The organism is Actinomadura napierensis (genome assembly GCF_039529375.1).
Taxonomy (GTDB): domain Bacteria; phylum Actinomycetota; class Actinomycetes; order Streptosporangiales; family Streptosporangiaceae; genus Spirillospora; species Spirillospora napierensis.
The window spans coordinates 1-86,170 of sequence record NZ_BAAAMR010000035.1 but is presented as its reverse complement, the minus strand read 5'-3'; the positions used below and the strand labels follow the sequence as shown (position 1 = coordinate 86,170).

The 86,170-nt window shown below is 72.2% G+C and carries 92 protein-coding genes and 1 pseudogene; 55 read left to right on the top strand and 38 right to left on the bottom strand.

All coding sequences use genetic code 11. The features are described from left to right. Positions 1-380 precede the first annotated feature (380 nt). Together ABD296_RS21050 and ABD296_RS21045 are read left to right on the top strand one after the other, a co-directional pair. The gene (locus tag ABD296_RS21050; protein ID WP_344269553.1) at positions 381-1,796 is read left to right on the top strand and encodes a hypothetical protein; all 1,416 of its coding nucleotides are present in this window, start codon (positions 381-383) and stop codon (positions 1,794-1,796) included. Between the two features lie 133 nt (positions 1,797-1,929). After that, positions 1,930-3,441: a cellulose binding domain-containing protein gene (locus tag ABD296_RS21045; protein ID WP_344269551.1), complete on the top strand. Its 1,512-nt coding sequence runs from the start codon at positions 1,930-1,932 to the stop codon at positions 3,439-3,441. A 93-nt stretch (positions 3,442-3,534) separates the two neighbouring features. Here ABD296_RS21045 and ABD296_RS21040 read toward each other — a convergent pair whose 3' ends face one another. Continuing rightward, positions 3,535-4,875, bottom strand: a complete 1,341-nt coding sequence (locus ABD296_RS21040) for a sensor histidine kinase (RefSeq protein ID WP_344269548.1) — start codon at positions 4,873-4,875, stop codon at positions 3,535-3,537. A 152-nt stretch (positions 4,876-5,027) separates the two neighbouring features. Between ABD296_RS21040 and ABD296_RS21035 the strand changes: the two genes are divergently transcribed. Then, positions 5,028-5,531, top strand: coding sequence for a hypothetical protein (locus tag ABD296_RS21035; protein ID WP_344269545.1), 504 nt, complete (start codon positions 5,028-5,030; stop codon positions 5,529-5,531). A 12-nt stretch (positions 5,532-5,543) separates the two neighbouring features. Here ABD296_RS21035 and ABD296_RS21030 read toward each other — a convergent pair whose 3' ends face one another. Continuing rightward, entirely contained in the window at positions 5,544-6,221 is a 678-nt protein-coding gene (locus ABD296_RS21030) for a response regulator transcription factor (protein WP_344269542.1), read from the bottom strand. Positions 6,222-6,449: 228 nt separating this feature from the next. Between ABD296_RS21030 and ABD296_RS21025 the strand changes: the two genes are divergently transcribed. Then, a complete protein-coding gene (locus ABD296_RS21025) occupies positions 6,450-6,650 on the top strand; it encodes a hypothetical protein (RefSeq protein WP_344269539.1) in 201 nt (66 codons plus the stop codon). A 12-nt stretch (positions 6,651-6,662) separates the two neighbouring features. On the opposite strand, the gene ABD296_RS21020 is transcribed toward ABD296_RS21025, so the two are convergent. From ABD296_RS21020 to ABD296_RS21010, 3 genes are all read right to left on the bottom strand, one after another. Next, the gene (locus ABD296_RS21020; protein ID WP_344269536.1) at positions 6,663-7,526 is read right to left on the bottom strand and encodes an SDR family NAD(P)-dependent oxidoreductase; all 864 of its coding nucleotides are present in this window, start codon (positions 7,524-7,526) and stop codon (positions 6,663-6,665) included. Then, positions 7,517-8,491, bottom strand: a complete 975-nt coding sequence (locus tag ABD296_RS21015; RefSeq protein WP_344269533.1) for an alpha/beta fold hydrolase — start codon at positions 8,489-8,491, stop codon at positions 7,517-7,519. Before ABD296_RS21015 ends, ABD296_RS21020 begins: the two co-directional genes overlap by 10 nt. Before the next feature lie 109 nt (positions 8,492-8,600). Next, positions 8,601-9,047 (bottom strand): hotdog family protein, encoded by a 447-nt coding sequence (locus tag ABD296_RS21010; protein ID WP_344269531.1) that lies wholly within the window; start codon positions 9,045-9,047, stop codon positions 8,601-8,603. Between the two features lie 153 nt (positions 9,048-9,200). Between ABD296_RS21010 and ABD296_RS21005 the strand changes: the two genes are divergently transcribed. Further along, positions 9,201-9,935 carry an HD domain-containing protein gene (locus ABD296_RS21005; RefSeq protein WP_344269528.1) on the top strand — a complete coding sequence of 245 codons (735 nt, stop codon included), beginning with the start codon at positions 9,201-9,203 and terminating at the stop codon, positions 9,933-9,935. A 98-nt stretch (positions 9,936-10,033) separates the two neighbouring features. Here ABD296_RS21005 and ABD296_RS21000 read toward each other — a convergent pair whose 3' ends face one another. The 3 genes from ABD296_RS21000 to ABD296_RS20990 form a co-directional block, all read right to left on the bottom strand. After that, positions 10,034-10,354 (bottom strand): nuclear transport factor 2 family protein, encoded by a 321-nt coding sequence (locus ABD296_RS21000; protein WP_344269525.1) that lies wholly within the window; start codon positions 10,352-10,354, stop codon positions 10,034-10,036. Positions 10,355-10,426: 72 nt separating this feature from the next. Next, a complete protein-coding gene (locus tag ABD296_RS20995) occupies positions 10,427-11,995 on the bottom strand; it encodes a class I adenylate-forming enzyme family protein (protein WP_344269523.1) in 1,569 nt (522 codons plus the stop codon). 5 nt (positions 11,996-12,000) lie between these two features. Then, entirely contained in the window at positions 12,001-12,582 is a 582-nt protein-coding gene (locus ABD296_RS20990) for a VOC family protein (protein ID WP_344269521.1), read from the bottom strand. A 135-nt stretch (positions 12,583-12,717) separates the two neighbouring features. On the opposite strand from ABD296_RS20990, the gene ABD296_RS20985 reads away from it, so the two are divergent. The 4 genes from ABD296_RS20985 to ABD296_RS20970 all read left to right on the top strand — a co-directional run bounded on the left by ABD296_RS20985 (position 12,718) and on the right by ABD296_RS20970 (position 16,869). Then, positions 12,718-13,338 (top strand): TetR/AcrR family transcriptional regulator, encoded by a 621-nt coding sequence (locus ABD296_RS20985; RefSeq protein ID WP_344269518.1) that lies wholly within the window; start codon positions 12,718-12,720, stop codon positions 13,336-13,338. Positions 13,339-13,430: 92 nt separating this feature from the next. After that, positions 13,431-14,978: a long-chain-fatty-acid--CoA ligase gene (locus ABD296_RS20980; protein ID WP_344269516.1), complete on the top strand. Its 1,548-nt coding sequence runs from the start codon at positions 13,431-13,433 to the stop codon at positions 14,976-14,978. Next, complete coding sequence (locus tag ABD296_RS20975) at positions 14,975-15,757, top strand: HpcH/HpaI aldolase family protein (RefSeq protein ID WP_344269514.1); 783 nt, start codon at positions 14,975-14,977, stop codon at positions 15,755-15,757. The genes ABD296_RS20980 and ABD296_RS20975 overlap by 4 nt, the downstream gene beginning before the upstream one ends. Then, the gene (locus ABD296_RS20970) at positions 15,754-16,869 is read left to right on the top strand and encodes an alpha/beta hydrolase family protein (RefSeq protein WP_344269511.1); all 1,116 of its coding nucleotides are present in this window, start codon (positions 15,754-15,756) and stop codon (positions 16,867-16,869) included. The genes ABD296_RS20975 and ABD296_RS20970 overlap by 4 nt, the downstream gene beginning before the upstream one ends. Positions 16,870-16,923: 54 nt before the next feature. Here ABD296_RS20970 and ABD296_RS20965 read toward each other — a convergent pair whose 3' ends face one another. Together ABD296_RS20965 and ABD296_RS20960 are read right to left on the bottom strand one after the other, a co-directional pair. Next, on the bottom strand, positions 16,924-17,091 hold the full coding sequence (locus ABD296_RS20965) for a Cif family virulence factor (RefSeq protein ID WP_344269508.1): 168 nt from the start codon (positions 17,089-17,091) through the stop codon (positions 16,924-16,926). Between the two features lie 4 nt (positions 17,092-17,095). Next, positions 17,096-18,241: an MBL fold metallo-hydrolase gene (locus ABD296_RS20960; RefSeq protein WP_344269505.1), complete on the bottom strand. Its 1,146-nt coding sequence runs from the start codon at positions 18,239-18,241 to the stop codon at positions 17,096-17,098. Between the two features lie 152 nt (positions 18,242-18,393). Between ABD296_RS20960 and sigJ the strand changes: the two genes are divergently transcribed. Continuing rightward, complete coding sequence (gene sigJ / locus ABD296_RS20955; protein WP_344269502.1) at positions 18,394-19,347, top strand: RNA polymerase sigma factor SigJ; 954 nt, start codon at positions 18,394-18,396, stop codon at positions 19,345-19,347. Positions 19,348-19,435: 88 nt separating this feature from the next. On the opposite strand, the gene ABD296_RS20950 is transcribed toward sigJ, so the two are convergent. Both ABD296_RS20950 and ABD296_RS20945 read right to left on the bottom strand, forming a co-directional pair. Next, positions 19,436-20,692, bottom strand: a complete 1,257-nt coding sequence (locus ABD296_RS20950; protein WP_344269499.1) for an oxygenase MpaB family protein — start codon at positions 20,690-20,692, stop codon at positions 19,436-19,438. 234 nt (positions 20,693-20,926) lie between these two features. Further along, positions 20,927-21,331, bottom strand: coding sequence for a hypothetical protein (locus ABD296_RS20945; RefSeq protein WP_344269496.1), 405 nt, complete (start codon positions 21,329-21,331; stop codon positions 20,927-20,929). Positions 21,332-21,341: 10 nt separating this feature from the next. On the opposite strand from ABD296_RS20945, the gene ABD296_RS20940 reads away from it, so the two are divergent. After that, on the top strand, positions 21,342-21,548 hold the full coding sequence (locus tag ABD296_RS20940) for a hypothetical protein (RefSeq protein WP_344269493.1): 207 nt from the start codon (positions 21,342-21,344) through the stop codon (positions 21,546-21,548). Between the two features lie 670 nt (positions 21,549-22,218). Here ABD296_RS20940 and ABD296_RS20935 read toward each other — a convergent pair. Next, the gene (locus ABD296_RS20935; protein WP_344269490.1) at positions 22,219-23,079 is read right to left on the bottom strand and encodes an alpha/beta hydrolase; all 861 of its coding nucleotides are present in this window, start codon (positions 23,077-23,079) and stop codon (positions 22,219-22,221) included. Positions 23,080-23,219: 140 nt separating this feature from the next. Here ABD296_RS20935 and ABD296_RS20930 point away from each other — a divergent pair, with 140 nt between their 5' ends. Next, positions 23,220-23,579, top strand: coding sequence for a hypothetical protein (locus tag ABD296_RS20930; RefSeq protein ID WP_344269487.1), 360 nt, complete (start codon positions 23,220-23,222; stop codon positions 23,577-23,579). Between the two features lie 7 nt (positions 23,580-23,586). On the opposite strand, the gene ABD296_RS20925 is transcribed toward ABD296_RS20930, so the two are convergent. Both ABD296_RS20925 and ABD296_RS20920 read right to left on the bottom strand, forming a co-directional pair. Beyond that, positions 23,587-24,846, bottom strand: a complete 1,260-nt coding sequence (locus ABD296_RS20925; protein ID WP_344269484.1) for a hypothetical protein — start codon at positions 24,844-24,846, stop codon at positions 23,587-23,589. Between the two features lie 62 nt (positions 24,847-24,908). Continuing rightward, entirely contained in the window at positions 24,909-25,760 is an 852-nt protein-coding gene (locus ABD296_RS20920; RefSeq protein WP_344269481.1) for an LLM class F420-dependent oxidoreductase, read from the bottom strand. A gap of 166 nt (positions 25,761-25,926) precedes the next feature. On the opposite strand from ABD296_RS20920, the gene ABD296_RS20915 reads away from it, so the two are divergent. The 18 genes from ABD296_RS20915 (at position 25,927) to ABD296_RS20830 (ending at position 42,852) form a co-directional block, all read left to right on the top strand. Then, positions 25,927-26,526: a TetR/AcrR family transcriptional regulator gene (locus tag ABD296_RS20915; RefSeq protein ID WP_344269478.1), complete on the top strand. Its 600-nt coding sequence runs from the start codon at positions 25,927-25,929 to the stop codon at positions 26,524-26,526. Continuing rightward, a complete protein-coding gene (locus tag ABD296_RS20910; RefSeq protein ID WP_344269475.1) occupies positions 26,523-27,779 on the top strand; it encodes a cytochrome P450 in 1,257 nt (418 codons plus the stop codon). Before ABD296_RS20915 ends, ABD296_RS20910 begins: the two co-directional genes overlap by 4 nt. 2 nt (positions 27,780-27,781) lie before the next feature. Further along, positions 27,782-28,564: an SDR family oxidoreductase gene (locus ABD296_RS20905; RefSeq protein ID WP_344269472.1), complete on the top strand. Its 783-nt coding sequence runs from the start codon at positions 27,782-27,784 to the stop codon at positions 28,562-28,564. Beyond that, the gene (locus ABD296_RS20900; RefSeq protein WP_344269469.1) at positions 28,561-29,946 is read left to right on the top strand and encodes a cytochrome P450; all 1,386 of its coding nucleotides are present in this window, start codon (positions 28,561-28,563) and stop codon (positions 29,944-29,946) included. Before ABD296_RS20905 ends, ABD296_RS20900 begins: the two co-directional genes overlap by 4 nt. A gap of 2 nt (positions 29,947-29,948) precedes the next feature. Further along, positions 29,949-30,146, top strand: a complete 198-nt coding sequence (locus ABD296_RS20895; RefSeq protein WP_285911717.1) for a ferredoxin — start codon at positions 29,949-29,951, stop codon at positions 30,144-30,146. A gap of 9 nt (positions 30,147-30,155) precedes the next feature. Further along, the gene (locus ABD296_RS20890) at positions 30,156-30,803 is read left to right on the top strand and encodes a hypothetical protein (protein WP_344269462.1); all 648 of its coding nucleotides are present in this window, start codon (positions 30,156-30,158) and stop codon (positions 30,801-30,803) included. Further along, positions 30,800-32,284: an aldehyde dehydrogenase gene (locus ABD296_RS20885; protein WP_344269459.1), complete on the top strand. Its 1,485-nt coding sequence runs from the start codon at positions 30,800-30,802 to the stop codon at positions 32,282-32,284. Before ABD296_RS20890 ends, ABD296_RS20885 begins: the two co-directional genes overlap by 4 nt. A 37-nt stretch (positions 32,285-32,321) precedes the next feature. Further along, on the top strand, positions 32,322-33,071 hold the full coding sequence (locus ABD296_RS20880) for an SDR family oxidoreductase (protein ID WP_344269457.1): 750 nt from the start codon (positions 32,322-32,324) through the stop codon (positions 33,069-33,071). A gap of 22 nt (positions 33,072-33,093) precedes the next feature. After that, a complete protein-coding gene (locus ABD296_RS20875; RefSeq protein ID WP_344269455.1) occupies positions 33,094-33,966 on the top strand; it encodes an NAD(P)-dependent oxidoreductase in 873 nt (290 codons plus the stop codon). Beyond that, positions 33,963-34,388: a carboxymuconolactone decarboxylase family protein gene (locus tag ABD296_RS20870; protein ID WP_344269453.1), complete on the top strand. Its 426-nt coding sequence runs from the start codon at positions 33,963-33,965 to the stop codon at positions 34,386-34,388. Before ABD296_RS20875 ends, ABD296_RS20870 begins: the two co-directional genes overlap by 4 nt. Before the next feature lie 52 nt (positions 34,389-34,440). Next, on the top strand, positions 34,441-35,526 hold the full coding sequence (locus ABD296_RS20865; protein ID WP_344269451.1) for an NAD(P)H-dependent amine dehydrogenase family protein: 1,086 nt from the start codon (positions 34,441-34,443) through the stop codon (positions 35,524-35,526). A gap of 90 nt (positions 35,527-35,616) precedes the next feature. Then, on the top strand, positions 35,617-36,351 hold the full coding sequence (locus ABD296_RS20860; protein WP_344269447.1) for a glucose 1-dehydrogenase: 735 nt from the start codon (positions 35,617-35,619) through the stop codon (positions 36,349-36,351). A gap of 52 nt (positions 36,352-36,403) precedes the next feature. Beyond that, entirely contained in the window at positions 36,404-37,891 is a 1,488-nt protein-coding gene (locus ABD296_RS20855) for an FAD-binding protein (protein WP_344269444.1), read from the top strand. Between the two features lie 77 nt (positions 37,892-37,968). Then, positions 37,969-38,409, top strand: coding sequence for an SRPBCC family protein (locus ABD296_RS20850; protein WP_344269442.1), 441 nt, complete (start codon positions 37,969-37,971; stop codon positions 38,407-38,409). 302 nt (positions 38,410-38,711) lie between these two features. Next, entirely contained in the window at positions 38,712-39,953 is a 1,242-nt protein-coding gene (locus ABD296_RS20845) for a hypothetical protein (RefSeq protein ID WP_344269440.1), read from the top strand. A gap of 222 nt (positions 39,954-40,175) precedes the next feature. Further along, entirely contained in the window at positions 40,176-41,045 is an 870-nt protein-coding gene (locus ABD296_RS20840; RefSeq protein WP_344269438.1) for a peptidoglycan-binding domain-containing protein, read from the top strand. Between the two features lie 60 nt (positions 41,046-41,105). Continuing rightward, on the top strand, positions 41,106-41,909 hold the full coding sequence (locus ABD296_RS20835) for a CHAP domain-containing protein (protein ID WP_344269435.1): 804 nt from the start codon (positions 41,106-41,108) through the stop codon (positions 41,907-41,909). 13 nt (positions 41,910-41,922) lie between these two features. Continuing rightward, entirely contained in the window at positions 41,923-42,852 is a 930-nt protein-coding gene (locus tag ABD296_RS20830) for a SpoIID/LytB domain-containing protein (RefSeq protein ID WP_344269432.1), read from the top strand. 33 nt (positions 42,853-42,885) lie between these two features. Here the strand turns inward: ABD296_RS20830 and ABD296_RS20825 are convergent, their stop codons facing one another. Beyond that, entirely contained in the window at positions 42,886-43,305 is a 420-nt protein-coding gene (locus ABD296_RS20825) for a winged helix-turn-helix transcriptional regulator (protein WP_344269429.1), read from the bottom strand. A gap of 100 nt (positions 43,306-43,405) precedes the next feature. Between ABD296_RS20825 and ABD296_RS20820 the strand changes: the two genes are divergently transcribed. From ABD296_RS20820 to ABD296_RS20800, 5 genes are all read left to right on the top strand, one after another. Continuing rightward, the gene (locus ABD296_RS20820) at positions 43,406-44,257 is read left to right on the top strand and encodes an alpha/beta fold hydrolase (RefSeq protein WP_344269426.1); all 852 of its coding nucleotides are present in this window, start codon (positions 43,406-43,408) and stop codon (positions 44,255-44,257) included. A 139-nt stretch (positions 44,258-44,396) separates the two neighbouring features. Continuing rightward, positions 44,397-45,152, top strand: coding sequence for an SDR family NAD(P)-dependent oxidoreductase (locus ABD296_RS20815; RefSeq protein ID WP_344269423.1), 756 nt, complete (start codon positions 44,397-44,399; stop codon positions 45,150-45,152). Positions 45,153-45,179: 27 nt separating this feature from the next. Beyond that, a complete protein-coding gene (lexA, locus tag ABD296_RS20810) occupies positions 45,180-45,842 on the top strand; it encodes a transcriptional repressor LexA (protein WP_344269419.1) in 663 nt (220 codons plus the stop codon). Between the two features lie 98 nt (positions 45,843-45,940). After that, positions 45,941-46,315: a VOC family protein gene (locus tag ABD296_RS20805; RefSeq protein ID WP_344269416.1), complete on the top strand. Its 375-nt coding sequence runs from the start codon at positions 45,941-45,943 to the stop codon at positions 46,313-46,315. Positions 46,316-46,344: 29 nt separating this feature from the next. Then, positions 46,345-47,073, top strand: a complete 729-nt coding sequence (locus ABD296_RS20800; RefSeq protein ID WP_344269412.1) for an SDR family NAD(P)-dependent oxidoreductase — start codon at positions 46,345-46,347, stop codon at positions 47,071-47,073. Between the two features lie 46 nt (positions 47,074-47,119). Here ABD296_RS20800 and ABD296_RS20795 read toward each other — a convergent pair whose 3' ends face one another. Continuing rightward, entirely contained in the window at positions 47,120-48,031 is a 912-nt protein-coding gene (locus ABD296_RS20795) for an SDR family oxidoreductase (RefSeq protein ID WP_344269409.1), read from the bottom strand. Positions 48,032-48,153: 122 nt separating this feature from the next. Here ABD296_RS20795 and ABD296_RS20790 point away from each other — a divergent pair, with 122 nt between their 5' ends. Next, positions 48,154-48,717, top strand: coding sequence for a TetR family transcriptional regulator (locus ABD296_RS20790; RefSeq protein WP_344269406.1), 564 nt, complete (start codon positions 48,154-48,156; stop codon positions 48,715-48,717). 158 nt (positions 48,718-48,875) lie between these two features. After that, positions 48,876-50,288, top strand: coding sequence for an RtcB family protein (locus ABD296_RS20785; protein WP_344269404.1), 1,413 nt, complete (start codon positions 48,876-48,878; stop codon positions 50,286-50,288). 27 nt (positions 50,289-50,315) lie between these two features. Here ABD296_RS20785 and ABD296_RS20780 read toward each other — a convergent pair whose 3' ends face one another. From ABD296_RS20780 to ABD296_RS20770, 3 genes are read right to left on the bottom strand one after another with little or no spacing between them, the layout of a single operon-like run. After that, a complete protein-coding gene (locus ABD296_RS20780) occupies positions 50,316-50,744 on the bottom strand; it encodes an archease (protein WP_344269401.1) in 429 nt (142 codons plus the stop codon). 21 nt (positions 50,745-50,765) lie between these two features. Then, on the bottom strand, positions 50,766-52,043 hold the full coding sequence (locus ABD296_RS20775; protein ID WP_344269398.1) for an RNA polymerase sigma factor: 1,278 nt from the start codon (positions 52,041-52,043) through the stop codon (positions 50,766-50,768). A gap of 5 nt (positions 52,044-52,048) precedes the next feature. Then, positions 52,049-52,387: a YciI family protein gene (locus ABD296_RS20770; protein ID WP_344269395.1), complete on the bottom strand. Its 339-nt coding sequence runs from the start codon at positions 52,385-52,387 to the stop codon at positions 52,049-52,051. Positions 52,388-52,544: 157 nt separating this feature from the next. Between ABD296_RS20770 and ABD296_RS20765 the strand changes: the two genes are divergently transcribed. Next, positions 52,545-52,976 carry a VOC family protein gene (locus ABD296_RS20765; RefSeq protein WP_344269392.1) on the top strand — a complete coding sequence of 144 codons (432 nt, stop codon included), beginning with the start codon at positions 52,545-52,547 and terminating at the stop codon, positions 52,974-52,976. 30 nt (positions 52,977-53,006) lie between these two features. Here ABD296_RS20765 and ABD296_RS20760 read toward each other — a convergent pair whose 3' ends face one another. After that, positions 53,007-53,633 (bottom strand): NADPH-dependent F420 reductase, encoded by a 627-nt coding sequence (locus ABD296_RS20760; RefSeq protein ID WP_344269389.1) that lies wholly within the window; start codon positions 53,631-53,633, stop codon positions 53,007-53,009. Between the two features lie 104 nt (positions 53,634-53,737). Then, complete coding sequence (locus ABD296_RS20755; RefSeq protein WP_344269386.1) at positions 53,738-54,199, bottom strand: MarR family winged helix-turn-helix transcriptional regulator; 462 nt, start codon at positions 54,197-54,199, stop codon at positions 53,738-53,740. A gap of 86 nt (positions 54,200-54,285) precedes the next feature. On the opposite strand from ABD296_RS20755, the gene ABD296_RS20750 reads away from it, so the two are divergent. Together ABD296_RS20750 and ABD296_RS20745 are read left to right on the top strand one after the other, a co-directional pair. Continuing rightward, positions 54,286-55,887, top strand: a complete 1,602-nt coding sequence (locus tag ABD296_RS20750; protein ID WP_344269382.1) for an amidohydrolase family protein — start codon at positions 54,286-54,288, stop codon at positions 55,885-55,887. Positions 55,888-56,173: 286 nt separating this feature from the next. Then, entirely contained in the window at positions 56,174-56,482 is a 309-nt protein-coding gene (locus ABD296_RS20745; protein WP_344269379.1) for a TetR-like C-terminal domain-containing protein, read from the top strand. Between the two features lie 8 nt (positions 56,483-56,490). On the opposite strand, the gene ABD296_RS20740 is transcribed toward ABD296_RS20745, so the two are convergent. Both ABD296_RS20740 and ABD296_RS20735 read right to left on the bottom strand, forming a co-directional pair. Continuing rightward, positions 56,491-57,573 (bottom strand): DUF6461 domain-containing protein, encoded by a 1,083-nt coding sequence (locus tag ABD296_RS20740; protein WP_344269376.1) that lies wholly within the window; start codon positions 57,571-57,573, stop codon positions 56,491-56,493. Between the two features lie 104 nt (positions 57,574-57,677). Further along, the gene (locus ABD296_RS20735) at positions 57,678-58,304 is read right to left on the bottom strand and encodes a TetR/AcrR family transcriptional regulator (protein WP_344269373.1); all 627 of its coding nucleotides are present in this window, start codon (positions 58,302-58,304) and stop codon (positions 57,678-57,680) included. A gap of 112 nt (positions 58,305-58,416) precedes the next feature. On the opposite strand from ABD296_RS20735, the gene ABD296_RS20730 reads away from it, so the two are divergent. Next, positions 58,417-59,415, top strand: coding sequence for an NADPH:quinone oxidoreductase family protein (locus ABD296_RS20730; protein ID WP_344269369.1), 999 nt, complete (start codon positions 58,417-58,419; stop codon positions 59,413-59,415). 10 nt (positions 59,416-59,425) lie between these two features. Here ABD296_RS20730 and ABD296_RS20725 read toward each other — a convergent pair whose 3' ends face one another. Next, entirely contained in the window at positions 59,426-60,280 is an 855-nt protein-coding gene (locus ABD296_RS20725; protein ID WP_344269367.1) for a LysR family transcriptional regulator, read from the bottom strand. 135 nt (positions 60,281-60,415) lie between these two features. Here ABD296_RS20725 and ABD296_RS20720 point away from each other — a divergent pair, with 135 nt between their 5' ends. Beyond that, the gene (locus ABD296_RS20720) at positions 60,416-61,579 is read left to right on the top strand and encodes a sensor histidine kinase (protein ID WP_344269364.1); all 1,164 of its coding nucleotides are present in this window, start codon (positions 60,416-60,418) and stop codon (positions 61,577-61,579) included. Positions 61,580-61,666: 87 nt separating this feature from the next. Here ABD296_RS20720 and ABD296_RS20715 read toward each other — a convergent pair whose 3' ends face one another. The 3 genes from ABD296_RS20715 to ABD296_RS20705 all read right to left on the bottom strand — a co-directional run bounded on the left by ABD296_RS20715 (position 61,667) and on the right by ABD296_RS20705 (position 66,217). After that, complete coding sequence (locus tag ABD296_RS20715; RefSeq protein WP_344269361.1) at positions 61,667-64,186, bottom strand: ABC transporter permease; 2,520 nt, start codon at positions 64,184-64,186, stop codon at positions 61,667-61,669. A gap of 3 nt (positions 64,187-64,189) precedes the next feature. Next, positions 64,190-64,963 (bottom strand): ABC transporter ATP-binding protein, encoded by a 774-nt coding sequence (locus ABD296_RS20710; RefSeq protein WP_407061493.1) that lies wholly within the window; start codon positions 64,961-64,963, stop codon positions 64,190-64,192. A gap of 489 nt (positions 64,964-65,452) precedes the next feature. After that, positions 65,453-66,217: a response regulator transcription factor gene (locus tag ABD296_RS20705; RefSeq protein WP_407061492.1), complete on the bottom strand. Its 765-nt coding sequence runs from the start codon at positions 66,215-66,217 to the stop codon at positions 65,453-65,455. Positions 66,218-66,402: 185 nt separating this feature from the next. Between ABD296_RS20705 and ABD296_RS20700 the strand changes: the two genes are divergently transcribed. The 3 genes from ABD296_RS20700 (at position 66,403) to ABD296_RS20690 (ending at position 68,686) form a co-directional block, all read left to right on the top strand. After that, positions 66,403-66,861: a MarR family winged helix-turn-helix transcriptional regulator gene (locus ABD296_RS20700; protein WP_344269355.1), complete on the top strand. Its 459-nt coding sequence runs from the start codon at positions 66,403-66,405 to the stop codon at positions 66,859-66,861. A gap of 227 nt (positions 66,862-67,088) precedes the next feature. Continuing rightward, positions 67,089-67,667, top strand: a complete 579-nt coding sequence (locus tag ABD296_RS20695; RefSeq protein ID WP_344269352.1) for an RNA polymerase sigma factor — start codon at positions 67,089-67,091, stop codon at positions 67,665-67,667. Further along, positions 67,667-68,686, top strand: a complete 1,020-nt coding sequence (locus ABD296_RS20690) for a hypothetical protein (RefSeq protein ID WP_344269349.1) — start codon at positions 67,667-67,669, stop codon at positions 68,684-68,686. The genes ABD296_RS20695 and ABD296_RS20690 overlap by 1 nt, the downstream gene beginning before the upstream one ends. A 76-nt stretch (positions 68,687-68,762) precedes the next feature. Here ABD296_RS20690 and ABD296_RS20685 read toward each other — a convergent pair whose 3' ends face one another. Genes ABD296_RS20685 through ABD296_RS20675 form a run of 3 tightly spaced genes read right to left on the bottom strand, consistent with a single transcriptional unit; the run spans position 68,763 to position 72,169 of the window. Beyond that, positions 68,763-69,803, bottom strand: coding sequence for a phosphotransferase family protein (locus ABD296_RS20685; RefSeq protein WP_344269346.1), 1,041 nt, complete (start codon positions 69,801-69,803; stop codon positions 68,763-68,765). Next, the gene (gene eno / locus ABD296_RS20680; protein WP_344269343.1) at positions 69,800-71,101 is read right to left on the bottom strand and encodes a phosphopyruvate hydratase; all 1,302 of its coding nucleotides are present in this window, start codon (positions 71,099-71,101) and stop codon (positions 69,800-69,802) included. The genes ABD296_RS20685 and eno overlap by 4 nt, the downstream gene beginning before the upstream one ends. A gap of 51 nt (positions 71,102-71,152) precedes the next feature. Further along, positions 71,153-72,169 carry a LacI family DNA-binding transcriptional regulator gene (locus ABD296_RS20675; protein WP_344269340.1) on the bottom strand — a complete coding sequence of 339 codons (1,017 nt, stop codon included), beginning with the start codon at positions 72,167-72,169 and terminating at the stop codon, positions 71,153-71,155. A 116-nt stretch (positions 72,170-72,285) separates the two neighbouring features. Between ABD296_RS20675 and ABD296_RS20670 the strand changes: the two genes are divergently transcribed. The 4 genes from ABD296_RS20670 (at position 72,286) to ABD296_RS20655 (ending at position 75,803) form a co-directional block, all read left to right on the top strand. After that, complete coding sequence (locus ABD296_RS20670) at positions 72,286-72,933, top strand: FMN-dependent NADH-azoreductase (protein ID WP_344269337.1); 648 nt, start codon at positions 72,286-72,288, stop codon at positions 72,931-72,933. 126 nt (positions 72,934-73,059) lie between these two features. Beyond that, on the top strand, positions 73,060-74,121 hold the full coding sequence (locus ABD296_RS20665; RefSeq protein WP_344269334.1) for an LLM class flavin-dependent oxidoreductase: 1,062 nt from the start codon (positions 73,060-73,062) through the stop codon (positions 74,119-74,121). Next, positions 74,118-74,732, top strand: a complete 615-nt coding sequence (locus ABD296_RS20660) for an NAD(P)H-dependent oxidoreductase (protein WP_344269331.1) — start codon at positions 74,118-74,120, stop codon at positions 74,730-74,732. Before ABD296_RS20665 ends, ABD296_RS20660 begins: the two co-directional genes overlap by 4 nt. A gap of 21 nt (positions 74,733-74,753) precedes the next feature. After that, complete coding sequence (locus ABD296_RS20655; RefSeq protein WP_344269328.1) at positions 74,754-75,803, top strand: Gfo/Idh/MocA family protein; 1,050 nt, start codon at positions 74,754-74,756, stop codon at positions 75,801-75,803. A 19-nt stretch (positions 75,804-75,822) separates the two neighbouring features. On the opposite strand, the gene ABD296_RS20650 is transcribed toward ABD296_RS20655, so the two are convergent. Further along, complete coding sequence (locus ABD296_RS20650) at positions 75,823-76,323, bottom strand: TetR family transcriptional regulator (RefSeq protein WP_344269556.1); 501 nt, start codon at positions 76,321-76,323, stop codon at positions 75,823-75,825. Here ABD296_RS20650 and ABD296_RS20645 point away from each other — a divergent pair. Continuing rightward, positions 76,307-77,284 carry an NAD(P)-dependent alcohol dehydrogenase gene (locus tag ABD296_RS20645; protein ID WP_344269325.1) on the top strand — a complete coding sequence of 326 codons (978 nt, stop codon included), beginning with the start codon at positions 76,307-76,309 and terminating at the stop codon, positions 77,282-77,284. The two genes, ABD296_RS20650 and ABD296_RS20645, sit on opposite strands and share 17 nt — an antisense overlap. 28 nt (positions 77,285-77,312) lie before the next feature. Here the strand turns inward: ABD296_RS20645 and ABD296_RS20640 are convergent, their stop codons facing one another. After that, entirely contained in the window at positions 77,313-77,759 is a 447-nt protein-coding gene (locus ABD296_RS20640) for a Rossmann-fold NAD(P)-binding domain-containing protein (RefSeq protein WP_344269322.1), read from the bottom strand. A 272-nt stretch (positions 77,760-78,031) separates the two neighbouring features. Then, positions 78,032-78,202, bottom strand: a pseudogene (locus ABD296_RS50630) (NAD-dependent epimerase/dehydratase family protein); the annotation flags it as partial. A gap of 176 nt (positions 78,203-78,378) precedes the next feature. On the opposite strand from ABD296_RS50630, the gene ABD296_RS20630 reads away from it, so the two are divergent. Further along, entirely contained in the window at positions 78,379-79,245 is an 867-nt protein-coding gene (locus ABD296_RS20630) for a helix-turn-helix domain-containing protein (RefSeq protein WP_344269316.1), read from the top strand. 20 nt (positions 79,246-79,265) lie between these two features. Here ABD296_RS20630 and ABD296_RS20625 read toward each other — a convergent pair whose 3' ends face one another. Continuing rightward, complete coding sequence (locus ABD296_RS20625; protein WP_344269314.1) at positions 79,266-80,276, bottom strand: NADPH:quinone reductase; 1,011 nt, start codon at positions 80,274-80,276, stop codon at positions 79,266-79,268. A gap of 52 nt (positions 80,277-80,328) precedes the next feature. Then, positions 80,329-81,279, bottom strand: a complete 951-nt coding sequence (locus tag ABD296_RS20620) for an aldo/keto reductase (protein ID WP_344269312.1) — start codon at positions 81,277-81,279, stop codon at positions 80,329-80,331. A gap of 73 nt (positions 81,280-81,352) precedes the next feature. Between ABD296_RS20620 and ABD296_RS20615 the strand changes: the two genes are divergently transcribed. Continuing rightward, positions 81,353-81,940, top strand: a complete 588-nt coding sequence (locus ABD296_RS20615) for a TetR family transcriptional regulator (protein WP_344269309.1) — start codon at positions 81,353-81,355, stop codon at positions 81,938-81,940. A 58-nt stretch (positions 81,941-81,998) separates the two neighbouring features. Here ABD296_RS20615 and ABD296_RS20610 read toward each other — a convergent pair whose 3' ends face one another. Continuing rightward, complete coding sequence (locus tag ABD296_RS20610) at positions 81,999-82,439, bottom strand: MarR family winged helix-turn-helix transcriptional regulator (RefSeq protein WP_344269306.1); 441 nt, start codon at positions 82,437-82,439, stop codon at positions 81,999-82,001. An 85-nt stretch (positions 82,440-82,524) separates the two neighbouring features. Between ABD296_RS20610 and ABD296_RS20605 the strand changes: the two genes are divergently transcribed. Then, positions 82,525-83,082, top strand: coding sequence for a quercetin 2,3-dioxygenase (locus ABD296_RS20605; protein WP_344269303.1), 558 nt, complete (start codon positions 82,525-82,527; stop codon positions 83,080-83,082). After that, entirely contained in the window at positions 83,079-83,933 is an 855-nt protein-coding gene (locus ABD296_RS20600; RefSeq protein ID WP_344269300.1) for an alpha/beta hydrolase, read from the top strand. Before ABD296_RS20605 ends, ABD296_RS20600 begins: the two co-directional genes overlap by 4 nt. Here the strand turns inward: ABD296_RS20600 and ABD296_RS20595 are convergent. Further along, positions 83,916-84,638 (bottom strand): S1 family peptidase, encoded by a 723-nt coding sequence (locus ABD296_RS20595; RefSeq protein WP_344269297.1) that lies wholly within the window; start codon positions 84,636-84,638, stop codon positions 83,916-83,918. The genes ABD296_RS20600 and ABD296_RS20595 overlap by 18 nt on opposite strands. Before the next feature lie 224 nt (positions 84,639-84,862). On the opposite strand from ABD296_RS20595, the gene ABD296_RS20590 reads away from it, so the two are divergent. After that, positions 84,863-86,053: a beta-1,3-glucanase family protein gene (locus ABD296_RS20590; RefSeq protein WP_344269294.1), complete on the top strand. Its 1,191-nt coding sequence runs from the start codon at positions 84,863-84,865 to the stop codon at positions 86,051-86,053. Positions 86,054-86,170 lie beyond the last annotated feature (117 nt).

The window sequence follows — 86,170 nt, the reverse complement described above, 5'->3', positions numbered from 1 at the left end:
TCGAGCGCGACAAGGAGGAGTTGCGCGAGCTGGGCGTGCCGCTGGAGGTGGGCAGCGATCAGCAGGGCGGCGCGGCGGGACGCCCGGCGCGGCCGCCGTGCGGGGCGGGGCCGTCCGCCGCCGTGGGCATGGGGGTTGCTCATGGCGATGCCACATCCTTCTCTGTCAGGGGTGTGCGAACGCGCAGCAGACCCCGCGCCGTACGGGCGATAACAGAAAAATCCGGGCTTGGTGTGGTTCGTCCCCCGGCGGGCCGCCCGGCTCGGCCAAGAAAGCGGCAAGACCGCATGTCGAACGGCCCGCGGACGGCGGGCGCGCTCTCTGATTGACCATCGGAGGGCACAGGGTGCCTCCGTTTCCGGGGAAGAAGGAGTCACGCCGTGACGAGAAGCTGGATGGCCGCCATCGCCGCCGCCGGGGCGGCCACCATGACGACCGCCTCCTTGGCCTGGCCCGCGACCGCGGGGAGCGCGTCCTCCGGGAACGCGCCGGCCGGAAAGGCGCCGGGCAAGGGCCGCTGGGTCCTCCTGGACTCCGAGGACTTCGACCGTCCGCTGCACGTCGACGGGGCCGCGTGGCGGCTGGACCCGCAGGGCAAGCGCAGCCCGTGGAACGTCGACGCGTTCGACGACGACGGCGAGGCCTGGACGAAGATGAGCGGCCCGCTGTTCAGGAAGCAGCTGTCCACGCTCAACGTGTTCCGCAAGCGCGTCGCGTTCGGCCGCCACGGATGGCTCACCGCCGAGGTCGCCGCCCTCGACAAGGACCACGACGGGCACCCTGACTCGCGCCCCGGCCTGTCCACCACGACGCTGCCCGGCGGGCAGAAGGCCGCCCGGCTCTCCGAGCCGAGCTGGGACGCCGGAGTGCTGATCCGGCCGACGCACCCCCTGCCGCCGCATTACCGAGTGGAAATGACGCTGCGCGGCATCGACTTCGGCGGGAAACGGCACGGCACCTTCGACTACAACGGCCGGCACAACGGCTACACCAAGGAAGCCTGCAAGACCCGCTACCCGTGGACGTTCACCGGGGCGCTCTCCGGCAAGTCGCGTTGCCAGTACCACGACGTGACGCGGGAGAACGGCTTCTACTACATGACGATCCTCGACTACGCGACGCCCGCGCCGCACGGCAACCCCGACATCCATTTCCGGCGCAAGGTCATCATGGACGGCTACTACAGCGACCAGCCCCGCTGGAAGAGCGCCGCGACCTGCAACCCGAAGACCCGCAAGATGTACCGCACGTTCGACGGCACCTTCAACGGCGTGAACGCGCTGTTCGCGCGCGGCGACAAGTTCATCGGCGGCGCCGACAACAACATCAGCACCGAGTACTACGCCAAGACCGCCTGCGGTAACGCCTCCCTCGACAAGCCGTACGGGCCCGGCAAGCGGTTCAGCGGGCATCTGACCAGCGCGGAATTGCAGCCGCAACTGCTGCCGAAGGCGTCCTACCGGTTCGCCGTCGAGCGCGACCGCACCGGCTACACCCTGGAGATGAGCGGGCCGTTCCTGCACATCGGGCAGGCCACATTGCGCGTCCACCACGACTTCATCGAGAACGGCCGCCCGATCTGGCACTACAACCAGACGCCCGGCGAATACGACGGCCGTTTCGACCGCAAGCTCGTCCACAAGGGTCCCGCCGGCACGTACGTCACCAAGCACACGTGGCCGAAGGGCTCGGCCTACCCCGACTCGTTCGTCATCGGCGACCCGCACCTCAACTACTACGAGGGCGAGGCCGTCGTCGACGACATCCGTCTCTACGTCCCGCGCAAGGACGGGTGAGCCGCCGGCGGACGATCTTGCTTAGGGCCTGATCAGGAACGGCTTAACAGCTCACTAAGAGCGGCCTGACATGCGGCGGAACGCCCTAGCTTGGCGCCGTTGCCCCTGATCGCCAGTCCTGAGGAGGACCGCCATGCCAGCCACCCCCCGGCGCCGACGTCGAGGACGGGGATACTTCGCGGCCGCCGGAGCGGTGGCCGCGGCCGGTGCCGTCGCCGGCGCGCTGGTGCTGCTGCCGGGGACGGCGAGCGCCGAGGCCATCAGGGCGTCCTACGCCAAGGTCGGCGACTGGGGGACCGGCTACACCGCGCAGTACACGGTCACCAACGCCGGTACCGAGACCACCCACGGCTGGGACCTCGCGTTCGACCTGCCGTCCGGCGCCCGGCTCACCAGCCTGTGGAACGGCCGGTACAGCGTGACCGGCCGGCACGTGACGGTGCGGAACGAGGAGTGGAACGGCGACCTCGGCGCCGGGCGGTCGGCCGTGGTCGGGTTCGCCGTGGACGAGGCGGCGGGGACCGGCGACCCCACGGGCTGCAGCATCGGGGGCGCGGCCTGCGAGGCGACGCCGGCCCCGTCGCCGACGCCGAGCGGCCGCCCGTCCGGCACGCCCACGCCGAGCCCGAGCCCGACGGCGACGCGGACGGCGAGCCCGTCGCCCGGTCCGTCCAAGACGGCGACGCCCACCCCGACCCCGACCCCGACACCGACGAAGACGACCCCGGCTCCGGAGTCCGGTGACGGGACGACGGTGTTCGCCCCCTACGTCGACACCGGCCTCTACCCGCCCTACGACCTGAAGGCGGCGGGCACCGAGGCGGGCGTCAAGGAGTTCAACCTGGCCTTCGTGGTGTCCGGCGGCGCCTGCACGCCCAAGTGGGGCGGCGTCGAGGACCTGGACGCCAACAAGGTCGCGCAGCAGATCGGCGCGGTGCGCCAGGCGGGCGGCGACGTGCGCGTGTCGTTCGGCGGCGCCAGCGGAAGCGAGCTCGCGCTGTCGTGCTCGACCTCTGGCGCGCTCGCCGCCGCCTACGGCAAGGTCGTCGACCGGTTCGCGCTCACCAAGGTCGACTTCGACGTCGAGGGCGGCGCCCTAGCCGACGACGCCGCTAACGACCGCCGCGCCAAGGCGATCGCGTCGCTGCAGCACGACCACCCGGGCCTGCGGGTGTCGTTCACCCTGCCCGTCCTCCCGCAGGGCCTCACCCAGGACGGCGTCGACCTGCTGAAGAACGCGACCGGCAACGGCGTCCAGATCGACGCGGTGAACATCATGGCGATGGACTACGGCGACGGCGCTGCCCCGGACCCGTCCGGGAAGATGGGCGACTACGCCATCGACGCCGCGACCGCGACGCAGCAGCAGGTCAAGGGCGTCTTCGGGCTCGGCGACGCGCAGGCGTGGCGGCGGGTCGCGGTCACCCCGATGATCGGCGTCAACGACGTCGCGACAGAGGTGTTCACCGTGGCGGACGCCCGCAAGGTCGCGGCGTTCGTCAAGGGCAAGGGCATGGCCTGGGTGTCGATGTGGTCGGCGACCCGCGACAAGCCGTGCGCCGGAGGCGCGAAGAACTACGCCGACCCGACGTGCAGCAGCATCGTCCAGCAGCCGTTCGACTTCGCCCGCGCCTTCGGGGGCTGACATCGGGAACGTGAGACCGGCGCGCGGTCTCGCCCCGTCCCGCCCGCACCGACCGATCCGCGCGGGCGGGACGTTGGCATCACCGCGGGCGGCTCACTTGCGGGGACGGCGGCGGGAGCGGCGTCCCGTCCTGCGGGATGGCGACCTGGACTCGGTGCGCAGCCACAGTTCGATCTGCGCCCCGCCCAGCGGGGACGCGCCGATGTTCAGCGAACCGCCGGTCGACTCGGCGAGCCGGCGGGCGATGTCGAGGCCGAGGCCGGTCGAGCCGGCGCCGCTGGCGCCGCGCCGCAGCGCCTCCTCCGCGTCCGGGATGCCGGGCCCGGCGTCCCCGATCAGCAGGCCGGTGGAGTACCGGCCGCGGTGCAGCGTGACCGACAGCGCGGTGCCCTGCGGCGTGTGCCGGAAGACGTTGCCGAGCAGCGCGTCCACGGCCGCGACCAGGTCGTCCTCGCCGACCGGCACCGGAGTGGCGCCGTCCGGCAGGACCACCTCGCAGGCGCGGCCTTGGTCGGCAGCGAGGGCCGACCAGAACTCCAGCCGGCGCCGGACCACGGCGGCGGCGTCGCAGCCCGGACGCTCCCCGGCCGGCCGCCGCGCCGTCGCGATGATCTGGTCGACGGTCTCCTCCAGCCGGCTCAGCGCGTCCTGGCTGTGCGCCATCCGGTCCGGGTCGGCGGGGTTGCCGGCCAGGCCGTTGAGGTTCACCCGCAGCGCGGTCAGCGGGGTGCGCAGCCGGTGCGACAGGTCGGCGGCCGACTCGCGCTCGGCCTCCAGCAGCCGGACGAGCCGGTCCGCCATCCGGTTGAAGGCCGTCCCGGCGTCGTGCAGCTCGTGCGGCCCGCCGGGCGCGACGCGGGCGGCGAGGTCGCCGTCGCCGACCCGGGTCACCGCGTTCGCCAGCCCCTCGGCGGCCCGCACGACCCGGACGGCGAGCCGGTCGGCCATCGCGACCGACACCAGCACCAGCGCGACCGCGACGAGCCCGAGGATCGTCCGCGACCGCGCCACGCCCCGGTTCAGGTCCGCGTCCGGCACGTACACCTCGATGACGGCGACGCGGTCGGCGTCCAGCAGCGCGGGGGTGAGCAGGACCGTCCCGCCGGACGCGGACGCGGTGAACGCGCGGCGGAGGCGGCGCGCCTTCGCCACGTCGGCGGCCGTGGCGTGCGCCGCGCCGATCGCGGAGCCCTGCGGCGGGTGCAGCGCGAGCCGTCCGGCGGCCCCGGCGGGCGTGGAGCCGACCGCGTCGGCGAGCGGGGCGGGCGCGGCGGTGACGGTGAGGACCGGTTCGAGGGACGCGGCCTGCTGCGCGGCGGAGGCCAGCGCCCGGTCGTGCGCCATCTGCCCGACCAGCAGGGCGAGCGGGACGACGAACGACAGCGCCACCATGGCGGTCACGGCCGTCGCGATCCGCGCCAGCGCACCTCTCATCGGCTCTCTCCCGGGTCGGGTCGCCCGGGCGGTCGCTCCGGCGGGTCGCTCCGGCGCGGGACGATGCGGCGCGGGACGATGCGGCCTTCCGCGGCTTGCGTTTCATCCGGATACCAGGGCGAATTGGTCGCGCTGGGGGAGATACTAGGCCAATGCGGGTTCGTTTTCGTTTCACCGCCGTGTGGATCGCCACCACGGCGGCGGGCATCGCGATCAGCTGGGCCGGGGTCGGCCACGCGCTGCGCGGCACCACGCTGCCCGCACCGGACCTCGCGGCCAACGTTCCCGTGCAGCGCGGCCGTCCGCCCGCCCCGCCGTCGACCGCTTCGCCGTCCGCGCCGGCCTCGGCTCCGCGCCGTTCGGTGTCGCCGACGGCGTCCGCCGGGGCTCGCGGCACCGCGCCCACATCGCCGAGCGCGAGCCCGTCGGCGTCAGGGAAGGTCCGCACGTACGTGGTGCGGTCAGGACGCGTCGTGCTCTCGCTGACCTCGGCGTCGGCGCGGCTCGTGTCGGCCGTGCCCGACAGCGGGTTCGAGGCGAAGACGTGGCGGAAGGCCGGCTGGCTGCGCGTCGACCTCACCGACGGCGCGCACGGCTCCGCGGTGTTCGCCACCTGGAACGGCCATCCGCCGATCGTCCAGGTCTACGAGTACTGAGCCTCCGCCCGCTCACTCGGGGCCGGTGAGCATGACGCCGACGCCCCGAACGGTGTGCAGGTAGCGGGGTGCGGCGGCGTTCTCGCCCATCTTGCGGCGCAGCCACGACAGGTGCACGTCGATCGTCTGGTCGTCGCCGTAGGGCTGCTGCCACACCTTCGCCAGCAACTCCCGCCGGCCGACGACCCGCCCCGCGTTCTCCGCCAGGTACCCCAGCAGGTCGAACTCGCGGCGCGACAGCCGCAGCGGCGCGCCGCCCATGGACGCCTGGCGTCGTTCGAGGTCGACGCGGAGCTCGCCGAGCACGACGGCGTCGCGGCGCGACTGCCCGCGTGCGCGCCGCAGCACCGCCTCCACGCGGGCGTGCAGGTGGTCGGCGGAGAACGGCTTGACCACGTAGTCGTCGGCGCCCGCGCCGAGCAGCCGGATGATCTCGGCCTCGCCGTCCCGCGCGGTCGCCACGATCACCGGCACGTCGGAGACGGCGCGCAGCATCTTCAGCGCCTCGCCGCCGTCGAGGTCGGGCAGCCCGAGGTCCAGGACGACGACCTCGGGGGTGGCGGCGGTCGCCTCGCGGAGCGCGTCCAGCGCCCGTCCCGCGCTGCGGACCGCATGCCCCAGCCCGGTCAGCTCGCGGATCAGCGCACGCCGCACGTGCTCGTCGTCTTCCACCAGCAGGATCGAGGCCACAGCTGGACGATAGGCCATCGACCCGGCGTACCGGAACGAACCGTGCGCCGAACGCGCCGGGCATAACGCCGCCGACGGCGCTTAACAGTTAATCAGCGCTTGATTAAGAGTTACATAAGGGTCGCTTATCGCAGCCCTTTCCAGCGATTCGCGAATGTGTCGCGGGTTAATGTCATTGGTGGACGACGACGGGGGCGGAAGCTGTTCCGCGCGGTTTCTGGGGGGCTCATGGTCACCGGTGCCGGGATGCACATGCGGGCCACCGGCGGGACGCGCCGGAGGCGGCGCGGACGGCGCCTGCGGCAGCGCGGACGCCACGCGGGCGGCCCGCCGGCCGGCCTCCCGCGCGCTTACGCTCCTCTGCGCAGGCTGGCCGTCGCCGTCTGGCTGGCGGACGCCGCGCTCGCCGTCACGGCCCTGCTGTGCTGACCGGAGCCGGTCTCACTCCACGACGGCCGGGTTGTACGACGGAGGGGCGCCGAGCATGCCGCGGTGCGAGCGCGGCCGGGAGCCGTCGGTGTCGACGACGCCGAGTTCCTCGCCGAGCTCCGCGCCGATGAGCACCTGCCCGGTCCATTTCATCGGCTCCGCGGACCGCGCGAGCGCGTCGATGACCCGCCCGCTGAATTCCGGCGACTCGGCTCCGGCGGCGAACGAGGCGTACTTGTCGGGGACGCCGTCGAACATCGCCTTGTTCCGCTCGGTCTTGAGCAGGCCCATCCACAGCGAGATGACGGCCACGTTGTAGGGGCGGAAATCGACGGCCATGTCGTGGGCCATCTTGTCCACGGCCGCCTTTCCGGCGCCGTAGGCGGGGCCGTGCATATAGCAGTGCCCGCCGAATGACGACGTGTTGACGACGAGACCGGCGTCGCCGCGGATCAGCAATGGCGCGGCGTAGTAGGTCGCCACGTACGCCGACCGCATTCCCACGTCGAACATGCTCTGCAACGCCAGCGGCTTCTCCCAGAACGGGCCCTTGCGGGTCAGGCCGTCCGGGATCGTGAACGCGTTGTTGACCAGGACGTCCAGCGTGCCGCTCTCCCGCCCGACCTGCTCGAACAGGGCCTTGACCTGCGCGTCGTCGGAGTGGTCGCAGACCACCGGGACGCCGGTGCCGCCGCGCGCGGTGATCTCCTCGGCGGTGGCGAACACCGTGCCGGGCAGGTCCGCGTCGCCCTCCGCGCGGGTGCGCCCGGTGACGTACACCGTCGCCCCGGTCTCGCCGAGGGCCAGCGCGATGCCCTTCCCGGCGCCGCGGCTCGCGCCGGTGACCACCGCCACCCGGTTGTCGGTCAGGCCCATTCATCGCTCCTCGCGAGGAATTGCAGCATGGTCGCGGTGGTCTCCTCGGGTTTCTCCATCTGCATCATGTGACCCGCGTTCTTGAGCATCCGGACGTCGCGCACGTCGTCGTAGTGCTCGTGCAGCTTGTTCAGCGGGTCGTCGCCGTGCCAGCCTTCCAGGTCGGCGTCCTGCTCGCTGCCGATGAAGAAGTACGGCACGGGGTTCTTCCTGCCCCGGTACGACTTGCGGTGCTCCCAGGACAGGTCCATGGCGCGGTACCAGTTCAGGCCGCCGGTGAATCCGCTGCGGCTGTAGTCGGCGACGTAGAACTCCAGCTCCGCGTCGGTCATCCACGTCCACGGAAGGGGCGGGGCCTCCGGCAGGGCGTCGATGTACGTCGTCCCCGGCGGCTGCCGCCAGACGTCGAGGTAGTGGTAGTCGCTGGACAGCGCGTAGAACACCTTGCGCAGGAACTCGCGCGGCGCCGCGGCCAGGTCGCGGTCGGCGACGCCCGGCTCGGCGAAGTAGTGGATGTGGTTGAAGTGCCGCCGGGCCTGCCGTGCGGCGAGCGTCAGCGGCGATTCCTCGCTCGGCGTGAAGAACGGGTTCTCCAGCCCGATGATCGCCGCGACGCGCTCCGGATGGTGGTACGCGAGGTCGTAGGCGGCGAACAGACCGAAGTCGAGGCCGCTGAACACCGCCCGTTCCTCGCCGAGATGGTCGAGGAGGCCGGTGAGGTCCCCGACGATCCGCTCGACGCCGTACTCGCGGTGGTCGTCCGGGCCGCTCGTCCGCCCCATCCCGCGCATGTCGGGCGCGACGACCCGGAAACCCGCGTCCGCGATCGGCCCGATCTGGTGCCGCCAGCTGAACCAGAGGTGCGGGAATCCGTGCAGGAGGACCACGAGCGGTCCTCGCCCCTGCTCCACGTAGTGGACGTCGAGGCCGTTGATGTGCGCGTACCGATGACTCCAGCCGGCCATGCTGCGGTTCCTTCGGGCTGAGGGACCTGACCTTCGGACTGTGCAGGACGACGGTCCCGATAACAGCACCATGTCTCGCTCAGTGGGAACCCGCCCGCTCGTCGGCGGCTCAGGGCGCGTCGTCGTGCGGGAAGAACGTGATCCAGTCGGCGATCATCGCCGGGGAGCCGTCCCCCTCGACTTCAAGTTCGTTGCGGGTCAGGACGCGCGTCCCGCCGTCCTTCCGCCGGAGGTCGAGCAGGATCGCGCGCACCCGGACGCGGTGGCCGGTCCGCACGGGCCGCAGGAACCGGACCTTGTCGACGCCGTAGTTCAGGCCGCCGGAGCCGAGGTCCAGCTCCCGCTTGTGGAACGCCACCAGCATCGACAGCATCAGGAACCCCGAGACCGACCGCTCGCCGGACCCGCCGCCGGACGTCGGCCGGCCCAGGAACTCCTCGCGCAGGAACGTCGCGTCCCTGAACGCCTCCTCGTCCGCGCTTTCGAGAGGCACCCAGTCGGAGCGGAACAGTTCCTTGCCGACCAGGCCGGGGAAGTCGGCGAGGGAGTGGGTCATCGGATCGTCCTTCCGGTGTCCGGGGCCGGGACATGCCGGACCGATCCTGCCCTATCGCCGGGAACCGGATGATCACCGGCCGCGTCCCATCCGTACGCGGGACGGACCGCACACTCCGGACCCGGGGACTCCTTCCCGCGAGAGGGGAGCACGGTGCCCGGCTTTCTCGAGACCCTTCCGCTCCACACGATCACCGCGGTGTACGGCGAGGCCGGACTCCGCGACCGGTTCGCGCGCGAGATCCTGCGCTTCCCGGAACCGGACTGGCGGCGCCTCAGCACCGCCTTGGCCCTGGCGAGCGACCTGCACCGGCAGGACCGGCGGGTCAGCGAGCCCACGATCAACCACCTGCTCCGCGTGACCCTGCGCGTCATGTGCCACTACCGGGTGGACGACGTGGACGTGCTCGTCGCCGCGCTGCTGCACGACTCCGTCGAGGACCACCCCGCCGACCTGGCCGGGGACGGCCCCGACGAGCCGGCCGAGGCGGCGCTGGCCGTGCTGGAGGCCGAGTTCGGACCGCGCGTGGCGGGCCTCGTCCGGGCGGTGACGAACCCGGTCTACGACCGGAGCCGCGACGTCCACGCCCAGTACCGCGCGCACGTCGCCGCGAGCCTGGAGCGCCACCCCGCCGCGCGGATCATCAAGGTCTCGGACTTCACCGACAACGGCGTCGGGCTGATGCACACCACCGGGCCGAAGGTCCGCAAGCTCGCCCGCAAGTACCGGCCGCTGGTCCCCGGGCTCAAGGAGCTGATCGCCCGTCCGGACACCCCGCTGGACGACCCCGTCAAGCGGCACATCACCGGCCAGCTCGACCGCGCCGAGGAGCGCTTCGACGCCATCCTGCAAGGCCACACCCTCCAGACTGCCCGCGCCGCCTCCTAACCGCCCGCCGCGGTGAAGGACTCGCAGAGGCTGCGGACCGCGTGGGACAGTCGGAACTGGCGAGCGACCCGGCCCGGTGCTGAACGGCGGGAGCCGGGTCAGGCCTGGCCGGTTTCGAAGCGGCGCACCTTGCCGTCGCTCACGTCGAAGTGCCACCGGGTGCGCATCTTGCCCCAGGTGTCGTTGCGGTAGTGGGCGACGAGCGAGCACCCGCCATCCTCCTCGGACTCCACGTCCATGTGGCCGTTGGCGCCGAAGATCTCGCGGTCGGCCCATTGGCCCAGGTCGCGGTCGGTTCCGTCGTCGCTCATCGTGGCGTCGGCGGTGAGCGCGGCGCGGAACGTCGCCACGTCGTTGGCGTTGATCGCGTTCACCAGGGCGCGGACGGCGGGCTCGCTCAGCTCGTCGGCAGGGATCACGGACCGCTCCTTCGCGGGAGGACGCCGACCGCGAGCGGACGTCGCGGGAGCGTCACGGACAGTGACGGTGATCTACCCCGGGAGCCGCGGCTCTACGCGGCGCGGTCGGCGGGCGGGTCGGCGGCGGGCGTTCCGCAGGTCCGTCTTGACGACCTTGCCGGTGGCGTTGCGGGGGAGGGCGGCGGCGAACTCGACGCTGCGCGGGCACTTGAAGTGCGCGATCCGGTCCCTGATCCAGGCGATCAGCTCGCGCTCGCCGGGCGCGGTGCCCGGGACGGCGACGACGACGGCGTGGACGGCCTCGCCCCAGCGCTCGTCCGGGACGCCGATCACCGCGACCTCCGCCACGTCCGGATGCTCGGCGAGCGCGGCCTCGACCTCGGCGGGGAAGACGTTCTCCCCGCCGCTGATGATCATGTCCTTGGCGCGGTCCACGACGAACAGGTAGCCGTCCGCGTCGATGCGGACGACGTCGCCGGTGCGGTACCAGCCGTCCGGGGTGAACGCGGCGGCGGTGGCGTCGGGGTCGCGCCAGTAGCCGGTCGTCAGGGAGTCGCCGCGGATGAGCAGTTCGCCGGGCTCGCCGGGCGGCACGTCCGCGCCTTCCGGTCCGACGACGCGGACCTCCCAGCCGAGCGTGACGTTCCCCGCGCTGGCCAGGTGCGGGCCGTCCGGGACGTGGTCGTCGGGGTGCAGCAGGCTGATGAACGACTGGCATTCGGTGTTGCCGTAGATCTGGCGGAACCGGCAGCCGAGGGTGTCGAGGGCCGCGCGCAGCGACGCCGGCGTGATCGGGGCGGAGCCGTACTGGATCTCCCGCAGCGACGACAGGTCGGGCCGGACGGGACGGCCCCGCACCTCGGCGACCAGCATGTCGATCAGCGTGGGCCCGGCGGTGAAGAACTCGACGCGGTCGGCCTCGATCGCGTCCACGACGGCGCCCGGATCGAACGCGCCGTGCACGATCAGCTCCCCGGCCGTCAGCACGCACTGCATCGCCTGCGCGAACCCGGCCAGGTGGAAAAGCGGCATCAGCTGCAGGTGCCGGGACCCGGGGACCTGATCGCCGATCTCGATCGCGAAGCCGGACAGGCTGCGGATGAGGGAGGCGTTGTCCAGCGGGATCGCCTTGGGCCGTCCGGTGGTGCCGCTGGTGTGCATCAGCCCGGACACGCCCGTGGCGGAGAGCCGTTCGGCCGGACGCGGCGGCGGGGGCGCGTCGAGCCCGGTGTCGGGGAGCCAGCCGCCGTCCGCCGTCCCGATCGCGACCCTGGCGCGCAGGCCGGGGGCGGCCGCGTCGACCGTGCCGGTGAAGGCGGGGTCGGCGACGGCGGCGACCGGGGTGAGCAGCGCGCAGAGCCGCTCCAGCTCGGGAGCGGCGAGCCGCCAGTTGACGAACGCGGGGATCGCGCCCGACCGCATCAGCGCCAGCGCGTGGACGAGGAAGTCGGCGCTGTTGCGCGCCATGACCGCGACGACGTCGCCGTCCCCGATCCCGAGCGCGGCCCAGCCGCCCGCGCGCCGCTCCACCGCGTCCAGCAGCTCCCCGTAGGTGAGGCGGGTGCCGCGGTCGTCGCGGACGGCGGTCCGGTCGCGGTGCGCCGACGCGCGCCATTCGAGGACGTGGATCCAGCTCTGCACGGCCGTCAGCCGGTGACGGGAGCGTGGCGGTCGGCGGCGGTGCGCGGTTCGTGCGCGACGTCCTCGGGCGTGAAGTCGCGCAGCCAGCAGGCGAACTCCAGCAGGATGCCGTCGGGGTCCTGGAAGTAGAAGGACCGCACGTAGACGCCGGGGTGCATCTCCCGCGCGACCTGGGTCTCGCTGTCGTCGTGGTTGACGATCGGCGCGACCTTCACGCCCTTGGCCTTGAGCCGGGCCCGGTACTCCTCGAACATGTCGGGCGGGACGTCGAACGCCACGTGGTTCAGGGAGCCGATCGCGCTGATCCACTCGCCGAAGCCCGGCACGGTCACCGGGGCGGCGACGCCGGGCGCGGCGTCCGGCGAGTTCGGGAACCAGAAGAACGCGAGCGAGTTGCCGTTGCCCGCGTCGAAGAAGAAGTGCTGGCCCATCCCGCCCGGCAGGTCCAGCGTCTTGATCAGCTTCATGCCGAGGACGCCGCCGTAGAAGTCCACGGTGCGCTTCATGTCCGAGCAGACCAGCGCGACGTGGTTGAAGCCGCGGATGCGGAAGGCCGGCTCCTCGCCGCCCGTGCTCGCTGCGCTCATCACGTTCACTCCTCCGGATCGATAAACTAATACTAACGTCAGATTTATATGCTCCCTCGCCTCGGCCTCGCTGTAAAGACCCGGGACGTGCGGACGGGCCACCGGCGGGAGGAGAAACCGGTGTTAGGTTCAGGTGTGGAGAAGGATCAGACCACGCGTCCGACCGTGCGCGGGCGCAAGACGCTCGCCGCCATCGAGGCCGCCGCCCGCCGGATCATCGCTCGCAAGGGCTTCCTCGCGATGACGGTCGCCGACATAGCGCAGGAGGCCGGCCGCTCGCCCGCCTCCTTCTACAACTACTACGACTCCAAGGAAGACCTGCTCGCCCACTGGGCGGACGACTTCCGCGCCGAGGCCAAGGCCCGCGCGGTGGTCGCCTACAAGCACGGCGTGCCGCCCCGCGAGCGCGTCATGGAGTCGGCGCGCGCGCACTGGCTGACCTACCGCGAACGGCTCGCCGAGATGGTCGGCGTCTTCCAGCTCGCCATGATCAACGAGGAGTTCGCCGGGCACTGGCGGGAGCTGTGCGACGACGCGGTGGACAGCATCGCCGAGAGCGTCCGGCGCGCCCAGCGCGAGGGCTACTGCCCCGGTGTCGACCCCGGACTCACGGCCGCGGCGATCGTCGCGATGCTCAACCAGTTCTGCTACGACCGCCTCGCCGGCGCCGGCGAGGACGCCGACATCGACGACGAGGCGGCGATCCGCACCCTCGGCGAGATCTGGTACCGGGCGATCTACTGGCGGGCCGACTAGCAGGGCGGATGCGGACGAGGCGGGGCTTGTCAAACCTCGTGCGCCTCTAACATGATTCCAACGTCAGATTTATTTTCCATCGAGGAGGCCGCATGGCGTTGGACGGATCTCCGGCCGGGATGGTCCGGCGCTGGGCGCGGGAGCGGCCGGACGCCGCGGCGGTGTCGACGGGCGGCGGCCGCTCGCTCACCTTCGGCGAGCTGGACGGGCTGAGCTCCCGCCTCGCCCGCGCCCTGCTCGCCGCCGGGGCCGCGCCCGGCGACCGCGTCGCCTTCCTCGGCCGCGACGCCACCACCTGGGCGGTGACCCTCGTCGGGGCGTCCAAGGCCAGGGCCATGGGGGTTCCGCTGAACTGGCGGCTGTCCCAGCCGGAGACGGCCGAGGTGATCGCCGACGCCGAGCCGGTCGCGGTGGTGTGCGAACCGGAGTTCCTGCCGCTGCTCGGGCTCCCGGCGGAGGACGGCGCCGAGCCGCAGGTGGTGGCCGGCGGGACGGCCGTCCCGCTCGACGCGTGGCTGGCCGGCCATGACGCCGACGATCCAGAGCTGCCCGCCGAACCCGACGACGTGGCGTTCCTCTTCTACACGTCCGGGACGACCGGCCGCCCGAAGGGCGTGCAGCTCGCCAACCGGAACGCGGCCGCGAACCTCGCCAAGCCCGCGCCGTGGACGATCGGCCCCGGCGACACCGTTTTCGTGCCCGCGCCCACCTTCCATGTCTCGGGCAGCGGCTGGCTGTTCCTGTGCCTCGGCGTCGGTGCGCACGCGCTGTACGTGCGCGACATCGTCCCGGCGGGCGTGCTGCGGCTGCTGGAGGCGGAGCGGGTGACGCACGCGCTGGTCGTCCCGGCGCTGCTGCGGATGCTCGTCCGCGATCCCGTCGCGCAGGAGACCGACTTCTCGCGGCTCCGGACGCTGATCTACGGCGGCTCGCCGGTCGCGCCGGCCGTCCTGGTCGAGGCGCGGGAGCTGCTCGGCTGCGACCTCGTCCAGGGGTACGGCCTCACCGAGACGTGCGGGCCGATCACCTTCCTCGGCCCGGCCGACCACGCGCCGGGCGCGCCCGAGCACCGGCTGGCGTCTGCGGGGCGCGCTGTCGAGGGCGTCGAGCTGTCCGTCCGCGACCCGGCGACCGGCGAGCCGCTGCCCACCGGGGACGTCGGCGAGATCTGGACGCGCAGCGACATGGTGATGGCCGGGTACCGCAACCGGCCCGCCGAGCAGGCCGCCGCGATGACCCCGGACGGCTGGTTCCGCACCGGCGACGCGGGCCACCTGGACGCCGACGGCTACCTGTTCGTCACCGACCGGGTGAAGGACATGATCGTGTCCGGCGGCGAGAACATTTACCCGGTCGAGGTCGAGAACGTGCTGATGGCGCATCCCGCCATCGCCGACGCGGCGGTCATCGGGGTTCCGCACGAGCGGTGGGGCGAGACCGTGAAGGCCCTCGTCGTCGCGCGGGGAACACCGCCCGCGCAGGAGGACGTCATCGCCTACTGCCGCGAGCGGCTCGCGCACTACAAGTGCCCGACCTCGGTCGACGTGGTGGACGACCTTCCCCGCAACCCCAGCGGCAAGATCCTCAAGCGCGATCTCCGGGCCGCCTACTGGCCCGCCGACGGACGGAGCGTCGGATGACCGGCCCGTCGCGCGGCAACCGGGTGAAGCGGGCGCTGGTCAGCGGAGAGGTCGCGGTCGTCGTGGCCGGGCACTCCGCGACGTCCGACACCGCCGACTTCGTCGGGCAACTCGGCTTCGACGGGCTGTGGCTGGAGGGCGAGCACGGCGCGGTGACCTGGGACCGCATCGGCGACCTCAGCCGAGCCTGCGAGCTGTGGGACATGACCGCCATGTACCGGGTGCGCACGCTGGAACCGTCGCTGGTGGCGCGCGCGCTGACCCTCGGCGTGCACGGCATCGTCGTGCCTCAGGTCAGCACGGCCGAGGAGGCGCGGCGGCTGGTCGCCGCCGCCAAGTTCGCGCCGCAGGGCGCGCGCGGGGTGTCGCGGGGGCGCCGCTCCTACGGCCGTCCGGGCTTCCTGGACGAGGAGAACGACCAGACCGTCCTCGTCGTCCAACTCGAAGACCCGGGCGCGCTCCGCAATGCGGAGGAGATCGCCGCCGTGCCCGGGATCGACGTCGTGTTCGTCGCGCCGAACGACCTCGCGCAGGCGATGGGGCACCAGGGCCGTCCCGACCACCCCGAGGTCGCGGGCGCCATCGACGAAACGCTCGCCCGGATAGCGGCCGTCGGAACCGCGCCCGGCACGCTGTGCCCCGCCGACCAGATCGACCGGTTCGTCGGGCTCGGCGCCCGCTTCCTCTACACCTCCTACGACGCCTGGATCACCGCCGGGGCGCGCGACTTCCGGAGCACCCTCGACGCCGCCACCGCACGACAGGACGGAGCAGCATGACGATCGAACGCACCTTCGTGGGCCTCCCCTCCCCGACGATCGGCCGGGCCGGCGCGGGCGGCCACCCCTGCCAGGGCCTCTACCACCGGCGCGCGGGCACGAAGCCGAAGGTCGCCTTCATCGCGACGCACTACCAGATCGACTTCGCCGAGCACTACCTCGCCGAGTACATGGCCGAGCGCGGCTTCGGGTTCCTCGGCTGGAACACGCGCTTCCGCGGCGACGAGAGCCACTTCCTGCTGGATCACGCGCTCGTCGACATCGGCGTCGGCGTGCGCTGGCTGCGCGAGGTCGCGGGCGTCGAGACCGTCGTGCTGCTCGGCAATTCCGGCGGCGGCTCGCTGATGGCCGCCTACCAGTCGCAGGCCGTCGAGCCGAACGTCACGACGCTGCCGGGCCTGCGCCTCGCCGCCGGAGTGGACGACCTGCCCGCCGCCGACGCCTACATCTCCGTCGCCGCGCACCTCGGCCGTCCCGACGTGCTCACGTCCTGGATGGACGCCTCGGTCACCGACGAGTCCGACCCGGTCGCGACCGACCCGTCCCTCGACCTGTTCGACCCGGAGAACGGCCCGCCGTACAGCCCCGAGTTCCTCGCCCGGTACCGCGCCGCGCAGGAGGTCCGCAACCGGCGCATCACCGCCTGGGTGAAGGACGAACTGGCCCGGCTGTCCGCCGCCGGGTACCACGACCGCCCGTTCAGCGTGTTCCGCACGTGGGCCGACCCGCGCATGGTCGACCCGTCCATCGAGCCGACGAACCGGCGTCCGAACAGCTGCTATCCAGGCAAGCCGGAGCGCGCGAACCGATCGGTGTTCGGGATCGCCGCTGCCTGCACGCTGCGGACCTGGCTGAACCTGTGGAGCCTGGACGACTCGCAGACCCGCGCCCACCCGCACCTGGCGCGCATCACCGTCCCGTCGCTGGTCGTCAACGCCGACGCCGACACCGGCGTGTTCCCCAGCGACGCCGCCGCGATGTACGACGCGCTGGCCGCGCAGGACAAGGAGCGCCACGACCTGTCCGGCGACCACTACTTCCTCACGCCCGAGGGCGCGCGCGGCGAACTCGCCGACCTGATCGCCTCCTGGCTCGGCAAGCGCTTCCGATAACGGCGGACGTCCCTGAACCGTGCCCGGCTCCGGTGTGCCGGGCACGGTTCCCGCTCAGCGCTTCGCCGGACGCCACGGATCCAGGCAGCCGATCACCCGGTCGTCGGTGTTGTGCCAGATCTGCGCGTCCGGGGCGTAGAGGGACGTGCGGATGGCGTCCAGGTCGCCGGTCTCCACGGCCGCGATGAACTCGTCCGCGAGGCGCTCGATGGATCGTTCCACGCCGTCAGCCCCGCTTCCCGCGCAGCGGCACCGTGACGAGGTCGTTCCCGACCATCACCGGCCCGCGGTACGACTTCCGGGCGCCCTGGTACCAGGTCCGGTCGGGCACCATGCTCGGCTTGGCCGGACCGAGATGGCTGAGCACGAGCTTCCCGGCGTCCGCCCGGCGCGCCACATCGCCGACCTGCGTGACGTCGGTGTGCGCCTCCTTCAGGTGCTCGATGAAGGCCTCGTTCTGGTTCTTGTCCTTGTAGTAGTCCACGCTGACCGCCTCGTGGACGAGGACGTCGCTGCGGTGCGCCAGCTCGATGATGTTCTCGTGGTACGCCGTGTCGCCGGAGAAGGTGATCACTCCGTCCGGCGTCTCGCAGCGGAAGCCGAACGCGGGGAACACCAGCCCGTGCGCGCCCAGCGTGGCCTGCACCCGGATGCGGTCGTCCTCGAACACGGTGAACGGCCGGATTCGCGGCGCGCGGTTCTTCAGCGGGTCGGCACCCGTCCGGGACACGTCGATGTCGGTGAGCTTCAGGATCGACTCCGGATGGATGGGCGTCGCGCCCTCCCGGCCGTAGATGTTGAACGTGTAGGCGTTCGCGTTGAGGCTGCCGTTGATCAGGTCGTTCAGGCCCGGCGTCGGGTTGTCCGGGTTCACGTCCGGCACCGGGCGCGGGCCCGCGAACGGCGGCCCCATCGCGCCCGCCGGCCCCGGCCCGAACACCTCCACCGGCGGGACCAGCGCGTCCCCGTCCGGGCTGGCCTGCGCCAGCATCAGGTAGTTGAACAGGTCGGCCGTGTGGTCGGCGTGCAGATGCGTCACGAACACGGCCCGCAGCGACTTCAGCGGCAGACCCGCCCGCACGTACTGGCTGGCCGACCCGCGTCCGGCGTCGAACAGGTACGTCCGGTCGCCGACCACGACGGCGCTGGAGATCCCGAACCGCTCCGCGATCGGCACCGGGCCGCCCGCTGTACCGAGCAGCACCAGCCGCGTCCGCGCGCCGTCCGGCCGCCCGCGCTCCGGCGCCGCCAGTGCCCGCCCCGGCACTCCCACCGCCCCGAGGGCCGCGGCCCCCACCACGGCCGCCGACCCGATCACGGCCCGCCGCGAAGGCCGCCCGTCCGCCGTCCCGCCCGCCTGCCCGTCGCACATGCTCAGCTCCGATCCGTACAAGAATGAAGCTGACATTAGATTCATAAACCACCGGGCGCAATACCCTCACCCGCCGAGCCGGCGCGCTCACGTTTTGGGTGGGTGTTTCGTCAAAGGGGGTGCGGGAGGATGGCGAGCGAGGGGGCGGCAGCATGAGTGCGGGATTCGAAGCGGCCGAGGGCGGGTCCGATCCGGGGCTGAGTGCGGTCGTGAGCGAGCGGCGCCGGCTGATCAGCCTCGCGTACCGGCTCCTCGGCTCCATGGCGGACGCGGAGGACGTCGTCCAGGAGACCTACGCCCGCTGGTACGCCATGTCCCGCGAGCAGCAGGACGCCATCGTCTCGCCCGGCGCGTGGCTGACGAAGGTCGCCGGCCGCGTCTGCCTCGACCTGCTCGGCTCGGCGCGGGCGCGGCGGGAGCGCTACGTGGGCGAGTGGCTTCCCGAGCCGGTGCCCGGGACGGCGGAGTGGGGCGACGGCCGGACGGGCGGCACCACCGCCGAGCCCGCCGACCCGGCCGACCGGGTCACGCTCGACGAGTCGGTCAGCATGGCCTTCCTCGTCGTGCTCGACTCGATGACGCCGGCCGAGCGCGTCGCGTTCGTCCTGCACGACGTCTTCCGCTTCCCCTTCGCGGAGGTGGCCGAGATCGTCGGCCGCTCGCCGGTGGCCTGCCGGCAGCTGGCCTCGTCGGCCCGGCGCCGCGTCCGCGGCGCGCGGGGGTCCGCGACGCCGGTGACGCCTGCGGCGCAGCGTGCCCGCGTCGTCCGCGCGTTCCGGGAGGCGTGGGAGGCCAAGGACCTCGACGCCCTCATCGGCCTCCTCGACCCGGCGGCCGTCGCGGTCGGCGACGGCGGCGGCCTCGCCAGCGCCATGCTCCACCCGGTCGAGGGCGCCGAGCGGATCGCGCGCCTGCTCGTCGACCTCGCCGGGCAGGGCCCGGACATCACGATCGCGGAGCGGACCGTCAACGGCCAGCCCGGCCTGGTGGCCAGCGCGGACGGGGCCGGGCTCGCGGTGATCGCCTTCGAGGTCGCCGGTGACCGGATCACGCACATCTGGGCGGTGCGCAACCCCGAGAAGCTCCGGCCCTGGACGGCGCCCTGAAACGGCGGCGCGAACGCGTTACCGCCGGGCCGGCGAGGGCCGGCCCGGCGGCGGGCGGTTCCGGTCGGTCGCGCGGTGACCGGTCAGGTCAGTAGTTGGGGTTGTTGGTCATCGGGATCTGGATGCTGATCGGGTAGTTGGCCCCCGACAGGATCAGCAGGACGCCCTGCCGGATGATCTCGTCGAACACCCAGTAGAACTCCCGCAGCTCCTTGGGCGCCTTGGTGATGTCCAGGATGCCCTCACGGACGGCGACGAACGGCGGCCAGAGGTTCTCGAAGACCGGGTCCCACACCGGCTCCCGCGGGATCTTCAGCCAGCCGGCGATCTCGTCGCCGAGCACGTAGCGGGTGAGCGCGCCGAGGATGTGCTTGGTGAGGATGCCGCCGTCGACGAACGCCGCGAGGTTGAGCAGCATGTCGGCGAGCTTGATGCCCTCCGTGGTCGGCGCGAGGATCGGGTCGAGGACCTGGGCGGCCTGGGAGTTCGCCTCGTCCCACGACTTGGGGATGTACTCGTCCTTGATGCCGAGCATGTGCGCGGCGAGCTGCCAGGAGTGCAGGAACGCCGCCGACTCGTCGTCGGGGATCTGCACCTTCCACTTGGTGAGCTGCTTCATCACCGTCGTGGGCAGGCTGTGCCAGGTGACCATCATGTCGGCCTGGCTGATCGGGGTCTTCTCGTCGGCCGCCTTGGTCCAGTACGCGGACTTGGGCAGCAGGTGCCGCACGCCCGCGTGGGCCAGCCGGGTTTTGACGCAGGTCACGATCATCTCGCCGTCGGGCTGGAAGGCCTTCTCGGTGCCGATGTCGTAGCCCAGCTTGGCGGTCTTGGTGATGCGGTCGCGCATGTCCGCGCCGCCCTTGGAGTAGTAGACCGCGCGCGCCTCGTGCGGGATGGCCGTGCTCATCATCCCGCTGGCGAAGCCGTAGGTGACGCCGAGGTAGAGCCCGCGCTTCTGGTTGAACTCGAACGCCTTGGCGAGCTTGTCCTGGTCGGTCCAGGACGGCAGCTGCCGGGCACGTTCCATGAAGTCGCGCAGGTCGGCGGGCAGCCCGGCCGGCAGCGTCTGGCCGTTCTTCGTCCAGGTCTTCAGCAGCTCGTTGACCTTGGGCACGTCGCCGCGGTCGATCAGCGAGGCGACCAGCGGGTCGGCCTCCTCGTCCCACACCCACTTGGGATCGGCGCCCGCGCCGGTCCCGGCGACCGAGCCCTTGGGCGACCACGTCCACAGTGAGTTCGCCCGGGCGGGCGTCGCGACGGTCAGCGCGCCGAGCGCGCCGATCGTCCCGCCCGCCATCAGCACGCTGCGCCTGCTCGGTCTGTCCCTGCCGGATCTGTCCATGCCTTCGCTCCTCCTCGGGGCCGAGAGCACCTTCCTGACACGCGGTGACGCATCGTCGCGGCCCGCCGCCGGCACGCGGGAAGCCGGTGGCCCGCCGCGCGGACGCACGAAGCGCGGCCCGGTCGGCCGTCGCGGCAAGGGACACACCCTGGTTTCCGGTGAGCCACCCGGAACACTAGACCGTTATTGGCGTTCCGCCAATAGTTGTCGGCGACATGATGAACATCTGCTGTCTCACCGCTCGCGGCGCGGCGCCCCGGCGAGCACGCGCAGCGCCTCGGGAGTCAGCTCCCCACCCGGGCAGCGCTCGCGTCCCTCGGTCAGGAAGCCGCGCCGGCGCGCGAGCCGGACCCAGTTCGCCGCCGCACGCCAGGTGGACCCGCAGGATTGCGCGATCTGCTGGACGGGGTTCGAGAACCGGTTGTCGACATTCCATATATAGAGCGCGGCCACCAGCGCGAAGAATTCTTCCGGACGGCCCTTTCTCCCAGGGGTCGGGTCCTGCTCGGCGATGGCGCTGATGCGGCCTGCGACAACGTCGACGGGCTCACCGGTCCCCGGCACGATGTCGTCGCGCTCATACTGCGACGTCTTTCTCATCTTCTGCGTGAGCTTGTTGAGCGGAATGGAACGCAACACCGTCGAAGTGATGCCCTGGGCCGTCTGGAACGGGTCGGCGCCCGGCCTGGGCCTGACCGTCACCTCGGTCGGCCCGCCGCGTCCCGACCTGGGCCAGCGCAGCGTCACCCGCCAGGCCCCGACCTCGAAGGCGGTGGTCAGTTCGGCCGGGCGTCCGCCGCCGGCGGACCTCGCTCCCGCGTCCGGCCGCTTCCGCACGGGACGGCCGGGCGACTGATGCTCGCGCATGTCGACTTCGCTTTGCTGAGGGGGTCATGTTCGTTGTCGAGCCGACGCTAACGCAAGTTGATCAAGATGCAAGGCATGGCCGGTGCGTCGCTTTCCGTGACGGATCGGCGGCACTATTGGACGACCGGGTAATTGCAGGCCGGGGCATCGCCCGAACACGGTTTACCGTACCAAGGCAAAGGTTCCTTTACCTTGCGTTCGAACCTTTGTTTCGCGGCCGCACGAGCGTCAACGCCCGCCGCCGTGCGAGCAGCGCCCCGTCCCGCCGCACGTCCCGCAGGTACGGCCGCCGGGCAGCGTGCCGCTGCCCCCGCATGTCGGGCATCCCGGGCAATCGCACGCCGAGGCGGTGCAGCCGACGGTGACGGGAGCGGCGATGATCGCGATGTCGTGCATGATGGCGTGGCCTCCTGGCGGCGCGCGGTGCGGGCGGTGATCGGGGTGGCGGGACCTGCCGGCGGCGCGGTCGCCCGCCGGTCGGCGGCAGCAGGCGACCCCGCGAGGCAGGGCGGTACGCCCTTCCGACGCGATGACGGTGCGTCAATGACGCGCAACCGTCCGTTTATCACCACCCCGTCACAGAACCTGCCCTCCCGAGACGTGAGAATCTCCGGCCAAGGCGGTTGACAAGGCCGTTCCGTCCCCTGCTGAGGGGGCGGTCAGCCCTGGTCGGTCCGGTACAGGTGGAGCAGGCCGCGGGTGACGGCGCCCGGCCACACCGTCGCGTGCTGCTCGTCCGGGACGACCTCGCTTCGCACGGCGACCTTCTCCGCCTCGCGCAGCCGCTCGGTGAACGCGGCGAGGTCGGCGACCATGTCGAGCCCGGCCAGCGACCGCAGCATCGCGGCGGGCATGACGGGCCAGCTCCGCTCCGGCCTGTCCTCGCGCTCGCCCACCGCCAGGTAGACGTCGCTCGCCTCCCGGACGGCGAACGGGGCCCGCCGCCGGTCGAGCAGCAGATGGTCGTCCCACCACAGCGATGGGCTCACCGCCAGGAACCTGCGGAACCCTTCCGGACGGCACGCCAGCGCCCAGCAGGTGAACAGCCCGCTCAGGGAGAACCCCGCGAGGCCCCGGTCGGACGGATCGAGCCCGTGCGCCGCCTCCACATGCGGGGCGATCACGTGCCGGATCAGGTCGAGCATCGCGCCCGCGCCGCCGGTCCCGTAGGGCGTTTCGCCGAGGTGGTAGCCGGGCGCAGCGCTGGTGGGCGTCAGGTCGCGCGGGCGCCGGGCGGTCAGCCGGCCGCGGTCACCGGTGGTCGGCGAGATCCCGACGATGGCGACGGGACGCAGTTGCCGCAGCGAGAACGCCAGCAGGTTCTGCGCGATCTGCGCCGTGGTGAGGAACGTCAGGAAGCCGTCGAGCAGGTACAGCACCGGGAGCGGCTCCGTCCGCGCACCGGCCGGCGGCAAGGCCACCGCGACGTCCCACCGGTCGTTGGCGCCGTCCCCGGTGACCAGCGTGTACCGCACCGCGCCCGGCAGCTCGACGGGCCCCGCCGACCAGTGCGCAGCCACGCCGCCCCCTCGGGATCCGTGACGGAAAGACCGGCGGACGCGCCGACAAGGAGCCCCGCAGCCCGGAGCCCTCGACGATATGTCCGCAAAGACGACCCTGCCAAGGGATAGTGAGGGCGGAGCCGGGACAGGGAGGACACGTGGCAGCAACACGAGTACTGGTGATCGGTCTCGATCCCGCCAAGCTCGAAGACTGGGATCCGGAGCCGGTCCAGGCGGCCCTGGCGCGCGGCCGGGCCCGTTTCGAGGAGCGGGGCATCGAGGCCGACTGGTGCCTGGTGGACCTCGACGACGACCCCGAAGGCGCGATCGCGGCGGCGCTCACCGCCGCCGACCACGCCTGCGTCGTGATCGGCGGCGGCATCCGCACGTACGAGCCCCTGCTCGAACTGTTCGAGAAGGTGATCAACCTCGTCCGGCGCCACGCGCCCGAGGCGGCCATCGCCTTCAACAGCACCCCCGAAGACTGCGCCGACGCCGCCCAACGCTGGCTCCCCTGACGCGCGATCAGACGGGGGTTATGGGGAGGGGGTGGCGGGGTTGGAAGATGAAGGTGGAGCCGGTGCTGAAGCGGACGACGGCGACCTCGTCGGGCTCGGGCACCGGTGCGTCGCTGCGGACGACCGTCAGCCGCCATCCGTCGTCGAGGCCGGTGACTTCGGCGTCGAGGCAGGGGTCGAGAGCGCGGACGACGGCCTGGAGCGGGGCCGTCCAGTCGGGGCCGCACAGCGAGATCCAGGCGCCGTCCTCGTGGGCGGCGGACGGGCGGACGGTGACGGTCGCGCCGTCGACGGAGGCGTCGACGTAGGCGGACGGGTTGAGGAGTGGGTGGACGGCCAGGAGGCGGGCCGCGCCCTCCGGGGTGGCCGGCAGGGCCAGGGCGCGGGCGAGCCGTTCCGCGGCGATGCCGGCGATGCCCACGAGCTGCTTGCGGCGGATCCGCAGGAGCGCGTCGGCGTCGGCGGCCCGCTCGGCGACGGCGAGCGCGAACGCGTGGTCGAGCAGGTGCATCTGCAGGCACACCTCGTCGGCGATCCGGACCAGCGCGGAGCGGGAGAAGGCGGCGAAGTCCAGGTCGGACAGCAGTGGGCCGGAGTAGTCGGCGAGGCCCTCGTCGGACGGGTCGATCGGCGCCAGTTCGAGGGTCGCGGCGCGGGAGCGCTCGTTGACGGCGAGCAGGGGGATGCCCTGCGCCTCCGGGTGGGAGTCGTCGATGGTCACCGTCCACGCGCAGTGGGGCTGCCGGTCGGCCGGTTTGCGCGGCGGACGGTGGATCGGGCGCACCTGCGCCTTCGGGTTGGTGGCGACCGCGGTCGCGTCGAAGGTCGGGTCCTCGATGTCGTGGCACATGGAGCGGACGTAGGCGTCGCCCATCGGCTCGACGTCCATCAGGGCGCCGCAGTGGTCGAGGTGGAACTCGCCGTGCCACCGGTCGCGGACGGTGTAGCGGAAGTCCATGAACTGGGGCGGGGCGCCGATGTCGAGCTGGAGGCCCTTGAAGATGGTCGGGATGTCGCCCTTGCCCGGGACGTCGGGGGCGTAGCCGAGCGCCCGCTGCATCCGCCGGGTGTAGATCGGGCTGGAGGCCGCCCACTCCTCGATCGCGATCCGCGCCATCTCCTCGCGGCCGAACGCGGAGATGCACCATGCCATTCCGGAGCGGTCGATGAGCTGCCCGATGAGGAGCAGCTCGGGAACGGTGATCGCGAGTTCCTCCCGGGACAGGCCGGCGTAGCGGCTCGGCGGTATCGCTGACGGCTGGGTCATCTACCGGTCTCCTTGGTGGGCCGCGGTGAACGGCGAAGTGAAATGGGTTCTCGTGGCGAGGGTCAGGGCGCGGTGAGGCCGAGCCGGGCGGCCGTCCTGTCCAGGTACTTCAGCACGGCCGCCTCGTCGGCGTCCGGCACGCCCCAGATCAGCTCGGACGCGCCGGCGGCGGACCACTCGTCGAGGTCCTCGGGGGCGGGCTTCTTGGCGACGAGGATCCGGACGTCGGGCTCGCCCGTGCGGCCGGCCTGGTCCCACTCCTTGCGCAGCAGCGCGGCCTTGGCGCCGATGCCGGTCTCGATGGGGGTGGTCATCCAGCCGTCGGCGTGGTGGGCGATCCAGTTCATGGTCTTCGGGCCGCCGCCCGCGCCGACGATCACCGGGATCCGGCCCTGTGGGGGCTTGGGGTAGGCCCAGCTCGGCCCGAACGACACGAACTCGCCGTCGTAGGACGCCTCCTCCTGCGTCCACAGGGCGCGCATCGCCTCCAGGTACTCCTTGAGGACGGTGCGGCGCTTCGCGGCGGGGACGTGGTGGTCGGCCAGCTCGTCGGTGTTCCAGCCGAAGCCGGCGCCGACCGTCAGCCGGCCGCCGGACAGGTGGTCGAGGGTCGCGAGGGTCTTGGCGAGGGTGATCGGGTCGGACTCCACCGGCAGCGCGACGGCGGTCGCGAGGCCGATCCGCTCCGTCACCGCGGCGGCGGTCGCGAGCGACACCCACGGGTCGAGGGTGCGCATGTAGCGGTCGTCGGGCAGGTCCTCGCCGCCGGTGGGGTGCAGCGCGTCGCGGCGCACCGGGATGTGGGTGTGCTCGGGGACGTAGAAGGTGTCGAAGCCGCGCTCCTCCGCGGCTTGGGCGAGTGCCGCCGGCGTGACGCCGCGGTCCGAGGTGAAGAGCACGATTCCGTTGCGCATGGCGTCATGCTAGAACGTGTTCTAGCGATTCTGGAATAGTGACTGGACACATGTCCGCCCGGCGGAGGGGAGAACCGTGGTGGCGGTGCGCCTCCCGGCGGAGAACCGGAACCCGATCCGGACGCGGCTATTGCCGGAATGCTCCCCTCGCGGTTACGGTGGACACATGTCCAGTCAGGTGACCAGTCCCGCCCTCCGGCAGGGCCTCAACGCCCGGCAGGCCGAAACGGTGCAGAACCTGATGGCCGCCGGGCTCGCCGAGCTGCGCGCCGTCGGGCACGAGGCGCTGACGATCCGGACCGTGGCCCAGCGCGCGGGCGTCTCCCCGGCGACCGCCTACACCTACCTTTCGTCCAAGAACCACCTCTTCGCGGAGCTGTTCTGGCGGCATCTCAACGAGGGCGCGGACGGCGCGCCGGCGGGGTCCGGCGCGACCGAGCGCCTGCAGGCGACGGTCCGGGCGCTGACGGCGCGGATCGTCGCGGAACCGGAGCTGGCGGCGGCGGTGACGCCGGCGCTGCTCGGCAGCGACCCGGACGTCGCGCGGCTGCGGCTGCGGATCGGCGGGGAGTTCTACGCGCGCTTCGAGGCCGCCCTCGCGGGGCCCCGGCCCGCCGGGGAGCCCGCCGACCCGGCCGTGCTCGGGGTGCTCGTCCTCACCTTCACCGGCGCGCTGCTCCAGGCGGGCATGGGCCTGCTGACCTATGACCAGATCGCCGACCGGCTCGTCTCCGCCGTGGAAGTGATCATGAGAGGCAACGAATGAGCGCTCCGAGCGACGCGGCGGTCGAGCCCCTGGTCTTCGACCCCTACGACTACGAGTTCCACGAGGACCCGTACCCGCTCTACCGGCGGCTGCGGGAAGAGGCGCCGGTCTTCCACGCCGAGCGGGACGACCTGTGGGTGGTCTCGCGGCACGCCGACGTGTTCGACGTGCTCCGCGACGACGCGGCGTTCTCCAACCGGATGGGCGTCTCCCTCGACGCGAGCGCGTGGAGCCCCGACGCCCACCGGGTGATGAGCTTCCTCGCCCTCGACGGGCAGCGGCAGACCCGGCTGCGCCGGCTGGTCTCCGCCGCGTTCACGCCGCGCCGGGTCAAGGAGCTCCAGCCGCAGATCCAGCGGCTCACCGAGCAGTACCTGGAGAACACCTTCGCCGCCAACGCAGAGAACGGCGAGGCCGACTGGATCACCGACTTCGCCGGCAAGCTCCCCATGGACGTCATCTCCGAGATGATGGGGGTGCCGCGGGCCGACCGCGACGAGGTCCGCCGCCTGGCCGACCTCGTCGTGCACCGCGAGGACGGCGTCCGCGACGTCCCGCCGGCCGGCATGGAGGCCGCCGGCGAGCTGCTCACCTACTACGCGACGATGGTGAAGGAGCGCCGGGCCGCGAGCGAGCCGGCGGGCGACCTCACCGCCGCGCTCACCGTCGCCGAGATCGACGGCGACCGGCTCACCGACGGCGAGATCATCGCGTTCCTCTTCCTCATGGTGGTCGCCGGCAACGAGACGACCACCAAGCTCCTCGGCAACGCGCTGTTCCATCTCTCCGCGCACCCCGAGCAGAAGGCCGAGGTGCTCGCCGCGTCCGACGACCCGGCGTCCATGGTGACGGTGTGGATCGAGGAGACGCTGCGGCACGACACCTCCAGCCAGATGCTCGCCCGGTACGTCGTCGACGACGTCGAGATGCACGGCGTGACGATCCCCGCCGGGGCCAAGGCGCTGATCCTGCTCGGCTCGGCGAACCGCGACGAGCGGGTCTTCGCCGACCCGACCGTGTACGACATCCACCGGCCCAAGGACGAGCTCGGCCAGATCCTCAGCTTCGGCTCCGGCAAGCACTTCTGCCTCGGCGCCAACCTGGCCCGGCTGGAGGCGCGCGTCGTCCTCAACGAGCTGGTCCGGCGGGTCGAGGACTTCCACGTCCACGCCGACCGCGCCGTCCGCGTGCACTCCACCAGCGTGCGCGGCTTCGCCCGGCTCCCTGTGAGCTTCACCCAGCGGAAGGGCTGACGGTGGCCAAGAAGTACCAGCACCCCGAGCGCCGTCCCGCGGTGATCACCGGCGCGTCGTCCGGCATCGGCGCGGAGACGGCCAGGGCCCTCGCCGCGGCGGGGCACCCGGTCGCCCTCGGAGCGCGCCGGGTGGACGCCCTGGAGGAGATCGCGGCGGGCATCCGCGCCGACGGCGGCGAGGCGGTCGCGCACGCGCTCGACGTCACCGACGACGAGTCGGTGGCCGAGTTCGCCGCGAAGGCGGCCGCGGGCCTCGGCGACATCGAGGTCGTGGTCAGCAACGCCGGCCTGGTCGCGCCGGGCGCGACCATCGAGGTCAGCTCCGAGCGCTTCGGACGGGAGATCGACCTCAACCTCGTCGGCGCGCACCGGATCGCGCGGATGTTCGTGCCCGCGATGGTCGAGCGGCGGCGCGGCGACATCGTGTTCGTCTCGTCCGACGTGGCCGTCAAGCCCCGGCCGTTCATGTCCGCCTACTCCGCCGGCAAGTGGGGCCTGGAAGGAATGGTCACCGCGCTGCAGATGGAGCTGGAGGGGACCGGCGTGCGGGCCTCGATCGTCCGGCCCGGCCCGACGTGGAGCGGCATGGGCACCGACTGGGACACCGACGAAGCCGCGTTCGTGCTCGACCAGTGGGTCCGTTTCGGACTCGCCCGGCACCCCCACTTCCTCAAGGCCAAGGCGCACGCGGACGCGATCGCCACGATCGTCGGCGCGCCGCGCGGCGTGCACCTGAGCCTGCTCGACGTCAATCCCGAAGCGCCCGTGGAGGAGAAGCCATGACCGCCGCCGAGAGCGACCGGCTCGCCGGGATCCCCGAGGTGAGCACGGTCCTCGACGACCAGAGCCCCGAGGTGCCCGAGATCATCCGCGGCACCGGGCACCTGCCGGAGATGCGGGTCGACCCGGTCGGCCTGTTCCACCGCGTCCGGGAGGAGTGCGGCGACGTCGGCCGGTTCCGGCTCGCCGGCAAGGACGTCGTGCTGGTCAGCGGCGCCGCGGCGAACGAGATGTTCTTCCGCGCGCCGGACGAGCAGCTCGACCAGGCCGCCGCGTACCCGTTCATGACGCCGATCTTCGGCAAGGGCGTCGTCTTCGACGCCTCGCCGGAGGAGCGCCAGCAGATGCTGAAGAACCAGGCGCTGCGCGGCGACATGATGCGCGGCCACGCGCAGACGATCGAGGCGGAGATCCGCCGGATGGTCGCCGGCTGGGGCGACGAGGGGGAGATCGACCTCCTCGACTTCTTCGCCGAGCTGACCATCTACACCACGTCCGCGTGCCTCGTCGGCAAGCCGTTCCGCGACGAGCTGGACGGCTCGTTCGCGCAGCACTACCACGAGCTCGAACGCGGCACCGACGCGATCGCCTACGTCGACCCGTACGCCGACATCGACAGCTTCCGGATGCGCGACGCGGCCCGGGAGAAGCTGGTCGCTCTGGTGCAGGGCATCATCGAGCGCCGCAAGGAGCGCGGGAAGGTCCCGCGCGACCAGCGGGACCTGCTCGACGTCCTGATCTCGCTGGACATGAGCGCCGACCACATCACCGGCATCTTCATCTCGATGATGTTCGCGGGGCACCACACCTCCAGCGGCACCGCGTCCTGGGCGATGATCGAGCTGCTGCGCAACCCGGCGGTGCTCGCGGACGTGGTCGCCGAGCTGGACGCGCTCTACGCCGACGGCACGGAGGTGTCGTTCCAGGCGCTGCGGTCGATCCCCGTGCTGGAGTCGGCGCTGAAGGAGACGCTGCGCCTGCACCCGCCGCTGATCATCCTGATGCGGCTCGTCCGCGAGGACTTCGAGCTGCTCGGGAAGACGATCCCCGCCGGGACGATGCTCGCGGCGTCGCCGCGGGTCTCGAACCGGATCGAGGAGGACTTCCCGAAGGCGGCGGACTTCGACCCGGGGCGCTACATCGACCCCCGGCAGGAGGACCTGCAGAACCGCTGGACCTGGATCCCGTTCGGCGCCGGCCGGCACCGCTGCGTCGGCAACGCGTTCGCGATGATGCAGATGAAGGCGATCTTCTCCGTCGTCCTGCGCGACTTCACGTTCGAGGCCGTCGAGCCTCTCGACTCCTACCAGGACGACTTCACCAAGATGGTGATCCAGCTCAAGCAGCCCTGCCGCGTCAGGTACCGCCGCCGGGCGGGGAGGTGAGCATGCGGGTCGTCGCCGACACGACCATCTGCCAGGGGCACCAGCTCTGCCAGGGCGAGGCGCCCGACGTGTTCGGGTTCGACGAGGAGAACGACGTGGTCGAGATCCTCGACGAGCACCCGGACGAGTCCCGCCGCAAGGACGTGGCCACGGCCGTGAAGTACTGCCCGGCGTTCGCGCTTTCGATCGAAGAGGACTGAGGGGACGACGTGAGTGATGACGGCGGGCTGACCCGCGCCGAGATCGAGGGGTTCTGGGACTCCTGGCTGGAGATCAACCGCGAGGCCGAGCGGACCGGCGACTGGCGGGTGATGGCCGAGTGGTACGCCGAGGACGCGACGTACGGCTGGATGTACAGCCCCGACGAGCACTTCATGGCCGTCGGCCGCGACCAGATCCGGGACTGGGCGATCGGCATCGAGATGGACGGCCTCGACGGCTGGCACTACGACTACCAGGTCACGGTGATCGACGAGAAGAAGTCGATGATCGTCGGGTTCTGGAAGCAGAAGTCCGGCATCGCCAACGACGCGACGGGCGGGGAGTACGAGATCCTCGGCATCGGCGGCTCGTGGTTCGGCGTCGAACGCCAGACGGCCGGCGCGGACGCCGGCCAGATCAAGATCGCCTGGCAGCGGGACTGGTTCGACATGCCGTCGACCGTCCACACGTTCATGGAGATCATCAACTCCGGCAAGGCGCCCGAGACGCTGCTGAAGCGGATGAAGGTCGCCGGCCACGGCGTGCCGGGCCACTACCACTACGACGAGATCCCCTCGACGCTGTGGCCGCCGCCCGTGGAGCGCGGCGACTACGTCACGCAGGCGCCGAAGGACGCACCGGAGGCGGCGCAATGACCGATCGCCTTCCGACGAATCCGCCCGCGCAGCAGTACGTCGACGGCAAGCTCGGCGGAGCGAGCGGCGGGGCGTCCTACCCGATCCTCAACCCGGCGACCGGGCAGGAGATCGGCCGCGCGCCCGACGGCACGGCCGCCGACGTGGACGCCGCGATCGGCGCCGCCCGCCGGGCGTTCGACGAGTCCGGCTGGGCGACCGACCGTGCACTGCGGTCGCGGGTGCTGCGCCAGTTCCACCAGGCGCTGCTCGACAACGCGGACGTGCTCCGCGCGCTCACCATCGCCGAGGCCGGGGCGCCGGCGTTCTTCGTCGCCGGCCCGCAGTTCGACACCCCGGTCGAGAGCCTGAAGTGGACGATCGACCTCGCCGAGGGCTACGAGTGGGAGACCGACCTCGGCGTCGGCGTCACGATGGGCATCCGGTCGCACCGCACCGTCCACCGCGAGGCGGTCGGCGTGGTCGCCGCGATCACGCCGTGGAACTTCCCCAACCAGATCAACCTCGCCAAGATCGGTCCGGCGCTCGCCGCCGGGAACACCGTGGTGCTCAAGCCGGCGCCCGACACCCCGTGGCTGGCGGCCGAGCTGGGCCGGCTGTTCGCCGAGCGCACCGACATCCCGGCCGGCGTCTTCAACGTGGTGACGCCGCGCGACAACGAGGTGGCGGCGCTGCTGACCACCGACCCGCGCGTGGACCTGGTGTCCTTCACCGGCTCGACCAACACGGGCCGTGCGATCGCGGCGGCCGCGGCGCCGACCCTCAAGAGGGTCTTCCTCGAACTCGGCGGCAAGTCCGCGGCGATCGTGCTGGACGACGCGAACCTGAAGGCGGTCGTCGGCAGCACCGCGTTCGCGGCGTCCGTGCACGCCGGCCAGGGCTGCGCCATCACCACCCGGCTGGTGGTGCCCCGGGCGCGCTACGACGAGGCGGTGGAGATCGCCGCGTCCACGATGGCCTCGCTCGGCGCGAAGGACCCCGCCGATCCCGGCACCATCTGCGGCCCGGTCATCTCGGCGGCGCAGCGCGACCGGGTGACGTCCTACCTCGACCTGGCCGCCGAGGAAGGCGGACGGTTCGCCACCGGCGGCGGGCTCGCCGAGCAGGACGGCGAGCTGGCCGGCGGGTTCTGGATCCAGCCGACCGTCATCGCCGGCCTGGACAACACCGCCCGCGTCGCCCAGGAGGAGATCTTCGGCCCGGTGCTGACCGTCATCGCGCACGACGGCGACGACGACGCCGTCCGGATCGCCAACGAGTCGCCGTACGGGCTGTCCGGCTCGGTCGACTCCGGCGACCTGGAGCGGGCCAAGGCGGTCGCCGCCCGCATCCGCACCGGGACGATCGGCGTCAACGGCGGGCTGTGGTTCGGCGCGGACGCGCCGTTCGGCGGCTACAAGCAGTCCGGAATCGGCCGCGAGATGGGCGTGGCCGGGTTCGAGGAGTACCTCGAGACCAAGACCACGGCCGTGCCGGCCTGACGCCGGCCTCACCCCCTCACGGATACGGAGAGCAGCAGTGAGCAGGTTCCAGGACAAGGTCGTCATCGTCACCGGTGCGGCCCAGGGGATCGGCGAGGCCTACGCCAAGGGGCTGGCCGCGGAGGGCGCCTCGGTGGTCGTCGCCGACCTCAACGCGGAGGCCGGCGACCAGGTCGCCAAGCAGATCCGGACCGACGGCGGCAAGGCGATCTTCGCGCCCGTGGACGTGTCGTCGCCGGAGTCGGCGAAGGCCCTCGCGGACGCGACCGTCGCCGAGTTCGGCGGCATCGACGCGCTGGTCAACAACGCCGCCATCTACGGCGCGATGAAGTTCGACCTGCTGATCAGCGTCGACTGGGACTACTACCGCAAGTTCCTCGACGTGAACCTCAACGGCGCGCTCGTCATGACCCGTGCGGTGTACCGGGAGATGCGCAAGCGCGGCGGCGGCTCGATCGTCAACCAGTCCAGCACCGCCGCCTACCTCTACTCCGGCTTCTACGGGCTGGCGAAGGTCGGCGTGAACGGGCTGACCCAGCAGCTCGCGCACGAGCTCGGCGGGATGAACATCCGGGTGAACGCGATCGCGCCCGGCCCGACCGACACCGAGGCGACCCGGGTGCAGGCGGGCGACGCCGCCAAGGACCTGGTGAAGAACATGGCGCTCAAGCGGTTCGGGCAGCCCGAGGACATGCTCGGCGCGGTGAAGTTCCTGCTCTCCGACGACGCCTCGTGGGTGACCGGCCAGATCATCGCCGTCGACGGCGGCCAGACCTTCCGGCTCTAGGGGCGGACGGAGAGGGAACGAGATGAGCGACATCGTCCGCGTCGGATTCGTCGGGCTCGGCGACATCGGCAAGCCGATGGCGACCCGGCTCGCCGGGCAGCAGGCCGAGGCGGGGCTCGCGCTCGGCGTGTTCGACCTGGCCCCGGCGCCGGTCGAGGAGCTGGTCGCGGCCGGCGCGAAGGCGGCCGGCGGCGTCGGCGCCCTCGCGGCGGGCAGCGACGTGCTGTGCGTGATGGTCAACAACGACCGGCAGGTCCGCTCGGTGCTCGACGAGGTGCTCGCCGCCGACGGCGTGGGCGCGGGGCTCACCGTGGCCGTCCACTCGACCGTGGCGCCCGAGACGCCCGCCGAGCTGGAAGGACTCGCCGCGCGGAAGGGCGTCCGGCTGGTCGACGCGCCCGTCTCCGGCGGCGCGATGGGCGCGGGCACCGGCGAGCTGGCCGTCATGGTCGGCGGGTCGGAGGAGGCGTTCGCGGCGGTCCGCCCCGTCCTGGACGTCCTGGCGAAGAAGGTCGTCCACGCCGGGCCGATCGGCGCGGGCACCCGGTTCAAGCTCGCCCGCAACCTGATGCACTACGCCGCTTTCACCGCCGCGACCGAGGCCCAGCGGCTCGCCGAGGCGGCCGGCCTCGACATCACCGCCCTCGGCGAGGTCGTCCGGCACACCGACGCGCTCACCGGCGGACCGGGAGCGATCATGTACCGCGACACGACCGCCGAGCTGGAGCCGGGCTCGTTCTGGTTCACCACCTTCGACCACGTCCGGCACCTCGCCGAGAAGGACCTCGACTTCGCCATCGCGCTGGCCGACGAGCTCGGCGTCGACGTCCCGATGGCCAGGATCGCGCGCGAGCGGTTCGCGCCCGGGCTGGGTTTCCCCGAGGAGCAGGCATGACCGACGACACGACCGGGAAGTTCGACGACCTCCCGGAGCTGCGGGCCCGCGGCCTGCGCAAGATGGAGCAGGTCTACGGCTTCGACATGGCCGACGGGACCGGCGACTTCTTCCGCTACACCGCCGACCACCTGTTCGGCGACGTGTGGCAGCGGCCCGGCCTGTCCGACCGGGACCGCCGCCTGCTGCTCCTCGGCCTGCTCGCCGGGCAGGGCGCCGCCGACGTGCTCGGCATCCAGGTGCCCGCCGCGTACGCCGCCGGCGAGTTCGACGACGACGCGCTGCGCGAGATCGTGGTGTTCCTCAGCCACTACGCGGGCTGGCCGAACGGCGCGCGGCTCAACTCGATCGTCGAGGAGACGATCGCCAAGGCGGCGCGCGCCGCCGCCCGCGCCGCCCGCGCCGCCGAGAAGAGCGACTGAGAGCGCCCGTCCTCGCCGGATGCCCGGCGTCGTCCACCCCCCGAGGAGCACCATGGCCCTGCGCGTCCTGCACGTCGCGACCGGCAACGTCGGCCGCATCGCGCTGTCCCAGCTGATCGAGGACCCCCGCTTCGAGCTGGCCGGCCTCGTCGTGTCCAACCCGAAGAAGGTCGGCCGGGACGCCGGCGAGCTCGCGGGCCTCGACACCGTCACGGGCGTCGCGGCCACCGACGACCTGGACGCGGCGCTGGCCGCGCGGCCGGACTGCACGGTCTACTGCGCGCTCGGCGAGACCCGGCTGTTCGAGGCGCTCGCCGACATCCAGAAGATCCTCGCCTCGGGCAGCAACGTCGTCGCGTCCTCGCCGGTGCCGCTGATCTACCCGTGGGGGCTGCTGCCGGACCGGATGATCGACCCCGTCGAGGACGCCTGCCGCACCGGCGGCACGAGCCTGTTCACCACCGGCGTGGACCCCGGCTGGGTCAACGACCTGCTGCCCTTCGCGATCGCCAGCACCTGCCAGCGGGTCGAGCGGGTCGTCTGCTCGGAGATCGCCGACTACGCGACCTACGACGGCGGCCCGGTCATGTTCGACTTCATGGGCTTCGGACGTCCCCTGGACGACCTGCCGAGAATGTTCAAGCCGGGGATCCTCGCGGCGTCCTGGGGCGTCAGCCTCCGGATGATGGCGCGCGGGTTCGGCTTCGAACTCGACGACATCACCGAGTGGTACGAGCGGGAGCCGGCGCCGGAGGCGTTCGACGTCGCCGCCGGGCACATCCCCGCAGGCGGCGTGGCGGCGATGCGGCTGAAGATCTGCGGCGTGGCCGGCGGCAAGGAGGTGCTGGTCATCGACCACACCACCCGGCTGCGCGGCGACCTGCGCCCCGACTGGCCGCAGCCCGCGCAGGACGGCGGCTCCTACCGGCTGGAGATCACCGGCGAGCCGTCCTACCGCGTCGACGTCTGCCCGACCAGCGCGAAGGGCGACCACAACTACGCCGCGATCGCCGCGGGCGCCGGCCGCATCGTCAACGCGATCCCCGACGTCGTCGCGGCACCGCCGGGCCTGCGGACCCCGCTCGACCTACCGTTCAACACCGCCCGAGGCGTCTTCGCCACGGCACTGACCCGTTGAGTTGCGGCGAGTCGTCGTTATCCGGCCGTTCATAACGACGACTCGCCGCAAGTCAACGCATTCGGACCCGACGACAGGGAGGACATCGACATGGGACGTGTGGACGGGAAGATCGCCCTGATCAGCGGGGGCGCGCGCGGCATCGGGGCGGCGAGCGCGCGGGCGCTGGTGGCCGAGGGCGCGAAGGTCGTGCTCGGCGACATCCTCGACGAGGAGGGCAAGGCCGTCGCCGACGAGCTGGGCGACGCGGCCCGCTACGTGCACCTCGACGTGACGAGCCCCGAGGACTGGACGGCCGCCGTCGAGACCACCGTCCGCGAGTTCGGCGGGCTGAACGTGCTGTTCAACAACGCGGGGATCGCCAACGGCGCGTCGATCAACCGGTTCTCGCTGGAGAAGTGGCAGAAGATCATCGACATCAACCTGACCGGCCCGTTCCTCGGCATCCGCGCGGCGACCGACGCGCTGGTCGCGGCCGGCGGCGGGTCGATCATCAACACCTCGTCCATCGAGGGCCTGCGCGGCACGTCGTGGGCGCACGGATACGTGGCCTCGAAGTGGGGCCTGCGCGGCCTCACCAAGTCGGTCGCGATGGAGCTCGCGCCGCACGGCGTCCGGGTCAACTCGCTGCACCCGGGCCTGATCCGGACGCCGCTCACCGACGGCATCCCCGACGACATGATCCCGGTCCCGCTCGGACGGCCCGGCCTGCCCGAGGACGTCGCCTCCTTCGTGGTCTTCCTCGCCAGCGAGGAGTCCTCCTACGCCACGGGGACGGAGTTCGTCATCGACGGCGGCACCGTCAACCAGATCCCGCACAAGTGACCCGCGACGTACGACCGGTTCGAGGCGTACGACTGATTCGAGACAGGGACCGATGAACGCACAACCCTCCCCTGGAATGGCCGTCCCGCAGGTGGTCCCGGCCGCTGACCTGCCGGCCGGCGCCGAGCGGTTCGACGTCGTCGTGGTGGGCTTCGGCATCGCCGGCGGCTGCGCCGCCCTGGAGGCGGCGCGCTCCGGGGCCCGGGTCCTGCTGCTGGAGCGGGCCGCCGTGCACGGCGGCACGTCGAGCATGTCGGGCGGGCACTTCTACCTCGGCGGCGGCACCGCCGTCCAGCAGGCCACCGGCCACGAGGACACGGCCGAGGCGATGGCCCGCTACCTCATGGCCAGCACGAAGGACCCGGACGAGGAGAAGATCCGGACGTACTGCGCGGGGTCGGTCGAGCATTTCGACTGGCTGGAGGCGCTGGGCTTCGCGTTCGAGCGGTCCTACTTCCCCGGGAAGGCGGTGATCCAGCCCGGCACCGAGGGGCTGATGTTCACCGGCAACGAGAAGGTGTGGCCGTACCGCGACGGGATCCCGCCGGCGCCGCGCGGCCACAAGGTGCCGGTGCCGGGCGACACCGAGGGCACCAAGATCGTGATGGACCTGCTGCGCGACCGGGTCGAGGAGGCCGGGGTCGAGGTCCGCTACGAGACCGGCGCGACCAACCTGGTGGTGACCGGGGACGGCGCGGTCACCGGCGTCGCGTGGCGGAACTTCGACCGCACGGGCGTGGTCGGTGCCGCCGGAGTCGTGATCGCGGCGGGCGGGTTCGTGATGAACGCGGACATGGTCGCGGCCTACACCCCGGCGCTCGGCGAGAAGCTGTTCACGCTCGGCAGCACCTACGACGACGGGCTCGGCATCCGCCTCGGCCAGTCCGCCGGCGCGGCGCTGGAGCATATGGACGAGCCGTTCATCACCGCGCCGTTCTACCCGCCGTCGTCGCTGGTCAAGGGGCTGATCGTCAACAAGCGCGGCGAGCGGTTCGTGGCCGAGGACAGCTACCACGCGCGCACGTCCTCCTTCGTGCTCCAGCAGCCGGACGCGGCGGCGTACCTGATCGCCGACAGCGACCACATGGAGGAGCAGCGGATGCCCCTCGTCCCGCTGAAGGACGGCTACGAGACGATCGAGGAGATGGAGTCCGGCCTCGGCCTGCCCGCCGGCTCGCTCGTCGCGACGATGGCGCGCTACAACGAGCACGCGGCACGCGGCGAGGACCCCGACTTCCACAAGCACCCCGACTGGCTGGCGCCGCAGGCCACCGGCCCCTGGGGCGTCTACGACCTCACCCTCGGCACCGCCCTCTACGCCGGCTTCACCCTCGGCGGCATGGCCACCACGGTCGACGGCGAGGTGCGGCGGCCCGACGGGTCGGTCATCGGCGGGCTCTACGCGGCCGGGGCCTGCGCGTCCAACATCGCCCAGGACGGCGCCGGATACTGCTCGGGCACCCAGCTCGGCGAGGGCTCCTTCTTCGGCCGCCGCGCCGGTCTCGCCGCCGCGGCACGCGCCCGCGCCACCTCTCGCTAGGCGTGCCGCGGGGCCGTCGGCGCGCCGGCGGGGTGGCGCGCCGCGGCCCGGGGGAGGGGTGCGGCAAGATGAACGGCATGGCACAGGTTGTGGCGACTGCGGAGACGACGCTCAAGGCGAACCCGGAGCGGGTGCTCGAAGCACTCGCGGACTACACGGGCGTGCGCTCCAGGATGCTGACCGAGCACTTCAGCGAGTACGACGTGCGGGAAGGCGGCCAGGGAGCGGGCACGGTGGTGCACTGGAAGCTGGCCGCCACCAGCAAGCGGGTGCGCGACTGCCTGTTCTCGGTGAGCGCCCCCGACGCGAACACGCTGGTGGAGAAGGACGCCAACTCCTCCATGGTCACCACCTGGACGGTGTCGCCCGCGGGCGAGGGAGCACGCGTCCAGGTCAGGACGGCCTGGGACGGCGCCGGCGGCGTGGGCGGATTCTTCGAGCGCACCTTCGCCCCGAAGGGGCTGCGGAGCATCTACGACGCGCAATTGGCGAAGCTGGGCACCGAGCTGGGCGCCTGACGGGCGCGCCCCGCGCGGGGCCGCCGGCCGCGGCCCGATCATCGGTCTGGACAAACAGCGCCGCCGGTTCTACTTTTATGGCGAATCGCTCTACGTGACCGGTGATGGAGCGGAGGTCCACGGTGTGCTGACGTAATGCCGCCATCTGGTTGGCGGAAGTTGCCGGTCCGCGAAAGCACCCTGACCTCGGGCTCCCACAATGGCTGATGAATCGGCGAATGAACGGCGCTCATCCGTTATCGCTCTCGGGCGTGAACGCGCGAGGGCAATACCTGCCAGGATGAGAACGGCCGGGTGGTTGCATGGCGCGTCGTGAACGCCCGCTGGACCCGGCCGCCGGCCCGTTGGAGGCGTTCGCGCACGATCTCCGCGCCGTGCGGGCGGCCGCGGGCGAGCCGACGTACCGGCGGCTGGCGCAACTGGCGGGGTACAGCGCGTCCACGCTGTCGGAGGCCGCCAGCGGCGCCAGGCTCCCCACGCTGGCGGTCACGCTGGCCTTCGTGGGCGCCTGCTCCGGCGACACCGAGGCGTGGGAGCACCGGTGGAAAGAGGTCCACGACGCCCTGCAGGCCTCGGACGACGCGTCGCCGTCCTGCGCGACGGAAGAGGACGCCGGCACCGACGCCGGCCCGATGGCCTCGCGGGAGATCATGCGGGCCGACCTGCCGGACGGGAGCCCGGCCGCTCCCCGCGACGTCCGCCCGATCATCTTCGGCCCGGTCGCGACCGGACGGGCCAAGCGGAATATCGCCGCGATCGCGGTGGGCTGCCTTGTCGTGGCCGGCTTACTCGTCGTCGGGCTGAACGGCCCCTGGCGCGGAGGTGAAGGCAAGGAATCGCCCGGCTGTCCATCAATGCCGAGGAATCCGAAGTTCACCGCCACCGCGTACGGCGATGGCGCGCCCGTTCGGTCCGGCGCCGCTCTCGCTCGTCCCTCTTTGACCACTTATGCGGCCGGATGCGTGCTCGGGTTCACGGGTTTCTGCATAGGGGAGAAGGTCACTGACCGGACCGCGGGAATTCCCGACAGCCGCTGGTTCATCCTTCCCGGCGGCCACGTCGTCCCCTCTGCCCTGGTGCACGGCAATCCGCCCACGCATCTCTCCCCCGCCGCCTGCACCGATGCCCGGCCGGCGCCGAAGCGGATCTCGCTGAAGGCCACCGGACCGCCCTCCCCCGACTCGCGAGTGGTCCTCACCGCGACGGGACCGCAGGTGCAGATGGCCGGGTTCGCCGCGTACTACGCCGCCGACCCCGCCCACCCGGAACTCCGCCTGTGGCACCAGATCGGGCTGACCGGGGACGCCGACCCCGCCCTGTCGGTCGCCTGGCGGCCGGACAAGCTCCCCGCCCCCGTCCACGCCGGCGACCGCGTCCTCGTCGCGGCCGTGGCGTGCCTCGGCGGCGGCGACTCGGGCTACGCGGCGTCCCTCGCCTCGCTGAAACTGCCCGGCCCCCGCGCGGGCGCCTCGCTGACGCCGCAGTCCGCGACGGTCGACCAGGTGGCCCGCCGCGCCGCCTGCCAGTACCCCAGCGCCTCCTGACGCGAGCGCCGAACGGCCTGCGACCGGGCCTGCCGCCGCCGCGCGCCGCACCGATCCAGAGCCGCATCGCACCAGTCCAGGGACGCATCGCGCCGGTCCCGGAACGTGCCTGGCCAGCGCCGGTGTACGGGCCTGATTGATCCGCGTTCGCGGGTGTGTCGATCAATCAATGCGGCCGGTAGCAAGAGGGACGGCGAGCCGACCGACGGAAGGAAGCACAGGATGAAGATGACGAGGACCCGGGCCGCCGTCACGGGGCTGCTCGCGGCCTTCACGGTATCCGGCGGCCTGGCGTCGGGCGCGGTGCAGGCGTCCGCGGCGACGTCCCCCGCGACGACCGCCGCGGCGCTGCCCGCCGTCGACATGGAGGCCACCGTCCTGGCCGCCCAGATCGACCCCCGGCGCGCCGACGACACGCTGACCCCCGGCGCGAAGGACTCCGTCCTGGCCGTCGAACGGGCGCTCCAGGCACGCGACCTGCTGGACGCCCGCTGGGTCGACGGCTACTTCGGGACCGAGACCATCTCGGCGTACGCGGCCTACCAGCGCTCGCTCGGGTACACCGGGTTGGCCGCCAACGGGCTGCCCGGCACGACGTCGCTGACCAAGCTCGGGCAGAACCGGTTCACCGTCACCCGCAAGATCGCGCCGGGCGCGAAGGTCCAGCGCAACGGCTACACCGTCGACGCCCGCACCCAGGCGATGCTCGCCGAGACCGAACGCCTGCTCGGCTTCAAGCTCGTCCTGTCGCAGGGCTCCTACAACCCCGGCGGCGACGCGTCGTCCGCCGGCACGCACGACGGCGGCGGCGTCGTCGACATCAGCGTCACCGGGATGTCCGCCGCGACCCGCACGTCCGTCGCCCGAGCGCTGCGCCAGGTCGGGTTCGCCGCCTGGGTCCGCAACCCGAACCAGGGCGACTGGCCGTGGCACATCCACGCGGCGGCGATCAACGACACCGACCTGTCCGTCCAGGCCCAGCACCAGACCGGCGACTACTACCTCGGCCTGAACGGCCTCGCGAACCGGGGCCCGGACGACGGCCCCCGCATCACGATCCACACCTGGGAGGAGTACCAGCGCACGCACTGACCGGACGCCCGCAGGACGTCCACCCCCTCGATCAGTGACCACTCCCCGAAAGAGGAGACCATGCAGCTACGCAGGACGCTCACCCTCGCCGGCGCCGCGCTGGCCCTCACCGCCCCCTTCCTCGCCACCGGTTCGCCCGCGTTCGCGGCGTCCCGGGACGGAGTCTGCGACAGCGGTGAGTTCTGCTACTACTACAACAGCGGCAACGCCGGTTCGATCTCCGACTTCACCACCTCGATCGGCGACTACGGCACCACCCAGCCCTCCTGCTACGACTTCAAGGGCGCGGGCAGCGGCAAGGGCGTGTGCGTGAAGAACAACGCCGCGTCGGTGTGGAACCGCACGAAGTACACGGTGCGGGTCTACTTCAACAGCAACTACGGCGGCTCCCATCAGGACTTCGCGGCCGGGGCGAAGGGCAACCTCAACTCCACGCTGAAGAACAACAACGCCTCGCACCAGATCCTCAACGGGTCGGGGCAGGCGGCGCGCAACGACTACGACGGCAACGCGCGCGGCTTCGCGCAGAACAACTGCACGGCCTTCGCGGCCTGGCGGATCGCGAGCCGGCTCGGCGTCCCGAGCTTCAGCAACTCGTGGAAGACGACCTGGGGCAACGCCGGGACCTGGGACGACGCCGCCCGCCGGGTCGGCGTGACGGTCAACAAGACGCCGTCCGTCGGCGCGATCGCCGTCAACGACGTCCACAAGGTCGGCCACGTCGCCTACGTGAACCGGGTCTACTCCGACGGCTCGTTCGACGTCGAGGAATACAACTGGAACAACCCCCTCGCCTACGGCACGCGTTCCCACGTGCACGTGAGCAGCGCCCAGGCCGACTTCCAGTGGATGCTCCACTTCTGAAAGGCGTCCGGACATGACCATCCGCAGAAGGGCGATCGGCATTCTGGCCGCCGTCGTGACGGTGTTCGGGGGAGCCGTGGTGATGGCGGGCCCGGCGTCCGCCGCCGGCCGTGACGGAGCCTGCGACAGCGGCGAGTTCTGTTACTACTTCAACAGCAACGAGGCCGGTTCGATCTCCGACTTCACCTCGTCCCTGGACGACTACGGGACGACCCAGCCGACGTGCTACGAGTTCAAGGGCGCGGGCAACGGCAAGGGCGTGTGCGTGAAGAACAACGCCGCGTCGGTGTGGAACCGCACCAGTCACACGGTGCGGGTCTACTTCAACAGCAATTACGCGGGGGCCCACCAGGACTTCGCGGCCGGCGCGAAGGGCAACCTCAACGCCACGCTGAAGAACAACAACGCCTCGCACCAGCTGCTGGTGTCGCAGCCCGGCGGATGCAAGACCGACGGGTCCAACACCACGCTGCCGTCCTCGATCCTGGTGTACCGCGTCAGCCTCGGACGGGTCGACCGGGTCGACTTCAAGACCTACGTCAAGAACGTCCTGCCGAACGAGTGGGTCTCCAGCTGGCCGGGCGCCTCGCTGGACGCCGGCGCGATGGCCGTCAAGAGCTACGCCTGGTACTGGGCGCTGCACTCGACCCGCAAGACCTCGGGCGGGGCGTGCTACGACGTCCGGGACGACACGGGCGACCAGGTGTACCGGCCGTCCTCGGCGGTGTCGTCGACGTCCGCGGCCGTCGACCGCACCTGGTCGACGCGGATGACGCGCAGCGGCAACATCCTGATCGCGCACTACTGCTCCACCACGACCGCCTGCGGCGCGTGGGTGGACGGGAACTGGATGTCGCAGTACGGCTCGCGTGACCTCGCGAACGCCGGCCAGGACTTCCGGACGATCCTTCGCCACTACTACAGGGACATCGCCCTCTCCTGAGGCCGCCCGTCCCGCCAGGGGTGCCGGTAAGACCTACCGGCACCCCTCCGGCGTCCCTTCCCCGTCCGCCGTGGCCGCGTTGGCGCGGTCGACCTCGGCCATGTGGTCCTCCGCCCAGGCGCGCACGACGGCGAGCGCGCCTTCGAGGGACAGGCCCAGGTCGGTGAGGCGGTAGTGGACGCGCGGCGGCACGGCCGGCTCCACCCGCCGGTCGACCAGGCCGTCGCGCGCCAGGCTCTGCAGGGTTGCCGACAGCATCTTCTGCGAGACGCCGGGCATCCGCCGCCGGAGTTCGGCGAAGCGCACCTCGCCCGGCGCGGCGTCGGCGAGGACCTTGACCACCATGGACGTCCATTTGGTGCCGATCCGGTCGAGCAGCCGCCGGGTGGGGCACCCGGCGTCGAACAGGTCGCCGCGCGTCCCCTTCCCGGTACCGGCGGGTGACGTGGTCACCTGCGGCTCACCACCTGTCGTCGAAGTGCCGCCTTCCGGCGCGAATCGGAGTCACTTACGCTCCCCAGGTAACCAATGGTAACCACTTCGGGGAGACGTCATGCCGCTCATGTCCGCCATCTCGCAGCGACGGGTCGCCGTCAACGGCATCGAGGTCAACGTGGCCGTCGGCGGCAGCGGGCCCGCCGTCCTGCTGCTGCACGGCTTCCCGCACACCTGGCGGGTGTGGTCGGAGGTCGTCCCCGAGCTGCTGCGGCACCACCGGGTCATCGCCCCTGACCTGCGGGGCCTCGGTGCCAGCGAGCGGGCGGACGGCGGGTACGACACCGCGAACCTCGCCGCCGACGCCGAGGGGATCCTGGACGCCCTCGGCGAGCCGTCCGCTGCGGTGGTCGCCATCGACGCCGGCGTCCCGCCCGCCTTCCTGCTCGCGCTCCGGCGGCCGGGCCGCGTCCGGCGGCTCGTTCTCATGGAGGCGACGCTCGGACCGCTGCCCGGCGCCGAGGACTTCTTCGCGGGCGGCCCGCCGTGGTGGTTCGGGTTTCACCGCGTTCCCGGCCTCGCCGAAACCGTCCTGGCCGGGAACGAGGCCGGCTACATCGGCTGGTTCCTTGAGACCGGCACGCGGGGCCGCGGCGTACCGAGCGACGTCCATGACGACTTCGTCCGCGCCTACACCGGCCGCGACGCGCTGCGCTGCGCGTTCTCCCACTACCGCGCCGCGCCCGACAGCGCGCGGCAGCTCCAGGAGGCCGCCGCCGCGAGCCGGCTCGCGATGCCGGTGATGGCGATCGGCGCGCACCCCGTCGGGGACGCCCTGGAGGGGCAGCTGCGTCCCGTCGCCGACGACCTGACCGGGCACCTCATCGAGGACTGCGGCCACATCATCCCGCTCGACCGCCCCCGCGAACTGCTCGCCCTGCTGACGCCGTTCCTCGCCGGGCCTGCCTAGGCGCCGTGCGGCGTCCGCCCCGGGTGCGCCGCACCCAGGGTGCGACCCACCCTGGTTAATCCCCTCTGACCTGCGCAGACTTGAAGCGAAACCGCTTGGAGTGAGCGGGCAACGCACCAAAGATCGGGGGACGGAACCCATGGCAGGACGACTCGCCGGCAAGGTCGCGCTGATCACCGGCGCGACCGGCGGCATCGGCACCGCGACCGCCGAACTCTTCGCCCGCGAAGGCGCCCGGCTGGTGATCACCGACGTCGCCGAAGGGCCCCTGCACGACCTGGCGCGGCGGATCGAGGCGGGCGGCGCCGAGGTCGTCGCCGCGCGGCTCGACGTGTCCTCCGCGCGGCGGTGGGACGAGGTGATCGCCATCGTCCGCGACCGCTTCGGAGCGCTGGACGTCCTGGTCAACATCGCCGGCATCGTCGACTGGCCGGGTATCGAGGACACGCGGGAGGACGCCTGGGACCGCGTCATCGACGTCAACCAGAAGGGCACCTGGCTCGGCATGAAGGCGGCGATGCCGCTGCTGCGCGCGAGCGGCGACGCGTCCGTCGTCAACACCTCGTCGGTGCTCGGGCTCGTCGGAAGCGGCGCCGCCGCGGCCTACCAGGCGTCCAAGGGGGCGGTGCGCCTGCTGACCAAGACCGCCGCGGTCGAGTACGCGCGGCAGGGCGTGCGGGTCAACTCCGTGCATCCCGGCGTCATCGCGACGCCGATGATCCAGGACATCCTGGACGAGGAGGGCGACGAGCAGCCCGACATCCGGCGGACCCCGATGCGCCGCGCCGGGCGCGCCGCCGAGATCGCGCCCGCCTACCTCTTCCTGGCCTGCGACGAATCGTCGTTCGTCACCGGCTCGGAACTCGTGGTCGACGGCGGGCTCACCGCGCACTGACCGCCCCGTCCCCCTACAATTCCGTGGGTGCCCGCCTATGACGATCATGACGTGTTCGAGGGTCTGGACGTCTCCGCCCTGCCCCCGCGCCAGCAGCGGATCCTGGCCACGATCCGGGACTGGGCCGTCCGGTACGGGTACCCGCCGAGCACGCGGCAGATCGGCGACGCCGTCGGCCTGCGGTCGGCGTCGTCGGTGTCCCGGCACCTGACGAGCCTGGAGGAGAAGGGCTTCCTGCGCCGGGGCGCCGCCGTGGCCCGCCCGATCGACGTGCGGTCGTTCCTGCGGGAGGGCTCCGCGGCGGAGCCCGCCGCCGACTCGGTGACCGTGCCGGTGGTGGGCGACATCGCCGCCGGCACGCCCATCATGGCCGAGCAGCACGTCGACGACACCCTGGCGCTGCCCCGCGAGCTCGTCGGCCGCGGCAACGTCTTCGCGCTGCGGGTGCGCGGCGACTCGATGATCGACGCCGCGATCTGCGACGGCGACACCGTCGTGGTCCGGCAGCAGCCCGAGGCGCACTCGGGCCAGATCGTCGCCGCGATGCTCGACGGCGAGGCCACCGTCAAGGTCTACCGCCGCCGCGACGGCCACGTCCTCCTCGAACCGCGCAACCCCGCCTACGAGCCGATCGACGGGGACCACGCCACCGTGCTCGGCATCGTCGTCTCCGTCCTCCGCAGCATCTGACCCCGCGCGGCGATCCGCCGCCGCCCGACCGGTTCCTTCCGCCGGATCGCCGGGTCTGTAGGAGTGACGGAACTCCGACGACCGAAAAGCGGGCGATCATGACGGACACGATGAACGCGACGGACATCCGGCTGGGCGGCCTGGTACTGGGCAGCGACGACCCGGAACGGCTCAGCGACTGGTACCGAGAGGCGTTCGCGCCGAAGGCCGAGCCGGGCACCGTCCTGATGGTGGGCGGCGGGCGGCTGGTCTTCGACGGCCGCGACGACCTCGGGCCGGCGGCGCGGGAGCCCGGCCGGATCCTGATCAACTTCTACGTCGAGGACATCGACGCGGTCGCGGCGCACCTGAAGGCGCTGGGCATCGAGCGGTGGATCCGGCCGGTCGAGGACTTCGGGCCCGGCCGCATCGCGACGGTCGAGGACCCGGTCGGCAACTACGTGCAGATCGTCGAGCTCGCCGCCGGACGCTGACGGGCCGCTGAGGAAAGGAAGTCGTCATCATGGCGAGAATCGAGGACGGTTCCCTTCTGATCACCGGGGCCAACCGCGGCATCGGCCGGGCCCTGGTCGACGAGGCACTGAAGAGAGGCGCGAGGCGGGTGTACGCCGGTACGCGCGTGCCTCTCGACCATTCCGACGGGCGCGTCACGCCGCTGGCCCTCGACGTGACCGATGCCGCGCAGATCCAGAGGGCGGTCGAGGCGGTCGAGTCGCTCGACGTCCTCGTCAACAACGCCGGCATGGCGCTGTACGACGACCTGAGCGACCGCGCCGCGCTCGACCGCAGCCTCGCCGTCAACCTCTTCGGCACCCACGGCGTGACGCAGGCCTTCCTGCCGCTGCTGACCCGCTCCGGCGGCGCCGTCGTCAACAACCTGTCGGTGAACGCCTTCGCCCCGCTGCCGCTCATCCCGGCCTACTCGATCTCCAAAGCGGCCGCCTTCTCCATGACGCAGTCGCTGCGCACCCTCCTGGCCGGGCGGGGCGTGAGCGTCCACGCCGTCCTGACCGGGATCGTGGACACCGACATGAGCCGGGGCGTCGAGATCCCGAAGGCGTCCGCGGAATCGGTCGCGGATGCGATCTTCGACGGGCTGGAAAAGGAAGAGGAGGAGATCTTCCCCGACCCCATGGCCCAGGCGCTGGCCGACGATTGGCGCAACGGCGCGGCCAAGGGCCTCGAACGCCAGTACGCCGAACTCGCGAAGGCGGAACTCGCGAAGGCGTGAGGACCGCCGCCGGACGTCCTCGGGGGAAAGGAGGCGGGCCGACGGGTCAGGAGGCCGGCGCGGTGAGGTAGTCGCCGTGCTCGACGTCGTCGAGCAGCGTCGGGTGGACGGGGGACCAGCCGAGCAGTTCCCGGGTCCGGGCACTGGAGACGGGCGCGTCGAACCCGTAGACGGTGGCCATGAACGGGCTCGGGAAATGCGCGGCGGCCTCCTCGGGGGGCAGCGGGACCGCGGGCAGGCCGAGGCCGCGGGCGATCGTCTCCGCGATGCTCTTCATCGTGACGCCGCTTTCGGCCGCTCCATGCAGCACGCTGCCCGCCGGGGCCTTCTCCAAGGCCAGCCGGAACAGGACGGCGGCGTCGAGCCGGTGCACCGCGGGCCACCGGTTGGCGCCGTCGCCGACGTAGGCCGACATGCCGGTCTTCCGGGCGGTGGCGACGAGCATGCCGATGAAGCCGTAGTCCCCGGGGCCGTGGACGGTGGGCGCGAGCCGGACCACGCTCGCGCGCACTCCCCGGCCGGCGAAGTCCAGGCAGGCCCGCTCGCCCGGGATCCGGAAGCCGGCGATCCCGGCCCGGTCGGGCTCGTCGGTCTCGGTGCTCTCCCGGCCGGCGGGCATGACGAGCGTGCCCGAGGTGCTGACGAACGGCCTGCCCGAGCCCTCCAGCGCCCGGCCGAGCGTCTCGATCGCGTTCCGGTCGCGCCGCATCATGTCGTCGGGGTCGGCGAAGTCGCCGCCGAAGGCCATGTGCACCACGCCATCGGCGGCTTCGGCGCCTGCGCGCAGGCTGTCGAGGTCGTCCAGGGAGCCGGGGTGCGGCGTGGCGCCGAGCGATTCCAGGCGTGCGGCGGCGGCGTCCGAGCGGGCCAGGCCGGTGACGGTGTGGCCGGCCGCGATGAGCTCGGCGACGACGGCGGGGCCGGTCAGGCCGGAGCCGCCGGTGACGAAGACCTGCATGGAGGACCTCTCTTAACGTCAGTGACTGGCACTAAGTAGCGCCAGTCGCTGACTCTACACGTAAAGCCAGTCACTGGCGCAACGTAGCGTCAGTGACTGGCGCGTGCGGTAGCCTCGGGGACGTGCCACGGAGCGGAGCGGAAGCGCGCCGCCGCCTTCAGCAGGCGGCCCTTGAGCTGTACCGGGAACGCGGGTTCGACCAGACCACGACGGCCGAGATCGCCGCCCGCGCCGGCGTCAACGAGCGCACGTTCTTCCGGCACTTCCCGAACAAGCGCGAGGTGCTCTTCGACGGCGAGGCCGACCTGCGCGCCGCGCTGATGGAGGCGGTGGCCGAGGTGCCCGACGGCCTGCAACCGCTCGAGGTGCTGCTGTGCGCGTTCCAGAAGGCCGGGCGGATCCTCGAGGAGAACCGGCCGTTCTCCGAACCTCGGCTGGCGGTCATCGCCGCGACGCCGGCGCTCCGTGAACGCGAGCTGGCCAAGGCGGCCTGGCTCACCGAGGCCGTGGCGGAGGCGCTGCGGCGGCGCGGCGTCACCGGCCGGCTGGCCGACCTGGCCGCTCACACCGGCTGGGCCGCCTTCCACCAGGCGGCGCAGGCCTGGATCGACGACCCCTCGCAGAGCCTGGACGCGCATCTCCGCCAGACCTTCGACGATCTGCGCACCCTCTCCGGCGCAGGGTGACCCTCCCCGCGGCGGACGACCGCGCCGCCGCGGAACGGATCATGGGGCGGTCGCATGGGCGGGGTGGCCGGGGGTAGCCCCGGCGTTATGGACATCGCCAACGTGACGCGGCCGAACTTCGCCCGCCACCTGCAGCGACCGGTCGCCGCATCGTGACCGTGGACGTCGCGCAGGAGGGGCCGTACAGGTTCAGGATCGAGCCGACGGGGGCCATGCGCGTCCCGGGAGTGCTGTTCGCCTCGCCGGAGCTGCTGACGACCGCCGGCAACGCCATCGACCAGGTCGCCAACGTGGCCGAGCTGCCGGGGGTGGTCGACGCCTCGTACGCGATGCCGGACATCCACTGGGGATACGGCTTCGCCATCGGCGGCGTCGCCGCGACCGACCCGGAGCAGGGCGGGGTGGTCTCGCCCGGCGGCGTGGGGTTCGACATCTCCTGCGGTGTCCGGCTGATGGCGGCGGACATCGACGCGTCCGATCTGGAGCCCGTCCTGGAGAAGCTGATGGACGGCCTGGACCCGGTGATCCCGCGCGGCATGGGCAAGGGCGCGGTCTGGCGGCTGCCCGGCCGCGACGAGCTGACCGGCATCCTCACCGGCGGATCGCGGTACGCCGTCGAGCAGGGCCACGGAGAAGAGCGGGACCTGCTGCGCTGCGAGGACGCCGGAGCGGTCGCCGACGCCGACCCGGACCAGGTCGGGCAGCGGGCGATCGAGCGCGGCGCGCAGCAGGTGGGGAGCCTGGGGTCGGGCAACCATTTCCTGGAGGTGCAGCGGGTCGGCGAGATTTACGATCCCGAGGTGGCCGAGGCGTTCGGGCTGCGGACCGGGCAGGTCTGCGTCATGATCCACTGCGGTTCGCGGGGGCTGGGGCACCAGATCTGCACCGACCACGTCCGGGCGATGGAGCGGCAGATGGCGCGGTACGGGATCCGGGTGCCCGACCGGCAGCTGGCCTGCGCGCCCGTCGACTCCGCCGAAGGCCGCGCCTACCTGGGAGCGATGGCCGCGGCGGCCAACTACGGCCGCGCCAACCGGCAGCTGCTCGCCCAGGCCGCCCGCCAGGTCTTCCGGAGGGTCGCCGGGGCCCGGCTCGACCTCGTCTACGACGTCTCCCACAACCTGGCCAAGCTCGAAGAGCACCAGGTCGACGGCGAGCGGCGGAGGCTGTGCGTGCACCGCAAGGGCGCCACCCGCGCGCTGCCGCCCGGGCACCCCGACCTCCCGCCCGACCTGCGCGACGCCGGGCAGCCGGTGCTGATCCCCGGGACGATGGGCACCTCGTCCTACGTCCTGGCCGGTGTGCCGGGCGGGCCCGCGTTCGCCTCCACCTGCCACGGCGCCGGACGGGTGCAGAGCCGCCACCAGGCCGCCCGAGGGGTCGACGGCAAGCAGTTGCGCGCGACCATGGAGCGGCAGGGGATAGCGGTGCGGCCGTCGTCCTGGCGCGGGCTGGCCGAGGAGGCTCCGGACGCCTACAAGGACGTGTCCGCCGTCATCGAGGCCAGCGAAGGCGCGGGCCTGTGCCGCAAGGTCGCCCGGCTCCTTCCGATCGGCGTCGTCAAGGGGTGACCCCGCGGCGCGCCTAGCCCGGGCCCGTCACACGTCGATCGTCACCGCGCAGGACCAGCCGTCCTCGCCCCGCTCGAAGCGCAGGTCGTGCAGCGACACCGCCTTGGGCACCGCGCCTACCGCGGTCGCCCGCTCCGCGTCACCGGCCGCGAGTTCGGCGACGAGGCCCGCGTCCGGCGCACGGGTGATCTCGGCGCCGACGACCAGGTCTCCGTCCACTTCGAGGCGGTAGATCACCTCGTCCAGGACGGTCACGAGCGCATCGGCGTCCGGCCCCGGCGGCACGGTCACCGAGATGCTGCGGGACGGCCGCACGCCGGAGGTGTCGGCGAACGACTCCACGAGCCCGGCCACGGCCTCGGCGATGCACCGCTCGCGCGTCGGGGCCCACGCCTCGATCCGCAGGTCGGCGGTATGCGGGACGCCGCGATGCCCCGCAGCGCTACCGCCGGTCATGAAGGGGGCCACGCTGCGCGACTACCCGTCCCCCCGCGGCGGTAACCCCGGCCATGTGAGCGGGTGGTCGAGCCGGTGCTGGAGCAGCGTCTGCTGAGCCGGGTTGGTGGTCAGCTCCAAGGCACGCTGGTCGGCGGTGCGGGCGTCCTCGATGCGTCCGAGGGCGCGCAGCAGTTCGGCGCGGGTGGCGTGGTAGAGGGAGTAGCGCTCCAAGGTGCGCTGGTCGGCCGGGGACAGGGCGTCGAGGGCGGCCAGCGCATTGGCCGGACCGCCGCGCGGCGCCGGGGCGTGATGGACGGCGATGGCGCGGTGCAGGCGGTGGACCGGGGACGGGGCGAGCGCGATGAGGATGTCGTAGAGCACCAGGATCTGCGGCCAGTCGGTGTCGTCCCAGGTGGGGGCCTCGGCATGGCAGGCGACGATGGCGGCCTGCACCTGGTAGGGACCGGGGCGCTTGGCGGTCGCGGCGCGTTCCAGGAGACCGATGGCCTCGCCGATGGCGGCGTGGTCCCAGCGGGCGCGGTCCTGGTCGCGGAGCGGGACCAGGTCGCCGGACGGGGTGAAGCGGGCGGCGGCGCGGGCCTGGTGCAGGCGGATGAGGGCGAGCAGGCCGAGGACCTCGGGCTGCTTGGGCATGAGCCAGGCGAGCTGCGCGGCGAGCCATTCGGCGTCGTCCGCCAGGTGCGCGGCCTGCGGGCGGTCGCCGGCGCTGGTCAGGTAGCCCTCGTTGAACAGCAGGTACACCACGGTCAGCACCTGGCCGAGCCGGTCGGGCAGTTCGGCGTCGCCCGGGATGCGGTACGGGATGCCGGCCGCGGCGATCTTGCGTTTGGCGCGGGTGATGCGCTGGACGACCGCGGACTCGCCGACCACGAACGCGGCGGCGATCTGCGCGGTGGTGAGCCCGCACACCGTCCGCAGGGTGAGGGCGATCTGGGCCTGCCGGGGCAGCGCGGGATGGCAGCAGGTGAAGACCAGCTTCAACCGGTCGTCGGGATCGGGCTGCGGCGGCCACCGCAGCTCGGCGAGCTTGCCGCGGTAGACGGCCTGGCGGCGCAGCACGTCGATGCCGCGGCGGCGGGCGACGGTCAGCAGCCAGGCGTCGGGATGCTCGGGGACGCCCTCGGCGGGCCAGCGGCGCAGCGCCGTCTCCACGGCGTCGGCGACGACGTCCTCGGCGGCGGCGAAGTCGCCCAGGACCCGCACCAGGCAGGCCGTGAGCCGGCCCGCGTGCTCGCGCACCACGCGGGCCAGCTCGCCGTGCACGTCATCGCGTGCGCCGGAACCGGGATCGGCCACGACGATCAGGTGATGGGGCGGATCTCGACGATGGGGCAGGCCGGCCAGGCGCGGGCGATGGCGATGGCCTGGTCCAGATCGTCCACCTCGATCTCGGCGTAACCGGAGACGACCTCCTTGCCCTCCACGAACGGCCCGTCCGTCACGAGCGCACCGCCGCCCTCGAGCCGCACCGTCGTCGCGGTCTCGGCGGGTTCCAGGCGGGCGTGGTGGACGATATGGGCGGCGTTCTCGGCGAACCACCGCCCGACCTGCTCGAACGCCGCCTGCCGCTCGCTCTCGCTCATGGCCTCCAGATCGCGCGCGAACTGCTCGGTCTCGACGAACATCAACACGTACTTCACGGTCCTGCTCCTTCCCGGTCACCCCTGAGACGAACGACGGCCCCGCCGATCCGACACTCCGCGGCCCCGTCCTGACGCAACGCCGAGGGTGGTAACGGCGTTCCTACCGTCGATCCGTCCCTGGCCGAGGGGCCCGGGCACCGGCGAACGTTGGGCCATGAGCATTTCCTTCTCCCACGACCACATCGGCTTCAGCGTGACCCCCGACGACCTCGATGCGACCATCGAGTGGTACTCGAAGACGCTCGGCTTCTCCGTCGACCGGCGGTTCGACTCCCACGGCACGACGTTCGTCTTCATCGTCCGCGGTGACGCCAAGATCGAGCTGATGGCGGGCGCGTCGGTCCGCCAGGCGCCGACCGGCGACGTCCTGTCGAGCATGGACCCGGCGCGCCTGCACCACTTCTGCCTCGCCGTCGGGGACCTCGACGCGGCCGTCTCCGAGCTGGGCTACCGGGGCGTGGAGCTGATCGGCGGCCCCATGGCGGTGGCGGACATCGGTCAGCGCATCGCGTTCATCACCGACAACCTCGGGAACATCATCGAGCTCGCCGAACCCGGCACCCGGCCCTCGGACCGGCGGAGCTGACCGTCCCGCGGCTCATGGCCGCGCTTCCGGTCAGAGCAGCTTCTTCGCCTCGTCCTCGGTGACGGCCGCGCCGAGCGTGCTCTCGTGGAGATCGCCGAACACCTCGATGCGGAGGGACCGGTCGATCCCGCCGACCAGGACCGGCGAGTGTCCGCCGGCCCTGATCAGCTCGGCCACCGCCGCGGCGGCCTCCGCGTCGTCGGTGGCGTAGAACTGCACGGTCGGAGGCCGGCGCCCGCTGCTGCCGGCGAGGGTCTGCGCCGACTGGGTTCCGAACGCCTTGACGAACCAGGCTCCCGCGGGCGCCAGCGCGGCCAGCACCATCCCGGCGGATTCGTCCGCCGGGATGGTCTTGGTGAACCCGCCGTCGCCGTTGAGGACGACGGGGTTCGACGGGTCGATGATCGTCTTGCCGTCCAGCCGCCCGGCATGGCGCACGAGCAGATCCTTGGCGACGTCGAACCACACGGCGAGGATCACGTTCTCTCCCGCCGCGATCGCGTCGTCGACCGTTGCCGCGCGGGCACCGACCTCGGCGGCGACGGCCTGCGCGTGTTCGAGACCGCGGCTTGCCAGCACCACGTCCTCACCACCGCGGACGAGGTTCGCGGCCAGTACCGTCCCGATGGCGCCTACTCCGATGATCGCAGTCGTCATTGCGCTGCCCAATCGTTCGTCGAGACGAGCTCCGGTGAGCCCGGCGTGCTTCCCGTCTCAACTTGCTTGCGCAGGCAGCTATTCCCGCCGCGGCCCCAGCAGGGTCAGCCGGACGGCTGGTCGGTTCGCAGGCCGTCGAGGATCTTGGCGGCGATACCGGCGAACAGGTCGAGCTCTTCGGGCGTGACGCGGTCGACGAACAGGCGCCGGACCTCCTGCGCATGCCCGGGCACGGCGTCCGCGAGCGCGGCGAGGCCCTTCTGGGTGATGACGACGTCGACGCCGCGGTTGCCGCACCGCTCGCGGCCGGTCAGGCCCCGCCGGCACATCCGGGTGAGCTGGTGGTGCAGCCGGCTCTTCTCCCAGTTGGCCGCCTGGCCCAGTTCGTAGGGGCGCATCCGCCCATCGGGCGCCTCCGACAGCAGCGCGAGCACGGTGTAGTCGGCGTTCGACAGGCCGCTGTCGGCCTGGAGCTGCTGTTCGATGCGCGCCCGCAGCAGCTCGGTCATCTCGAAGGACGTCCGCCAAGCGCGGCGCTCGCGTTCGGTCAGTCCCTGCTGCTCCATGGGGTCATCGTACCCATGAGTTGACAAGTCAACTCGCAGGCGCCACCTTGAGGTGACACGTCAACTCGGCAGTGCGGAGGAATCCGGTGATCGGAAAAGCAGGAGACGGATCGCAGGAGGGGGGCGCTCCGTCAGGCGGGCGGCGCGACTTCCTGAAGACTTCAGCGGCGGTCGCCGCCGGAGCGGGCCTGTTCACGGTCGGCCCGGCCGCGGCGCCGGGTCTAGCGGCGGAGCGCGGCGGCGAGCGGTCGCCGAAGGACAGCGGGCGCCCGGGGCGCCGCTACATCATCCGCGGCGGCGCGGTGATGTCCATGGACCCGCGCGTCGGCGACTTCGCGACGGCCGATGTCCTGGTCGAGGGCAAGAAGATCGTCGACGTCCGGCCCGGCATCCGCGCCGCCGGCGCCGACGTGATCGACGCGCGCGGACGCATCGTCGTGCCCGGCTTCGTCGACACGCATCACCACCAGTTCGAGACGGCGCTGCGCGGAACCCTCGCCAACGCCGTGCTCTTCGACGACCATTCGGGCTCGCCGAGCGCGGTCCCCAACTACGCCGACTACGTCCTGAAGCGGTTCGCGCCCGCCTATCGGCCGCAGGACGTCCACATCAATGTGTTGTTCTCGGGCCTCGCGCAACTCGACGCCGGTGTCACGACGGTGCTCGACACCTCGCAGATCCACCATTCCCCGCAGCATTCCGACGCGTCGATCCAGGCGCTCACCGACAGCGGGCGGCGGTCGGTGCTCCAATACTGCGAAGGCGATCTACGCGCGGAATCCCGGTACCCGGAGGACGCCCGCCGCATCAAGCACCAGTGGTTCTCCTCCGACGACCAGTTGGTGACCATGGCCATGGGCGGCGAGTTCTACAGCGCCGACGAGGAGCTGTACTCCAAGGCTTGGAAGATCGGCCGCGAGCTGGGCCTGCAGATCGCCGCGCACGTCGTCTCCGGGTCGGGCGTCCGGCCGGTCGTCGACGCGTTCGCCAAGGGCACCGCCGGGTCCGGAAAAGACCTCGGAGTGGGAAGCGACACCCTCTTCATTCACATGACGGGCGTGTCCGACACGGCGTGGAAGCGGTTCCGGGACGCCGGCGTGCACGTCTCGATGGCCTTCCCGATCGAAATGGCCATGCGGCACGGCACTCCACCCATTCTGAAGATGCAGGAACTCGGCATGCGGCCCTCGCTGAGCTCCGATGTCGAGACGACGATGGCCCCCGACCCGTTCACGCTGATGCGTTCCGCGCTGACCATGCAGCGCATGCTCGTCAACGAGATGATCCTGGAGCAGGGCGACTTCACGCCGCCGAACGAATGGCCGACACCGGCGAAGGGCACGCCGGAACTGCTCACCGTCTGCGACGTGCTGCGCTTCGCCATCCTCAACGGCGCCGAGCACCTCCGGCTCGGCGGCAAGACCGGCTCGCTCACGCCCGGCAAGGAGGCCGACATCGTCCTCCTCGACGCCACCGCGCTCAACGTGACCCCGCTCAACAACGTCCCAGGGACCGTCGTCTCGCTGATGGACCGCACCAACGTCGAGACGGTGATCGTCGCGGGCAAGGTGCGCAAGTGGAAAGGCAGTCTGGTCGACGTGGACATGAACGGGCTGCGCCGCGAACTCGAGGCGTCCCGCGACCACCTCTTCGCGTCAGCGGGCGTCAAGCAGAACCTCTTCGGCTGACGCCGCCGATCCCGTCACGACGGCGGAACGCCTCGACCGCGGTCCGTCCAGCAGCTCAAGCACCATTCCTGCAACCGCTGGAGCGGCCCCGCGATCGGTGACGGACTGCGCATCGACGGTGTGCACGTGTGGAACTTCACCAAGGTCAAGGGCGGCGTCCTCGTCCGCGCAGAAGAGACCCACACCGGCGCCTGATCGCCGTGCACGAATGCGACGTAACGGTGGCCACCGGCGCCTCACCGGAAACCGTCTGGAAACTGCTGGTCGACGCCGCGAGGCGGCCCCTGTGGTCAAAGGCACCCAAGACCCCGCCGGCAAGGTCCTGCTCGCGCTGCTCGCCCAGGCGCAGCACGATCCCGACACGGCCGAGCGGTTCCAGAAGCGCTATCTCGGTCCGCGCCGTGAGCAGGAACGCGACATGCTCGCGCGCGGGATCGGCGCCGGCGAGTTCTCGCCCAGACTCGGCCCCGACGCCACGATCGACGCCCTTGTCGGCCCGATCGTCTATTGCGCCCTGACGGGATCGGGCATCTCCCGAGACCTCGTGGACACCCTCGTCGAAGACCTGCTCAGGCCGCCCTCAAAGAAGCCGTAACGGCTGCGTTATGGCTGGTCGCCGCGGAGGATGTGCAGGATGGCGGTCTCCTGAGCGGGGTCGCGCAGGAGCGGAGGGCCCTGCGTGAGCGGGTGGAGCGCGGCGCGGGCGGCGGCGTGCGGCTCGGGCCACAACGCCGCCTTCAACGCGTTCGCGAACCAGCCCCGCAGGTGGGCGGCCGTCCGCTCGTCGTCGCTCATCCTGGACCGGGCGGACGAGTCGTTGAGCGATCCCCCCGCCTGACGCGAGCGTGTCAGCCAGGAGCGGACGTGCGCGCCGAGCTCGGAGCCGGGGGAGACCCTGACCGGCTCGCCGCGCCCGGCGGCGGCGATCGCCTCGGCGAGGCCGGGAGTGGTGTCGAGTCCCAGGACCGTGGCGAGGCGCGTCGCCTCACGCGTGGCGACCTCGCGGAGCAGGCGCGGCGGTGCGGCCTGGAGGGCGGCGGCCATTTCGGGATCGGCGGGGCCGTCCGCGCCCGAGGGCGGGGCGGCGTTGAACCAGGGTTCGATCTCGGCCGACAGGACCTGCCCGGCGAGGGCGTCCGGGTTCGGGAGAACGCCGGTGATCAGGCCCGCCAGAAGGAGAGCCGGGATGTAGGGAGGCGACAGGGGGTCGCGGTCTTCCGGGTCGGCGTCGGGGTCGAGGCCCGCCGCGCGCATCTTCCCGAGCAGGCGGTCGGGTTCGCTGCCCCAGCGGTCTTGCGGCCAGGTGGGCTCGAACGCGGTGACCAGCGTGCCGTCGACGGCGTGGCAGAAGGCGTGGTCGGCGTACTCGTGGCGCTCCACCGAGACGGCCTCGGTGCCCCGGGACAATGCCGTGAGCGGTTCGGTGAGCGAGCCTTGGAAGCCGTCGGGCTCGATCAACACCGTCCAGGTGCCGAGGTCCAGCACGAACACGAACTCCGGGTAGCCGGCCTCGTAGGAGTGGTAATCGTCCGACGCCTGCTGCAGAGTGCGGGGGCGCAGCGTGTCCGGGAGGGCGCCGAAACGCGACAGTGCCTCGGCCTCGTCGAGGCCCTTGACGAAGGTGAGGCAGAAGACCTCACCGAGCGTTTCGACCCACTCGACGTCGGTGGGCGTCACCTCGAGCATCGCTCTCTCCGGGAAGGCCGGTGGCATGGCATGTCGATCATGGCAGCGTCCACCTGCGAAACGGGCTCCGTCAGCGGGACCGGCCGGTGCAGGCCAATCTCGCCTCAGGCGCCGGTGCGCGACGGCGCGGACGTCAGGGTGTCCCAGGCGGCCATCGCGCAGGTGATGACCGCTTCCAACTCGGCGCGGGTCGCGCCGTCGCGGGCCTGTACGGAGAGGCCCTGCACCACGGTGGTGTAGTAGCGGGCGATGGCGTCGAGGGCGGCGGGCGGCGCGGTGAGGTCGCCGTCGGCGACGCCGCGGGCAAGCCGGTCCTGGACGGCGGTGCGCATGTCGCGCCGGAGGTCGGCCAGGAACTCCTGGATCGCCCGGTTCTCCACGGCGCCGGTGGGCGCGGCGAGGATGAGCATGCAGTAGTGCGGCGCGTCCGGACGGGTGATCTCGTCGGCGGTGGCGCGCAGCATGGCGTGGATCGCGGCCCGCGTGGTCGGGTGCTCGTGCAGCGCACGTCGCGGCGGCTCGCCCGAGGTCGTCCCGTAGAGCGCCATGACCTGCCGGAACAGGTCTTCCTTGCTGCCGAAGCAGGCGTAGATGCTGGCCGAGGCGATTCCCATCGCCTGCGCCAGATCGCTGAGGGACGTGCCCTCGTAGCCGCGCTCCCAGAACAGGTCCAGCGCCTGGCGCAGGGCGGTGTCCGGGTCGAAGGTGCGCGGCCTGCCGCGGGTGGCCACCGGTGTCGACCTCCTCATTGTTTGTCGATCGACCAACTTTACCTTGACCGCGGCGGGACGGCCGTGGCACGGTTTGTTGGTCGATCGACAAACAAACAGGAAGCCGGTCACCATGAGCCTTCCCACGACCATGCGCGCCCTCCAGCAGGCGTCCCTGAACGGCCCGCAGGACCTGCGCCTGATCACCGACGCGCCGGTGCCGAGGCCGAGCCCGGGGGAGGTCCTGATCCGGGTCACCGCCGCCGGCGTCAACTTCGTCGACGTCTCGCAGGCCCAGGGCATGTTCGCGGACGGCCCGCAGCCGCCGTACCTGGCGGGCATCGAGGGCGCCGGTGAGGTCGTCGCCGTCGGCGAGGGGGTGACCGGCCTGGAGCCCGGAACCCACGTCATCGGCGTCGGCATCACGGGCGGCGCCTTCGCCGAGTACATGGTGCTCCCGGCGGCAGCCGCGCTGCCGGTGCCGCCGGGCTGGGCCGACGAGCAGGCACTCGGCCTGGTCGTGAGCTGGCCGACCGCGCTGGCGGCCCTCAGACCACTCGGCGGCGTCACCGCAGGGCAGACTGTCCTGATCCACGCCGCGGCCGGCGGGACCGGCCAGGCCGCGGTGAGGATGGCCAAGCACTACGGCGCGACGGTGATCGCCACGGCCTCGCCGGAGAAGCACGACGTGGTGCGGGAACTGGGCGCCGACCACGTCATCGACTCCCGCGGCGCCGGCATCGCCGCCGACGTCCTGCGGCTGACCGGCGGCGCGGGCGCCGACCTGGTGCTGGAGTCGGCCGGCGGCGCCACCCTCGACGCCAGCCTGGCCGCGGCCAAGCGGGTCACCGGCCGGGTCGTCGTCTACGGACTGGCCGGCGGCGAAGCCGCGATCACCAACTGGGATCTGGTCTACAAGCACCAGGTCCACGTCATCGGGCTGAACATCGGCGTCCTGATCCAGGCCGCACCGCAGATGTTCGGCGAGGTCATGGGCGAGTTGTTCGAGCTCCTCGGAGCCGGGGTGCTCCGTCCCGGCCGGCCCACCACCTACGAACTGGCCGACGGGCCGAAAGCACTCGTGGAACTGGAGGCCAGAACCACCGTGGGCAAGCTGGCACTGCTGCCCTGACCACCCCGCCTCAGGCGCGTCGAGGGCCGATCGGGTCCCGCGGCGGCACCGCCCTGAGCGCGGCGGCCACGAACGACGCGACCAGCGGCCGGCGGTCCTGCTCGTTCCAGGCGAGCACGAGGCGGCTGGGCGGCGCGTCGCTCACCGGGACGCGGACCACGCCGGGCGGGACGGGCTCGACCAGCGAGCGGGGAAGCACGCCGATCATCCGTCCCACGGTGACCATGTGGAGCAGCTGGACCGCGTCGGCGACCTCCGGTCCGGTGCCGCCGCCCCCGGGGACGCCCTTCCAGGGCGGCAGCGTCTCACCCTCCAGATCGGACATCCGCACCGAGGCGCGCCCGGCCAGGCGGTGCCCGGACGGGACGATGGCCACCCGGTCCTCGGTGTGCAGCGTCTCGTGGGCCAGGCCGTCGAGGTCGTCGAACGGCGCGTAGAGCAGGCCCACGTCGGCCCGGCCGTCGCGCAGGAAGTCGGTGCGGTCGGCCGGGCCGCTGAACAGGACGTCCACCCGCCGCGCGTCCGGTCGCTGCGCGTACTCGGCCAGGATTCCGGACAGCAGCCCGGCGTCGCCACCGGGCTTGATCACGAGCCGCAAGTGCGCCTCGGGATCGCCGGCGCGCAGGGTGCTCCGGACGGCGGCGCCGACCGCGTTGAGCGCATGCCGCCCGTGCTCCTGCAGCGCCTTCCCGGCCGGCGTCAGCTCGACGTGCCGGCTGGAGCGGATGAACAGCGGGACGCCGAGCCGGTGCTCGATCCGCCGGATCGCCTTCGACAGCGCCGGCTGGGCGATCGAGAGCCGGACGGCGGCCCGGCCGAAGTGCAGTTCGTCGGCGACCGCGATCCCCGCCCTGCACGAGGTCATCGACCGCTGGCAGTCACGGCACCCGTACAAGGTCGCCTGGTCGAACCACGAGCCCCTGTCCTGAGCGCGGTAACGCGGGCGGGCGATCGGTGGCTCTGGGGGGTCGCCGGGGGTGGGGCGATCTAGTCTGAGCGGGTGATCAGACAGGTTTGGGACGGGTACCGGCGCAGGACGTGGCTCGTCGACGCCGTCTTCGCGGTGCCGGTTCTCCTGATGACGGTCGTGGAGCCGATCAGTGAGCCGCCCGACTCGTTCACCGCCTGGTTCCTCGCCATCGGGCTGCTGGCGCCGCTGGTGGTGCGGCGGACCTGGCCGCGCACGGCGTACGCCGCGGTGGCGCTGGTCGCGCTCCTGCAGGTGGTGGTGAACCAGGTTCCGATGGCGCCGAATCTGGCGATTCTGATGTGCATGTACACCCTTGCTGCGGGGTCCTCGCTGTGGTGGGGGATTGCGGCGGGGCTCGTGACGGAGATGGGTGCCGGGATCCTGGCGTTCCGGTACGCCTCCGGGTTCCGCGACCAGCTCGCCAGTTGGTGGACGGTCTCGGTGTGCGTTGCGGGGGTGTGGTTGCTTGGGCTCTACATGCGGACCAGGCGGGCGTATCTGGCTTCGTTGGAGGAGCGTGCGGCGCGGCTGGAGCGTGAGCGTGACAGCGAGGTGCAGATGGCGATGGCGGGTGAGCGGGCCCGTATCGCCCGGGAGTTGCACGATGTGGTGGCGCACAACGTGAGTGTGATCGTGGTGCAGTCCGACGGTGCGAGCTTTGCGATCGAGAATGATCCGGGGCGGGCCAAGCGGGCGATGGAGACGATCTCCTGGACCGGGCGCCAGGCGCTTGCCGAGATGCGGCGGATGCTGGGGGTGCTGCGGGAGACCGATACCGGGGGGTCGTATGCGCCGCAGCCGGGGGTGGCGCAGTTGACCGAGTTGGTGGATCAGCTCGGTTCGTCCGGGCTGCCGGTCTCGCTGGAGGTCCATGGTGTGCCGGTGGAGATGTCGGAGGGGCGGCAGCTGACCGTGTTCCGCGTCGTGCAGGAGGCGTTGACCAACACTCTCAAGCACGGCGGTTCCCAGGTGACGGCGAAGGTCCGGTTGCATTACTTCGACGATGCGGTCGAGATCGAGGTCAGCGATGACGGCCGGGGCGCCGCGACGATCACCGATGGTCGCGGGCACGGGTTGGTGGGCATGCGGGAGCGTGTCGCGGTGTACGGCGGCGAGGTCGAGGCGGGGCCGCGGCCGGGTGGCGGCTTCACGGTGCGCGCCAAGATCCCGATACGCGAGGAGGCCCGCGCCTGAGCGGGGCGTGAACGGCGCACACCCCCGGCGGCCCGTGCGATACGGGTCCCGGGGGTGTCCACCGCGAAGGCGGCCGGCCATGGGCGGTCAGTCGGCCGCGATGGACTCGACGATCGACGTCTTCGCGGCGCGGCGGGCCGGCAGGACGGCGGCGAGCATCCCGGCGGCGCCGGCCAGCACGATGAAGCCCGCGATCTGCAGGTACGGCACCGAGAACACCGCGCTGTCGGCCATCGACCGCGTCGCCGCCCAGCCGAAGAGCACGCCGAGCGCCACCCCGGTGAACGCACCGATCACGGACATGACCAGCGCCTCCACCGACAGCATCCGGCGCAGCTGCCGGCGGGTGAGGCCGAGGGCGCGCAGCAGCGCCGACTCGCGGGTCCGCTCCACCACCGACAGCGTGAGCGTGTTGGCGATGCCGAACAGCGCGATGATGATCGCGAGCCCGAGCAGCCCGGCGAAAATCATCAGGACCATGTCGATGCTGTCGACGAACTGCTCCTTGATCTCGGCGGAGGACACCACCTTCACCGTCGGGTACGGGCGGGCGGCGTCGTCGACGACCTTGCGCGCCGCCGCCGCGTCCGCCTTGCCGCCGGCCTTGACGTAGATCGTCGAGGGGTCGCGCACGCCGAAGTGGCCGTCGAAGTCGGCGTTCGCCAGGATCAGCCCGCTCACCGGGATCTGGGACGCGTCGTAGACGCCGCCGATCCGCACCGTGACCGGCGTGCCCTTCTCCGGCTTGACCTGGACGGGCTGCCCCTGGGACAGGTCGTAGTACTTGGCGGTCTCGGCGTCCACGATGGCGCCGCCCGGCTTGAGGGCCGCCATCGAGCCGCTCTTGAAATCGGGGCGGAACAGGCTGCCCAGCGACCCGCCGCGCAGCGACATGACCGTGGTGTCCTCGTCCTTCCCGGCGCCGATGGAGGCGTCGGCCTCCTGCTCCTGGATCACCGCGCCGATCTCCGGACGGCCCTGCAGCCGGTCCGCGACGGCGCGCGGGACGTACTGCACGCCGTCCTTCCCGCCGAACTGGTTCTGCACCTGGAAGTCCACCGGGAACTGGGCGGCCAGCCGCCCGTCCGTGGTCGCCTTGGCGCCGGCCCCGACCACCGCGAACAGGCTCATCAGGCCGATGCCGATGGTCAGCGCGATCGTCGTGGTCGCGGTCCGGCGCGGCGCGCGGCGCGCGTTCTCCACGGCGAGCCGTCCGGGCACCCCGCCGAGCCGGGCCGGGATCGCCCCGGCGAGCCTGCTCAGCGGCCGGATCAGCGCCGGCATGACCGCGATCACCGCGAGGAAGATGAGCGCGCCCGAGGCGGCCACCGCGTACATCGCGGTCTCCCCCTTCTGCCCGAAGACGCCGACGGAGCCGACCAGCGCGCCGATGCCGGCGAGCACCACGGCGAGCGCGATCCGCACCCAGCCGAGCCGGAACCGCCCGCTGCCGGGCTCGGTGTCGGTCCGCAGCGCGGCGACCGGCGCCACCCTGGTCGCGACGCGGGCGGGCAGCAGCGCGGACATGACGGTGACGATCACGCCGACGGCGATCCCGACCACCACCGTGCGCGGTGCGAAGACGATCCCGTCCGCGGGCATGTCCGTCCCGAGAGCGCCGAACAGCGCCATGGCGCCGGCCCCCACGCCGAGACCGGAGAGCAGGCCGAGCAGCGACCCGGCCACGCCGACCGCGAACGACTCGGCGACCACGCCGCCGAACACCTGCCGGCGGGTCGCGCCGACGCAGCGCAGCAGCGCCATCTCCCGCATCCGCTGCGCGATCAGGATGGAGAAGGTGTTGTAGATGACCAGGGCGGAGACCAGCATCGCCACCAGCCCGAAGATCAGCAGCCCGGCCTGCACGATGTCGGTGTCGGCCCCGGCCTCGGCGGCCAGCCGGTGCCCGAGCGCCTTGCCCGTGAGGACCTCGTACGAGCCGCCGGCCGCGGCGGCGACCGCGGCCTCGCGCCCGCCCAGGACGTCGATCTCTGCGAAGGTCTTCTCGCCGGTCATCCGCATCGCCGTGGCCGGATCGAAGCCGACCGCGCCCCGGTACGACGTCTCCCCGTCCAGGCCGAAGTCGACCAGGCCGACCACGGTGAACCGGTGCGGCGCGTTCCGGGCGTCCAGCACCGTCGCCTGGTCGCCGACCTCGAACTTCTCCTTCCGGGCGGTCCGCGTGTCGACGACCACCTCCGAGGCCCCGCCCGGCACGCGGCCCTTCTCGACCTCGTGACGCATCAGCCGTCCCTTCGGGACCGACAGGCCCAGGGTCGGGGTGTCGCCGACGGCCTTGCCGTCCTTGCCGATCAGGGCCGCGCTGCCCTTGACCTGCCCCTGCGCGTCGGTGACGCCGGGCAGGCCGCGGACCCGCGCCAGCAGGCCCGCCGGGATGCCGGGCTCGTCGCCGCCGGTGTCCTTGGGCAGGACGGCCAAGTCCACCTTGCCGGCGGACTGGGCGAACGTCTTCTGCACGCCCTGGTTCATCGTGTCGGTCAGCACGAACGTGCCCGTGATGAACCCCACGCCCAGCGTGATCGCGATGGCGGTGAGCAGCAGCCGCACCTTGTGGGCCAGCAGGCCCCGCAGCGTCGTCTTCAGCACGGCTCAGCCCCCGAGGCTCTTGAGCCGGTCGAGCACGGTGTCCGGCGTCGGCCGCAGGATCTCGCTGACGGTCCGCCCGTCCCGCAGGAACACCACCCGGTCGGCGTAGGAGGCGGCGACCGGGTCGTGCGTGACCATCACGATCGTCTGCCCCATCTCGCGGACCGAGGCGCGCAGGAAGCCGAGCACCTCGGCGCCGGCGCGCGAGTCCAGGTTGCCGGTCGGCTCGTCCGCGAAGATCACATCCGGCCGCGCGACCAGCGCCCGCGCGCACGCCACCCGCTGCTGCTGGCCGCCGGACAGCTCGCTCGGCCGGTGCCGGAGCCGGTCCCGCAGCCCGACCACGTCGATGACGTGGTCGAACCAGCCGGCGTCGGCCTTGCGGCCCGCCAGCTCCAGCGGGAGCCGGATGTTCTGCTCGGCGGTGAGCGTGGGCAGCAGGTTGAACGCCTGGAAGACGAACCCGACCCGGTCGCGGCGCAGCATCGTCAGCTGCTTGTCGCTCATCCCGGTGATGTCGGCGTCGCCCAGCCTGACCCGGCCCTCGCTGACCGTGTCGAGCCCGGCCAGGCAGTGCATCAGCGTCGACTTCCCGGACCCCGACGGCCCCATGATGGCGGTGAACGCGCCGCGGGCGAACCCCACGCTCACCCCGCGCAGCGCGTGCACCGCCGCGTCACCGGCGCCGTACACCTTGGACACCCCTTCGGCCATGACGGCCGGAGCCGCGGAGCCCTGCTGCTGCGCCCCGCCGTACTGCTGCGGTTGCTGCTGCATCGCGGGGTACGGCGCGTTCGGCGGCGGAGCGGGATACGGGGCGTTCCCCGGCGCGTGCTGCTGCGGATTCTGCGGGGCGACACCGTCCTGCGCGCCCGCGGGCGGCATCCCGCCCTGGGGCGCGTTCGCGGGCTGACCGTGGAACGGGACGGTGAGGCGGGAGCTGCCGGACGGGTCGGCGTGGGGGCTGTTCATCGGGCTCCTTCATGGGCTGGACGACTGCGGTCAACGCTAGGAATCCGCGTTCCCCGCGCCATCGCCCCCGCGTCCACGCTTGAGATCATCTATCCGGCCAACCCGAAGGTCCGCGTACGACCTGAGTCGTACGCTTCCGTCCACCACGCAGGCGACAGCCCGAGTTCGGCCTTCCGGACGACTTTTTTCGGCCGCCTCGCATTCGTCCTGGCACGAGGCTCCAACGATTTTCCGGGACCGCCTCCCGGGGCTGCTCAGGCGTTCCCCGCGTCACCCTCAAGTCGAACTCCGGCCTCAGCCGGGCCGGCCGAACCATCCGCTCGTGACGAGTCCCATCTCGTAGGCGAAGACGACGGCCTGCACCCGGTCCCGCAGGTGCAGCTTCATCAGGATCCGGCCCACATGGGTCTTCACGGTCGCCTCCGACACCGTCAGGCGCACCGCGATCTCCGAGTTCGACAGCCCGCGCGCGACGAGCCGGAGCACCTCGCCCTCGCGTCTGGTCAGCGCCTCCAGCGCCGCGTTCGACAGCCGGCCGGCGTCCGGGAGGTGCACCGCGAACCAGTCGAGCAGCCGCTTGGTCGTGCTGGGCGCCACCACCGCGTCGCCCGAGTGCACCGACCGGATCGCCGCCATGATCTGCGCGGGCCCGGCGTCCTTGAGCAGGAACCCGGCCGCGCCCGCCTTGATCGCCGCGAACGCGTACTCGTCCAGGTCGAACGCGGTCAGGATGATGACCTTGGGACCGCCGGCGCCGGCGCCGTCCGAGCCGGCGACGATACGGCGGGTCGCCTCGATCCCGTCCATCCGCGGCGTCCGCAGGTCCATCAGCACGATGTCGGCGGGCGTGGTGCGCAGCAGCTCCAGCACCTGCGCGCCGTCCCGCGCCTCGCCCACCACGGCCATGTCGGGCTGGGAGTCGAGGACCAGCGTGAACCCGGCGCGCACCAGCTCCTGGTCGTCGACGAGCAGCACCCTGATCGGACGCCTCCCCGCTTCCGTCGGGCCGCCGGCGGCCGGGCCCCAGCCGACGACGGCCGGACCGGTACTGCTGAGCATGCTGGTCACGTGCGTACCTCCTCGCGTATCGGCGTCCCGTGCGGAGGCATGCGTCGCCGCAGGCCGGTGCCGGGCACGTGCTCATCAACCTTGCTGCGCAGACAACTATTTCCGCCCATGTCCTGTCTGTGCAGTCAGGCTTCGCGGCTTGGTCGGGGCGCGGCGGGACCGGTAGTGTTCGCCGTATGGCGAGCGAGCGGTTGAGCGGGCTCGAGGACGAGGCCTGGCGCGGGTTCCTGTTCGCGCACGACCGGATCTGGCGCGAGGTCGAGGCCGGCCTCGCCCCGCTGGGCGTGAGCATGGCCGAGTACAGCGTCCTGGCGCTGCTCGGCGAGGCCGGCCGCGACGGCATGCGCATGACCGAACTCGCCAAGCGCCGGGTGATGTCCACGGGCGGGTTCACCCGGCTCGCCGACCGGCTGGAGCGCCGCGGCCTGATCGAGCGGCGGCGGTCGGCCGACGACGGCCGGGGCTTCGTGGCCGTCCTCACCCGGGACGGGCGGGCGCTCCTGCGCAAGGCGTGGAAGCAGCAGCACGGCGACCTGCGCAGGCTCTTCTTCGACCGGCTCGACGAGGACGACCTGCGCAACCTGTCCACCGTCTGGGCACGGCTCGCCCCCGAGGACGACGACGCCACCTCCTAACGCCTGGCGGTGGTGGCAATGAACTTGTGCCCTGAAATGCAATCGTTAGCACAAGCAATCTCCAGCTGCCCTTTTTGTATCGTCCACACTCCGAGCGTGTGAGCTCACTCGTCCCGCCACGGCCGGACTCGGGGGCTTCTGGAACAGGCCCCACCGGCCGGCGCTGAACGCTTCACCCGCCGGTTCGGCAATTGCTGGGTGTAGGCGATCCAGAGACGAGGAGGGTCATGACAACTGATCCGGATGACGCGGAGTTGATCGCCCGGTCGCTCGGCGGCGACGTGGACGCCTTCATGGAGGTGGTCCGGCGCCACGAGGCGGCGGTCGGGGCCTACCTCGTGCGACGGGTCGGCCGGGAGGCGGCCGAGGACCTGCTGGGTGAGGTGTGGGTGGCGGCGCTCGGGTCCCGTGCGAACTACGACCGCGCGTTCCCCGACGCCCGCCCGTGGCTGTTCGGCGTGGCGCACAACATGCTCCGGCGGCACTGGCGGTCCCGCCCGGCCGAGGAGCCGCTGGCGGACGTGCCCGACATCTCGTCCGGGTGGGACCCGTGGGCCGCCGTGGACGACCGCGTCGACGTCGAGTCGGTGCTGCTGGAGGCCCTGGCGCTGCTCCGGCCGCAGCAGCGGGAGATCTTGGCACTGGTCGCCTGGGAGGACCTGACCGTCGCCGACGCCGGACGGGCGATCGGCGTACCGCCGGGAACGGCGCGCCGCTACCTGCACGAGGCGCGCATCGCGCTGCGGAACGCGCCGGGGATGGCCGCGCTCCTGACCGAGCACAACGCGATTACGGAGGCCCGCTGATGGTGGACGAGATGGACCTGATGAGGGACCTGAAGGACGTCGAGCCGGTGCGGCCGCGCGCTTTCGAGGAGGCCAGGGCCGCGCTGCGGACGGCGATGGCCGTGGACGAGGCGCCGGAGGCGAAGCCCGCTCCCCGCCGGCGGGCCCGGTGGAGCGGGCGCCGCACGGTGGGCGCCGGCGCCGCCGCGCTGGTCGCCGCGGCCGCGGCGGGAGTGCTGGTCGCCACGTCCGCGTCGTCGCCCGGCAAGGCCCCCGTGAAGGCGGCGCCGCCGGCGGCGGCGGCGAACCCGATCCTGGCCGAGCTGGCCGCGGACATCACGCCCCTCCAGGCCAAGGTGACGGGCGACGCGACGCTGGAGATCCGCAACCAGTCGCCCACCAGCAGCAAGCTGCGCTTCAACGGCATCGGCCTGTACACCGACGACGGCACCTACTACTGGGGCAACGACAAGTCTTCCCTGCGGCGGGCCGTCATGAAGAGCGCGGGGGACGAGACGTTCAAGCGCGGTGTGACGGTGGCGCTCTACGCCGCGAAGGGCGACATCACGACCGCGCGCGCACGGATGGAGAACGCCAACCTCGCGCCGGGCGCGAATCCGGACCAGGGGGAACGGGCAAAGACCGAGAAGCTCAAGGCCGTCGCCAAGGCGCGCGGCGAGAAGTACGTGCCGCCGAAGCCGCCGACCCCTGAGCGGCAGAAGGAGATCGCCGACAACCACATCTGGATGAACTCCATCGGCGCGCTGCTGGCGTCACCGGAGAATCCGCAGGTCCGGGCCGGTGTCCTCCGGATCCTGGCGACGATGCCGAAGGTCAGGGTCACGAAGACCACCACGGCGGGACAGCCCACGCTCACGCTGGTGGACAGCTGGTCCGACGGCAGGGAAACGCTGATCATCAAGGCCGGCACGGGCCAGCCCGTCGCCCTGCTCAGCGAGGCCCAGGGCACCAAGCCGAGCATGACCTACTACCACAACTCCAGGGTGAGGATCGCCGACGTCAAGGCCGGCAAGTTCTGACCCGACGCCGGTGAGACGGTTGCGGGCCGCCCGGTCGCCGGGCGGCCCGCACCTGCTCGTCCGTCCTGCCGAGGTGTCACTTCGGGGCGGACCCGAGCATGTCGATCGCCGACGCGATCACCGTCGGCAAGGCGGACGGTCGAGCACCGAGCAGCAGTTTCCTGGCGACCGCGCGCACCGCGCCCTGCCGGCCCGCGTCGAGGTACTCGACCGGGGACAGGCCGTCGACGCGGGCGAGGAGCAGTGCCGGCAGCAAGGCGGCGGCCCTGTCGAGGGCCGAGCCGGCGGGCTCCCACGTCACGTGCCGCACATAGGCGTCGACCAGGGCGCGGGCCGATGCGGTGAGGGCTTCGCGCCGTCCGGGCACGACGAGTGTCTTGAGCACCAGATGGTTGACCACGAAGGCCAGGTCGAACGCCGGATCCCCGTACCACGCGCACTCGGCGTCGAGCAGGACCGGGCCGGACGGGCCGATGAGGATGTTCTTGGGGCTGACGTCGCCGTGGACCACGGCCAGGCGGGTGGTCGTGGTGCGGCGGACGATCCGCTCGAACTCGCCGGAGAGGTCGGGGTGCCGGGCGGCGGTGGCCATCAGGTAGGGGTCGATCCGGAGGCTCGCGAAGTTGCCGTCGGTGGCGAAGCGGCGCGCGAGGTCCCGGTCGCCGGCGCTCGCGGCGTGCAACCGGCCGATCAGGGAGCCGACCTCGGCGGCCTCGTCCTGCTGGACGGCTCCGTCCAGCAGGCGCGCCTTCCAGACGGGATGGTCCCGCGCCGGCAGGTAGCTCATCGCGAACAGGCCGCGGGCCTCGTCGTGGGCCAGCGGTTCCGGCGCCCGGCCCGGCACGACGGTGGCGGCGAAGGTGAGCCAGTCCCACTCGACGGTGTTCCGGCTGACCGGGGCGCGCCAGTCCCCTTCGACCTTCAGTCTCTCCAGCGCGCCCTTGACGCAGATGGTCCGGTCGGCGAGATCGACGCGCCACAGCTCGGACGACACGCCGCCGGTCAGCGGCGTCCAGACCGGCGTCTCGCCGCCGGCGACCAGCCCGTGCTCCACTAGGAAGCTGCGCGCGGTCTCCGGGACGGCCGCGCCGGCGGTCTCTCCCGGGGTGCCGCTCACGGGGCCAGCCCCGCGGCGAGGCGGGGGTAGCCGGTCATCCCGGCGAAGCCGAGCGCGGGGTCCTCGGCGATGCGGACGAGCTGGTTGTACTTCGCCATCCGGTCCGAGGTCCGGACGGACCCGATCTTTATCTGGCCGGCGCCGGTGCCGGCCGCGAGGTCGCTGATGAAGGAGTCCTCGGTCTCGCCCGACCGGGCCGACACCACGGGCACGTAACCGGCGGCGCGCGCCGCCGCGATGACGTCGAGCGTGCCGCTCAGGGTGCCGTTCTGGTTGACCTTGACCAGGACGCCGTTGGCCGCGCCGAGCCGGACACCCTGCTCCAGCCGGCGGCGGTCGGTGGTGAAGAGGTCGTCGCCGATGAGGTTGATCCGGTCGCCGAGCCGCTCGGTCAGAAGCGTCCAGCCCTGCCAGTCCTCCTCGTCGAGGGCGTCCTCGACCGAGGCGACCGGGAAGTCCTCGGTCCAGCCGGCGATCATCTCGATCATCTCCGCCCGGTCGGCGTACCTGCCCTCCCGTGCCAGGTGGTAGCGGCCCTCGGCGGCGTCCCAGAGCGAGTGCGCGGCGACGTCGATCGCCACCACGACGTCCCGCCCGGGGGTGAGCCCGGCGCGTTCGATCGCCTCGACCATCAGCTCCAGCGCGACCCGGCCCGTCTCCAGGCCCGGGCTCAGCCCGCCCTCGTCGGCCAGCAGGGTCGGCAGGCCCCGCGCGGCGAGGGCGTCGGCGGCGGCCGACCGGACGCGGATCGCCATCTCGATCGCCTCGTCCAGCGAGGCGGCGGAGGCCGGGACCGCCAGGAAGTCCTGGACGTCCATGCCGCGTCCGGCGTGCAGGCCGCCGCTGAGGATGTTGACCATGGGCATCGGGAGGCCGGGCGCGGTCCCCGCGAGTTCGGCCACCCACCGGTACAGCGGGGTGCGCAGGCTGTCGGCGGCGGCCCGGCACGCCGCCAGCGAGACCCCGAGGATCGCGTTGGCGCCGAGCCGCGCCAGGTGTTCCGTCCCGTCCAGGTCGATGAGGAGCTTGTCGAGCGCGGCCTGCTCGCGGACGTCGTGCCCGGTCACCGCCCGCGCTATCTCGCCGTTGACGTGGCCGACCGCCGTGCGCACGCCGAGCCCGGCGTACTCGCCGGTGCCGTCGCGCATCTCCCAGGCCTCGCTGCTGCCCGTCGACGCCCCGGACGGCACAGCCGCGCGGCCGAGGACGCCGTCGCCGGTCAGGACGTCGACCTCGACGGTGGGGCGGCCGCGCGAGTCGAAGATCTGGCGGGCGTGGACTCGGGCTATCCGTGTCATCGGGCATGCTCCTCGGTACGCGTGGGTGGTTCTTTCGGGGGAGGGGTGCCGTCAGCGACCTGCAGCCGGCGGCGCGGTGCTTCCCCGTTCGCGCAGGTATCCGCCTGTGCTCGAGACGAAGGGCGCCGGCTCGTCGCCGTCGCGCAGCCGCTGCAGCAGCCACATGGAACAGGCCGTGGCGACCTCGTGCACGGGGAGCGCCATCGTCGTCAGCCCGGGACCCCACCAGCCGAAGCCGAGCTCGTCGCCGAAGCCGACCACCGACAGCTCCCTCGGCACCGCGACGCAGCGCGAGGCGAGCTCCTCCAGCACGCCCTCCGTGATGCGGACCGACGCGGCGACCACGGCGGACGGCGGGTCAGGGCCGTCCAGCAGCCGGGCCAGCTCCCTGCGCGTGTCCTCGGCCGAACCGGGCGGCACGTGGGCGACCAGGCCGGCGTCGCGGTCGCCGACCACGTCGAGATAGCCCGCGAGCCGCCGCTCACCGGTCGACAGCCCCGCGGGGCCGCCGAGGTAGGCGATCCGCGTGTGCCCGAGGTCGTGCAGGTGGCGCGTCGCGTCGCGCAGCACCTGGCGGTCGTCGATCCCGAACGACTGGCGGGCCAGGTCCGGGTGCGTGCGCAGCAGCTGCACGTGGGGCACCTGGCGGAGCAGCCGGACCGTCTCGCCGCGCGGGTTCGGCGTCGGCACCACGATCACGCCCGCGACCTGCCCGGCGATCATCCCCCGCACCTGGGCGAGTTCGTTGTCGCGGTCGTCGCCGGTCTCGCAGAGCATCACCTGGTAGCCCTGCCGGCTCATGCACTGCGCCAGCGCGTGCGCCGCCGTGCTGTAGAACGTGTTGCCGACATCCGGGACCATCAGCCCGATCACCTTGCTGGACGCGCCCCGCATCATCCGGGCGGCCTGGTTGCCGACGTACCCGAGCTCGGCCGCCTCCCGCTCGACGCGGTGGCGCGTCTCGGTGCTGATCCGCGGGTCGCCGGCGAGCGCGCGGCCCACGGTCGAGACCGACAGGCCCAGCCGCTCGGCGATGTCCCGCGTGGTGATCCGCTTCCCCGCTTCCATGTGCTAACGATAGCACCCGCTCTTCCCGCGTGGCCCGGCTCACAGTCGCGATGACGGCCCCTGAGCGTATAGTTATCTGCATAGGCAACTAGATTTCTTCCGAAGGGGCTCTGACCATGGCACGGCTACTCCACATCGACTCCAGCGTCCAGGGTGACGGCTCGGTCAGCCGGCAGCTCACCGCCCGCGCCGCCGATGTCTGGCGCGCGGCCCACCCCGGAGGCACCGTCGTGTACCGCGACCTCGGCGCCGACCCGGTTCCCCATCTCGACGCCGTCGCCGGCATCAGCAGGCTCGTGCCGCCCGACCGGCACACCGAGGCGCAGGCCGCGTCCTGGGCGCTGACCGAGGAGCTCGTCGGCGAGGTCGCCGAAGCCGACGCGATCCTGCTCGGGCTGCCGCTGTACAACTACGGCGTTCCCAGCTCCGTGAAGGCCTGGGTCGACCATCTCATCGCGCCCGGCCTGGCCTACCACCCGGAGAGCATGGAGGGCCTGCTGGGCGGCCGCGACTTCGTCGCGATCGTCTCGCGGGGCGGCGGCTACGGCGTCGGCACCCCGAGGGAGGGCTGGGACCACGCGACCGCCTGGCTGCCGCACGGCCTGTCCCTGACGGGACTGGAGCCGCGGTTCATCACCGCCGAACTCACGCTCGCTCCGCAGAAGCCCGCGATGTCGAGCCTCGTCCCGCTGGCCGAGGAGAGCCGCCGCCAGGCCGAGGCCGCCATCGACAAGCTCTGGCCGCCCGCGGTGACCGGCATCTGACCCGGGCGCGGGGAGGCGTCCCCGCCACCGGAGTCGACCGCGCCGGAATAGCTGCCTGCGCAGACAAGTTAAGGATCGGTGACGGGGACGCGCGGAGCCGCGGACCGGGAGAGAGAGGGGAACAGCATGCCATTCGAAATCGGCGTCATGACGTTCGGAGAGCTCACGGAGGACCTGGCGACCGGGGCCCTCCCGTCCCCGCGGCAGCGCGTCCGCGAGACGATCGAGCAGGCGCAGGTCGCCGACCAGGCGGGGCTGGACGTCTTCGGCGTCGGCGAGCACCACCGCACCGACTTCGTCGGATCGGCGCCGGCCATCCTGCTGGCCGCCGCCGCGGAGAAGACCGAGAACATCAAGCTGACGAGCTCGGTCACCGTCCTCAGCTCGGAGGACCCCGTGCGCGTCTGGGAGCAGTTCGCCACGATCGACCTGCTGTCGGCCGGACGCGCCGAGATCATCGCCGGCCGCGGCTCCTACAGCGAGTCCTTCCCGCTGTTCGGCTACGACCTGAAGGACTACGCCGAGCTGTTCCGCGAGAAGCTCGACCTGCTGCTCAAGATCCGCGACCAGAACCCGCTGACCTGGAAAGGACGCTTCCGCGCCCCGCTGGTCGACGCCGACATCGCGCCCCGCGCCGACGGCGGCACCCTCCCGATCTGGGTCGGGGTCGGCGGATCGCCCGCGTCCGCCGTCAGCACCGGCCGCCTCGGCCTTCCCATGGCGCTCGCGCTGCTGCTCGGGCCGATGACCTTCCACGAGGAGACCGTCGAGCTGTACCGGGCGGCCGCGGCGGAGTCCGGGCACGACGCGGCCGCGCTGCCGATCAGCATCAACGCGCACGGGTTCGTCGGACGCACCAGCCAGGGCGCGCGGGACGTCATGTACCCCTACTTCGCCAAGGGGATGATGGACAACAACCACCAGCGCGGCCGCGGCTTCCGGATGCCCCGGGCCGCGTTCGACGCGCAGTCCTCGCCGCGGGCCGGGCTGCTCGTGGGCAGCCCGCAGGAGATCATCGACAAGCTGCTCGGCTACCACGAGCTGTACGGCCTCGACCGCGCCGTCATCCAGATGGGCTTCGGCGGCGTGCCGCAGAAGGACCACCTCGAGGCGATCGAACTGCTTGCCACCGAGGTCGCGCCGGTCGTGCGCCGCGAGGTCGCGCTGCGCCAGAGGAGCGCGGCATGACCATCGTCGCGCAGGACCGCGGCACAGACCCGGTCACCAGGATTCCGGCTCCGCGGCTGCGGGTCGTCGTCGTCAACGGCAGCCCCAGCCGGCCGTCCAAGACGATGGGGCTGGTCGACGTCGTCCTCGACAACCTGAAGGACATGCTCCCCATCGAGGTGTCCAGGGTCGACGTCTACCGGCTGGGCGCGGGCTTCACTGGAGCGATCGAGCGCGAGGACGTCACGCCGGAGGTCGAGGACGCGCTCCGGCTCGCCGAGAACGCGGACCTGCTCATCGCCGCCGCGCCCGTGTTCCGTGGCTCGTATCCCGGCATGTTCAAGCACTTCTTCGACCTCGTCGAGCAGTACGCGCTCGCGAACAAGCCCGTCCTGCTCGCCGCGACGGGCGGAGGCGACCACCATGCGCTCGTCCTGGAGCACGCCATGCGGCCGTTGTTCGCCTTCTTCCAGGCGTTGACGATCCCGGTCGCGTTCTTCGCGTCCGCCGGCGACTTCGATGGCACGACCCTGCTCAACCCCCGCGTCCACGGGCGCATCGAGGTCGGGCTCACGGACGTCGTGGATCTTCTCCGGGCCCGTGCGACGGGCGCGAAGAGCCTTTCTTCTTGATTTTCATCGTTGGAGGACGACATGGGCGAGTTCGGCGTCGGCATCATCGGTGCGAGCCCTGACAGCGGCTGGGCGTTCGGCGCGCACGTCCCGGCGATCGCGGCGACCCCGGGGCTCCGGGTCGCCGCGGTGGCGACCACCCGGGAGGAGTCGGCCCGGCGGGCCGCGGACCTCCTCGGCGGCGCCGAGTGGTTCACCGACCCCGTCGCGCTGGCGGGGAGCGCGGCGGTCGACCTGGTCGTGGTCTCGGTCCGGGTGCCGCGGCACCGGGAGCTGATCATGGCCGCGCTGCCGGCCGGCAAGCCGATCCTGTCGGAGTGGCCGCTCGGCGCGTCGACGGCCGAGGCGGAGGAGATCGCCGAAGCCGCCCGATCCGCCGGGGTGCGCGGATTCGTCGTGCTGCAGGGCCGGTGCGACCCGGTGATCAGCGAGGCCCGGAACCTCGTCGCGTCCGGTGCGCTGGGCGAGCTGCAGGCGCTGTCCGCCCGCTCGTCCCGGACGCCGGGCACCGTCTTCCCGGCGGAGCTGGCCTACACCCTCGACGCGGCCAACGCCGCCGGGACGCTCGAAGTCCACGGCGGGCACCTGCTCGACCTGCTCGACCACCTCGTCCCCGGCCTGGAGGTGATCGACGCGACGTCGTCGCTGGTCCGCACCACCTACCCGGTCACCGGAAGCGACGAGCCGGCGGCCGTCACCGCACCGGAAGTCCTCTCCGCGACGCTGCGCGTCGGACGGTCGGGCATCGGCAGCGTCACCGCATGGGACGGTGATCCGGCGGGGTCGACGGTGATCGTCCTTCAGGGCCTGGACGGACGGCTCGAACTGCGGACAGCGGACCCCGGCATGGCGCCGCTACGCCAGCCGCAGATGGCGCCGTTCCACGGAACGCTGGTCACCGCCAGCGGTACTCGGGAGCTGGCCCCGGCCGCGAGCGACCTGCCGGTCGCGGCCCGGAACCCGGCCGCCCTCTACCGGCTGGTGGCCGAGGACCTGGCGAACGGAACCACCACCGCACCGACGTTCGAGCAGGCCGTCACCCTGCACAGGCGGCTGGACCCGTTCCGCTAGGACGCGCTCACCGCGGCCGTCACTCCGCCACGACGGCGCGCCGGACGCATTCGCGGAGCAGGGCACGGCGCCGCTCGTGCACCTCGGGGGACTCCTCGGCGGTCGCCGCGTAGACGTTGCTGACGGGCGACCAGGCCATGGACATGGCGATGACCATGGCCATCACGTCGAACGGGTCTCCCTCGCGGACGCGTCCGGCGGCCTGGGCCTCGGCGATGGCGCGCAGCTTGCGGTCGTCCATGCGGTCGTGGTCGTCAACGAGATGACCGGCCGGTCGGCGCTCCAGGCGGGCCCAGGTCGCCAGCCGGATCAGGTCGGGACGGCGCAGATACTCGTCGTAGAGGCGCACGGCCCAGTCCGCGAGGTCGTCGGCGTCGATCGGGACGACGTTCACGATCCGTTCCAGCGAGCCGAAGAAGATCGTGTCGAAGAGCTTCTCCTTGTTGCCGAAGTAGGCGTAGAGCTGCGCCTTGTTGCTGCGCGCGGCGGCCACGATCCGCTCGATGCGCGCCCCGGCGATTCCGCGCTCGGCGAACTCCTGCGTCGCCGCGTCGATGATGCGCTGGTACGTCGCCGCTCCGCGCGCGGTCAGGACTGCTCGGCCATGCCTTGCACCGCTGCAGCGCCGCGACCTGCGTCCCGACGACCTGGCCGTCCGGGTCGACTACTGCGGCGTCTGCCACACCGATCTGCACGCCCTCGGCGGCCATGACGGCGACGCGCCCCTGGTGCCGGGGCACGAGTTCACGGGCGTGGTGACCGAGACCGGGCCCGCGGTCACCCGCTTCTCCGCCGGCGACCCCGTCGCGATCGGCAACATCGTTGATTCCTGCGGCCAGTGCCCCATGTGCCGGGCCGGTCAGGAGAACTTCTGCCACGCCTTCCCGACCCTGACCTACGGCGGCACCGACCGGCAGGACGGAACGACCACCCTCGGCGGCTACTCACGCGAGTACGTCGTCCGCGACCGCTTCGCCTACCCGCTTCCCGCCGGCCTGGGCCACCTCGCGGTCAAGCTGGCCGTCGCGCTCGGCGCCGACACCTCGGTCATCAGCCGCTCGCCCGGCAAGGCGGACGACGAGCGCCGTCTCGGCGCACAGGCGCTCATCGTGTCCACGGACCCGGCCCAGATGGCCGAGGCCCGCGACCGGTTCGACGTCGTCATCGACACCATCTCCGCCCCGCACGACGTCGGCCCGTACCTGCGGCTCGTCGCCATGGACGGCACGCTCAGCCACCTGGGCGACCTCGGGCCCGTCACCGTGGAGACCATGGACCTGCTCGTCGGGCGCAAGAAGCTCAGCTCCGCGGGAAGCGGTGGACGGCCCGGCACCGAGGCCATGCTGGCCTTCTGCGCCGAGAAGGGCGTCACCGCCGACATCGAACTGCTCCCTTCGGCCCGCGTCAACGAGGCTCTCGACCGCCTCCGCCGCAACGACGTCCGCTACCGCTTCGTCCTCGGCATGTCCGACCTGGACTGACGAAGGAGACCGGACCGAGCGTCTCCTCTCAGTCGTCGTAGTGGCCGGCGGCGATGTCCTCCAAGAGGGTCGGGCCGGTGGGGGACCACCCGAGCAGGTCGCATGTGATCCGACTGGAGGCGGGGATGTCCATGGCCATGATCCTCCCGACGAACGGGAGGGCGGAGGCGAGCCTGCCGGCCGGAACGGACTCGGCGCGGACGCCCAGCCGGGCGGCCAGCGCCTCGGCGATCCGCCGGACCGGCACGCCCTCCTCCGCGACGGCGTGCAGGACGGACCCGGCGGGTGCCTTCTCCAGCCCGAGGCGCACGAGCCAGGCGGCGTCGGACCGGTGGACGGCGGGCCACCGGTTCGTCCCCTCGCCCGGGTAGAACACCGTCCCGTCGCGCCGGGCCGCCGGCGCGATGATCGCCACGAACTGGTGGTCGCCCTCACCGTGCACGCTCGGCGCGAACCGGACGCCGACCGCCCGCACGCCGCGGTCCGCGTACTCCAGGGCCAGGTTCTCCGCGCCCCCGCGCAGAGATTCCGGGCCCGACCGCGAGGTTGGGGTCGCGCTCGGTGACGGGCCGTCCGAGGGCGAACCCGCCCAGGCCGGAGGCGAGCACGAACGGCCGGTCCGAGCCGGCGAGGGCCTCGACGATCGTCCGGACGGCGGCGCGCTCGGCGCGGTCGGGCGGGGTCGTCCCAGTCGTGCTTGTTGGCGAGGTGCACGACGGCGTCGGCGTCCTTCGCGCCGGCGCGGAGGGAGCCGAGGTCGTCGAGGTCGCCCCGGTGGACCACAGCGCCGAGCCCGGCGACGACCGCCGCCGACTCGCCGGACCGGACCATGCCGACGACCTCGTGACCTGCGGCGACCAGCTCGGCGACGACCGCACGGCCGATGAAGCCGGACGCTCCTGTGACGAAGACGCGCATATTCTCTCCAATCCGATCGTGAGCAGCACCTTGGTGGCGCGGTGCTCGTCCATCGCCTTGCTCGCCGGGTGTGCCGGGGCCAGCAGACACCGGCGGCGGCGAGCGCGAGAGTCCCTGACGTGACGTGCCCTGACAGGGCACCCCTCGGCCGTGCGGGGCCGACGTACTCTCGGCTCATGGACAACCGTCACGAGGTGCGCGAGTTCCTCATGTCGCGGCGCGCCAAGGTGACCCCCGCGCAGGCGGGGCTGCCCGCCGGGCTCAACCGGCGGGTGCCCGGGCTGCGCCGCAGCGAGGTCGCGATGCTCGCCGGCGTGAGCGTGGAGTACTACTCGCGGCTCGAACGGGGCGCGGTCCGGGGCGCGTCCGCCGCCGTCCTGAACGCCATCGCCGACACCCTGCACCTCGACGACGCCGAGCGCGCGCACCTGTTCGACCTGGCCCGCGCCGCCGACGGCATCCCCGCCTCCGGACGGCGGCGCCGCCGCGCGACCAGGCCGGCCGCCATGCGCCCCGCCCTCGCCTGGACGCTGGAGGCGATCACCGACGCCGTCGCCTTCGTCCGCAACACCCGGATGGACGTCCTGGCGGCCAACGCCCTCGGCCGGGCGTTCTACTCTCCCTTGATCGGCGACGCGGGACGCGTCCCGAACCTGGCGCGGTTCCTGTTCCTCGACCCCGCCGCGCACGACTTCTACCCCGACTGGGACCGCTTCGCGCAGATGAGCGTGGCGATGATCCGCGCCGAGGCCGGACGCGACCCGCACGACCGTGGCTTGCAGGATCTCGTGGGCGAGCTCTCCACGCACAGCGAGACGTTCCGCAGGCTGTGGGGCGCGCACGACGTGCACATCCTCGGAGCCGGTACCAAGCGCTTCCACCACCCGGACGTCGGCGAGCTGGTCCTCGCCCACGAGGAGCTCGCCGTCACCGCCGAACCCGGGCTGGCGCTCATCGTCTATACCGCGCAGCCCGGGTCGGCGTCCGACGAACGGCTCCGGCTCCTGGGCTCCCTGGCCGCCGAGACCGCGTCCGCCACCTGATTCGCGGCGGCGGGCCGTCACTACGGGACGTCCACCAGGACCTTGCCGACCGTGCCGTTCTCCACCGCCCGGTGCGCGTCGGCGGTGCGGTCGAGCGGGAAGCGGACGAGCGGCAGGCCGTGCTCCGCGCCGACCGGCAGGGCACCGTCGCTGACTGCGGCGGCGACGTCCTCAGCGGCTGCGGAGGTCGCCTCCGGGCCGGCTGTGTAGAGCACCAGGAACTGGAAGCGCGTGTTCAGCACCATGTTCTGCGGCACGTTCAGTTCGACCGACCGGCCGCCGTCGTTGGCGTAGGTCGAGACCGTGCCGCGCGGCCGCAGGACGGCGAGATCCAGGGCGAGGTTCGCGCCGAGCGCCACCTCGGCGACGATGTCGACGCCGTCCGGGGCGACCTCGCGGATCGCGGCGGACGGGTCGCCCTCGCGGTAGTTGATCACGTGGTGGGCGCCGGCGGCGGTGGCCAGCCGGGCCTTCTCCGGGCCGCTGACCGTGCCGATCACGGTGGCGCCGGCCCAGCGGGCGAGCTGGATCACCGCGTGCCCGACCGCCCCGGCTCCGCCCGCCGCGAGCACCACCCTGCCGCCGAGCGCGCCGGGCCGCAGGCGGCGCGGCCCGTCCTCGGCGACGGTGAGCGCGCGGTGCGCGGTGAGAGCGGGGACGCCGAGCGAGGCGCCGGCCTCGAAACCGACCCCGTCGGGCAGCGGCACGGCCCGCTCGGCGGGCACGACGGTGAACTCGGCGGCGGTGCCGGTGGGCCGCCCGGCGGCGGCCATGAACAGCCAGACCCGCCGGCCGACCCGGCCCTGATCGACCCCCTCGCCGACGGCGTCGATCACGCCGGCGCCGTCCAGGTGCGGGGTGACCTCGGGGAACGCCATGGCGGTACCGGAGCGGGCCTGCCAGTCGGCCGGGTTGACCCCGGACACCGCGACCCGGACGCGGACCTCGCCGGGGCAGGGCGCGGGCAGGTCGCGGTCGACGAGCTGGAGCACGTCGGGGCCGCCATTGTCGCGATAGATGATGGCCTTCATGATCCGTCCTGGTCGGTGCTGATGTGATGGGGGAAGAGGGCGTCCATCCCGGCTAGCCGATCGGGACTTCGCTGGAGCGGGACTCGACGGCGTCGAGGGCGGCCCGCGTCGCGTCGTCGAAGGCGATCTCGCCGACCGCCATGTTGGCCTCCAGGTGGCCGGCGTCGGCGGTCCCGGGGATGAGCAGCACGTTCGGGGCGTGGTGCAGCAGCCAGGCCAGGCCGATCTGCGACGGCGTGACGCCCAGCGACGCCGCCGCGGCGTGGACGGCCGGCTCTTCGGTGACCTTGGGCAGGCCGGGGAAGGCGCCGCCGAGCGGGAAGAACGGCACCCAGGCGATGTCCTCGGCCGCGCACAGCCGCAGCATGTCCTCGTCGTCGCGGGAGACGAGGCTGTAGGCGTTCTGCACGCAGGCGATGCCGGCCGGCAGGGCGCGGCGCAGGCCGTCGAGGGTGACGCTGCTCAGCCCGATCGCGCCGATCTTGCCCTCGTCGCGCAGGGCGGTCATCACCGCGAGCTGGTCGTCGAGATCGACCACCTGGTCGCCCTCCGGGCGCAGGCCGGGGCCGGAGTCGAGGCGGCGGAGGTTGATCACCTGCAGCTGGTCGACGCCGAGGCTGCGCAGGTTGTCCTCGACACTGGCGCGCAGCTGTTCGGGCCGTTGCGCCGGACGCAGCGGCAGCCGCCCGCCCGGGTCGGGGTCGGCGCCGACCTTGGTGACGACCAGGACGCCGTCCTCGGGACGCAGCGCCTCGCGGATCACGGCGTTGGCGAAGCCGAAGCCGTAGAACTCGGCGGTGTCCACATGGTCGACGCCCAGTTCGACCGCGCGGCGCAGCAGCGCGACGGCGTCGCCGCGGCGGTCGTGCAGCCGGGGGAGCTGGGCCGCGCCGTAGCCGACCCGGGACACGGTGCGGCCCGCGAACGCGGTGGTAGAGGTGCTGATGGGAGTGCCTCCTCGGTCGGTGACGCGCCCTCGTCCGGACGCCGTCGACGGCCCCACCGTACAAGCGCTGGATGACAGATATCAATATTTGTCAGTCGATATCCGGTCGGTGAGCTGACATACTGGGGCGATGCGCGGGGAGCCGCTCGACGCGGAGATGATCGTGTCGGCCACCGAAGAGGTGCTGCGCCGGCACGGTCCGGAGAAGACCACGGTGCTCGATGTTGCGCGGTTGCTGGGAGTGAGCCACGGCAGCGTGTACCGGCATTTCCCGTCCAAGGCGGCGCTGCGCGAGGCCGTGATACGGCGCTGGCTCGACCGGGTGCGGGACGACTTCGCCGCGGCGGTCCAGGACTCCGGACCGACCCCGCCCGACCGGTTGCGCGGCCTGCTCACCACCATGTTCGCCGCGAAATGGGCGAAGGCGAAGGAGGACCCGGAGCTGTTCGCCACCTTCCGGGTGCTGGCGGCGGAGCACAGCAGCGTGTCGTCCGCCCATGTCGCGTTCCTGCTCGCCCAGATCCGCGCCATCGTCGCCGACGGCATGGCCAGTGGCGACTTCGCGCGCGGGGAGCCGGAGGTGATCGCGCGGGCCGTCTTCGACGCGACCAGCCGCTTCCACGATCCGATGCACGCCGCGGAGTGGAGTTCCCCCGAGGCTCAGGCGAAGGCCGAGGGCGTCATCTCGCTTATCCTCGACGGCATCCGGGCACGGTGAGGACGGCCGGACGAAGGTCGTCCCGGTCAGGATCCCGTGGCCGCCGGGCCGCGCCGGCTTAAGAAATGTCGCTCGGCGGCGGGCCCCACGGTGCTTCGAGGGCCGAGCGCAGTGCCGCGACCGCTTCCGCGCCGATCCGTTCGGCGAGCGTCCGTTCGAGGCGTTCCAGGACGTCCAGCGCGCGGCGATGGACGCGCTCGCCCTCGGCGGTGCGGCGGATCAGCCGCTGCCGCGCCGAGCCGGGGTCCGGGACCTGCTCCAGGATTCCCGTGTCGACCAGGCCGTGCACCGCCTGGTGGACGGTCTGCCGGGTCACCCCCATCCGGCGGGCCAGTTCCGAGACTGTCGTGCCGTCGTCATCGAGCACGGCGAACAGGCCGAACTCGGTTGGGGACACGGTGGGCTCCCCGGTCTCCCGCATGGCCGCGGTCAGCCCTTCGTCGAACCAGCGGCGGGCGTTCCCGAGGAGCCGCGGCAGGTCATGGCCGGTGGACGTCATCGGCGGGAGCCTATCGGCGCCGCCCGGGGCTTCGGGTAATGTCAGGTAGCCTGACAATCGTGATGCCGCTTTTCCGAGGACGCCCATGACCATCGAGTACTCCACGCCGTACCGCCGCACCTCCAAGATCCCGGCCGAACCGGGCACGCCCTACTTCATCGAGAAGGGCCTGGGCGACCGCGCGCACCTCTTCGGTGACCTGGTCACCGTGTACGCGGGCGGCGAGCAGACCGAGAACGCCTTCAACTTCTTCACCGTCGAGGGGCCCAAGGGCGACCTGATCCCGGCGCACCGCCACGACGACACTCACGAGGTCTTCTACGTCACCGACGGGGCCGTCCGGGTGTTCGTCGAGGACGCCGAAGGCCGCCAGCAGGAGAGGCTGCTGACCTCCGGCGACTTCGGCTTCGTGCCCAAGAGCTGCACGCACGCCTACCGGATCGAACGCCACCACAGCCGGATCGTCGGTGTCGCCGCCGGACCGGGCGGCACCTTCGAGCGGTTCTTCGAGAACCTCGGCACGCCCACCGACCAGGTCGGCCTTCCGCCCCGGCCGTACGTGCCGGCGCCGGAGAAGTTCGGCATCGTGCCGCAGCGGTTCGACGTGACGTTCCTGCCCGACCACCGGTGGCGGACGCGATGAGCGGCCTCCGGGACCTCATCGCCGCCCCGCACCCGGACGTCGCGCCCCTCCCGCCCCCCGCCCCGCCGGGCGTGCGCGTCATGCGCGGCGTCCCGTACGCCGAACTCGACGGGGTTCGCCCGCTGGAACTGGACCTGTGGCTCCCGGATGCCCCTGGCGCCCCGCTCGTGCTCTTCCTGCACGGCGGCGCCTGGCGGCGCGGCCGCCGCGACGACATGGGCATGCGCACCCGCGCGTGGTCGCCCGGCCCGTTCGCGCGGCTCGCCGCCGCCGGATTCGCCGTGGCCTGCGCCGACTACCGGCTCAGCGGCGAGGCGGCGTTCCCCGCCCAGCTCGACGACGTCCGCGCCGCCCTGCGCTGGCTCGCCCTCCGCTCCGCGGACCTCGGCATCGACCCCGGCCGCGTCGTGGTGTGGGGCGAGTCGGCGGGCGGCCACCTGGCCTCGCTCCTCGCCCTCACCTCCGACGAGCCGCGCGTCGCCGCAGCCGTCGTCTGGTACGGGCCCGCGGACCTTTCTCTGTCGCCCGGACCGCCGGAATCGCTCCTGCTCGGCGCCAGCCCCGCGACCGACTCCGCGAAGGCCCGCGAAGCGAGCCCCGTCGCACACGCCCATCCGGGCGCGCCGCCGTTCCTGCTCGTCCACGGCGAGGACGACACCCTGGTCCCCTGCGCGCACTCGCAGGCCCTCGCGGCCCGGCTGCGCGAAGCGGGCGCCTCGGCCGACCTGCGCCTCGTCCCGTCCGCCGACCACGGCTGGCACGGCGTCCCCGACGGCGACGTCGAGTCGATCTTCGACGCCTCGCTGCGGTTCGCGCTGGACGCCGTCCGCCGCCTACCGCCGGGTCACTGAACGGATCCAGGCGAGCTGTTGCGCGACCTCCCCGGCCTGGGCGAACTTCTCCCGGTCGGAGCCGTCGAAGACGCCGAGAAGGGTCTCGGCGCCGCGCGGGCCGATGCTCATCACCGGGCCCCCGGAGTCGCCGCCGGCGGGAATTCCGGACACCTTGAGCATGCAGAAGTCCGAGCCGCCCGGTGCGGTGTAGCCGGTGCATCGCGGGTCGTCCGGTCGCACGACCCGCAGCGTCGACTGCTTGAGCACGGGGGACTGGCAGGCGTTCTCGTCGCCGGTGCAGGTAGCACCCCACCCGTACTGCCGCACGACCTGACCGGGGTGGACGCGGGACGTGGCCAGGCGCGCCGTGCGGACCTTCATCGGCGGGACCTTGACGAGCATCATGTCGGCGCGGGCGCTTCCCACCCGCCGGCCGCGCAGCGGGCGGACCGTGGTGCCCTTCCGGATGTCGAGGCTGCCGACGCGGAACGCGATCCGCTTGTCGGCGACCGGCTCGCCCTGCAGGAAGAAGCAGTGCGAGGCGGTGATGATCCATTGGTGCGTGACGGCCGTCCCGGTGCAGGCCGGCTTACCGTCCACGAGCATGCGCACCGCCCAAGGGCCGTAGGTGCTCTTCGACCCGCCGATGACGGCGGAGGCCGGCGCGGACGCCATCACCGAACCCGTCACCAGGACCAACGCGATCAGCACCAACACACGCACTCGCCGCACCATTCGGAACCGCTCCTCTCGCCGGGGCCATGGGCCGTCCTGGCGATGAGACACCCCGCCGGGCCGAAAAGTTCTGGAGCACGTCGATGGCCGTACTGGAAGGACTCTTGACAGTAATGGCGTGATCCGGGACGTTAATGACCGTAGACGTCTCTTCCTGATGCGCGCGTGTCACGGCAACGGCAACCGAACCGACCCCCGCAGGAGGGTTTCCGTTGGTCACCCGCAGATCGTTCCTCGCCGCGGCCGGAACGGCCGCGCTCGCCGTCCCGTTCGGACGCGGCCTGCTCGGCACGCCGGCGTTCGCCGCCCCCTCGACGTGCGGGCTCACGCTCGCCAACCACGGCTCCGCACCCGTCAACGCCTACATCACCGGCCGCGAGCAGGGCACCGACCGGCTGATGCTGCTCCGCGCCGACAGCACGCCATACTACCCGCCGTCGCCCTCGGCGCCGCAGACCCCGCTCCCCGTGGACTGCTCGATCCCGGTCAGCGCCGGCGGCGAGGCGAACCTCACCCTCGGGCAGATGTACGCCGCCCGCATCTACTTCGTGAAGAACGACCGGCTCGACTTCTTCGTCAACCCCGGGCCCGCGCTCGTCGAACCGGCGTTCGCCAACCCGTCCGACTCCAATTACCTGAAGACCTGGTCGTTCTGCGAATTCACGTTCAATTCGACGCAGCTGTTCGCGAACATCTCCTACGTCGACCTGCTCACCGCGCTGCCGATCGGGCTCGACCTCGCCGGCGATTCCACGCATACGGTCGCGTCCGCGCCCGCCGGAGCGGTCGAAGCGGTCGCGGACGCCCTCGTCGCTCAGAAGAACACGGACGGACAGCCCTGGGACCAGCTCGTCATCCGCAACAACGGCGGTGTCCTGCGGGTCGTCGCACCACAGGACCACATGGCGAGCAACCCCGGCGCCTTCTCCTCGTACTGGGACGGCTACGTCGACCAGGTGTGGGCCAAGTACGCCGGAACCGACCTCCACGTGGACATCCAGGGCGGACGCGGCATCTACACCGGGCGCGTCACCAACGATGTCCTGACCTTCAACGACGGGAGCACGTTCGCCCGGCCCGCGTCCAAGGACATCTTCACCTGCAACGACGGGCCGTTCGCCAACAACCCGGGTGACAGCGACATCAAGAAGGGCCTGCTCGCGCGCATCGCCGCCGCGTTCAACCGCAGCACGATCCTGAGCAGCGCCGACCAGCCGAACGGCACCCGCGAATCGGACTACTACCAGGACCCGACCACCAACCACTGGGCGCGGATCCTGCACGCCCACACCCCGATCGGCTACGCCTTCCCGTACGACGACGTCTGTCCCGACGGTCAGCCGGACGTCTCCGGCGCCGCCAGCGACGCCAACCCGCAACACCTCACCGTCACCGTCGGCTAGAACGCATCGAAGCCACCCTCGTCCGCACGCTCTGAGCCGCGGGACTGTCTGAAAGTCTGTGGGTGAGGCGGTGATCGGTTTTCAGTTCAGGGTGATGCGGTCACCGTAGTGCAGCGA

What these genes read in the sequence shown, in the direction of transcription:
- ABD296_RS20970 (WP_344269511.1), top strand. Translation starts at nt 15,754, where the DNA reads ATGACGATCGAACGCACCTTCGTGGGCCTCCCCTCCCCGACGATCGGC.
- ABD296_RS20625 (WP_344269314.1), bottom strand. Translation starts at nt 80,276, where the DNA reads ATGAAGGCCATCATCTATCGCGACAATGGCGGCCCCGACGTGCTCCAG.
- ABD296_RS20990 (WP_344269521.1), bottom strand. Translation starts at nt 12,582, where the DNA reads ATGAGCGCAGCGAGCACGGGCGGCGAGGAGCCGGCCTTCCGCATCCGC.
- ABD296_RS20980 (WP_344269516.1), top strand. Translation starts at nt 13,431, where the DNA reads ATGGCGTTGGACGGATCTCCGGCCGGGATGGTCCGGCGCTGGGCGCGG.
- ABD296_RS20805 (WP_344269416.1), top strand. Translation starts at nt 45,941, where the DNA reads ATGACGGACACGATGAACGCGACGGACATCCGGCTGGGCGGCCTGGTA.
- ABD296_RS20665 (WP_344269334.1), top strand. Translation starts at nt 73,060, where the DNA reads ATGCCATTCGAAATCGGCGTCATGACGTTCGGAGAGCTCACGGAGGAC.
- ABD296_RS20875 (WP_344269455.1), top strand. Translation starts at nt 33,094, where the DNA reads ATGAGCGACATCGTCCGCGTCGGATTCGTCGGGCTCGGCGACATCGGC.
- ABD296_RS20815 (WP_344269423.1), top strand. Translation starts at nt 44,397, where the DNA reads ATGGCAGGACGACTCGCCGGCAAGGTCGCGCTGATCACCGGCGCGACC.
- eno (WP_344269343.1), bottom strand. Translation starts at nt 71,101, where the DNA reads ATGACACGGATAGCCCGAGTCCACGCCCGCCAGATCTTCGACTCGCGC.
- ABD296_RS20915 (WP_344269478.1), top strand. Translation starts at nt 25,927, where the DNA reads ATGTCCAGTCAGGTGACCAGTCCCGCCCTCCGGCAGGGCCTCAACGCC.
- ABD296_RS20755 (WP_344269386.1), bottom strand. Translation starts at nt 54,199, where the DNA reads ATGGAGCAGCAGGGACTGACCGAACGCGAGCGCCGCGCTTGGCGGACG.
- ABD296_RS20660 (WP_344269331.1), top strand. Translation starts at nt 74,118, where the DNA reads ATGACCATCGTCGCGCAGGACCGCGGCACAGACCCGGTCACCAGGATT.
- ABD296_RS20830 (WP_344269432.1), top strand. Translation starts at nt 41,923, where the DNA reads ATGACCATCCGCAGAAGGGCGATCGGCATTCTGGCCGCCGTCGTGACG.
- ABD296_RS20610 (WP_344269306.1), bottom strand. Translation starts at nt 82,439, where the DNA reads ATGACGTCCACCGGCCATGACCTGCCGCGGCTCCTCGGGAACGCCCGC.
- ABD296_RS20855 (WP_344269444.1), top strand. Translation starts at nt 36,404, where the DNA reads ATGAACGCACAACCCTCCCCTGGAATGGCCGTCCCGCAGGTGGTCCCG.
- ABD296_RS20670 (WP_344269337.1), top strand. Translation starts at nt 72,286, where the DNA reads ATGGCACGGCTACTCCACATCGACTCCAGCGTCCAGGGTGACGGCTCG.
- ABD296_RS20630 (WP_344269316.1), top strand. Translation starts at nt 78,379, where the DNA reads ATGGACAACCGTCACGAGGTGCGCGAGTTCCTCATGTCGCGGCGCGCC.
- ABD296_RS20690 (WP_344269349.1), top strand. Translation starts at nt 67,667, where the DNA reads ATGGTGGACGAGATGGACCTGATGAGGGACCTGAAGGACGTCGAGCCG.
- ABD296_RS20725 (WP_344269367.1), bottom strand. Translation starts at nt 60,280, where the DNA reads ATGACCTCGTGCAGGGCGGGGATCGCGGTCGCCGACGAACTGCACTTC.
- ABD296_RS20820 (WP_344269426.1), top strand. Translation starts at nt 43,406, where the DNA reads ATGCCGCTCATGTCCGCCATCTCGCAGCGACGGGTCGCCGTCAACGGC.
- ABD296_RS20645 (WP_344269325.1), top strand. Translation starts at nt 76,307, where the DNA reads ATGCGCGCCCCGGCGATTCCGCGCTCGGCGAACTCCTGCGTCGCCGCG.
- ABD296_RS20845 (WP_344269440.1), top strand. Translation starts at nt 38,712, where the DNA reads ATGGCGCGTCGTGAACGCCCGCTGGACCCGGCCGCCGGCCCGTTGGAG.
- ABD296_RS20615 (WP_344269309.1), top strand. Translation starts at nt 81,353, where the DNA reads ATGCGCGGGGAGCCGCTCGACGCGGAGATGATCGTGTCGGCCACCGAA.
- ABD296_RS20655 (WP_344269328.1), top strand. Translation starts at nt 74,754, where the DNA reads ATGGGCGAGTTCGGCGTCGGCATCATCGGTGCGAGCCCTGACAGCGGC.
- ABD296_RS20695 (WP_344269352.1), top strand. Translation starts at nt 67,089, where the DNA reads ATGACAACTGATCCGGATGACGCGGAGTTGATCGCCCGGTCGCTCGGC.
- sigJ (WP_344269502.1), top strand. Translation starts at nt 18,394, where the DNA reads ATGAGTGCGGGATTCGAAGCGGCCGAGGGCGGGTCCGATCCGGGGCTG.
- ABD296_RS20700 (WP_344269355.1), top strand. Translation starts at nt 66,403, where the DNA reads ATGGCGAGCGAGCGGTTGAGCGGGCTCGAGGACGAGGCCTGGCGCGGG.
- ABD296_RS20600 (WP_344269300.1), top strand. Translation starts at nt 83,079, where the DNA reads ATGAGCGGCCTCCGGGACCTCATCGCCGCCCCGCACCCGGACGTCGCG.
- ABD296_RS20885 (WP_344269459.1), top strand. Translation starts at nt 30,800, where the DNA reads ATGACCGATCGCCTTCCGACGAATCCGCCCGCGCAGCAGTACGTCGAC.
- ABD296_RS20940 (WP_344269493.1), top strand. Translation starts at nt 21,342, where the DNA reads ATGCCCTGGGCCGTCTGGAACGGGTCGGCGCCCGGCCTGGGCCTGACC.
- ABD296_RS20925 (WP_344269484.1), bottom strand. Translation starts at nt 24,846, where the DNA reads ATGACCCAGCCGTCAGCGATACCGCCGAGCCGCTACGCCGGCCTGTCC.
- ABD296_RS20605 (WP_344269303.1), top strand. Translation starts at nt 82,525, where the DNA reads ATGACCATCGAGTACTCCACGCCGTACCGCCGCACCTCCAAGATCCCG.
- ABD296_RS20800 (WP_344269412.1), top strand. Translation starts at nt 46,345, where the DNA reads ATGGCGAGAATCGAGGACGGTTCCCTTCTGATCACCGGGGCCAACCGC.
- ABD296_RS21045 (WP_344269551.1), top strand. Translation starts at nt 1,930, where the DNA reads ATGCCAGCCACCCCCCGGCGCCGACGTCGAGGACGGGGATACTTCGCG.
- ABD296_RS20835 (WP_344269435.1), top strand. Translation starts at nt 41,106, where the DNA reads ATGCAGCTACGCAGGACGCTCACCCTCGCCGGCGCCGCGCTGGCCCTC.
- ABD296_RS20860 (WP_344269447.1), top strand. Translation starts at nt 35,617, where the DNA reads ATGGGACGTGTGGACGGGAAGATCGCCCTGATCAGCGGGGGCGCGCGC.
- ABD296_RS20900 (WP_344269469.1), top strand. Translation starts at nt 28,561, where the DNA reads ATGACCGCCGCCGAGAGCGACCGGCTCGCCGGGATCCCCGAGGTGAGC.
- ABD296_RS20795 (WP_344269409.1), bottom strand. Translation starts at nt 48,031, where the DNA reads ATGCAGGTCTTCGTCACCGGCGGCTCCGGCCTGACCGGCCCCGCCGTC.
- ABD296_RS21010 (WP_344269531.1), bottom strand. Translation starts at nt 9,047, where the DNA reads ATGACCCACTCCCTCGCCGACTTCCCCGGCCTGGTCGGCAAGGAACTG.
- ABD296_RS20765 (WP_344269392.1), top strand. Translation starts at nt 52,545, where the DNA reads ATGAGCATTTCCTTCTCCCACGACCACATCGGCTTCAGCGTGACCCCC.
- ABD296_RS20850 (WP_344269442.1), top strand. Translation starts at nt 37,969, where the DNA reads ATGGCACAGGTTGTGGCGACTGCGGAGACGACGCTCAAGGCGAACCCG.
- ABD296_RS20960 (WP_344269505.1), bottom strand. Translation starts at nt 18,241, where the DNA reads ATGTGCGACGGGCAGGCGGGCGGGACGGCGGACGGGCGGCCTTCGCGG.
- ABD296_RS20730 (WP_344269369.1), top strand. Translation starts at nt 58,417, where the DNA reads ATGAGCCTTCCCACGACCATGCGCGCCCTCCAGCAGGCGTCCCTGAAC.
- ABD296_RS20840 (WP_344269438.1), top strand. Translation starts at nt 40,176, where the DNA reads ATGAAGATGACGAGGACCCGGGCCGCCGTCACGGGGCTGCTCGCGGCC.
- ABD296_RS21035 (WP_344269545.1), top strand. Translation starts at nt 5,028, where the DNA reads ATGCGGGTTCGTTTTCGTTTCACCGCCGTGTGGATCGCCACCACGGCG.
- ABD296_RS20760 (WP_344269389.1), bottom strand. Translation starts at nt 53,633, where the DNA reads ATGACGACTGCGATCATCGGAGTAGGCGCCATCGGGACGGTACTGGCC.
- ABD296_RS20865 (WP_344269451.1), top strand. Translation starts at nt 34,441, where the DNA reads ATGGCCCTGCGCGTCCTGCACGTCGCGACCGGCAACGTCGGCCGCATC.
- ABD296_RS20910 (WP_344269475.1), top strand. Translation starts at nt 26,523, where the DNA reads ATGAGCGCTCCGAGCGACGCGGCGGTCGAGCCCCTGGTCTTCGACCCC.
- ABD296_RS21015 (WP_344269533.1), bottom strand. Translation starts at nt 8,491, where the DNA reads ATGGCCGGCTGGAGTCATCGGTACGCGCACATCAACGGCCTCGACGTC.
- ABD296_RS20705 (WP_407061492.1), bottom strand. Translation starts at nt 66,217, where the DNA reads ATGCTCAGCAGTACCGGTCCGGCCGTCGTCGGCTGGGGCCCGGCCGCC.
- ABD296_RS21025 (WP_344269539.1), top strand. Translation starts at nt 6,450, where the DNA reads ATGGTCACCGGTGCCGGGATGCACATGCGGGCCACCGGCGGGACGCGC.
- ABD296_RS20895 (WP_285911717.1), top strand. Translation starts at nt 29,949, where the DNA reads ATGCGGGTCGTCGCCGACACGACCATCTGCCAGGGGCACCAGCTCTGC.
- ABD296_RS21040 (WP_344269548.1), bottom strand. Translation starts at nt 4,875, where the DNA reads ATGAGAGGTGCGCTGGCGCGGATCGCGACGGCCGTGACCGCCATGGTG.
- ABD296_RS20780 (WP_344269401.1), bottom strand. Translation starts at nt 50,744, where the DNA reads ATGACCGGCGGTAGCGCTGCGGGGCATCGCGGCGTCCCGCATACCGCC.
- ABD296_RS20920 (WP_344269481.1), bottom strand. Translation starts at nt 25,760, where the DNA reads ATGCGCAACGGAATCGTGCTCTTCACCTCGGACCGCGGCGTCACGCCG.
- ABD296_RS20675 (WP_344269340.1), bottom strand. Translation starts at nt 72,169, where the DNA reads ATGGAAGCGGGGAAGCGGATCACCACGCGGGACATCGCCGAGCGGCTG.
- ABD296_RS21020 (WP_344269536.1), bottom strand. Translation starts at nt 7,526, where the DNA reads ATGGGCCTGACCGACAACCGGGTGGCGGTGGTCACCGGCGCGAGCCGC.
- ABD296_RS20710 (WP_407061493.1), bottom strand. Translation starts at nt 64,963, where the DNA reads ATGCAGCAGCAACCGCAGCAGTACGGCGGGGCGCAGCAGCAGGGCTCC.
- ABD296_RS20950 (WP_344269499.1), bottom strand. Translation starts at nt 20,692, where the DNA reads ATGGACAGATCCGGCAGGGACAGACCGAGCAGGCGCAGCGTGCTGATG.
- ABD296_RS20975 (WP_344269514.1), top strand. Translation starts at nt 14,975, where the DNA reads ATGACCGGCCCGTCGCGCGGCAACCGGGTGAAGCGGGCGCTGGTCAGC.
- ABD296_RS20870 (WP_344269453.1), top strand. Translation starts at nt 33,963, where the DNA reads ATGACCGACGACACGACCGGGAAGTTCGACGACCTCCCGGAGCTGCGG.
- ABD296_RS20740 (WP_344269376.1), bottom strand. Translation starts at nt 57,573, where the DNA reads ATGCTCGAGGTGACGCCCACCGACGTCGAGTGGGTCGAAACGCTCGGT.